General features: G+C 70.8%; 85 protein-coding genes. 39 read left to right on the forward strand and 46 right to left on the reverse strand.

Annotated features, from left to right (window positions below; translation table 11 throughout):
* Positions 1-10 precede the first annotated feature (10 nt).
* Positions 11-418 carry a DUF427 domain-containing protein gene (locus tag QI554_RS30135; RefSeq protein WP_281474297.1) on the forward strand — a complete coding sequence of 136 codons (408 nt, stop codon included), beginning with the start codon at positions 11-13 and terminating at the stop codon, positions 416-418.
* 47 nt (positions 419-465) lie between these two features.
* Here QI554_RS30135 and QI554_RS30140 read toward each other — a convergent pair whose 3' ends face one another.
* Positions 466-927, reverse strand: a complete 462-nt coding sequence (locus QI554_RS30140; protein WP_281474299.1) for a DUF2871 domain-containing protein — start codon at positions 925-927, stop codon at positions 466-468.
* A gap of 72 nt (positions 928-999) precedes the next feature.
* Here QI554_RS30140 and QI554_RS30145 point away from each other — a divergent pair, with 72 nt between their 5' ends.
* Positions 1,000-1,452, forward strand: a complete 453-nt coding sequence (locus tag QI554_RS30145) for a VOC family protein (protein ID WP_281474301.1) — start codon at positions 1,000-1,002, stop codon at positions 1,450-1,452.
* A gap of 16 nt (positions 1,453-1,468) precedes the next feature.
* Here QI554_RS30145 and QI554_RS30150 read toward each other — a convergent pair whose 3' ends face one another.
* From QI554_RS30150 to QI554_RS30185, 8 genes are all read right to left on the reverse strand, one after another.
* Positions 1,469-1,969 carry a cupin domain-containing protein gene (locus QI554_RS30150; RefSeq protein WP_281474303.1) on the reverse strand — a complete coding sequence of 167 codons (501 nt, stop codon included), beginning with the start codon at positions 1,967-1,969 and terminating at the stop codon, positions 1,469-1,471.
* Between the two features lie 165 nt (positions 1,970-2,134).
* Positions 2,135-2,752, reverse strand: a complete 618-nt coding sequence (locus QI554_RS30155) for a GTP-binding protein (RefSeq protein WP_281474305.1) — start codon at positions 2,750-2,752, stop codon at positions 2,135-2,137.
* The gene (locus tag QI554_RS30160; RefSeq protein WP_281474307.1) at positions 2,736-3,161 is read right to left on the reverse strand and encodes a DUF742 domain-containing protein; all 426 of its coding nucleotides are present in this window, start codon (positions 3,159-3,161) and stop codon (positions 2,736-2,738) included. The genes QI554_RS30155 and QI554_RS30160 overlap by 17 nt, the downstream gene beginning before the upstream one ends.
* A gap of 7 nt (positions 3,162-3,168) precedes the next feature.
* Complete coding sequence (locus tag QI554_RS30165) at positions 3,169-3,597, reverse strand: roadblock/LC7 domain-containing protein (RefSeq protein ID WP_281474309.1); 429 nt, start codon at positions 3,595-3,597, stop codon at positions 3,169-3,171.
* Positions 3,594-5,957, reverse strand: coding sequence for a sensor histidine kinase (locus tag QI554_RS30170; protein WP_281474311.1), 2,364 nt, complete (start codon positions 5,955-5,957; stop codon positions 3,594-3,596). Before QI554_RS30170 ends, QI554_RS30165 begins: the two co-directional genes overlap by 4 nt.
* 149 nt (positions 5,958-6,106) lie before the next feature.
* Positions 6,107-6,280, reverse strand: a complete 174-nt coding sequence (locus tag QI554_RS30175) for a hypothetical protein (RefSeq protein ID WP_281474313.1) — start codon at positions 6,278-6,280, stop codon at positions 6,107-6,109.
* Positions 6,281-6,391: 111 nt separating this feature from the next.
* Positions 6,392-7,054 carry a thiaminase II gene (gene tenA / locus QI554_RS30180; RefSeq protein WP_281474315.1) on the reverse strand — a complete coding sequence of 221 codons (663 nt, stop codon included), beginning with the start codon at positions 7,052-7,054 and terminating at the stop codon, positions 6,392-6,394.
* Positions 7,055-7,121: 67 nt separating this feature from the next.
* Entirely contained in the window at positions 7,122-7,439 is a 318-nt protein-coding gene (locus QI554_RS30185) for a cupin domain-containing protein (RefSeq protein WP_281474317.1), read from the reverse strand.
* A 147-nt stretch (positions 7,440-7,586) separates the two neighbouring features.
* Between QI554_RS30185 and QI554_RS30190 the strand changes: the two genes are divergently transcribed.
* The 3 genes from QI554_RS30190 to QI554_RS30200 all read left to right on the forward strand — a co-directional run bounded on the left by QI554_RS30190 (position 7,587) and on the right by QI554_RS30200 (position 10,296).
* Positions 7,587-7,961, forward strand: a complete 375-nt coding sequence (locus QI554_RS30190; protein ID WP_281474319.1) for a phage holin family protein — start codon at positions 7,587-7,589, stop codon at positions 7,959-7,961.
* Positions 7,962-8,046: 85 nt separating this feature from the next.
* Entirely contained in the window at positions 8,047-9,180 is a 1,134-nt protein-coding gene (locus QI554_RS30195; protein ID WP_281474321.1) for a cystathionine gamma-lyase, read from the forward strand.
* A 219-nt stretch (positions 9,181-9,399) separates the two neighbouring features.
* Positions 9,400-10,296, forward strand: coding sequence for a LysR family transcriptional regulator (locus tag QI554_RS30200; RefSeq protein WP_281474323.1), 897 nt, complete (start codon positions 9,400-9,402; stop codon positions 10,294-10,296).
* A gap of 12 nt (positions 10,297-10,308) precedes the next feature.
* Here the strand turns inward: QI554_RS30200 and QI554_RS30205 are convergent, their stop codons facing one another.
* The 6 genes from QI554_RS30205 to QI554_RS30230 form a co-directional block, all read right to left on the reverse strand.
* The gene (locus tag QI554_RS30205; RefSeq protein ID WP_281474325.1) at positions 10,309-10,773 is read right to left on the reverse strand and encodes an NUDIX domain-containing protein; all 465 of its coding nucleotides are present in this window, start codon (positions 10,771-10,773) and stop codon (positions 10,309-10,311) included.
* 97 nt (positions 10,774-10,870) lie between these two features.
* The gene (locus QI554_RS30210; RefSeq protein ID WP_281474327.1) at positions 10,871-11,545 is read right to left on the reverse strand and encodes a response regulator; all 675 of its coding nucleotides are present in this window, start codon (positions 11,543-11,545) and stop codon (positions 10,871-10,873) included.
* The gene (locus tag QI554_RS30215) at positions 11,530-13,014 is read right to left on the reverse strand and encodes a sensor histidine kinase (protein WP_281474329.1); all 1,485 of its coding nucleotides are present in this window, start codon (positions 13,012-13,014) and stop codon (positions 11,530-11,532) included. The genes QI554_RS30210 and QI554_RS30215 overlap by 16 nt, the downstream gene beginning before the upstream one ends.
* 42 nt (positions 13,015-13,056) lie before the next feature.
* The gene (locus QI554_RS30220) at positions 13,057-15,267 is read right to left on the reverse strand and encodes an MMPL family transporter (protein WP_281474331.1); all 2,211 of its coding nucleotides are present in this window, start codon (positions 15,265-15,267) and stop codon (positions 13,057-13,059) included.
* A 201-nt stretch (positions 15,268-15,468) separates the two neighbouring features.
* Positions 15,469-16,113: a LuxR C-terminal-related transcriptional regulator gene (locus tag QI554_RS30225; protein ID WP_281474333.1), complete on the reverse strand. Its 645-nt coding sequence runs from the start codon at positions 16,111-16,113 to the stop codon at positions 15,469-15,471.
* Complete coding sequence (locus tag QI554_RS30230; protein WP_281474335.1) at positions 16,077-17,369, reverse strand: sensor histidine kinase; 1,293 nt, start codon at positions 17,367-17,369, stop codon at positions 16,077-16,079. Before QI554_RS30230 ends, QI554_RS30225 begins: the two co-directional genes overlap by 37 nt.
* Before the next feature lie 241 nt (positions 17,370-17,610).
* On the opposite strand from QI554_RS30230, the gene QI554_RS30235 reads away from it, so the two are divergent.
* From QI554_RS30235 to QI554_RS30245, 3 genes are all read left to right on the forward strand, one after another.
* Complete coding sequence (locus QI554_RS30235) at positions 17,611-19,188, forward strand: MFS transporter (protein WP_281474337.1); 1,578 nt, start codon at positions 17,611-17,613, stop codon at positions 19,186-19,188.
* A 196-nt stretch (positions 19,189-19,384) separates the two neighbouring features.
* A complete protein-coding gene (locus QI554_RS30240) occupies positions 19,385-20,146 on the forward strand; it encodes an SDR family NAD(P)-dependent oxidoreductase (protein ID WP_281474338.1) in 762 nt (253 codons plus the stop codon).
* A gap of 247 nt (positions 20,147-20,393) precedes the next feature.
* Complete coding sequence (locus tag QI554_RS30245) at positions 20,394-21,209, forward strand: alpha/beta fold hydrolase (protein ID WP_281474339.1); 816 nt, start codon at positions 20,394-20,396, stop codon at positions 21,207-21,209.
* A 135-nt stretch (positions 21,210-21,344) separates the two neighbouring features.
* Here the strand turns inward: QI554_RS30245 and QI554_RS30250 are convergent, their stop codons facing one another.
* From QI554_RS30250 to QI554_RS30265, 4 genes are all read right to left on the reverse strand, one after another.
* Positions 21,345-22,532, reverse strand: coding sequence for an ROK family protein (locus QI554_RS30250; RefSeq protein ID WP_281474340.1), 1,188 nt, complete (start codon positions 22,530-22,532; stop codon positions 21,345-21,347).
* 51 nt (positions 22,533-22,583) lie between these two features.
* Positions 22,584-23,840 carry a sugar ABC transporter permease gene (locus QI554_RS30255; RefSeq protein WP_281474342.1) on the reverse strand — a complete coding sequence of 419 codons (1,257 nt, stop codon included), beginning with the start codon at positions 23,838-23,840 and terminating at the stop codon, positions 22,584-22,586.
* Positions 23,837-24,709, reverse strand: coding sequence for an ATP-binding cassette domain-containing protein (locus QI554_RS30260; protein ID WP_425528079.1), 873 nt, complete (start codon positions 24,707-24,709; stop codon positions 23,837-23,839). The genes QI554_RS30255 and QI554_RS30260 overlap by 4 nt, the downstream gene beginning before the upstream one ends.
* Before the next feature lie 102 nt (positions 24,710-24,811).
* Positions 24,812-25,897 (reverse strand): sugar ABC transporter substrate-binding protein, encoded by a 1,086-nt coding sequence (locus tag QI554_RS30265; protein WP_281474343.1) that lies wholly within the window; start codon positions 25,895-25,897, stop codon positions 24,812-24,814.
* A 257-nt stretch (positions 25,898-26,154) separates the two neighbouring features.
* Between QI554_RS30265 and QI554_RS30270 the strand changes: the two genes are divergently transcribed.
* Positions 26,155-27,246, forward strand: coding sequence for an NAD(P)/FAD-dependent oxidoreductase (locus tag QI554_RS30270; protein ID WP_281474344.1), 1,092 nt, complete (start codon positions 26,155-26,157; stop codon positions 27,244-27,246).
* A 12-nt stretch (positions 27,247-27,258) separates the two neighbouring features.
* Here QI554_RS30270 and QI554_RS30275 read toward each other — a convergent pair whose 3' ends face one another.
* Positions 27,259-27,690, reverse strand: a complete 432-nt coding sequence (locus QI554_RS30275) for a MarR family winged helix-turn-helix transcriptional regulator (RefSeq protein WP_281474468.1) — start codon at positions 27,688-27,690, stop codon at positions 27,259-27,261.
* An 82-nt stretch (positions 27,691-27,772) separates the two neighbouring features.
* Between QI554_RS30275 and QI554_RS30280 the strand changes: the two genes are divergently transcribed.
* Positions 27,773-28,687 (forward strand): LLM class flavin-dependent oxidoreductase, encoded by a 915-nt coding sequence (locus tag QI554_RS30280; protein WP_281474345.1) that lies wholly within the window; start codon positions 27,773-27,775, stop codon positions 28,685-28,687.
* A 20-nt stretch (positions 28,688-28,707) separates the two neighbouring features.
* On the opposite strand, the gene QI554_RS30285 is transcribed toward QI554_RS30280, so the two are convergent.
* Positions 28,708-29,139 (reverse strand): DUF4267 domain-containing protein, encoded by a 432-nt coding sequence (locus tag QI554_RS30285; protein WP_281474347.1) that lies wholly within the window; start codon positions 29,137-29,139, stop codon positions 28,708-28,710.
* A 40-nt stretch (positions 29,140-29,179) separates the two neighbouring features.
* A complete protein-coding gene (locus QI554_RS30290; protein ID WP_281474350.1) occupies positions 29,180-29,626 on the reverse strand; it encodes a DUF1772 domain-containing protein in 447 nt (148 codons plus the stop codon).
* A gap of 92 nt (positions 29,627-29,718) precedes the next feature.
* Between QI554_RS30290 and QI554_RS30295 the strand changes: the two genes are divergently transcribed.
* Positions 29,719-30,297 (forward strand): TetR/AcrR family transcriptional regulator, encoded by a 579-nt coding sequence (locus QI554_RS30295; protein ID WP_281474351.1) that lies wholly within the window; start codon positions 29,719-29,721, stop codon positions 30,295-30,297.
* Between the two features lie 74 nt (positions 30,298-30,371).
* Here QI554_RS30295 and dnaB read toward each other — a convergent pair whose 3' ends face one another.
* On the reverse strand, positions 30,372-31,772 hold the full coding sequence (dnaB, locus tag QI554_RS30300; RefSeq protein WP_425528080.1) for a replicative DNA helicase: 1,401 nt from the start codon (positions 31,770-31,772) through the stop codon (positions 30,372-30,374).
* A gap of 409 nt (positions 31,773-32,181) precedes the next feature.
* On the opposite strand from dnaB, the gene QI554_RS30305 reads away from it, so the two are divergent.
* Positions 32,182-33,576: an MATE family efflux transporter gene (locus tag QI554_RS30305; protein WP_425528081.1), complete on the forward strand. Its 1,395-nt coding sequence runs from the start codon at positions 32,182-32,184 to the stop codon at positions 33,574-33,576.
* Positions 33,577-33,677: 101 nt separating this feature from the next.
* Here QI554_RS30305 and QI554_RS30310 read toward each other — a convergent pair whose 3' ends face one another.
* The 6 genes from QI554_RS30310 to rpsF all read right to left on the reverse strand — a co-directional run bounded on the left by QI554_RS30310 (position 33,678) and on the right by rpsF (position 38,233).
* On the reverse strand, positions 33,678-35,948 hold the full coding sequence (locus QI554_RS30310) for a heavy metal translocating P-type ATPase (RefSeq protein ID WP_281474472.1): 2,271 nt from the start codon (positions 35,946-35,948) through the stop codon (positions 33,678-33,680).
* Between the two features lie 184 nt (positions 35,949-36,132).
* Entirely contained in the window at positions 36,133-36,336 is a 204-nt protein-coding gene (locus tag QI554_RS30315; protein WP_281474354.1) for a heavy-metal-associated domain-containing protein, read from the reverse strand.
* Between the two features lie 206 nt (positions 36,337-36,542).
* Positions 36,543-36,989, reverse strand: a complete 447-nt coding sequence (gene rplI / locus QI554_RS30320; protein ID WP_281474356.1) for a 50S ribosomal protein L9 — start codon at positions 36,987-36,989, stop codon at positions 36,543-36,545.
* A gap of 17 nt (positions 36,990-37,006) precedes the next feature.
* Complete coding sequence (gene rpsR / locus QI554_RS30325; RefSeq protein WP_003978893.1) at positions 37,007-37,243, reverse strand: 30S ribosomal protein S18; 237 nt, start codon at positions 37,241-37,243, stop codon at positions 37,007-37,009.
* A 65-nt stretch (positions 37,244-37,308) separates the two neighbouring features.
* The gene (locus QI554_RS30330; RefSeq protein WP_281474380.1) at positions 37,309-37,890 is read right to left on the reverse strand and encodes a single-stranded DNA-binding protein; all 582 of its coding nucleotides are present in this window, start codon (positions 37,888-37,890) and stop codon (positions 37,309-37,311) included.
* Between the two features lie 52 nt (positions 37,891-37,942).
* Entirely contained in the window at positions 37,943-38,233 is a 291-nt protein-coding gene (rpsF, locus tag QI554_RS30335; RefSeq protein WP_281474381.1) for a 30S ribosomal protein S6, read from the reverse strand.
* Between the two features lie 268 nt (positions 38,234-38,501).
* Here rpsF and QI554_RS30340 point away from each other — a divergent pair, with 268 nt between their 5' ends.
* The gene (locus tag QI554_RS30340) at positions 38,502-38,792 is read left to right on the forward strand and encodes a hypothetical protein (protein ID WP_281474383.1); all 291 of its coding nucleotides are present in this window, start codon (positions 38,502-38,504) and stop codon (positions 38,790-38,792) included.
* Positions 38,793-38,810: 18 nt separating this feature from the next.
* On the opposite strand, the gene urtE is transcribed toward QI554_RS30340, so the two are convergent.
* From urtE to urtA, 5 genes are all read right to left on the reverse strand, one after another.
* Positions 38,811-39,506 (reverse strand): urea ABC transporter ATP-binding subunit UrtE, encoded by a 696-nt coding sequence (gene urtE, locus QI554_RS30345; protein ID WP_281474385.1) that lies wholly within the window; start codon positions 39,504-39,506, stop codon positions 38,811-38,813.
* The gene (gene urtD / locus QI554_RS30350) at positions 39,506-40,330 is read right to left on the reverse strand and encodes an urea ABC transporter ATP-binding protein UrtD (protein WP_281474387.1); all 825 of its coding nucleotides are present in this window, start codon (positions 40,328-40,330) and stop codon (positions 39,506-39,508) included. Before urtD ends, urtE begins: the two co-directional genes overlap by 1 nt.
* A complete protein-coding gene (gene urtC / locus QI554_RS30355) occupies positions 40,327-41,460 on the reverse strand; it encodes an urea ABC transporter permease subunit UrtC (RefSeq protein WP_281474389.1) in 1,134 nt (377 codons plus the stop codon). The genes urtD and urtC overlap by 4 nt, the downstream gene beginning before the upstream one ends.
* Positions 41,457-42,335, reverse strand: a complete 879-nt coding sequence (gene urtB, locus QI554_RS30360) for an urea ABC transporter permease subunit UrtB (RefSeq protein ID WP_281474391.1) — start codon at positions 42,333-42,335, stop codon at positions 41,457-41,459. The genes urtC and urtB overlap by 4 nt, the downstream gene beginning before the upstream one ends.
* 127 nt (positions 42,336-42,462) lie before the next feature.
* A complete protein-coding gene (urtA, locus tag QI554_RS30365) occupies positions 42,463-43,647 on the reverse strand; it encodes an urea ABC transporter substrate-binding protein (RefSeq protein ID WP_281474473.1) in 1,185 nt (394 codons plus the stop codon).
* Between the two features lie 299 nt (positions 43,648-43,946).
* Between urtA and QI554_RS30370 the strand changes: the two genes are divergently transcribed.
* The 3 genes from QI554_RS30370 to QI554_RS30380 are packed head-to-tail and all read left to right on the forward strand — an operon-like array spanning position 43,947 to position 46,692.
* Positions 43,947-45,065 carry a lipid II:glycine glycyltransferase FemX gene (locus QI554_RS30370; RefSeq protein WP_281474393.1) on the forward strand — a complete coding sequence of 373 codons (1,119 nt, stop codon included), beginning with the start codon at positions 43,947-43,949 and terminating at the stop codon, positions 45,063-45,065.
* Between the two features lie 29 nt (positions 45,066-45,094).
* Positions 45,095-46,126 carry an alanine racemase gene (locus tag QI554_RS30375; RefSeq protein ID WP_281474395.1) on the forward strand — a complete coding sequence of 344 codons (1,032 nt, stop codon included), beginning with the start codon at positions 45,095-45,097 and terminating at the stop codon, positions 46,124-46,126.
* Between the two features lie 47 nt (positions 46,127-46,173).
* Positions 46,174-46,692 (forward strand): nitroreductase/quinone reductase family protein, encoded by a 519-nt coding sequence (locus tag QI554_RS30380; RefSeq protein WP_281474396.1) that lies wholly within the window; start codon positions 46,174-46,176, stop codon positions 46,690-46,692.
* Here the strand turns inward: QI554_RS30380 and QI554_RS30385 are convergent.
* From QI554_RS30385 to QI554_RS30395, 3 genes are all read right to left on the reverse strand, one after another.
* On the reverse strand, positions 46,689-47,924 hold the full coding sequence (locus QI554_RS30385) for a glycosyltransferase family 39 protein (RefSeq protein WP_281474398.1): 1,236 nt from the start codon (positions 47,922-47,924) through the stop codon (positions 46,689-46,691). The two genes, QI554_RS30380 and QI554_RS30385, sit on opposite strands and share 4 nt — an antisense overlap.
* Before the next feature lie 54 nt (positions 47,925-47,978).
* Positions 47,979-49,472 carry a glycosyltransferase family 87 protein gene (locus tag QI554_RS30390; protein WP_281474400.1) on the reverse strand — a complete coding sequence of 498 codons (1,494 nt, stop codon included), beginning with the start codon at positions 49,470-49,472 and terminating at the stop codon, positions 47,979-47,981.
* Positions 49,473-49,552: 80 nt separating this feature from the next.
* Positions 49,553-52,024: a transglycosylase domain-containing protein gene (locus tag QI554_RS30395; RefSeq protein WP_281474401.1), complete on the reverse strand. Its 2,472-nt coding sequence runs from the start codon at positions 52,022-52,024 to the stop codon at positions 49,553-49,555.
* Positions 52,025-52,764: 740 nt separating this feature from the next.
* Here QI554_RS30395 and QI554_RS30400 point away from each other — a divergent pair.
* From QI554_RS30400 to QI554_RS30420, 5 genes are all read left to right on the forward strand, one after another.
* Positions 52,765-53,418 (forward strand): PadR family transcriptional regulator, encoded by a 654-nt coding sequence (locus QI554_RS30400; protein WP_281474402.1) that lies wholly within the window; start codon positions 52,765-52,767, stop codon positions 53,416-53,418.
* Positions 53,419-53,465: 47 nt separating this feature from the next.
* Complete coding sequence (locus QI554_RS30405; RefSeq protein ID WP_281474404.1) at positions 53,466-54,545, forward strand: inositol-3-phosphate synthase; 1,080 nt, start codon at positions 53,466-53,468, stop codon at positions 54,543-54,545.
* A 212-nt stretch (positions 54,546-54,757) separates the two neighbouring features.
* Positions 54,758-56,098, forward strand: coding sequence for an MFS transporter (locus QI554_RS30410; RefSeq protein ID WP_281474406.1), 1,341 nt, complete (start codon positions 54,758-54,760; stop codon positions 56,096-56,098).
* Positions 56,099-56,173: 75 nt separating this feature from the next.
* Positions 56,174-56,695 (forward strand): LppU/SCO3897 family protein, encoded by a 522-nt coding sequence (locus tag QI554_RS30415; protein WP_281474408.1) that lies wholly within the window; start codon positions 56,174-56,176, stop codon positions 56,693-56,695.
* A 110-nt stretch (positions 56,696-56,805) separates the two neighbouring features.
* Positions 56,806-57,426, forward strand: a complete 621-nt coding sequence (locus tag QI554_RS30420; RefSeq protein ID WP_281474410.1) for an LppU/SCO3897 family protein — start codon at positions 56,806-56,808, stop codon at positions 57,424-57,426.
* Between the two features lie 71 nt (positions 57,427-57,497).
* Here the strand turns inward: QI554_RS30420 and QI554_RS30425 are convergent, their stop codons facing one another.
* On the reverse strand, positions 57,498-59,009 hold the full coding sequence (locus QI554_RS30425; RefSeq protein ID WP_281474411.1) for a CCA tRNA nucleotidyltransferase: 1,512 nt from the start codon (positions 59,007-59,009) through the stop codon (positions 57,498-57,500).
* A 128-nt stretch (positions 59,010-59,137) separates the two neighbouring features.
* On the opposite strand from QI554_RS30425, the gene QI554_RS30430 reads away from it, so the two are divergent.
* The 11 genes from QI554_RS30430 (at position 59,138) to QI554_RS30480 (ending at position 74,635) form a co-directional block, all read left to right on the forward strand.
* Positions 59,138-59,599, forward strand: a complete 462-nt coding sequence (locus QI554_RS30430; protein ID WP_281474413.1) for an NUDIX hydrolase — start codon at positions 59,138-59,140, stop codon at positions 59,597-59,599.
* On the forward strand, positions 59,596-62,001 hold the full coding sequence (locus QI554_RS30435; RefSeq protein WP_281474415.1) for a DUF6049 family protein: 2,406 nt from the start codon (positions 59,596-59,598) through the stop codon (positions 61,999-62,001). Before QI554_RS30430 ends, QI554_RS30435 begins: the two co-directional genes overlap by 4 nt.
* Before the next feature lie 149 nt (positions 62,002-62,150).
* On the forward strand, positions 62,151-64,808 hold the full coding sequence (gene murJ / locus QI554_RS30440) for a murein biosynthesis integral membrane protein MurJ (protein ID WP_281474416.1): 2,658 nt from the start codon (positions 62,151-62,153) through the stop codon (positions 64,806-64,808).
* Between the two features lie 235 nt (positions 64,809-65,043).
* A complete protein-coding gene (locus QI554_RS30445; RefSeq protein WP_281474418.1) occupies positions 65,044-66,951 on the forward strand; it encodes a protein kinase family protein in 1,908 nt (635 codons plus the stop codon).
* Between the two features lie 70 nt (positions 66,952-67,021).
* The gene (gene sigM, locus QI554_RS30450) at positions 67,022-67,663 is read left to right on the forward strand and encodes an RNA polymerase sigma factor SigM (protein WP_281474419.1); all 642 of its coding nucleotides are present in this window, start codon (positions 67,022-67,024) and stop codon (positions 67,661-67,663) included.
* Positions 67,660-68,703, forward strand: a complete 1,044-nt coding sequence (locus QI554_RS30455; RefSeq protein WP_281474422.1) for a hypothetical protein — start codon at positions 67,660-67,662, stop codon at positions 68,701-68,703. Before sigM ends, QI554_RS30455 begins: the two co-directional genes overlap by 4 nt.
* A gap of 161 nt (positions 68,704-68,864) precedes the next feature.
* On the forward strand, positions 68,865-69,818 hold the full coding sequence (trxB, locus tag QI554_RS30460; protein WP_281474424.1) for a thioredoxin-disulfide reductase: 954 nt from the start codon (positions 68,865-68,867) through the stop codon (positions 69,816-69,818).
* Between the two features lie 59 nt (positions 69,819-69,877).
* On the forward strand, positions 69,878-70,204 hold the full coding sequence (gene trxA / locus QI554_RS30465; RefSeq protein ID WP_281474426.1) for a thioredoxin: 327 nt from the start codon (positions 69,878-69,880) through the stop codon (positions 70,202-70,204).
* 226 nt (positions 70,205-70,430) lie between these two features.
* Positions 70,431-71,597 (forward strand): N-acetylmuramoyl-L-alanine amidase, encoded by a 1,167-nt coding sequence (locus QI554_RS30470; RefSeq protein ID WP_281474427.1) that lies wholly within the window; start codon positions 70,431-70,433, stop codon positions 71,595-71,597.
* A 471-nt stretch (positions 71,598-72,068) separates the two neighbouring features.
* Positions 72,069-73,388 carry an aminotransferase-like domain-containing protein gene (locus tag QI554_RS30475; protein WP_281474428.1) on the forward strand — a complete coding sequence of 440 codons (1,320 nt, stop codon included), beginning with the start codon at positions 72,069-72,071 and terminating at the stop codon, positions 73,386-73,388.
* A gap of 296 nt (positions 73,389-73,684) precedes the next feature.
* On the forward strand, positions 73,685-74,635 hold the full coding sequence (locus QI554_RS30480) for a D-alanine--D-alanine ligase family protein (protein ID WP_281474429.1): 951 nt from the start codon (positions 73,685-73,687) through the stop codon (positions 74,633-74,635).
* A 78-nt stretch (positions 74,636-74,713) separates the two neighbouring features.
* Here the strand turns inward: QI554_RS30480 and QI554_RS30485 are convergent, their stop codons facing one another.
* The 8 genes from QI554_RS30485 to rpmH all read right to left on the reverse strand — a co-directional run bounded on the left by QI554_RS30485 (position 74,714) and on the right by rpmH (position 80,671).
* On the reverse strand, positions 74,714-75,823 hold the full coding sequence (locus QI554_RS30485; RefSeq protein WP_281474430.1) for a ParB/RepB/Spo0J family partition protein: 1,110 nt from the start codon (positions 75,821-75,823) through the stop codon (positions 74,714-74,716).
* Positions 75,820-76,893, reverse strand: coding sequence for a ParA family protein (locus QI554_RS30490; protein WP_425528083.1), 1,074 nt, complete (start codon positions 76,891-76,893; stop codon positions 75,820-75,822). The genes QI554_RS30485 and QI554_RS30490 overlap by 4 nt, the downstream gene beginning before the upstream one ends.
* Before the next feature lie 198 nt (positions 76,894-77,091).
* Positions 77,092-77,769 carry a 16S rRNA (guanine(527)-N(7))-methyltransferase RsmG gene (rsmG, locus tag QI554_RS30495; RefSeq protein ID WP_281474475.1) on the reverse strand — a complete coding sequence of 226 codons (678 nt, stop codon included), beginning with the start codon at positions 77,767-77,769 and terminating at the stop codon, positions 77,092-77,094.
* A gap of 199 nt (positions 77,770-77,968) precedes the next feature.
* Positions 77,969-78,514, reverse strand: a complete 546-nt coding sequence (locus tag QI554_RS30500) for a Jag family protein (protein ID WP_425528082.1) — start codon at positions 78,512-78,514, stop codon at positions 77,969-77,971.
* Positions 78,515-78,642: 128 nt separating this feature from the next.
* Positions 78,643-79,764 (reverse strand): membrane protein insertase YidC, encoded by a 1,122-nt coding sequence (yidC, locus tag QI554_RS30505; protein WP_281474432.1) that lies wholly within the window; start codon positions 79,762-79,764, stop codon positions 78,643-78,645.
* 2 nt (positions 79,765-79,766) lie between these two features.
* Entirely contained in the window at positions 79,767-80,114 is a 348-nt protein-coding gene (gene yidD, locus QI554_RS43425) for a membrane protein insertion efficiency factor YidD (RefSeq protein WP_343230825.1), read from the reverse strand.
* Positions 80,111-80,503 carry a ribonuclease P protein component gene (gene rnpA, locus QI554_RS30515; RefSeq protein WP_281474433.1) on the reverse strand — a complete coding sequence of 131 codons (393 nt, stop codon included), beginning with the start codon at positions 80,501-80,503 and terminating at the stop codon, positions 80,111-80,113. Before rnpA ends, yidD begins: the two co-directional genes overlap by 4 nt.
* A gap of 30 nt (positions 80,504-80,533) precedes the next feature.
* On the reverse strand, positions 80,534-80,671 hold the full coding sequence (gene rpmH, locus QI554_RS30520; RefSeq protein ID WP_010849920.1) for a 50S ribosomal protein L34: 138 nt from the start codon (positions 80,669-80,671) through the stop codon (positions 80,534-80,536).
* Between the two features lie 410 nt (positions 80,672-81,081).
* Here rpmH and dnaA point away from each other — a divergent pair, with 410 nt between their 5' ends.
* From dnaA to gyrA, 7 genes are all read left to right on the forward strand, one after another.
* Positions 81,082-83,022: a chromosomal replication initiator protein DnaA gene (gene dnaA, locus QI554_RS30525; RefSeq protein WP_281474444.1), complete on the forward strand. Its 1,941-nt coding sequence runs from the start codon at positions 81,082-81,084 to the stop codon at positions 83,020-83,022.
* A gap of 820 nt (positions 83,023-83,842) precedes the next feature.
* Positions 83,843-84,973, forward strand: coding sequence for a DNA polymerase III subunit beta (dnaN, locus tag QI554_RS30530; RefSeq protein WP_281474446.1), 1,131 nt, complete (start codon positions 83,843-83,845; stop codon positions 84,971-84,973).
* A 134-nt stretch (positions 84,974-85,107) separates the two neighbouring features.
* On the forward strand, positions 85,108-85,992 hold the full coding sequence (gnd, locus tag QI554_RS30535; protein WP_281474448.1) for a phosphogluconate dehydrogenase (NAD(+)-dependent, decarboxylating): 885 nt from the start codon (positions 85,108-85,110) through the stop codon (positions 85,990-85,992).
* Positions 85,993-86,192: 200 nt separating this feature from the next.
* Positions 86,193-87,323 (forward strand): DNA replication/repair protein RecF, encoded by a 1,131-nt coding sequence (gene recF, locus QI554_RS30540; protein ID WP_281474450.1) that lies wholly within the window; start codon positions 86,193-86,195, stop codon positions 87,321-87,323.
* Between the two features lie 155 nt (positions 87,324-87,478).
* Complete coding sequence (locus QI554_RS30545) at positions 87,479-87,910, forward strand: DciA family protein (protein WP_425528084.1); 432 nt, start codon at positions 87,479-87,481, stop codon at positions 87,908-87,910.
* A gap of 363 nt (positions 87,911-88,273) precedes the next feature.
* Positions 88,274-90,316 carry a DNA topoisomerase (ATP-hydrolyzing) subunit B gene (gene gyrB / locus QI554_RS30550; protein WP_281474455.1) on the forward strand — a complete coding sequence of 681 codons (2,043 nt, stop codon included), beginning with the start codon at positions 88,274-88,276 and terminating at the stop codon, positions 90,314-90,316.
* Between the two features lie 184 nt (positions 90,317-90,500).
* A complete protein-coding gene (gene gyrA, locus QI554_RS30555) occupies positions 90,501-93,050 on the forward strand; it encodes a DNA gyrase subunit A (protein ID WP_281474457.1) in 2,550 nt (849 codons plus the stop codon).
* Positions 93,051-93,208 lie beyond the last annotated feature (158 nt).

The raw sequence follows: 93,208 nt of genomic DNA on the forward strand, positions 1-93,208 counted from the left end.
TCTTCGAGGCATGACTATCGATGACACCGGCACCACCGTCCCCGCTCAGGCGAAGTCCACGGCGAGTGGGCGGATACGGGTGGAGGTCGGCGCGCAGCGGGTTCGGGTTGAGGTGGGTGGGGTGGTGGTTGCCGAGTCGGGGAGTCCTCGGGTGTTGTTCGAGACGGGGTTGCCGGCGCGGTACTACCTGCCGAAGGGGGATGTGCGGATGGAGTTGTTGGAGGGGACGGACACGTCGACCCACTGTCCGTACAAGGGGGATGCGGAGTACTGGTCGGTGCGGGTCGGGGACCGGGTGTACGCGGATGTGGCCTGGTCGTATCCCGAGCCGATCACCGAGGAGAGCGCGGGGATCGCGGGGCTCGTCGCGTTTTGGAACGTGGATCTCTATGTGGATGGGGTCTTGCAGGCCGGCTGAGCTCAGAGATGGGCGGCGCGGCTTGGGGGCCGCGCCGCGCCTTGGGGTCAGTCCTGCCGGGCCGGGTCGTTGGTGGCGGCCAACAGGGGCTCGGCGGCCGGGCGTTCGTGGTCCTTGAGGCGGTTGCCGAGGAGGACGAACAGGAGGATCAGGCCCACGGTCAGGAGGATGTGGCCGAGGCCGGCGGTCAGGGAGACCGCGGTCGGGGTGTGCTTGCCCAGGACCTGTTGCGTGCCGTGGACGAACATCATGCCGACGGTGACGGCGATCCCCGCGTTGTAGAACCAGAAGAACCACGTGAAGAGCCGGGAGCCCGACAGGTCGAAGGCCTTGTCGAGGCCCAGGATGATCAGGAAGCCCAGCATGCCGAGGGCCAGCAGGTGGGTGTGCATCAGGGCGAGCTGGGTGTCGCCCTCGTAGTCGTGGTGCTTGGTGAACTCCCGGTAGTAGAGCCCGGATACGACACCGACGATCATGTACACGTGCGCTGCGACGTACGACTTGCGCATACCGCGCCTCCAGGCGTCCGCGTCGGAGTCCGGCGTGGGGGGCCGGATCACCGACTTGTAGATTGACCCGCTATGAACCCTGAATGGCCTTCGCACCTGTCCGTCGGAGCCGTCCGGTTCGCCCGGCCGACCGCCCGCTACGACGCTGTCGTGGCGTTCTACGAAGACGCATTGGGCCTGCCCGTGCTCGGGCGCTGGCGAGGGGACGAGGGGCACGCCGGGTACGACGGCGTGCTCATCGGTCTGCCAGGCACACCGGTGCACTTGGAGGTCACGCAACACGGGAGTCCGCCGGTTATTCCCGAGCCGCATCCGGAGAACCAGCTGGTCCTCTACATGACGGGTCCGGACGCCGTCGCCGAGGCCGCCGCGCGGATGCGGGAGCACGGGCACGAGCCGGTGGAGGCGGCCAATCCGTACTGGCCCGAGCGGGGTTGCCTGTGTTTCGAGGACCCGGACGGCTGGGTCGTCGTGCTGGCGCCGTGGGTGTTCGGCGTCGACCCGGTGCCGCGCCCCGCGGTCTGACCGCCCGCCGGGAAGCTCAGTTCCCGGCGAGCGACTTCTGCCAGACCGGGCTCTCGAAGTAGTGGTTGTCGTACGTCAGCGAGCTGTCGCGGATGTCCTGCACCGTGGCCTCGCCGCGGTACACGCGCTCAAGCAGCCGGTAGTAGTCGAACCGGTGCAGGCCCGGCGTGAAGACGACCAGCATCTCGGCGGTGCTGTCGGGGGCCGGCGCGAAGGCGTGCGGGACGGTCGGCGGGACGGTGAGGAAGTCGCCCTTCTCCAGGATGTGCACCTCGTCGTCGACGAGGATGCGCATCGTGCCGTCGAGCACGAAGAACATCTCGGTGGCCTTGGTGTGGAAGTGCGCGGGCGCGCCCGGGGAGCCCTTCTCGAAGGTGGCCTTGTTGGCGGTGAGCGCGCCGCCGGTGTCGCCCGCGTCGGCCAGCAGGGTGATCAGGCTCGTGGCGCCGTCCTGCAGCGACTCGGCGTCGTGGGCGCGGACGAGGACGGGGCGCTGGGGCTGGGCGTTCGCGGTCATCAGGGGTCTCCTCATGGTGTGCTGTGCGTTGTGCGGATCACCGGGACCGCGGTCCTGCGGCTGGCGACACGGACAACATTACGAGCGCATCTGACCCCTGATGAGGGTCAATCCGAGGCCTGATTGGCAGGTCAATCCCGCAAGGGGGCCGCCCTGGAGCGGCGGTCAGCGGGCCGAGTACGCCGGGCCCGCGTGCACCATGAGGACCCGGTCGATGAGGGCGACCAGTGCCTCCTTGACCGACTCCCGGTGCCGCGCGTCGACGTCGACGATCGGGACGGACGGGTCGATGCCGAGCGCCTCCCGGACCTCGCCGAGGTCGAAGCGCGCCGCGCCGTCGAACGTGTTGACGGCGAGCAGGAACGGGATGCCGCGCTCCTCGAAGTAGTCGACCGCCGGGAAGCAGTCCTCGACGCGCCGGGTGTCGACGAGGACGACGGCGCCCAGCGCGCCCTCGACCAGGTCGTCCCACAGGAACGCGAACCGGTCCTGCCCCGGCGTACCGAACAGGTAGAGGATGAGCGTCGGATCGAGCGTGACGCGCCCGAAGTCGAGGGCCACCGTGGTCGTCGTCTTGCCGTCCACGCCGGTGATGTCGTCGATGCCGATCGACACCTCGGTCATGGCCGCCTCGGTCGCCAGCGGTTCGATCTCGGAGATCGCGCCGACGAACGTGGTCTTGCCGACCCCGAAGCCGCCGCTCACCACGATCTTGACCGAGGTCGGCGCGGCGGCCTCCGCGTGCGGCCCTGCCCCGTAGGGCTGCTCATAGTGCCCGTACAAGGTCCCTGATCCTCTCGATGGTGTGCAGCGGCATGCTTCCCGGCTCCGGTGACTCCAGACGGAACACCAGGTTTCCGGCGAGGAGGTCGCCGATGACGACCCGGGCCACGCCGACCGGCACGCCGAGCGCCGTGGCGATCTCCGCGACGGAGCACGGCTGTTGGCACCGCTCGACGACGCGCCGGGCCTCGAAGGCCAGCGGTGCCGACAGCGCCGCCGGCAGGGCGCGGACCAGGGTCTCCAGGCGCAGGCCGTCGGTGACCGGCGTGGTGCGGCCGCCGGTCATGATGAACGGGCGGACGTACGCGTCCCCGTCGTCCGCTTCCGCCGCCGACCACGCGCCGCCGGCCTCCGACGCGGGCGCGGCCGGCCTGGCGTGCCGCGGAACGAACCAACCACGGTCGGTCATGCCGCACTCACCTGGGCAGTCCGCGCCGCAGCTCGGTGATGAGCGCCGGGGTGAGCAGCGTTCCCGCGCGGTCGGCCAGCACCGCGATCTCGTAGCCGACCAGCCCGATGTCGGCGCCGCGGTGGGCGAGTACTCCCACGCAGCTGCCGTCGGCGATGGTGGACACGAGCAGGAAGCCGCGCCGCATCTCGATCATGATGAGCTTGAGGCCGTCGAAGTCGTAGCGCCGCGCGGTGCTGCGGGCGAGTCCGGTCAGGCCGGACACCACGGCGGACAGGTGGTCGGCCTCGGCCCGGTCGAGGCCTGCCGACATGGCGATGAGCAGGCCGTCGGAGGACACCGCCACCGCGTCGCGGACGCCGTCCGTGTCCCGGACGAAGTTGGCGAGCAGCCAGTTGAAGGCCTGCGGGTGGCCGGTGTGCAGTTCGGTGGTCAAGGGAGCTCCTCCTCACGCGTTGCGGGCGGGAAGTCGTACGGGGGCGCGGCGGGTGGGATGCCGCCGCTCGGCTCGGAGAGGCCGGCGAACTCCGCGATCTCGCCGCGGAGATGGCCGCCTCGGAAGGCGGAGAGCATGCTGCGCACGTCGTCGGGCGAGCGCTCGCCGAGGGGTTCGTCGAACACCGGGGCGGGGGCCTGCGGCCTGGGTGCGGCGTCGGGACGCGCGGCAGGGGCGCGTTGGGCGCGTGGCACGCGTTTGGCCAGGCCGTTGCGGGTGCGCCGCACGCCGGTGTCGGGTACGGCGGCCGGGGCAGGCGCGTCGCCCGGATCAGGACCGGCCGCATAGCCGCTCCCCGCCGGTACGGGCACCGTCAGCACCGCCGTCCCCACTGTCGTGTACCCGCCGTCAGGGGCGGCCCCCGAGGGCGCGGCCGCGACCGGGCGTTGTCCCGCAGGGGACGCGACACGTGTCGTCGCCGGGGCGCCACCCACCGCGTCGGCGAGCACCGCCGCCGGAAGCAGGACGCGCGCGGTGACGCCCGCCACCGGCGACTCCCCCACCCGCACGTCGGCGCCGAGCCGGCGCGCGAGCCGCCCGACGACGTGGTGGCCGAGGCTGCGGCTCGGCGCGTCGAGGAAGTCGACCTCGCCCGACAGCCGCGCGTTGGCGGCGTCAAGCGCGGCGGCGGTCATGCCGACGCCGTGGTCGATGACGGCGACGAGGTAGTCGTTGCCGATGCGCCTTCCGTAGATCTCCACTTCGACGTCCGGCGGCGAGAACGCGAGGGCGTTCTCCACGAGTTCGGCGACGAGGTGGGCGAGTTCGGCGACGGCCTGGCCGACGACCGCGGTGTCGTCCATGCGTCGCAGCACGACGCGCCGGTAGTCCTCGACCTCGGACAGCGCGGCGCGGACGACGTCGCTCACGTGCATCGGCGCCCGGCTCGGCCGCGGTGCCGGTTCGCCGACGAGGACGAGCAGGCTCTCGGCGTTGCGCCGCATGCGCGTGGCCAGGTGGTCGAGTTCGAAGAGGTTGCCCAGCGCGTTGGGGTCGGTCTCCTCGTGTTCGAGGCGGCTGATGAAGCCGAGCTGACGGCGCACCAGGTTCTGGTTGCGGCGCGCGAGGTTGACCAGCGAGTCGGTGGTGTTGCGGCGCAGCACGGCCTGTTCGGAGGCCAGTTGCACCGCGGTGTCCTGCACCTTGCCGAACGCCTTGGCCACCGCCCGGATCTCACGTCCCGCACCGCGCCGCACCGGCACCGCGGCGGGTGGCGCCGGAGCGTGCTCACCGACGCGGAGGCGGGTGATGACCTCGGGCAGCCGGGTGGACGCGAGCGCCTCCGCCTCGGCGGCCAGGCGCGTGAGCGGCCGGGTGATCGACCGCACCGCGAACGCGGTGAGCACGATCTCGCCGAGCACCAGCAGCACGGCGGCGGCGAGGTAGCCCAGCAGCCGGGTCTCCGCCTGGTCGCGCAGTTCGCCCGCGCGGGCCCGCAGTTCGTCGCCGAGGGACAGCTGGACGGCGCGGATCGCGTCGATCACGGTGGTCATCGACGCCCACCACGTGGGCGCGTCCAGGCCGGCCAGCGCGCGGCCGTCGGCGGCGCCGAGCGCGGTCTGCTCGATGCGCTGGGCCTGCACCGCCGCAGGTGATCGCAGTGCCGCGTCGGCGCGCTCCTGCTGCGCCGGTGTCGCGCTGCGCTGGAACTGCGCGATCCCGGCCTGCTTTTCGGCGCGCATTTCGGCGAAGGACTGGTATTCGTCGTTCTTGAAGCGTCCGGCGCTCAGCACGCCGTTGAGGAAGCCGCGGGCCTGCGCGGTGGCCTCTTTGGCGTCGCCGAGCGCGGACAATGCGGCGGTGCCGCGCAGGAGTTCGCGGTCCCGGGTGCGTTCGGGCGCGGTGCCGGCCCGGATGAGCCCGGCGATGCCGTCGGTGAAGTAGGCGAAAGTCGTGTCGCGCTGCGCCTCGCCCGCGTCGACCTGGGCACGGGTCCGCGCGAGCCGCGCCCAGTGCTCGCGGGCGTCACGCAGCGCGGCGGTGTCGCGGTCGCGGGTGGCGGCGGCGAACGCGGCGAGCGCGCGGTCGGTGTCCTGGCGCTGCGCGTCGAGCGGCCCCCGATAGCCGCTCTGCCCTGCCAACAGGCCGCTGGTCAGGCCGCGTTCGCGCTGCAGCTCGTGGACGGCGCGCTGGACGTCGAGGGCCAGGCCGACATCGGACGCGGTGCGCTCCGCGTCTCGGTAGGCGCCGAGCTCGCCCGCGCCCAGCACACCGAGCAGGACGAGCACCGCCGACAGCGACACCGCCAGCACGGCGACCAGGCGCCCGCGGATCGACGCGGGAAGCAGGTTTTTCCGCACGCCGGGAATGAAATCAGTACAGGTATTGGTGTGACAATCCCGGGTGGGAATATACCGGGGCGGATCGCCCATTAATTATTGTGAACCTCGCCGGTCCCGACACCGCGAGATTTCCCTTATCTCGCCGAAACAAAGGGGAAACCCGCACGTCACACCCTGGACGAGCGCTCACCCCTGATCAGCGCGACAAATCCCACGACGACCAGCGAACCGATCAGCAATTTGACGATGAATCCCAGGAACGTGCCGATCAGCCAGATCAACAGCGCGCCGGTCATCAGCAGGATGAGGACCGGTACGCCGATACGCAGCCACGCAGGCACGGAACCCATGGCATCCCCCACACGGTCTCAACGGTGGTCACAGCACTCGTCATCTGCCCGCTACCGGGGACGCGACACGCGGTTTCCGGGTTCCCCCGGAACACGGTCGGCTCAGACCGGCCACGCCTCGCGCCGCCACGCCGCGTCCCAGAACATCCACTCGTACCGCGACGTGGTCACGAAGTGCTCGATGACGCGGGCGCGTTCGGCCGTCCCGAGATCGGCGCCGACCCGGTCGGTCAGCTCCAGCACCGCGCGCACGGTGGACTGGAACTCCTCGTCCCCGTAGGTGTCGATCCAGCGCTTGTAGAGCGGGTTCGGCGACGACTTCTCGAGCAACGCCTCGCCGACCCGGGCGTAGATCCAGTAGCACGGCAGCACCGCGCCCAGGCCCTCCGCGAACGAGCCGCCGTACGCCGCCGCGAGCAGGTAGCTGGTGTAGGCGCGGGTGGCGGGCAGCACCGGCTCCGCCGCGGCCTCCGCCGCCGAGCTGCCGTAGGCGCTCATGAAGTCGGCGTGCATGGCCTGCTCGGCGGCGATCGCGCCGGCCGCGTCCGTCGCGAACTGGCGCACGGCCGCCTCGTCGGGGGCCTTGGCGGCGCACACCGCGAGCGCGCGGGCGTAGTCCCGCAGGTAGTGCGAGTCCTGCACGACGTAGTGCCGGAACGCCTCGGCGGGCAGCGTCCCGTCGGTCAGGCCCTGGAGGAAGGGGTGCGCGAGGATCTCGGCGTAGACGTCGTCGATCGCCGACCACAGTTCGTCACGGAACGCCACGGCGTTGTCCCTTTCATCCCGTCCGCAGGTGCGCTTCACCCTAACCCTGTCGAACCCTGCCGGCGGATCACGCCTCGGGCGGTGAGAAGAAGACCAGCACGCGCAGCGGCTCGGTGATGCGGTGGAAACGGTGCTCCTGGTGAGCGGGCACGAAGACCACGCTGCCGCGCGCGACCTCGGTGACCTCTGTACCGACCGTGAGGCCGGCACGGCCGCTGATCACCACGTACACCTCGTCCTGCCCGTGCGGCTTCTGCGTGTCGGTCTCGCCCGGTTCGAGCGCGTAGAGGCCCATCGAGAAGTACTTCTCGTTGAGGAAGCGCAGGTACGCGCCGCGCTCCTCGGCACGCTCGCGGTCGAGGTCGTCGAGACGGAACACCTTCACGGGGCGCTGCTCCTTCCACTCGTCCCGGTGCTGCCCCGGGCACTCCGTGCTACCTGTCGGCAGCGAAGATACGACAGATCAGACACAGTCCGAGGTCACGCCGGTCCACGCCTCCCGCCAGCGTTCCGCACCTGACACGATGCGGGCATGAAGAGCCTCCTCATCAAGCTGCTCGCCAACGCGGCGGCCATCTGGATCACGGCCGTGGTCGTCAACGGCGTGAACATCACCGGCGACTCAGCGGGCAACAAGGCCGGCACGGTGGTGCTGGTCGCGCTGATCTTCGGCACCGTGAACGTCCTCATCAAGCCGATCGTCAAGCTGTTCTCGCTGCCCCTGTTCCTGCTGACGCTCGGCCTGATCACCTTCGTGATCAACGCGCTGATGCTGTGGCTGACCTCGTGGATCTCGGGGAAGCTGGATCTGAGCTTCCACGTCGACGGGTTCTGGCCGGCGCTACTGGGGGCGTTCGTCATCTCGATCGTCAGCTGGCTGCTCAACACGATCCTCGACCGCGACTGACCGGCACCGCCGGCGGCGGCACCCAACCACAGGGTCGGATGTTTCACGTGAAACCACGGTGGACGGCCCGCGGCAAGGAGAAGCCATGACCTCGGACGGAACCCGCGCCGTACACGCCGGGCTGCCCCCGGCGCGGCCCGGCGGCTCCTTCGCGGCCGGCCCCGTGTTCGCCGCGACGTACCACCTCTCGGGCGACCCGAGCGGGCCGTACCAGTACGGCCGGTTCGCCAACCCGACCTGGGTCGGGCTGGAGAACGCCGTCGGCGAGCTCGAGGAGGCGGCCGGCACCGTGGTGTTCCCGTCCGGCATGGCGGCGATCTCGGCGGTGCTCATCGGGCTGACCGAGCCCGGCGACACCGTGGTGCTGCCCTCCGACGGCTACCCGGCCACCCGCGGCGTCGGCGCACACCTGGCCGCGCGCGGGGTGACCGTACGACCGTGCCGCACCGACAACGAGGCCCTCGCCGAGGCCGTCCGCGGCGCGACCCTCGTCCTCCTCGAATCGCCGAGCAACCCCGGCCTCGAGGTGTGCGACCTGGCCCGCGTCGCCGAACTCGCGCACAGCGAAGGCGCGCTCGTCGCCGTCGACAACACGCTCGCCACGCCGCTCGGCCAGCGCCCCCTCGCGCTCGGCGCGGACATCTCGCTGGCCAGCGGCACCAAGGCGCTGACCGGGCACAGCGACGTCCTGCTCGGGTACGTGGCCGCCGCGGACCCGGCACTCGCCGAGCGCGTCCGCGCGTGGCGCACCCTGACCGGCGGCGTCCCCGGGCCGATGGAGGCCTGGCTCGCGCAGCGTTCGCTGGCCACCCTGCAGCTGCGCCTCGAACGCCAGGCGGCCAACGCGCTCGCACTCGCCGAGCTGCTGGCCGACCGCCCCGGCGTGACCGGGGTCCGGCACCCTGGCCGGCCCGGCGACCCCGCACACGCCGTCGCGGCCGCGCAGATGCGGTACTTCGGCAGCGTCGTGGCGTTCGTACTGCCCGACCAGGACACCGCGGAGCGCTTCCTCGGCGCGCTGGAGCTGGTCTTCGAGTCCACCAGCTTCGGCGGCGTGCACAGCATGGCCGAGCGCCGCGGCCGCTGGCCGGGCGACGACATCCCGCCCGGTTTCATCCGTTTCTCGGTCGGCTGCGAGGACACCGCGGACCTGCTCGCCGACGTCGCGCAGGCCCTCGACAAGACCCTCGGCACGGCGGCCGAGCGCGCCGACGGGTAGTCGGCCGGGCGCGGCCGCCCTGAGCGGCGGAGCGCCGGCCGTCACAAGATCACGTCAACCCTCGGCGGTTTCCGGTCAATACCCCAGGATCCGGTGCACAACGACTTGTTCGCGCCCTTGGGCGCGTCAAGGATGACAGCGGCCCCTTGCGGGCCGAAACTGCAACAGGGCACAACGGGGCGGCCCACGGGGCGGGGTCGATCGGTACAGGGGGGGTCAGTGGATCTGACGTTGCTGCGCACCTTCCTGGCGGTCCATCGGGCGGGATCGTTCACCCGTGCCGCGCACCTGCTCGACCTGTCGCAGCCCGCGATCACCGCGCAGATCCGCAGCCTGGAAAAGCAGGTCGGCCGCCAGCTGTTCGAACGGCTGCCGCGCGGCGTCACCCCGACCACGATCGCCGACGAACTCGCCGCCAAACTCGCCCCGCACCTCGACGCGCTCGAGGAGATCACCGCACGCGACGTGCTCGGCACCGATCCGTTCCAGCAGACCGTGCACCTGGCCGGCCCGCCGGAGATCACCGGGCGCCGGGTGCTGCCCGCGCTCGCCGACCTGGTGCGCCGCGGTCTGCGGCTGCGGATCACCCTCGGGCACGGCGACGACCTGCTGGCCGGGCTCGCCGCCGCGCGCCACGACATCGTCGTGTCCGACGTGCGCCCACGCGGCCGCGGCATCGTCGCCACCCCGCTCGCAGACGAGGAGTACGTGCTCGTCGGCGCTCCCGTGTGGGCCGAACGGCTCCCCCGCCGCCGGATAGAGGCGGGCGGCCCGGTCGCCCTCGACGGCGCCCCGCTCATCTCCGACAGCGAGGACCAGCCGCTCGTCGAGCGGTACTGGGCCAGCGTGTTCGACAGCAAGCCCACCGCGCCCGCGGGCGTCGTGGTGCCGGACCTGCGGGCCGTCCTCGACGCGGTGCGCGCCGGCGCCGGCATCGCCGTGCTGCCCCGCTACCTGTGCGATGACGACCTGGCCGCGGCCTCGATCGTCGCCCTGCTCGAACCCGAGATCCCGCCGCTGAACACGCTGTTCCTCGCGGTACGCACCGGCGAACTCAGCCGCCCGCACCTCGCACAGCTGCACGGCCGCCTGCTCGCCCGCGCCGCCGACTGGTGACCCGGCCCATGGCTAGTCCAGGTCCTTGGCGAGCAGCGTCAGGATGCCCTCGACGTTCGCCGTCAGATAGGCCGCCAGGGTCGCCGGCACCACGTCGACCGTCGCCAGCCCTTCCGGCGTGAACGGCACGCGGACCACGGTGTAGGTGCCGTTCGGCTCCTCGACTTCAGGCCCGTGCCGCAGCGACGGGTCGATCGACTCGAGGCGGCACGCGAAGAAGTGCTGCACCTTCACACCGCCGCCGGTCTCCGGCACGGTGTCGACGAACGCCGGTACGCACGACGCCAGTTTCGCGCCGAGCTCCTCCAGCACCTCGCGGCGCAGCCCCTCCACCACGGTCGTGTCGCCCGGCTCGACGCCGCCGCCGGGCGTGATCCAGTACGGGGTGGCCCCCGGCTTGGTGCGCTTGATCAGGACCAGCCGGTCCTCGTCGTCGAGCAGGATCGCGCGAGCCGTCCGTTTGACCACTTCCCGCATCGTGCACTCCAGAGGGCAGCCGGATTACCTGAAGGGATCATTCCGATCCGCGGCCGCGTTCATGCGCGCGCTCCGGGACAAGATCCCCGGGGTGGCGCTACCCCGCCGCGCCCGGGCCCGGCCGGACCACACCCGACTCGTAGGCGATGACCACGAGTTGCGCCCGGTCCCGCGCGCCGAGCTTCACCATCGCGCGGCTGACGTGCGTCTTGGCGGTCAGCGGCGACACGAACAGGTGCTCGGCGATCTCGTCGTTGCTCATCCCCGACGCGACCAGCGCCAGCACCTCGCGCTCGCGGTCGGTGAGCGCGGTCAGCCGGTCCGGCGTGGCGACCTTGGGCTCGGGCTGCGCCAGGAAGCGGCCCACCAGCGCGCGCGTCGCGCCCGGCGACAGCAGCGACTCGCCCGCCGCGACGGTCTTGATGGCCCGCAGCAGGTCCGCCGGCTCGGTGTCCTTGACCAGGAAGCCGCTCGCGCCCGCGCGCAGCGCCTCGAAGACGTAGTCGTCGACCTCGAAGGTGGTCAGCACGAGCACCTTCACCCCCGCGAGGTCCTCGTCGCCGACGATGCGCCGGGTCGCCTCCAGGCCGTCCATCTCGGGCATGCGGATGTCCATCAGCACGACGTCGGCGCGGGTCTCGCGGGCCAGCTTCACCGCCTCGGCGCCCGTCGCCGCCTCGCCGACGACCTCCAGCTCGGGATCGGAGCCGATGAGCACCTTGAAGCCGGCGCGCACCAGCAGCTGGTCGTCGGCGATCAGCACCCGGACCATGGGATTCCTTCCGTCGGTGAACGGTCTTCCGCGCCGGCCTCGCGCGGCAGCGCGCCCGGCGGTACGGGCAGGCCGTCGGCCGGCAGCAGCGCCCGCACCGCGAACCCGCGCGGCGCGCTCGGCCCGACCTCGAGGGTCCCGCCGACCGCGGTGGCCCGCTCGCGCATGCCGAGGACGCCGTGCCCGGTGCCCGAGCCGGCCGCCTCGGACCCGCCGCGGCCGTCGTCGGTGACCTCGACCTCGACGACCTTCGGCCGGTACGCGATCCGCACGGTGGCGCTCGCGCCGGGCCCGGCGTGCTTGACCGCGTTGGTCAGCGACTCCTGCACGATCCGGTACAGCGCGAGGCCGACCGGCGTGGGCAGCGCCCGCTCGCCGCCGGACACCTCGAGCAGCACCGGCAGCCCCGCGGTGCGGTACGACGTGACCAGCGCGCCGATGCCGTCCGCGCCGGGCGTGGGCTCGGTCGGATGGTCGGTCTCGCCGTCCTGGCGCAGCACGCCGAGCGTCGTCCGCAGCTCGGCCAGCGCGTCGCGGCTGGCCTCCTTGATGTGCACGAGCGCCTGTCGGGCCTGGCCGACGTCCTGGTCGATGACGTGCGCCGCGACCCCGGCCTGGATGTTGATCATCGCGATGCTGTGCGCGACGACGTCGTGCAGCTCGCGCGCGATGCGCATGCGCTCCGCGGTCACCCGGCGGCGCGCCTCCTCCTCGCGGTCGTGGTCGGCCCGGGCGAGCCGGGCCTGCACCTCGGCCCAGTAGGCGCGCTTGGCGCGCACCGCCTCGCCGACCGCGACGGGCAGGTAGAGCCACACCACGCCCAGGTAGTTCTCCGGGCGCAGGAACGACGAGCCGAGCACCGACAGCCGGATCACGGTGTGCGCGACGGCGATCGCGGACGCGATCCACAGCGAACGGCGCAGCCGCTCGCGCGACGCCACCGTGTACAGGGCGATCAGGGTCGGCATCAGGATCGAGCCGTCCCGGCCGTCGGCCGCCAGATAGGCGAGCTGGCCGAGCTCGGTGAGCGCCAGCACCAGCAGCGGGTGCTGGCGGCGGCGCAGCAGCACCAGGCAGGTCAGGACCGCGATCGTCAGGTTGAGGGCGTTCGGGTGGCCGCTGACGTTGTGCTTCTGGGTCGGCGCGATGGCCCCGCCGATCACGGCGGCGGTCAGGAACACCACGAGCACGATGTCGGACGCCCACGGGTGGCGGCGCAGCGCGCTCCCCCACTGCGACCAGCGCTGCCAGCGCGCGGCGAGGGTCTTGGTGTCGCCGCCCGCCGCGCTGTCGCACCGCGCGGTGTCGGTCGGCGTCGTGTCGGTCGGCGCGGTGTCGGGGGCCGTGCCGACAGCGCTGTCGACCCGGCGCGAGTCACCATCCGGAGCGGGCCGCACGTCCGCCCCGGCCCCGACAGGAGACAGGGGGCCCCGCGCGTCGGTGCGTACGGGGCCCTCCTGCTGCTGCATCACTTCTCCTCAGTGGTCCTTCGGTCCATCATCCGCCGTGCGTCACCGCCCGGCGAGAACCGGCTCGCGGTCCTCGTCGCCGTGCCCGCCGCCGTGCCCGGTCCGCGGGTCGGCGCCGTGCCCCGGCCACCACGCGCGGTTGCCGATCAGCGCGGTCACCGCCGGGACCAGGAACATCGACATCACGAACGCCGAGATGCAGATGCCGGCCGAGACCGCGAAGCCCATCTCGGTCATCATGCTCATGCCGGCGAACATCAGGGAAGCGAACGTCCCGGCAAGGATGACACCCGCAGCGGCGATCGAGGGGCCCGCGTGCTCGATGGCGAGCGCCGCGGCCTTGCGCGGCTTGTGCCCCTCCTGCGCCTCCTCGCGCAGGCGCGCCACCATCAGGATGTTGTAGTCCGTCCCGATCGCGACCACGAACATGTAGATCATGATCGGCAGCGAGAACATCACGCCGGCCTTGTCGGCGAGCCCCTGGAAGACCAGCACCGTCGCGCCGAGGGTCGACGCGTAGCCGAGCACCACCGCGAGCATCAGGTACCAGGGTGCCACGACGCTGCGCAGCAGCAGGCCGAGGATCAGCGCGATCAGCAAGCCGGCCACCGGGAAGATGACCTTCATGTCGTGGTTGGTCGCGGTGCGCACGTCGGTGAACTGCGCGGTCGCGCCGCCGACGACGACGTCCGTGCCGGCCGGGGCCGTCCGGTCCGCGGTCGCGCGCAGCGGCTTGATCGCGTCGAGCGCCGCGTTGGTGTACGGGCTCTCCTTGAGGACCAGCTGGATTTCGGCGGACATGCCGTCGCCGCTGTACGTGACGTACCGCTTGGGCTCGTCCGGCTTGGAGACCGCCTTGACCGCACCGACGCCGTCCGCCTTGCCCAGGGAGTCGGCGTACGCGTCGACGACCTCGTGGTCGAGCGGCTGGTCGGTCTTGGACGAGACGTACACCTGCGTCGGGTTGAGCATGCCCGCCGGGAAGCCGGACTGCATGTCCTTCATGGCCTTGGCCGACTCGGTGTTGCTCGGCAGCTGCCCGATCTGGTCGTAGTCCGCCTTGAAGCCGAGCAGGCCGGACGCGAGCGCGACCATGATCACACCGGAGACCACCGCGACGGCGACCGGCTTGCGGCCGGTGAGCGCGCCGAGCTTCGCGAACGTGGTGCCCTCGGGCTGCTTCTGCCAGCCCTTCGACGGCCAGAACACCTTCGGGCCGAGCAGCGACACGACGGCCGGGACCAGGGTGAGGCCGGCGATCGCCATGACGATGACCGCGATGGCGAGGCCGGGGCCCATCGACCGGAAGCTGCCGAGCGTGGCGAGCAGCATCGCGCCGAACGCGATGACGACCGCGCCGGCCGCCGAAGCGATGGCCTCGCCGACGCGCTCGACCGCGACGATCATGGCCTGCTTCTTGTCGTCGCCAGCCCGGAGCCGCTCCCGGTACCGGAACAACAGGAAGAGGATGTAGTCGGTGCCGATGCCGAACAGCACCACGATGAGGATGGTCTGCAAGGACTGCTCGACCTGGAAGTCGAACGCCTTGCCCGCCATCGCGATCACCGCCGGGGCCACCATCGCGACCAGGCCGACCACGACGATCGGCAGGAACGCGGCGACCGGGCTGCGGTAGATGAGCAGCAGCAGGACCAGGATCAGCACGATCGTCACGATGCCGACGATCGCCTCGGCCTTCTTGAAGGCGTCCTGGTTGTCGAGCATCATCGCGGGCCCGCCGGTGTAGCCGGCCTTCAGGTCGGTGCCCTGGAGCAGCGGCTTGGTCTTCTCACGAAGGTCCTTGACCGCGTCGTTGACCTTGGTGTCCTGAGCGTTGCCCTTGATGGTGACGTTCATCAAGTGGATCTTCTTGTTCTCGGACACCTGCCCGGCGGCCAGCGACGTGATGTCACCGACCTTCTGCTGGTCGGCGGGCGCCGTCGTCACCGTGGCGTCGTGCAGCCTGCCGGCGATCTCCCGGACCTTGGCCTCGTCGGCCGGGGTCAGCGGAGCGCCGTCGGCGCGCTTGAAGATCGTCAGCGCGCTCTGGTCCTTGGACTGCGGGAACTGCTTCTCCGCGAGATCGGCCGCCTGGACGGACTCGTACTTGTCGGGCAGGAAGCTCGCCGTGTCCTGGTTGGTGATGTCCGACAGCTTCGGGGCGAACGCCACCAGGGCGACCGCGGCCACGAGCCATGCGGCGATGACCTTCCAGGGATGGTGGACGACGAGCCTTCCGAGTCGTCCGAACATGCTCTCTCTCCTTCGACCGCTGCGGCTGGCAACGTTCGAAGGTAGGGAGATATGTGTGCTATACACAAACCCAGAACCCGCAGGTCAGAGAAGTTCCACCCGCTGAACGAGGCACCCGCACGCCCCTCGCAGAAGCCGCCCCCGGGGCGTACTACAGCGGGAGTACGGGCCCCCGGTTCCGTGGTCCCCGCGCCCCCGAGGTCAGGCGTTCAGGTACGCCAGCACCGCGAGCACCCGCCGGTTGTCGTCGTCCGACGCGTGGACGCCGAGCTTCCCGAAGATGCTCGTCGTGTGCTTGCTGACCGCGCCCTCCGAGACGAAGAGCTGCTTCGCGATCGCCGCGTTCGACCGGCCCTGCGCCATCAGCTCCAGCACCTCCCGCTCGCGCTCGGTCAGCTGCGCCAGCGGCGCCTTCTGCGTGTTGTGCGCGAGCAGCTTCGAGATGACCTCGGGGTCCATCGCGGTGCCGCCGGCCGCGACCCGGTTCACCGCCTCGACGAACTGGCCGGTGTCGAACACCCGGTCCTTCAGCAGGTAGCCGACCCCGCCCGACCCGTCGGCGAGCAACTCCCGCGCGTACAGCTGCTCGACGTACTGCGACAGCACCAGCACCGGCAGCCCGGGAACACGACGACGGGCCTCCAGCGCCGCCTGGAGGCCCTCATCGGTGAACGTGGGGGGCAGTCGTACGTCGACGACCGCGACATCGGGTTTGTGCTCGACCAGCGCCTTGAGCAGTTCCGGCCCGTTGTCCACGGCCGCGACGATGTCGCAGCCGTGGGCTTCGAGCAGGCGGACCAGCCCGTCCCTCAGGAGGGCGAGGTCTTCGGCGAGGACAACTCGCACGGCAGCTCCATGGTCACCGTCGTCGGGCCGCCCTCGGGGGAGTCGAGGGCGAGTGTCCCGTCGAATGTACCCAGCCGCCGCTCGATGCCGCGAAGTCCCGTGCCCTTGTTGAGCGACGCACCGCCGCGGCCGTCGTCGATGACGTCGATGTGCAGGCGCCCGGCCCGGTAGCGCAGGTCGACCCACACGTTGCGGGCGCCGGAGTGCTTGGCCGCGTTGGTCAGCACCTCCATGACCGCGAAGTACGCCGCAGACTCGACCGGCGCCGGCGGACGACCCGAAAGCGCCACCGTCACCTCGACGTTCAGCGGGCTCTCCAGCGCGATCGCCCGCACCGCGTCGCCCAGGCCGCGGTCCGCCAGGACCGGCGGGTGGATGCCGCGCACCAGGTCGCGCAGTTCGTGCAGGGCCTTCGCCGACGCCTCACGGGTCTCGCTCAGCAGCTGCCGCGCCGCCTCGGGGTTGCTCTCCATCAGGCTTTCGGCCGCACCCAGGTTCATCCCCATCGCGACCAGCCGGGCCTGCGCACCGTCGTGCAAGTCGCGCTCGATGCGCCGCAGTTCGGCGGCCGAGGCGTCGACCGCGGCCGAGCGGGTGTCGGTCAGGTGGGCGACCCGCAGCAGCATCTCGGCCTTCTTGGTGGGCGCCAGCAGCGAACGCGTGAACAGAGCGTGCGCCTTGAGCATCGCCGGGGCGATCGCGAAGCCGACCACGACGTACGCCATACCGAGGAACACCGCCATGACCGCGCGGCTGTCGCTGTCGACCTTGAGGAACGTGTACCAGCCGCTGTCCCCGGCCTCGGTGATCGGCTTCCACAGGAACGGCTGCAGCATCCCGAACACGCCCTCGGCGATGAACCCGAGCGCCATGATCGCCAGCGCCAGCCCGACCGCCAGGTCGGCGAGCGTCCACAGCAGGTCACGCCACGTCGCCGGGTCGGTCAGCATCCAGCGCAGACGCTGCACGACACCGGGGATGCCGCTGTCGAAGTGCGGCCGCGGGCGGTACGGCTCGGCGATGCGGACGCCCGTCCACGCCTCGCTGCGCCGCCGCGCGTGGTTGGCCAGCCCCCGGGTCGCGCTCACCAGCACCGGCACCACCAAAACGCCGATACCGATGATCATCAGCGGCAGGAACGTCACCGTCAGGCAGAACAGCACCAGCCCGAGGACCATCGACGGCACCAGCGCGAGCCCGCGCACCGCGTCGACGCCGCCCGCGCGGATCCGCGCCCCGATCCCCTTGCCGTTCATCGTTCCTCCTCGGCGATGTTGCCCTGACCTCGGGCTTCTTCCTACACCAGAGAGTCTGCCGAGGCCCCGCTCCGGGGGCACTGGCTCCCGCCCCCGATCCGGGGTGGGCCTGAACCCACCCCTTCCCCCGGGCTGCCCACCCCCACCGCTGACTGCCGCTGACCGCCGCTGACCGAGGTGCGCCGGACACGGTCAGCGCACGGTCGGCACCCGGTCAGCGGCCCCCGGCACAGTCCTTCCCATGACGACGAACACCACAGCCACCGGGATCTCGAACGGCCGCAAGTGGGGCACGCTGGCGATCGGCTGCCTGGCCGCTCTCATGCTCACCATCGACATGGGGGCGCTGCACCTGGCGATCCCCGGGCTGATCAACGACCTCGACCCGAGCTCCACCCAGCTGCTGTGGATCGCGGACGGCTACGGGTTCGCGCTCGCCGGCCTGCTGGTCACCATGGGCTGGCTCGGCGACCGGATCGGCCGCAAGCGGCTGCTGCTCGCCGGCACGGCGGCGTTCAGCGTCGCGTCGGTCCTCACCGCGTACGCGACGACGCCGGAGATGCTGATCGCGGCGCGCGCCCTGCTCGGCGTCGCGGGTGCCACGATCATGCCGTCCACGCTGTCGCTGATCCGCAACGTCTTCACCGACCCGAAGGAGCGCACCGCCGCGGTCGGCATCTGGAGCGGTGTCAGCGGCGCGGGCGTCGGGCTCGGCCCGATCCTCGGCGGCCTGATGCTCGACCACTTCTGGTGGGGCTCGGTGTTCCTGGTCAACCTGCCGATCATGGCGGTGCTGTTCGTCGCGGGCCTGATCGTGCTCCCCGAGTCGCGCAACCCCCGCCCGGGCCGCCTGGACGTGCCGAGCGTCCCGCTGTCGATCGTCGGCATCCTGGGCCTGGTCTACGCCGTCAAGGAGGCCGCGCACGGCGGCGTCGCCCAGAACTCCGTGCTGGTCTCCGCGCTGATCGGCGCCGTCGCGCTCACGCTGTTCGTCGTCCGCCAGACCCGGGTCGAGGAGCCGCTGATCGACGTCCGGCTGTTCCGTGAGCGGGCGTTCGCCGGCGCGATCACCGCCAACGCGTTCGCGATGTTCGCGCTCGTCGCCCAGTCGCTGATCTTCGCGCAGTACTTCCAGTTCGTGCTGGGCTGGTCGCCGCTCAAGTCCGGCCTGGCCGGCCTGCCCGGCGCGGTCGCCGCGATGACCGGCGGCGCGCTCGCCGCGGGACTCATCACCAAGCTCGGCCGCGGCCGCACCATCGGCCTCGGACTGGCCGTCTCCGCCGCCGGGTTCACGCTCTACACGCTGACCGGCACCGCTTCGAACTACCCCACGCTGGTCGCCGCGATGCTGCCGGTCGGCTTCGGGATGGGCATGGCGATGACCGTCACCGCCGACATGGTCCTCGCGGCTGTGCCGAAGGAGCGCGCCGGTGCCGCCTCCGCGATCTCCGAGACCGCGACCGAACTCGGCGGCGCGCTCGGCATGGCGGTCCTCGGCTCCGTCTTGAACAGCGCCTACCGCGGCAACCTGGAGCTGCCCGCCGGCGTCCCGGCCGAGAGCGCGGACGGCGCCAAGGACTCGCTCGGCGGCGCGGTCGTCGGCGCGGCGCACCTGCCCGGCGACCTCGCCGGCCGGGTCGTGGACGCGGCGCAGCACGCCTTCGTCGGCGGCATGCACGTCGCCGCGCTGGTCAGCGCGGGGCTGGCCCTGCTGACCGCGGTGGCCGCGACGTACGCCCTGCGCGGTGTGCCGGCCACCATCGAGGAGAACGACGCCGACGAGGCGGACACGGCGCAGGAGGTCGCGCTGGTCGCCTGACCGGACGAGACACCGCGCGGGGCCCGGCTTCGGCCGGGCCCCGCGTGCGTTCTGCGGGGTCCCGCGGGCCCGCCACGCGATGGCCGATTACCGCCAGCCGCCACCCACACGATGCCGCAGTCTTGAGGTCAGGTGATCGACACGCCGGGCCCGGCAGACACCCCAACACCCCTCCCCCACAAGGAAAGGCACCACCATGTCTGCTCGCTTCGACGCCAAGGTCGTTCTCGTCACGGGTGGCACGTCGGGCATCGGCCTCGCCGTCGCGGAGCGCGTCGCCTCCGAAGGCGCCCGCGTCGTCATCGCCGGACGCCGCAAGGACGTCGGTGAGGAGGTGGTGGCCAAGCTCCGCGCCCAGGACGCGTGGGCGACGTTCGTCCGCACCGACCTGACCGTCGAAGACGAGGTGGCCGCGCTGGTCGCCGCCACCGTCTCCGAATTCGGCCGCCTGGACGCCGCGTTCAACAACGTCGGAGGCGTCAACGCCTACGGCGACATCCAGGACGTCGCCACCGAGAGCTGGAACGCCGAACTCGACCACAACCTCAACTCGGTGTTCTACAGCCTCAAGCACCAGATCCCCGCGATGCTCGCGAACGGCGGCGGCGCCATCGTCAACAACGCGTCCAACCTGGGCGTCGTCGGCATGGGCATGGTCGCGCCGTACGTCGCCGCCAAGCACGCCGTCGTCGGCCTGACCCGCGCGACCGCGCTGGAGACCGCCGCGCAGGGCGTCCGCGTCAACGCCATCACCAGCGGCGGCGTGGACACCCCGCTGTTCCGCGCGTCGATGGGCACCACCGAGGAGGCCGTCGCGCACATCGCGTCGCTCCACCCGATGGAGCGCATCGCGCAGCCCGAGGAGATCGCCGCGTCCGTCGCGTTCCTGCTCAGCGACGAGGCGTCCTTCATCACCGGCGCCGCACTCGCGATCGACGGCGGCTTCACCGCCCGCTGACCCGGCGGGGGGTCTCCGACCTGCTGCCCGAAGGGGACTTCCGGGGCGCGAAGTCCCCTTCGGGCGGTCCCTTTCGGCGGTCACTAGTACTCCCGGTCCTAGCCACACCGCTCCGCTCCTCAGCCCAGTGGCACGCCGACAGACTCGTTCCTGTCAGGAAGCGCAGCACGCACCACCGGGCATCCGCCCGGACGCCGGCCGCCACCATGCCCCCCCTTGCGGGGGCCACAGGAAAGAGGGTGAACGAGTGACCGCCACGCTCGAGACTTACAAGACGGAGACCGCGACCCTCGCGGTCGCCGGCACCCGCATCCAGGTCCGCACCCAGCCGTCCGCGGGCGCCGCCCGCCCGCTCGTCCTGGTGCACGGCACCGGCGGCGGCTCGGGCATGTGGGACCCGTTGCTCGGCGGGTTCTCCGACCGCGGGCCGGTCGTGCTGCCGGACCTGTCGGGCAGCGACACCGCCGAGGACGACGGCGGCCCGCTGACCCTCGACCTGCTCGCCGCACAGGTCGTCGCCGCGATCGAGGCCACCCGCGGCCCGGTCGACCTGCTCGGCTTCTCGCTGGGCGCGGCGGTCGCCGCCGCGGCCGCCGCCGCCCGCCCCGACCTGGTCGAGAACCTCGTGCTCGTGTCCGGCTGGGCCAGCCCCGACGACGAGTACATCCGCAACATGATGACCGTCTGGCGCGACCTCGCCGACAAGCCCGAGACGTTCGGCCGGTTCGCGACGTTCACCGCCTTCAGCCGCGACCACCTCAACCGCATCGGCCGCGAAGCCGTCGAGCAGGCGACGGCGTTCATGCGGCCCACGCCGCCGACGCTGCGTCAGATCGATTTCAACCTCACCTTCGACGCCCGCGCCCACCTGCGCGACATCACCGCCCGCACGCTCGTCGTCGGCGGCGCGCAGGACGCCACCATCCCGGTCGGCAACCAGCACGACATGCACAAGGCGATCCCCGGCAGCCGCTACGCCGAGTTCGACACCGGCCACATCGTCGTCTACGAGCGCATGGCCGAGTTCACCCGGCTCGTCCGCGAGTTCCTCGACGGCGAGTAGTCCCGTCGATCCCCTGGCCGCGGCAGGGAGCACCGTCCCCACGCCGGGTTCCCTGCCGTGCGAAACGGATCGGCCGCGCTCCCCGCAGCCGACCGGACACGTCGTCCTGGCCCCCGCTCCTGAGCCGGCGGAGGGTCAGGACGACGTGAACTCCAGCGGGTTGTCGAACAGCCCCGTGAACGCCAGCTCCGCCGCACCGTGCAGCGGCGCGTCGTCCCCCAGCACCGCCGTGCGCAGCCGCAGATGCTCGCGGTGCGTGGCCAACGCGGTGCGGTTGATGCGGCTGCGCACCTGCGCCGCCGTCGCCGGGTACACGATCCGCAGCGTCCCGCCGAACACCACGATCCGCGGGTTCAGCAGGTTCACGAGGTTCGCGACACCGATGCCCAACCAGTCCCCGACCGTGCGCAGCGTCTCCTCGGCGTCCTTGTCACCGCGCGAGGCCGCGTCGACCGCGGCGTGCACCGCGTCCCGGCCGAGCGTGCCGCCGCGCCCCGGGCCGCGCAGCAGCGCGGCCTCGCCGATCTCGGTCTCCCAACAGCCGTACGAGCCGCAGGGGCACGGCCTGCCGTCCGGATTCACCACCATGTGCCCGATCTCGGCGGCGCATCCGTCGGCACCGGTGAGCGGGCGGCCGCCCGCGATGATGCCGCCACCGATGCCGACGTCGCCGTGGATGTACACCGCGTCGTCGTAGCCGACCGCCGCACCGCGCGTGTGCTCGCCCAACGCGCCCAGGTCTCCGTCGTTGCCGATGACCACCTCGCGGCCCGCCGCCGCCGACAGGCGCGCGCCGAACGGCTCGGCGCGCCACCCGATGTTCGGCCCGTACCGCAGCTCGCCGCCGTCCCGCGCGACCATCGCCGGAACCGCCGCCGCGGCCCCCACGCACCGCGCCTCGGGCGCCGCCGCCTCGCTCAGCGCGGCGGCGAACTCGGCGAGCCGTTCCAGGGTTTCGTCGACGCCGAAAGGCCCCCCGGGACGCTGTATCTCACGGCGGTCCAGGATCGCCCCGCCGAGCCCGACCCGGGCCGCGACCAGCCGGTCCACGCCGACGCCGAACGCCAGCACGTACACCCGCTGGGAACGTGCCCGCACCACCAGCGACGGCCGGCCCCGGCCGCCGCCCGGATCCCGAGGCTGCTCCTCCAGCACCAGGCCGGCCTCGGTCAGGTCGGTGGTCAGCGCGCCGATCGTGCTGCGGTTCAGGCCCATGCCGGCGGTCAGCTGGGCGCGCGAGACCGGTCCGAGGATGTGTACCCGGCGCAGCAGCGCACCCAGGTTCTGTCTGCGGATGTCTTCTTGCGTCGGCGCTGCGCGCATGCCCTCGCGGTCCCCGTTCCTCTCGGCCGTGTCCCTGGCGTCCACCGGAACTCACCGGAGACCGGAGGCCTCGGCCCGCTTCCGCGACAGCGCGTCCACGCCGGCAGCCAGGAGCAAAACGGAGCCGGTGACAATATATTTCACGCCGGCGCTGTACCCCATGAGTCCCATGCCGTTGTCGATGACCGCGACCACGGCGCCGCCGAGCACGGCGTCGAGCACCCGGCCCTTGCCGCCGAACAGGCTCGTGCCGCCGATCACCGCCGCGCCCACCGCGTACAGCAGCACGTTGCTGCCGCCGGTGTTCGGGTCCACCGAGTTGGCGCGCGACGCGGCGACGATGCCGCCGACCGCGGCCAGCGTCGAGCAGATCACGAACGCCGAGATCCGCACCCGGTCGACGTTGATACCGGCGCGGCGGGCCGCCTCGCGGTTGCCGCCGACGGCGTACAGGCTGAGGCCGTACGCGGTCCGCCGCAGCACGAACGTGCCCAGCGCCAGCAGCACCACGATCACCGGCACCACGATGGGCACGCCCTTGAGGGACGCGACCGCCGCATTGCGGCTGCGCTCCAGGTTGAGCGCGTACACGCCGGCGCCGACCAGCACCGCCAGCGCGCCCACGCGCAACGCGGTCACCGCCGTCGGCGGCGTCGCCAGGCCCCGCTTCGCGCGACTGATCGCACGGGTGAACTGCACTGCGGCGTAGCAGCCGACAGCCGCGGCGGCCATCAGCCAGCCCAACCACGGGGTCACGTTCTTGCCCGCGATGGCGAGGATCGTGCTGTCGTGCACGGAGATGTTCTTGCCGTCCTGCACGATCTTCAGCAGCACTCCCTGGAAGGCCAGGAACGCGCCGAGTGTGACGACGAACGACGGTATGCCGAGCTTGGCCACCAAGAAGCCGATACCCAGGCCGATCACGACACCGGTCGCGAGCGCGGCGGCCACCGCCAGGTACCAGGGCACCCCGTGACTGTCCATCAGAACCGCGGCCACGGCGGCGCACACGCCGCTGGCGAAGCCCGCGGACAGGTCGATCTCGCCGAGTACGAGTACGAAGATCAGGCCCATCGCGATGATCGTGACGGCGGCGCCCTGCGTGAACAGGTTCGCGAAGTTGCCGGACGTCAGGAAGCGCGGCCGCATGATCGAGAAGGCCGTGCACAGCGCGGTCAGTCCGAGCAGCGCGGGCAGCACGCCCATGTCGCCGCCGCGCAGCCGGGCCACGTAATCGCGGAAGTGGTCGACCACCGGCGTCCACGCGGAATCGCGCGCGCCGGTCCCGCTCAGCGCTCCGGTCGTCATGGCCGTTCTCCGTTCTTCCACTCGCTCGTGCCGTCGGCGCCCGCGGTGCCGTTCGGTTCGTCCGGGGCCTCGCGGCGCGTCGCCGCGCCCCGCCCTGTGGTGATCAGCTCGACGACCTGCGAGTGCGTCACGTCGGACGTGCTGACCTGCGCGGTCATCCGTCCGAGGTACAGCACCGCGATGCGGTCCGCGACCGCGAAGACGTCGTTCATGTTGTGCGAGATGAGCACCACCGCAAGGCCCTTGTCGGCGAGCCTGCGCACGAGTTCGAGGACCTGCGCGGTCTGCGCGACGCCGAGCGCTGCGGTGGGTTCGTCAAGGACCACGACCTTGCTGTTCCACAGCACGGCCTTGGCGATCGCGACGGTCTGGCGCTGGCCGCCCGACAGGCTGGCGACCCGCTGGCGCACGGACGTGACCGTGCGCACCGACAGGCTCGCGAGGGTGTCCGCCGCCAACTGCTCCATCGTCACCTCGTCCAGGACGAAGCGCTTGGTCGTCTCGCGGCCGAGGAACATGTTCTGGACGATGTCGAGGTTGTCGCACAGCGCGAGGTCCTGGTACACGATCTCGACGCCGAGCTCGGCGGCGGCCCGCGGGCTGTCGACCTTCACCGGTTGGCCCTCGAACAGGTAACTGCCGGAATCCGCGGGGTGGATGCCCCCGATGCACTTCACGAGCGTCGACTTGCCGGCGCCGTTGTCACCGACGAGTGCGGTGACTTCGCCCGCGCGGACCGTCAGGTCGACGTCGCGCAGCACGTGTACCGGGCCGAAGCTCTTGTTGATACCGCGCAGTTCGAGGACCGGCGGGGCATCCGGCGACGCGGACGCGGAGTAACCCTCGGATATCGAGGTGGCTGGGGACACTGCGGACCCTCCTGGCGAGGTGGCCGCCGGCCCGGTGCCGACGATCATCGGACGGCACCGGGCCGGCGCTGCGAAACGGCTGGAACCACGGGTACGGGTGCGTCAGTTGATGCCGGCCTCGGCGCACTTGGCGGCGAACTCCCCGGCGCACAGCTCCTGCTTGGTGACGTACCCGTCGGTGACCACGTCCTTGACGTTGGCCTTGAATATGCTCTGCGCCTCCAGGAGCACGGACGGCACGTCGCGGTTGCCGTCGGGGTCGTGCACCTTGTCCGGCGCGGTCGGCGTCTGCTTCTTGGCGAGCGCGATCGCGAGCTTGGAGAGCGCGTCCGCCTCCTGCTTGATCGGCTTGTAGACCGTCATGCACTGGTCCCCGGCCAAGATGTTCTGCAGGCCCTGCGTCGTGGCGTCCTGCCCGGTCACCGGGACCTTGCCGTTCAGCTTCTGCTTGCGCAGCGCGGCGATCGCGGCGTTGCCGAGGCCGTCGTTGGCCGCCACGACGCCCGCGATGTCCGGCTTCTGGACGAGCATCTGCTCGAAGATGGTGCCGGCCTCGGTGTTGTCCCACTTCGGGACGGACTGGTCGGGGCCCTTCACGTACTCGCCCGAGTCGTACTTCGGCTTGAGCACGCCGTCGTAGCCCTGCTTGAACAGGGCGGCGTTGTTGTCCGTGGGGCCGCCGTTCAGCTCCGCGACGACCGGCTTGGCCGCCTTCATGTCGGTGAGGCACTTGACCAGGCCCTCGCCGATCCGCTGGCCGACCTTCACGTTGTCGAAGCTCACGTAGTACTGCGCGCCGCCGCCCAGGGTCAGGCGGTCGTAGTCGATCGTGGCGATGCCCTGGGCCTTGGCCTTGTCCAGGACGGCCTTGCCGGTGCCGCTGTCCAGGTTCACGATCACCAGGACGTCCACACCGTTGGTGATCATCTGGTCGGCGATGGTCTGGAACTGGGTCTTGTCGTCCTGGGCGTTCTGGATGTCGTAGTCGACGTCCGCCGCCTTGAACGCCTCCGTCAGGTACTTCCGGTCCGCGGTCTCCCACCGTGCGGACGACTTGCTGTCCGGGAGGATCACGCCGATCTTCGGCTTCTTGTCGCCTCCGCTGTCGGAGTCGCTCCCGCACGCGGCGACTCCGACACCGGTGGCGGTGAGGAGGAGGGCCATGGCCAGGGTTCTCTTGCGCGTCATGCAACGTCCCTTCTGGGCCTTGCCGGTTATGTTGCTGGCGACAACGTAATGATGAGATCCCCTCCTCGCTAGCCCCTCGCGCTGCCCAACTCCCTGGTAGCGGAAATAAGTTGCCGGAGCCTGCAATACGACCTCGGCGGACCGGATCGCCAACCTTTTAGTTGCATCAACCTCCGCTTGAAGTTCGCACTACGAACTTTTATAGTTCGTAATACGAACCACTCACCGGTACGCCGGTGGATTCCCAGGAGGTACGCATGTCTTCTCCCAAGGTCGCGGTCGTCGGCGGCGGATACGCGGGCGCGGCGGTCGCCAAGGCGCTCGACGCCGAAACCGACGTCGTCCTCGTCGAACCCAAGGACGGCTTCGTGCAGGCCGCCGCGTCACTGCGCGCACTGGTCCGGCCCGACTGGGCGCACAACGCCTTCTTCCCGTACGACCGGCTGCTCCGGCGCGGCACCGTCGTGCACGAACGCGCCGTCTCCGTCGACCCGGACGGCGTCACCCTCGCGTCCGGCACGCGGATCGACGCCGACTACGTGGTGCTCGCCACCGGCTCCGCCTACCCGTACCCCGCCAAGCCGGCCACCGGCAGCACCGCCGACGCGCTCGCCCAGCTGCACCGCACCCACAAGGAACTCGCCAACGCCGAACGGGTCCTGCTGCTGGGCGCCGGGCCGGTCGGGCTCGAACTCGCCGGCGAGATCAAGGCGGTGTGGCCCGACAAGCACGTCACGGTCGTCGACCGCCGCGGCGAACTGCTGCCCGGCTTCCTCCCGGCCGTACGCGAGGAACTACACCGGCAGCTCGACGACCTCGGCGTCGAACTGCGCCTGAACACCACGCTGTCCGCGCCGCCCGCCACCGAGCCCGGGCGCGCCGGCGCCTTCACCGTCGACACCGACGGCGGACCGCTCACCGCCGACATCTGGTTCCGCTGCCACGGCGTCCAGGTCACGAGCGACTACCTCGCCGGCGGACTGGAGGCCGCGCGCACCGCGTCCGGCCAGGTGCGCGTCACTGAACACCTCGCCGTCGAAGGCCACTCGCACATCTACGCCATCGGCGACCTGACCGACCTCGCCGAGGCCAAGATGGCCGGGTACGCGATGCAGCACGCCGACGTCGTGGCGCGCAACATCCTCGCCCACGCCGCGGGTTCCGCCCCCGAGGCCACCTACCGCCCCGCGGACGCGCCCATGATCATGCTGCCGCTCGGCACCACCGGCGGCGTCGGCCAGATCCCCGGCGAGGACGGCCCCATGCCGCTCACCGCCCAGCAGGTCGCCGAATGGAAGGGCGCCGACCTGTTCACCGGACGCTTCGCCGAACAGTTCGGCACCGCCTGACCGTTCGCCCGCCTACTCGGCGTCCGCGAACACCACGGGCACCTGGTTCTCGGTGACCACGCGCCCCAGCAGCTCCGCCAGCTTCGCGCGGTCGGACGCCTTGAGCCCGTCCGCCAGCGCCTCGATCCTGCGGCACGTGTCGGTGTAGAACCGGTCGGCCACCGCGAGGCCCTCGTCCGTCAACGCGATCCGCACCGCCCGGCGGTCCACCGGATCCGGCTCACGACGCACCAGGCCCAGCTTGGACGTACGGTCCACCAGCCCGGTCAGGCTCGACTTGGCCAGCCGCAGCATGCCGCCGAGCTCGCCCATCCCGAACGGCTGGGCCATCAGCACACAGAGCAGCTGGCCCTGCTGCGGCGTGATGCCGTACGCGCGGCTCGCCTCCGCGTACACCGCGTCCACGAGGAACGACGACCGCACCAGCGCGGTGACGATCCCCATCTCCCCGTCGGAAACATTCCTGGCCATACCCGCATTCTACATTCGCACTACGAACTAACCGAAATACCGGCAAGGAGCACACGTGCAATCCCCCCTCTTCGGATTCGGCGCGAGCACCGCCGTGGACGCCGCCGCCGACACCCTCCGCCTCATCGCCCAGGCCGACCGCGACGGCCTCGACCTGTTCACGGTCTCCGACCACCCCTACTTCGGCGACCGGCTCGACGCCTACGCGCTCGTCAGCACCGCGCTCGGAGCCACCTCCTCGATCGGCGCCGCCGTCTCCGTCAGCAACCTCCCGACCCGCCCCGCGCCGATGCTCGCCCGCACCATCACCTCGCTCAGCACGCTCACCGGCGGCCGCGTCGCCCTCGGCCTCGGCGTCGGCGGACTCTGGGACGACATCGCCAGGATGGGCTTTCCCAAGCTCTCCCCCGGCGCCGCCGTCCGCGCCTTCGAGGAGGCCATCCCCTTGATCCGCGCCCTGTCCGGCGGCGGCGAACCCGTCACCTTCCACGGCGAGTTCCACCACGTCACCGACCTCCAGCCGGCCGCGGCACCCGCCGTCCCGATCTGGACCGGCTCCGTCGGCCCCAAGTCCCTCGCCGCCACCGGCCGCCTCGCCGACGGCTGGTTCCCCGGCCACGCCGCCGACTGGCTCAGCCCCCGCTACCGCGAATCCCGCCCGATCATCGACGAGGCCGCCCACGCCGCCGGCCGCGACCCGCGCGACATCGCCACGATCTACAACATCCCGGGCGTCATCACCCCGACCGACCGCCCGAACCCCCGCGACCCCGACGGCACCTGGCGCGGCGGCTCCGTCGCCCAGTGGACCGACGCCCTCACCGAAGCCGTCCTCGACCACGACGCCTCGGGCTTCGTCCACTTCACCGTGGGCGGCACCCCGCCCGAAAACGCCGTCGCCGTCTGGTCCAACGAAATCGCCCCCGCCGTCCGCGAAGCCGTCACCAAGGCCCGCGCCTCAACCGCCTGACGGCACCTCGTCTCCCGCGATCACGCCAGGACGGGCTGCGGGGCGGGCGCTGCCGGAGCGGCCGCGACCTTGCGGGTCTCGCGCAGGAACAGCAGGCCGTTGACCACCATCAGTGTCGCGGTCAGGCAGTGGACGCCGAGGGCGGTGGCCACGGAGCCGTGGTGGGCCAGCACGTTGGTCATGTCGCCGTACGCGGCGAAGGCCTCCGTCAGAAGCACCCAGCCCAGCGCCCGGCGGTGGCCCGTCACCAGCAGGACGCCCAGGACCAGGGCCAGGACGACGTCGCGGATCCCCTTGACGACCAGGAAGCCGCCGCCGTCGCCGGACGGCCAGCTCGGCAGGCCGTAGCCCGGCGCCGTCGTCTCCGGACTCAGGATGTACTCCGTCCCGAACCAGAGGATGAAGAGGATGAAGGTGGCGACCAGGACGGTGTTGATCTTCTTCAGCGACACTGTTCTTCTCCTTGCGGGTCTTGCCGGGGCAGCGGTGGGATCAGACGAGGGCGGCGACCAGCAGGGTGAACGCGGCGATGATGACGGCGACCCGGGCGTAGTGGAAGCGGTTCCAGCGGTCGAGCTGCTCCTTCCAGTCGGCGGGCCGGTTCTCGGGGGTCCAGGTCTTGTTGCGGTTGTTGATCGGGACGAGCAGCAGCACCGACATGACCACGCTGACGATCAGCAGGCCGGCCGCGGTGACGACGAGGCCGGTGCCCTGGTGGTGCCATCCGGCGACGGCCCAGATCGCGCTGAGGATGAGCGAGCCTATGTACCAGAACGGCATCAGGGCGCCGAGCATCCGACCGCCGTGGGCGTGGCCGAGCTGAGCGCTCTCCTCGGGAAGGGCGTCCAGGATCCGCTTCATGAAGACGGCGACGCAGAACTCCACCCCCACCATCAGGCCGACGACGACGGTGGTGACGACTTCGAGTGTTGCGAGCATGATGACCCCTCCGATGAACTAGCACTGCTAGCTGGCGATGCAACGCTAGTACTACTGCCGCTCGATTGTCTAGCAGTGCTAGGATTCGAATCATGTCGGTACAGGAACGCAAAGAACGCGAACGGGCCGAGCGCGAGCGCCTCATCGTGGCGACCGCCCGCGAACTCGCCGAGCAGCAGGGCTGGGACGCGGTCACCACCCGCCGGCTCGCCGAGCGCATCGAATACAGCCAGCCCGTCCTCTACAGCCACTTCCGCGGCAAGCGCGAGATCATCGGCGCCGTCGCCCTTCAGGGAGCCGCCGAACTAGCAGTAGCGGTACGGGCCGCGACCTCCGCCGCGGACGGCCCGCGTGCCCGGGTCGCCGCCCTGGCCCGCGCCTACCTCGACTTCGCCGAGCACAACCCGGCGGTCTACGACGCCATCTTCCAGCTCGACGGCGGGCTGGCGTACGCGCAGGAGGACACCCCGGCGCCGCTGAAGGACGCCTTCGCCGCGCTGATGGAAAGCCTGGCCGAGGTCGCCGGGAACGGCATCGACCCGGGCCTGTTCACCGAGCTGTTCTGGGCATCCCTGCACGGCCTCGCCACCCTGACCCGCACGGGCCGCCTGCTACCCGAGTACGCCGAGCCGAGGGTGGAACTGCTGGTGGACCGGCTCTGCATGGTGTGACACACCACCCGTCGGACACGCCGCCGAGGTCATCGTTCCCCGCCCAATCGACAACCGACCGAGCTCCTGCCGTGTCAGCCCTGCTGCATGTCCACGAACCGCGAGTAGTGCCCCTGGAACGCCACGGTGATGGTGGCCGTAGGACCGTTACGGTGCTTGGCCACGATCAAGTCCGCCTCACCGGCACGAGGCGACTCCTTCTCGTACGCGTCCTCGCGATGCAAGAGGATGACCATGTCGGCATCCTGTTCGATCGATCCCGACTCGCGAAGGTCCGAGACCATCGGCTTTTTGTCGGTTCGCTGTTCGGGACCACGGTTCAGCTGCGACAGGGCGATGACCGGGACTTCGAGCTCCTTGGCGAGGAGCTTGAGGTTTCGGGACATCTCGGAGACCTCCTGCTGCCGGCTCTCGGCACGGCGGCTGCCGCCGCCGGTCATCAGCTGGAGGTAGTCGATGACGACGAGACGAAGGTCGTTGCGCTGCTTGAGCCTTCGGCACTTGGCGCGGATCTCCATCATCGACAGGTTCGGCGAGTCGTCGATGTAGAGCGGCGCCGCACTCACATCAGGCATGCGACGAGCGAGCCGGGTCCAGTCCTCGTCCGTCATGTTGCCCGACCGCATGTGGTGGAGCGCCACGCGGGCCTCGGCCGAGAGCAGACGCATCGCGATCTCGTTGCGCCCCATTTCGAGCGAGAAGATCACACTCGGAAGCCCGTGGTGGATCGAACACGCCCGCGCGAAGTCGAGTGCCAGGGTGGATTTGCCCATGGCGGGGCGGGCGGCGATGACGATCATTTGGCCGGGGTGGAGGCCGTTGGTGAGGGAGTCGAGGTCGGTGAAGCCGGTGGGGACGCCGGACATCTGGCCGTTGCGGGAGCCGATGGCCTCGATCTCGTCGAGGGCGCCTTCCATGATGTCGGCGAGGGGGGCGTAGTCCTCGCTGGTGCGCTGTTCGGTGACGGCGTAGACCTCGGCCTGGGCGCCGTTGACGATTTCGTCGACGTCGCCGTCGGCGGCGTATCCCATCTGGACGATGCGGGTGCCGGCCTCGACGAGGCGGCGGAGGACGGCCTGTTCGCGGACGATGCGGGCGTAGTACTCGGCGTTGGCCGCGGTGGGGACCGAGGAGATCAGGGTGTGGAGGTACGGGGCGCCGCCGACGCGGCCGATCTCGCCGCGTTTGGTGAGCTCGGCGGCGACGGTGACGGCGTCGGCGGGCTCGCCGCGGGCGTAGAGGTCGAGGACGGCGTTGTAGACCATCTCGTGGGCGGGCCGGTAGAAGTCGATCGGCTTGAGGTTCTCGACGACGTCGGCGATCGCGTCCTTGGAGAGCATCATGCCGCCGAGGACGGACTGCTCGGCCGCGATGTCCTGGGGCGGGGTGCGCTCGAAGCCCTCGCGGCTCGGCGGTGGAGCGTCCTCGTACTCCGAGACACTCATGCCGCGCTTCCTTCCTCGACGTCGGGACACGGCGTGCGCCCGGCCCCTCCGGGGCGCCTGATGGGTCCTGCTCTTTCATACGGCAACGGGCCGACAAATCGGCCGCACCACGCGTTGTGCAGTCCCTCACCGTACGGGTGGTCCCGGTCTCGACCAACGCGGTCATACACAGGGCCTGTGGATAACTGTGGACAACCTGTGGAGAGGCACCACTCCGGCTGTGCACAACCTGTGCGCGAAGCCCCTCACACAGCCTGTGCACAACCCGCAAAACCGCCTCTGACCTGCGGTTTCACTATCCACCGGCTGTGCATGTGAAAAACTTCCGGTCCGATCGACCGGCAATCGCCCCACGTATGTGGACAACCACCGCCCGCATCCACAGGTAATGACCAAATCCCTGTTGTGATCATTACCTGTGGATGACTACCGTGGGCACGTGGCCGTCGTCCCCGAAGCAGCCCGTACCGCTGCCCCCGAAGCAGCCCCCAGCCCGCCCCGGCAGAGCCGTGGCGGGCCGCGGCGCGCCCAGGACCGGGAGATCCTCAGGCTGGCCGTGCCGGCCTTCTTCGCCCTCGTCGCCGAGCCGCTGTTCATCCTCGCGGACGCCGCGATCGTCGGGCACCTGGGCACTCCGCAGCTGGCCGGCCTCGGCATCGCCGGCGCCGTGCTCGGCACGCTCGTCAACCTGTGCGTGTTCCTGGCGTACGCCACCACCGCGAGCGTCGCCCGCCTCCTCGGCGCCGGCGACCGCCGCGGCGCGCTGCGCCAGGGTGTGGACGGCCTGTGGCTCGCCGCGCTGATCGGCGCGGGCCTGCTGGCCGTCGGCGTGGTGGCCGCGCCGTGGATCGTCGACGCGTTCGGCGCCAGCGCGACCGCCGCGCCGCACGCCACCACCTACCTGCGGATCAGCAGCCTGGGCGTGCCCGCGATGCTGGTCGTGCTCGCCGCCACCGGCGTACTGCGCGGTCTCCAGGACACCCGGACCCCGCTCTACGTCGCGGTCGCCGGGTTCGCCTCGAACCTCGTCCTCAACCTCGCGCTGGTCTACGGCGCGGGCCTCGGCATCGCGGGCTCCGCGTGGGGCACGGTCATCGCCCAGTGCGCGATGGCCGTCGGATATCTGGTGGTCGTCGTGCGCGGCGCGCGCCGCCATGACGTGCCGCTCGTCCCCGACTTCGGCGGCATCCGCCGGTCGGCGACCGCCGGACTCCCGCTGCTGGTCCGCACGGTGAGCCTGCGCGCGATCCTGCTGATCGCCGCGGTCGCCGCGACCCGGATGGGCGACACGGAGATCGGCACGCACCAGGTCGCCTGGCAGATCTGGACGTTGACGGCGTTCGCCCTCGACGCCCTCGCGATCGCCGCGCAGGCGATCGTGGGCCGCGCACTGGGCGCGGGCGACACGGCAGGCGCGCGCGAGGCGACCCGACGCATGCTGCTGTGGAGCGTGTGCACGGGCGTGGTGTTCGCGGTGGTGCTGGTCGCGGCGCGCCCGCTGTACATCCCGTGGTTCACCGGCGATCCCGAAGTGCGGCACCTGCTGGGCCTGGTGCTGCTCGCCGCCGCCGCGCTGCAGCCGATCGCGGGTCCGGTGTTCGTGCTGGACGGCGTGCTCATCGGCGCGGGCGACGGCCGGTTCCTGGCGCTGACGATGCCGGTGGTGCTCGCGGTGTTCGCCGGCACCGTCGCGGCGGTCCTCGGTCTGGGCGGCGGTCTGATCGCGCTGTGGTGGTGCGCGATCGGCGCGTTCATGGCGAGCCGGCTCGTCCTGCTGGGCTGGCGTGCCCGGGGCGACAAGTGGATGGTGACCGGGGCGACCGTCGCCAAGTAGCCCTGGAGTGAGCGCGTCCGGCCCGTGAACGCACGTACGGAAAGGCCGCCCCGGGACCCGTTCGTCCCGAGGCGGCCCCACGACCACCGGCCCGAAGGCGGCTACTTCGCGTCCACCAGCTCCCGCCGCGGCTCGCCCGCGGCCGCCCCGTCCAGTTCACCGACCGTGGGCGCGGTGGAGGCGAACCCGCGCAGCCGCAGCGAGTTGCCGACCACGAACACGGACGAGAACGCCATCGCCGCGCCCGCGATCATCGGGTTCAGCAGCCCCGCCACCGCCAGCGGGATCGCCGCGACGTTGTAGGCGAAGGCCCAGAACAGGTTGGCCTTGATGGTCCGCAGCGTGGCGCGGGACAGCCGGATCGCGTCGACCGCCGCGCCCAGGTCGCCGCGCACCAGCGTCAGGTCGGCGGCCTCGATGGCCGCGTCGGTGCCGGTGCCCATGGCGAGCCCGAGGTCCGCCGTGGCGAGCGCCGCGGCGTCGTTGACGCCGTCGCCGACCATCGCGACGACCTTGCCGCGCGCCTGCAGTTCGCGGACCGCGTCGACCTTGCCCGCGGGCAGCACGCCGGCGATGACCTCGTCGATACCGACCTTGGCCGCGACCGACCGTGCCGCGCGCTCGTTGTCGCCGGTCAACAGCACCGGGGTGAGCCCGAGTTCGCGCAGTGCCGCGACGGCGGCCGCCGAGGTGGGCTTGACGGTGTCGGCGGTGACCAGCACCCCGCGCGCCGCGCCGTCCCAGGCCACGGCGACGGCGGTACGTCCGGCCTCCTCGGCCGCGTCGAGCGCCGCGACCAGTTCGTCCGGCAGCGTGAGCGCCCAGTCGGCGAGCAAGGCCGGGCGTCCCGCGACGACCGCGTGGCCGTCGACGACGCCTTCCACGCCGAGCCCTTCGCGGTTCGCGAAGCCCTCGACCGCCGACAGTGTGCCGAACCGGTCGGCGGCCGCGGCGGCGATGGCCTTGGCGATGGGGTGCTCGCTGGCGTTCTCCAACGCGCCCGCGATCCGGAGCAGTTCGTCGGTGTCGCCGCCGTCGACCGGGACGACGTCCACGAGCGCCATGCGGCCGGTGGTCACGGTGCCGGTCTTGTCGAGCACGACGGTGTCGACGCGCCGGGTGTTCTCCAGGACCTCGGGGCCCTTGATCAGGACGCCCAGCTGCGCGCCGCGCCCCGTGCCGACGAGCAGCGCGACCGGGGTGGCCAGGCCGAGCGCGCACGGGCAGGCGATGACCAGGACGGCGACGGCCGCGGTGAACGCCGCGGTGGCGCCTTCCCCGGTGCCGAGCCAGAACCCGAGGGTCGCGACGGCGAGTGCGATGACGACGGGGACGAACACGCCCGAGACGCGGTCGGCCAGCCGCTGCACGGCGGCCTTGCCGGTCTGCGCGTCGGTGATCAGCCGGGCCATCTGCGCGAGCTGGGTGTCCGCGCCGACCTTGGTGGCGCGCACGACCAGCCTGCCGCCCGCGTTGATGGTCGCGCCGGTGACGGGGTCGCCGGGCCGCACCTCGACGGGCACGGACTCGCCGGTGAGCATCGACGCGTCGACGGCGGAGCTGCCCTCGACGACCACGCCGTCGGTGGCGATCTTCTCGCCGGGCCGCACGACGAAGCGGTCGCCCACGGCCAGCTTGTCGATCGGAACGCGTTCCTCGCGCCCGTCGGCACGCAGCACCGACACGTCCCGCGCGCCGAGTTCGAGCAGCGCCTTGAGCGCGGCGCCCGCCTTGCGCTTGGAGCGGGCTTCGAAGTAGCGGCCGGCGAGGATGAACGCGATGACGCCGGACGCGGCCTCGAGGTAGATCTCGGCGTGGCCGCCGCCCGCCGTGAAGCTGAAGGACATGGTCATGCCGGGTTCGCCCATGCCGCCGAGGAACAGCGCGTACAGCGACCAGCCGAAGGCGGCGAGCGTGCCGAGCGAGACGAGGGTGTCCATCGTGGCGGTGCCGTGCCGCAGGTTCTTGGCGGCCGCCTTGTGGAACGGCCAGCCGCCCCACACCACGACCGGCGCGGCGAGCGCGAGCACCAGCCACTGCCAGAAGCGGAACTGCAGCGGCGGGATCATCGAGAGCGCGATCACCGGCGCGGCGAGTACCGCGCTGTAGAGCAGGCGGTCGCGCAGGGAGCGCAGCTCGCCGTCGCCCCGGGTGTCGCCCTCGTCCGCGTCGCCGTCGGCGGCCGCGGGTTCGTCGCGTACGGGCGTCGCGGTGTACCCGGCCGCCTCGACCGCCGCGACCAGGTCGGCCGGCTCGAGCTCGGGCGGGTAGCTGACCGTCGCGGTCTCCAGCGCGAAGTTGACGGTGGCCTGCACGCCGTCGAGCTTGTTGAGCTTGCGCTCGATGCGGTTCGCGCACGAGGAGCAGGTCATGCCGCCCAGTACCAGGTCGATGCGTGCTGAGGGCGCGGCGGGTGCTGCCTGCGGGGTGCTCACTGGTCCTCCTCGTGCCATTGTCGTTCCACTGTCGTCTTCGTGCCGCTCATATATCCCTACGGGGTAGGGGTACCCGGGGGGCAGAATCCCGGGTACCCCGGTGCGGGACCCGTACGCCCCGTCAGGCGAGCTGGTAGCCCGCCTCGACGACGGCCGCGCGCACCGCTTCCGTGTCGACCTCTCCGGCCGCCGACACCGTCAGCAGGCCGGTGGCCAGCTCCACCCGGACGTCCTGGACGCCCGGCACCTCGGAGACCTCCTCCTGCACGGAGGAGACGCAGTGGCCGCAGGTCATCCCGGTGACGGTGAAGGTCGCGGTGCTCATGGCAGTGCCCCTTTCGCGGGTGGTCCCGGGGCCGCGGACACGCCCGCGACCCCTCTGCGATCGAAAGTATACCCCTGGGGGGTATAAAGCAAGCCGGAGGCGCCGCGCCTTCCGGCGCCCCTGGCCACACCTGTCACAACGAGCGGGAAAGGCCGAAGGCCCGAGGCTCCTGTAGGAGCCTCGGGCCTTCTGGTGTTGCGGTCAGGTCAGGCCGAAACGACGTCGAGGTCGAGAGCGGCGGAGACCTCCGGGTGGAGGCGGACCGTGACCCGGTGCGTGCCGAGGGTCTTGATCGGCGCACCGAGCTCGACACGGCGCTTGTCCAGGTCCGGGCCACCGGCGGCCTTGATCGCCGAGGCGACGTCGGCGACGGTGACGGAACCGAACAGACGCCCGCTCTCGCCGGCACGGGTCGCGAGCTTCACCTTGAGACCGGTGAGCTGCGCCTTGACCTCGTTCGCCTGGTCGAGGTTCTTGATCTCGCGGACCTTGCGGGCGCGGCGGATGGAGGCGACCTCCTTCTCGCCACCGCGGGTCCAACGGATCGCGAAACCACGGGGGATGAGGTAGTTGCGGCCGTAGCCGTCCTTGACCTCGACGATCTCGCCGGGCTCGCCGAGCCCGGTGACCTCGTGGGTGAGGATGAGCTTCATATCAAGTCCACCCTCTCTCAGCGCGCCGTGCTGGTGTACGGCAGCAGCGCCATCTCACGGCTGTTCTTGACGGCCGTGGCGACGTCACGCTGGTGCTGCGTGCAGTTGCCGGTCACGCGACGGGCACGGATCTTGCCGCGGTCGGAAATGAACTTCCGCAGCAGGTTCGTGTCCTTGTAGTCGACGTAGGAGATCTTCTCCTTGCAGAACACGCAAACCTTCTTCTTAGGCTTGCGCGCAGGCGGCTTCGCCATTGCTCTTTCTCCAGATCAAGAAGTCTTCGCCAAGACGCCGGGCCGTCTCCGGCCCCGAAGGCGTCTTAGAACGGGGGTTCGTCCGTGTAACCACCGGGCTGGGGACCCCACCCGCCGCCGCCCTGGTTGCCACCAGGGGACGCCCACGGGTCGTCGGACGGACCGGAGTTGCCCTGCTGCGGCGGACCGCCGTAGCCACCCTGGTTGCCGCCCTGCGGGCCGCCGTAACCGCCCCGGTTGCCACCACCCATGCCACCGCCGCCGTACCCGCCGCCGCCTCCGCGGCCGGCCTTCGTGACCTTGGCGGTCGCGAACTTGAGCGAGGGGCCGATCTCGTCGACCTCAAGCTCGTACGTCGTCCGCTTCTCGCCTTCCTTGGTCTCGTACGACCGCTGCTTCAGCCGCCCCTGCACGATGACCTGCATGCCCTTCTGAAGGGACTCGGCCACGTTCTCGGCCGCCTGCCGCCAGATCGAGCAGCGGAGGAACAGCGCTTCGCCGTCCTTCCACTCGTTCGTCTGCCGGTCGAACGTCCGCGGCGTGGAGGCCACGGTGAAGTTCGCGACGGCCGCGCCGCTGGGGGTGAAGCGCAACTCGGGGTCGGCGGTCAGATTCCCGACCACGGTGATGACGGTGTCGCCTGCCATGCCTTACCTTCCCCTGCGCCTGATGACGGTGTCGTCGGTGTCCGCGGTGTGGTTACCGCTGGTCGGGACGCAGCACCTTGGTGCGCATGACCGACTCGTTGAGGTTCATCTGGCGGTCGAGCTCCTTGATGACCGCGGGCTCCGCGGCAAGGTCCACGACGGCGTAGATGCCCTCGGACTTCTTCTTGATCTCGTACGCGAGCCGGCGACGGCCCCACGTGTCGATCTTCTCGACCTTCCCGCCGCCGTTGCGGACGACGTTCAGGAACTGCTCGAGCAGCGGGGAGACCGCGCGCTCTTCGAGGTCCGGGTCGAGGATGACCATGAGCTCGTAGTTACGCATGTAAACACCCACCTCCTATGGACTGGTACGGCCACGGACGATCCGTGACAGGAGGGCTTTGCGTAAGCCGCGGCGACCCGGCCGAGCCTCGGGACGAGGACGGACACCATGTCGCTGCGGACGGTACAGCGTACCCGGCGGCGCCCTATCTGTTGAAATCGCGACACCCCCGTTGCACCCTGTGGTAGGGAGATCACGGACAAATCGTCCGTGCCCCGTGGTCGCCCACCGGAGGTGCGTGATGGCTCAGACGATGCGCCGCGGCCCTATGGCCGCACTGAACCTCTCGAACATCAACCGCGTACACGACGACAAATCCCACACCCGGGAGAACACGCTCGCGGGCGTCACCGCCGTGTTCGGCGTGATCGCGATCATCTGCGCGTTCTTCCCGAGCGTGCACATCCTCGGCTCCTGGGCGGGCCTCGCCGGCGTTTTCGTGGGACTGACCGCCCAGATGCTTTCCGTGACCACCCTTGAGCGCATCGTGATCGTGATCTCGGTAGGCATGTCCGCCGTCGGCCTCTTCATCAACATGGCGCACGGCGGCCTCTACTGACGCGGCGGGGTGCGGTGGTCACACCGCGAGGAGGCCCCGCACCCGCTCGTCCCGCAGCTCGGCGCCCGCGCCCTCGTGGACGACGACGCCCGCGTCCAGCACCGTGAACCGGTCCGCGAGACGCATCGCGAAGTCGAGGTACTGCTCGACCAGCAGCACGGCGAGACCGCGCTCGCGGTGCAGCCTTTCCACGGCGTCCTCGATCTCGGTGACGATCGACGGCTGGATGCCCTCGGTCGGCTCGTCGAGGATCAGCATGCGCGGGCCGGTCACCAGCGCCCGCGCGATCGCGAGCTGTTGCTGCTGGCCGCCCGACAGGAAGCCGGCACGGCGCTTGAGCAGCGGCCGCAGCCGCGGGAAGACGTCCAGCGCCTCGTCGACGACGCCGCGGTCCTTGGATCCGCTCGCCTCCCACGTCACGCGCAGGTTCTCGGCGACGGTGAGCTGGCCGAACGTCTCGTGGCCCTGCGGTACGTAGCCCATGCCCAGGCGGACGCGCTGGTGGGTCGGGAGCCTGGTGACGTCCCGTCCCTCGAACACCACCTTTCCCGCGCGTGTCGGCAGCACCCCCATCACCGCGTTCAACAGGGTCGTCTTGCCGACGCCGTTGCGGCCCATGACGCACACCAGGCCGCCGTCGGGCACCGCGAGGTCGACGCCGAACAGCACCTGGGCGCGGCCGTACGCGACCTCGAGCCCGGTCACCTCAAGCACTACGCGACCCCTTCCCGCTCGCGTCCGGCGTCGGCGTCGGCCCCGACCGGTTCGGCGGCACGCGTGTCCCGCGACCGCCCGAGATAGACCTCCTGGACGCGCGGGTCCGCCTGCACCGACGCCATGTCGCCCTCGGTCAGCACCCGTCCTTCGTGCAGCACCGTCACCGCGGACGCGTACGTGCGCACGAACTCCATGTCGTGCTCGACCACCACCACGGTGTGCTCGCGGGCGATCTCGACGAGCAGTTCGCCGGTGCGTTCGCGCTCGTCGCGGGACATGCCCGCGACCGGCTCGTCGAGCAGCAGCAGCCGCGGCCGTTGCGCGAGCAGCATGGCGATCTCCAGCCACTGGCGCTGCCCGTGGGACAGCACTCCGGCCGGGCGTTCCGCCAGCGCGAGCAGCCCGGCGCGGTCGAGCACGGCCGCGACCTCGTCCGAGCGGCCCTTGCGGCGGCGCAGCAGGGCCGGCAGCCGCATCCGGAAGCTCGCCGCCAGGTCGACGTTCTCCTCGACGGTCAACTCCTCGAAGACCACCGCGGTCTGGAACGTGCGCCCTACGCCGCGCCGCACGACCTGGTGCTCGCGCAGCCCGTTGAGCGTGCGCCCGGCGAAGTGCACCGTGCCCTCGGTCGGCCGGGTGAGGCCGGTGACGACGTCGATGAGGGTGGTCTTCCCCGCGCCGTTGGGGCCGATGAGGAAGCGCAGTTCGCCTTCCGCGACCGTGAGGTCGACGCCGTCGATCGCGCGGAACCCGTCGAAGACCACCGACAGGCCGGTGACACGCAGCAGCGGCTCCCGGCCGCCCGGTACGACGCCGGTCATGCCGCCGCCCCTTCCTCGACGCGGGCCGGCGGCACCACGGCGGGCGCGGCGCGACCGCGGCGCGCCGCGACGAAGTCGCGCACCTGCCCGGCGACTCCGATGACGCCCTTGGGCGCGTACGCCATGACCGCGATGAACAGCGTGCCCTGCAGGTACAGCCAGCCGTTCGCGTAGTGCTCGGAGAACGTGGTCTTGCCGTAGTTGAGCAGCACCGCGCCCAGGACCGCGCCGGCCAGCGTGTACCGCCCGCCGACCGCGACGGCGAAGACGAACTCCAGGGAGGGCACGACGCCCAGCAGCGCCGGCGAGATGATCCCGACCACGGGGACGAACAGCGCGCCCGCGATACCGGCCGAGATCGCCGACAGCGTGAACGCGACGGTCTTGACCAGCGCCGGGTCGTAGCCGAGGAACCGCACGCGGTCCTCGCCGTCCCGCACCGCGACCAGCAGCCGCCCGAACCGGCTCGCCACCACCTGCCGGAACGCGAGGTAGAGCAGCCCGAGCACGACCGCGACGACCGAGTAGAGCACCCGCTGGTCGTTCTCGTCGGCGAGGTCGAGGCCGAAGAACGAGGTGAAGTTGGTCAGTCCGTTGGTTCCGCCGGTCAGCCCCTGCTGGCCGACGAGCCAGATGACGAACGCCGCGGCCAGCGCCTGCGTGAGGATCGCGAAGTACGCGCCGCGCACGCGCCGCCCGAACACCAGGAGTCCGAGCAGGAACGCGGTCACGCCGGGCAGCACGACCACCATCAGGAGCGCGAACCACGGCTGCCGGAACGGCTCCCAGACGGCGGGCAGCGTCTCGACGCCGCTCCACACCATGAAGTCCGGCAGCTGCCCCGGCCCGGCCTCGGCGAGCTTGAGGTGCATCGCCATGGCGTAGCCGCCGAGGCCGAAGAACACGCCCTGTCCGAGTGTGAGCATGCCGCCCTTGCCCCACGCGAGTCCGATGCCGAGTGCGGCGATCGCGAAGCACAGGTACTTCGCGAGGAGTTCGAGCCGGAACGGGGACAACGCGGCGGGCGCGGCGACCAGCAGCAGGAGGGCGACGGCGACGAAGACGACCGGCCCGCGCCACCGGACCGCGGCCGAGGCGACGGCGTCCGCCGCCTCGCGCAGCCTCCTCATGTCAGCTTCCGGGAGCGGAGGACGAACAGGCCCTGCGGCCGTATCTGGAGGAATCCGATGATCACGGCGAAGACCACCACCTTGGCGAGTGAGGCGTCGGACCAGTACTCGACGTAGCTGTTGAGCAGGCCGAGCACGAACGCCGCGAGCACCGCGCCGCGCAACTGGCCGAGGCCGCCCGCGACGACCACCAGGAACGCGTCGACGATGTAGTAGGTGCCCAGGGCCGGCCCGACCGGGCCGATGAGGGTGAGCCCGACGCCCGCGACACCCGCGAGGCCCGAGCCGATGAAGAACGTGCGCTGGTCGACCCGCGACGTCGCGATGCCGCTGCACGCCGCGAGTTCGCGGTTCTGCATGACCGCCTGCATGCGGCGGCCCTGCTTGGTGCGGGCGAGGTAGAACCAGATCGCGACGACGCAGACGACCGCGAGCGCGAGGATGAACATGCGCGCGTACGGCATGCGGATGCCGGACCACTCGGCCCCGCCCACGAGCCAGGTCGGCGCCTTGACCTGCACGTTCGGAGCGCCGAACAGGTCGCGTGCGACCTGCTGGAGGATCAGGCTGACGCCCCACGTCAGCAGCAGGGTGTCGAGCGGCCGCCCGTAGAAGCGGCGGATCAGGGTGCGTTCGAGGACCAGGCCCATGAGTCCGGCCACGAAGAACGCGACGGGCAGGGCGACCAGGACGGCCTGCCGGCCGGCCCAGCTCTGCAGCATGTAGGCGGTGTACGCGCCGGCCATGAGGAATTCGCCGTGCGCCATGTTCACGACGCCCATCTGACCGAAGGTGAAGGTCAGGCCGAGCGCGACGAGCAGGAGTACCGCGCCGATGGAAAGTCCGATCGGCAGTTGGTTCAGGAAGGCGTTCACCGTGGCTCCCCCCTTGTGCGTGTGTGCGTCGGGTCGGGTCGCGCGGACTCCGCGCCGGGCGGGTGCCGGGCGCGGAGTCCGCGTGGGGATCGGCCGCGTCAGTCCGCGGACCGGGCGGGGCCTGCGCCTACAACCCCTGCGCCCACGGGTATTCCTTGAGGTACGGGTCCGGCTTGATCGGCCCGGGCGACGCCCAGACCTCCTTGATCAGGCCGTCGGGCTGCACGACGCCGATACGCGCGGTCTTGTAGACGTGCTGCGTCGCGCCGTCGATGGTGACCTTTCCTTCCGGCGCGTCGATCGAGACGCCGTCGCACGCCTTCTTCACGTCGTCCGGCTTGAAGCTGTTCGCCTTCTCGACGGCGGCCTTCCACAGGTAGACCGAGTTGTAGCCGGCCTCCATCGGGTCCGAGGTGACCTTGTCCGCGCCGTACTTCGCCTTGTAGGCCGCGACGAACTCGGTGTTCCTGGGGCCTTCCGTGGTCTGGTAGTAGTTCCAGGCCACCGGCTGCCCTGCCAGGTAGTCGGCGCCGATTCCGCGGACCTCCTCCTCGGCGATGCTCACCGAGAGGACCGGCATGTCGGCGGCCTTGATACCGGTACCGCGCAGTTGCTTGAAGAACGCCACGTTGCTGTCGCCGTTGAGGGTGTTGAAGACGGCGTCGGGCTTGGCGTCGGCGACCTTGTTGATGACCGTGCTGTATTCGGTGTGGCCGAGCGGTGTGTACTCCTCGCCGACGATCTGCATTCCGTTGGCTTCGGCGTACTTCTTGATGATCTTGTTGGCGGTGCGCGGAAAGACGTAGTCGCTGCCCACCAGGAAGATCTTCTTCTTGCCCTGCGCCTTGAGGTAGTCGAGGCCGGGCACGATCTGCTGGTTGGTGGTCGCGCCGGTGTAGAAGATGTACGGCGAGCTCTCCAGGCCCTCGTACTGCACCGGATAGAACAACAACTGCTTGTTCTTCTCGAAGACCGGCAGCATCGCCTTGCGGCTCGCGGACGTCCAGCCGCCGAAGGTCACGGCGACCTTGTCGTTCGAGATGAGTTTCTGCGCCTTCTCGGCGAAGGTCGGCCAGTCCGAGGCCCCGTCCTCGACGACCGGCTGGATCTTCTTGCCGAGTACTCCGCCTTTCGCGTTGATCTCGTCGATCGCGAGCAGCACGGAGTTCTTCACGGTGACCTCGGATATCGCCATCGTGCCACTGAGGGAATGCAGCACGCCGACCTTCACGGTGTCCCCACTGGTATCCGCTCCGGCCGATCCCGTCTTGGCCGTGCTCTTGTCCGAGGCACATCCGGTGCCGGCGAGCAGGACCGCGAGGGAAACGGCGGCGAGTCTTGCGGTGCGTCTACCAAGAGATATTTTTCGCAACGCTCGGGGCTCCTTTTCCAAGGGATGACGCCATGAGTGTCGCGACGCGCGGTTTCCCGGCTGATTCGCGTTTGTTAACCGCTTATTGCCATACGCGCATGGCTGATTACCGACCGTCCGGCGTGATGCGGACGCCCGCGCGGAGGGTTCGTATGGGCCGCGCCGCGGCCGGAACGGACACCGAAGGGTGCAACGAAGTACCCTCTGACACGGTCCGAACCGATCCGAGGAGCTAGTCGATGACCCTGCGCCTGAGGACGCTCACCCGCGATGAGCACCTCGCCTTCATCAAGGGCAAGCCCTCCGTGAGCTTTCTCCAGTGCCCCTCGTGGGGCGACGTGAAGAGCGAATGGCGGAGCGAGAGCATCGGCTGGATCGACGAGACGGGGTCGGTCGTCGGCGCCGCCGAGGTGCTGTACCGGCAGCTCCCCAAGATCAAGCGCTACCTCGCGTACATGCCCGAGGGCCCGGTCATCGACTGGTACGACGGCAACCTCAGCCGCTGGCTCGACCCGATGCTGGCGCACCTGAAGAGCCAGGGCGCGTTCTCGGTGAAGATGGGCCCGCCGGTGGTGGTCAACCGCTGGGAGTCGGAGACCATCAAGAAGGCCATCGCGGCGAAGTCGGCGCGCCGGCTGCGCGACCTCACGCCGGACCAGACGGACGAGCGCGCTGCGGACGTCGGCCGCCAGCTGCGCCGGCTCGGCTGGCTGCAGGACGAGAGCGGCGGCGCCGGCTTCGGCGACGTCCAGCCGCGGTACGTCTTCCAGGTGCCGCTGATGCGCCGCTCGCTCGACGACGTGCACTCCGGCTTCAACCAGCTGTGGCGCCGCAACATCAAGAAGGCCGCCAAGGCCGGCGTCGAGGTCGTCCAGGGCGGCCGCGAGGACCTGAAGACCTTCCACGAGGTCTACAAGGTCACGGCGGTGCGCGACCACTTCACGCCGCGCCCGCTCCCCTACTTCGAGCGCATGTGGGACGTCCTCAACGCGGAGGACCCCGAGCGCATGCGCCTCTACCTCGCCAAGCACGAGGGCGAGGTGCTCGCTTCGACGACGATGGTGACCGTAGGGGACCACGTCTGGTACTCCTATGGCGCGTCCGCGAACCACAAGCGCGAGGTCCGGCCGTCGAACGCGATCCAGTGGCGCATGCTGCGGGACGCGTACGCGCTGGGTGCCTCCGTGTACGACCTGCGGGGCATCAGCGACACGCTCGACGAGAACGACCACCTGTTCGGCCTGATCCAGTTCAAGCTGGGCACCGGCGGGCAGGCCGTGGAGTACCTCGGTGAGTGGGACTTCCCGCTCAACAAGGTGCTGCACAAGGCCCTCGACCTGTACATGTCGCGCCGCTAGAGCCGCCGGAGCCGGGGAGAGGGCTGCTGATGTCGCTTTCGCTTTACGTCGATGCCGCGCGTTGGCGCAAGCACATCGACCAGGTCCGCGACGGCTATCCGGGCATCGTTCCCGTGATGAAGGGGAACGGCTACGGGTTCGACAACGTGCGCCTCGCCGAAGAGGCGTCGCGCATGGGCGTCGACATCGTCGCCGTGGGCACGACGTACGAAGCCGCCCGGCTGAAGGACCACTTCGACGGCCGTGTGATGGTGCTGACGCCGTACCTGCGCGGAGAGGACGCGGTGCCGCTGCCCGACCGGGCGATCCGCACCGTCTCCTCCGTGCAGTCGGCGCGCGACCTGGTCGGCAGCCGTGTGGTGATCAGCTGTATGACGAGCATGAAGCGCGACGGCGTCACCCCGGAGGACCTGGTGACGCTGCGCGGTTCGCTGGAGGGCGTGCGGCTGGAGGGCTTCTCGGTCCACCTGCCGCTCGACCACCCGGACGGCCAGGACCCGGTGGCCGAGGTCGCGCAGTGGGTCGAACGGCTCAAGGCCGCACGGCTCCCGGTGCACACGATGTTCGTCAGCCATGTGCCGGCCGCGGGCCTGGCCGCGCTGCAACAGCAGCACCCCGACACGCGGTTCCGGCCGCGCATCGGCACCGACCTGTGGCTCGGCGACCACGACTCGCTGGTCGCCAAGGGCACGGTGCTCGACGTCGTGCCGGTCGCGCGCGGCGAGCGCTTCGGCTACCGGCAGCGCAAGGCGCCGGCCGACGGCCACCTGCTGGTGGTCAGCGGCGGTACGGCGCACGGCGTCGGCCTGGAGGCGCCCAAGACGGTGCGCGGCGTCATGCCGCGGGCGAAGGGCGTCGCCCGGGCGGGTCTGGCGACGGTGAACCGGACGCTGTCGCCGTTCTCGTGGGCGGGCAAGCAGCGCTGGTTCGCTGAGCCCCCGCACATGCAGGTCAGCCTGCTGTTCCTGCCGGGCGAGGTGGAGCCGCCGAAGCCGGGCACCGAGCTGGAGGCCGAACTGCGGCACACGACGACGCACTTCGACCGGGTCGTGCTGCGCTGAGCGCGGCCCTACCCTGAGGTGACGCCGAGCTTGGGGAAGGGGACGCCATGGGCTTGTACACGCGTGGCCTGCGGAAGCTCGGGCACTACCGGTGGATGGCGCGCCTGGGCCCGCACCTCGTGCGCGCCGACCGGCGGCTGCAGCAGCGCACCAAGGGGCGGGTCTCGCTCATGGGGCGGGACTTCCACCCGCTGCTGCTGACGAGCACGGGGCGCCGCTCCGGGCTGCCCCGCGTGTCGCCGCTCATCTATGCGCCGGTCGAAGGCGGATTCGCGCTGGCCGGAACGAACTTCGGGCAGCGGCACCACCCGGCGTGGACGGCCAACCTGATCGCCGAGCCCGCCGCGGTGGTGTCGGTCGACGGGCGGGAGACCTCGGTCCGGGCCCGCCTCATCACTGAGGACGGGCCCGAACGAGAGCTGGTGTGGGGCGCGTTGCTCAAGGTCTGGCCCGCGTACGACACCTATGCCGCACGCGCGGGGCGGCCGATCCGGGTGTTCCTGCTGACGCCCGACGCCGCCGGCCCCGCGGCCGACGCGGCGCCGACCGCCGAGCCGGAGGACTAACCCGCCCAGCGCCCCGCGCCGAACAGCAGGGCGAACACCACGGCGAACGGCGCGATCAACGCCAAGTACGCGGTGAACAGTGCCTTGTGACGTAGCGTCAGCCGCGCGAGCACGATCCACAGCGGCCACCACAGCAGCGTCGCGCGCGGCACCGAGAAGTACGCGCTGGAGACGCCGAGCGACAGCACGGTCAGACCTACGTACGTCGCCTCCGACCAGCGCCGACGGCGCAGCAGGTACGCCGTCAGCGCCACCCCGACCGCGACCGCGAGCATCTCCCACCGGTACATCCACGTGAACCCGAGGATCGTGCCCGTCCCGGTGCGGCCGGCCAGTCCCCACGTGTTCCGGAACGCGTCGACCGGCCCGACCAGGTGCCGGTCCCAGCCGGTGATCTGCGCGCTGTTCCACGCCGTCCAGTCGCCGGTGCGCCGGTACAGGAAGCACATGTAGACCAGGCCCGGCAGCGCGCCGACGGCCAGCCACGGCGCGTCCCGCCAGCGGCGGCGTCCGTCCGTCGCGGTGAGGAACTCGACGGCGAGCGCGGCCAGGAGGAACGCGCCGCTGACACGGACGCACAGCGCGCCCGCCGCGAGCAGGCCCGCCCAGTGCCACGCGCCGCGCTTGGCGCACAGCCAGGAGGCGAGCGCGAGCATGAGGAACAGCGCCTCGGTGTAGCCGGCCGCCAGGAACACCGCCGGCGGCGACAACAGCAGGAGCAGCACGGCGCGTTCGCCGACGCCCGCCGGGTTCTCCAGCCCGGCGACGCGGGACAGCAGCACCACCGCGACGCCGCCGCAGACGAAGGAGATCAGCAGCCCGGCGACCACCCAGTCGCCGACCAGCAGGTGCACGGCCTTGAGCGTGTAGGGGAAGCCGGGGAAGAACGCCTCAAGCGGAACGGGCGGGCCGGACTTGGGGTTTCCCTGATAGCCGTACTCACCGATGGTGCGGAAGTGCTTGAAGTCCCAGTGGTCCCAGGTGTCGAGGAACCCGGCCGGTCGCGTCGCCCCGTCGGCCGCGAGGATCCATCCGGCCGAGCCCACGACCAGCATCATCGCCGGGCGGGTGAGCAGCCATAACGCGAGCGCGGCACGGTCCTCGCGGAACTTCCGCGGCACGCGCGGCACGGGGCGCGGGCGCCGCAGCGCCGCCAGTATCGACGCGGCGTTCCCGGCGGCCCGGCCGCGTCGTGCGGCGGTCGTCACGGGCTCGGCGTCGGTGCTGGTCACGCGCCCCGGCCTCCAGTCGTGTCGGCGGGACCGGCGACCGCGCGGCGCGGCCCGCTACTTGTAGATCTTCCCGGGCAGGTCCTGGGCGCCGCCGGGCCCGAACTCGTCGTCGTAATCCGGCCCGTAGTACAGGTCGCGGCCGCGCCCCACGGTGAAAACGTCCGGGGCGTCGTCGAGGACACCGCCTGAGGGGTCGTCGCTTCCGTCGGCGCGCACGGGGTCGTGGTCGGGCCACAGGATGTCGCGCACCACCAGCGCCGCGATGAACAGCAGTCCGATGAGGTGGATCAGGATCGCGACGTGGTACGCGTTCTGCGACAGGCCCTTGGCGTGCGGTCCGCCGCTGTACGACTCGATGTAGAGCCACACGCCGAGGAAGTAGATGACCTCGCAGGCCTGCCAGATCAGCACGTCGCGCCAGCGCGGCCGGGCGAGCACCACGAGCGGCAGCAGCCACAGCACGTACTGCGGCGAGTAGACCTTGTTGGTGAACAGGAAGGCCGCGATGATCAGGTACGCGAGCTGCGCGAACCGCGGCCGGCGCGGCGCGCACAGGGCGAGTGCCGCGATGCCGGCGGCCATCAGGAGCAGCAGGGCCGACACCCAGGTGTTGAGGGTGTCGATGTCCATGGGCTCGTAGCGCTGCTGGAGGATGAGCCACAAGGAGCCGAAGTCGGCGCCGCGTTCCTGGCTGAACGTGTAGAAGAGCTTCCAGCCGTCCCACGCGAAGATCATGACGGGCAGGTTGACGACCAGCCACGCGCCGACGGCGGCGCCGCCGGCCTTCCAGAAGTCCTTGAGCCGGCCCGCCCGCAGGCACAGCAGGAACAACGGTCCCAGAAGGAGCACCGGATACAGCTTCGCCGCGGTCGCGAGGCCGAACAGCACGCCGGCGAGCACGATGTTGCGGCGCGCCCACGCCATCATCGCGACGGCGGTGATGGCGACGGCGACGAGGTCCCAGTTGATGATCCCGTTGAGGGCGAGGACGGGCGCGGCCGCGACCATCGCGGCGTCCCAGGGCCTTCGCCCTGACGTGCGGGCGACCGCGACGACCACGACCACGGCGCAGGCCATCATGATCAGCGCGTTGATCATGACGAACCACAGCTGCCGGTCGTGCAGGTCGCCGTTCTCGCCGCCGCCGAACGCGTTCGCGAGCGTCCCGGCGAAGTACATGACGCCGCCGGTGATGACGGGGTACTCCAGGTACTTCATGCCGGGGTCGCCGGTCTCGTCGAAGTACGGGACGTGCCCCTTGTCGAGCCCGCGCCCGGCGAACAGGTGCGGCATGTCGCTGTAGCAGGCCTTCGAGTACTGCGACCCGTGGCCGAACCACCCGCCGTCGTAGCAGGGCTTCTTCTGCACCAGGCCGAGCGCGAAGGTCACGACCGCGAGCAGGATCAGCACGCGCGTGGCGTTCCACCAGGCGGTGCCGCGGCCGAAGCTGATGCGGCGGCCGGCCGGGCCGCCGACCACCTCGCTGCCGGTCCGGATCACCGGGTCGTCACGCGACGGCAGGACGGGCTCGGGCGCGGTCGGCTTCATGCCGCCAATCCTCTCGCAGGAAACGGCTGTGCCCCGCCGCGACGCGGAGGGGCACAGCGATCGTACGGGCGCGGCGCCCGTCAGGGTTTCTGTCCGGGCGGGAACAGCACGTTGTTGTTGCCGCCGCCGCCTCCCGGTCCTCCGCCGGTGGGCGGCCCCGAGGTGGTGGGCCGTCCGGTCGGGAAGAAGGTCGGCAGCCCGGTCCGGGTCCCGGTCGGCGTCGGCGTACCGGAGCCGGTCGGCGCGGTCGCCGTCGTCTCGGGGACCTGCGTCGGGGTGGTCGGACCGCCGGGCTCGGTCGGCGGCGCGGTGGTCGGCGGCGCCGTGCTGGTGGCGGACGACATCGTGGGCGACGCGGTCTGCACCGGCGCGGGGTTCTCCGGCTTGACGAAGTCGGCGGCCGGAAGGTCCTTCGTGGCGGCCTTCATGTACGCCGTCCAGATCGCCGTCGGGACGGCGCCACCGTGCGTCTCGGCCTGGCCGAGCAGGCCCTTGAGGTCGTACCGGGTGTTGTACTGGTCCTGCCGGAACAGGCCGACCGAGGTGGCCAGGTTGGGCGTGTAGCCGACGAACCACGCCGAGCGGTTCTCGTCGGTGGTGCCGGTCTTGCCGGCCGCGGGGCGGCCGAGTTCCTTGGCCTTCTTGCCGGTGCCGTTCTGGATGACGCCCTGGAGCATGTCGTTGATGGTGTCGGCGACGTCCTCCGCGTAGACCTGCTTGCTCTCGTGCGCCGGCAGGTCGACCTTCTTGTCGTTCCTGCGGAGTTCCTTGATGACGTAGGTGTCGACGTGCTTGCCGCGCGCCGCGAACGTCGCGTAGGCGTCCGCCATGTCGAGCGCGGTGGGCGTGCTCGAACCGAGCGCCATCGATGGCGTGAGGCTCTTGTCGTCGAGCCCGGGGGTCTTCGGGCTCAGCCCCGCGTCGATCGCGGACTGCCGCACCTTGGTGAAGCCGATGTCCGCGGCCAGCTGCGTGAAGACCGGGTTGAGGGACTGCTCCATGGCCTTTCTGATGCTCAGCTGGCCGTGGTCCTGCCCGTCCTCGTTGGGCACGAGGTAGACGCCCTTGTTGTCCTTGAACGGCTTGCCGTCGGGCGGCAGCAGCACCGGGATCTTGTTGTTCGCGTTGTACAGGTCCTCGATGGTGATCGGCTTGCCGTCGAACTTGCCGTCGCGCAGCCCGGCCGCGACCACGAACGGCTTGAACGTCGAGCCGACCTGCACGTCGCGGCGGGTCGCGTCGTTGAACTCCTGCTTGAGGAAGTCGGGCCCGCCGTACAGCGCGACGACCGCGCCGTCCCCTGGGATCACCGACGCGATCGCGGTGCGCAGGTACTTGTCCGCCTCGCGTTTGTCCGGCTTGAGCTGCGAGGTCAGCTGCGAGTCGACGGCGGCGACGGCGGCGTCCTGCTTCGCCTTGTCGATCGTCGTGATGATCTTGTAGCCGCCGAGCGCGAGCTCTTCCTCGGTGAGGATCTTGTTGTTGATCAGGTAGTTGTTGGCGACCTGCATCAGGTAGCCGGCCTGGCCCGCCTTGCTGGCCGAGGGCTGCGGCTTGATCGGCATCGGGAACTGCTGCGCGTCCGCCTCGGCCTGGGTCAGCCACTTCATCTCGACCATGCCGTTGAGGATCCACTTCCACCGGCCCTGCACACGGGCCAGCCGGGTCTCGCTCACCTCGCCGTTGACGAACACGTCGTTGATGCTCGGCGCGTTGAGCAGCGTCGCGATGTAGGCGCCCTCGCCGACCGTCAGCTCGTTCGAGTTCTTGCCGTAGTACGCCTGCGCGGCGGCCTGGATGCCGTACGAGTTGCGACCGTAGAAGGAGGTGTTCAGGTAGCCGGCGAGGATGTCGTCCTTGCTCATCTGCCGGTCGACCTTTATGGCGATGAACATCTCCTTGAACTTGCGCTCGAAGGACTGCTCCTGGTTGAGGAACGCGTTCTTCACGTACTGCTGCGTGATGGTCGAGCCGCCCTGCGTCGGGCCGCCCTTCGCCATCGCGAGCGCGGCGCGCGTCAGACCCTTCGGCGAGACGCCGGAGTCGGAGTAGAACGTGCGGTTCTCCGCGGCCAGCACGGCGTGCTGCACCGGCTTGGGCACCTGGTCCAGCGTGATGTTCTGGCGGTTGTACTTGCCGGACTGCCCTATCTCGGTGACGCCGTCCGCGTAGTAGTAGATGTTCGACTGGATCTGCGTCGCGGCGTTGATGTCGGGCACGTCGACGAGCGAGTAGGCGAGCCCGGCCAGGCCGATCAGCGAGCCGATGAAGAACAGGAACATCGCCAGGATCTGCTTGATGGACGGCAGCCAGCGCCGCACGCCCTTCTTGCCGTACCTGGGGTAGTCGATGAAGCGGCGCCTGCCGTTCTTCTTGACCTTCTTGCCGCGCGGGCCGGACGCGTTGCCTTCCGCGCCCTCGCCGTCCCGCCCGGGTCCGCGCCCGCCGGGCCCGTCCGGTCCGCTGCCGCCGCGGCCCCGCCCGCGTCCACCGCGTCCGCCACCGCCGCCGCCCGTGCCGCCACCGGAACGGGAAGCCTGACGGGCTTCCATCCGGGTCATGGGCCGGTCGGCGGGTTCGGCTCCCGAGGACGCCGCGCGCCGCGGGGCCGACGGTGCGGCCGACGGGCCCGAAGGCGTGGACGGACCGGAAGGCGCGGAGGGCGCGGACGGACGCGGCCCGGCCGGCCGCGGCGCGGGCCCCGGTTCGCTCGCCGACGGCATGCTCCCCCGAACATGCGAAGCGCCGCTCCCTTCGGGACGCGGCTGTGACGACCTGCGACGGTGCTCACTCATGTTTTCGCTGCTCCTCGGCCGCGCGGCGGGGGTGAGCCGCACGGGTCGTGGCTGTCCGATCCCCAGGACGTCCGGCGACCGCGATCGGTTGCACGGCGGACCAGACTACGCGCGGACGCAACGCCAGAAAGACGGACGGCTTCGGACATACCCGCCCGAGTGAACCGGCCATGAGCCCGGCCCGCGATCCGTCTCCGGCACACCTCGAATGGCCGCACGTTGTCCGATAAGCAATGCACGCGTAACCCTCCTGTGACTTCCGTCACGAGACCCCTTCTTGCACGACATGCCGAGTAGACCTATCGTTCCGATGTATCGACTCGATACATCGAGCCGATATGACAGCCGGGATGCACCACGTCCCACCTCACACCCACCGCCCGTGGGTGGTCGTGGAACGTTGTGGATCCCTCCCGGTCGCAGGGCCGTCGGCGACCGTATCCCACGGTTCCGCTCGGCGCTCGGCCGGTCGGAACGCCCAGGTTGGAGGGAAGCGGATGAGCAGGCGCGGAGGCGTCCTCGAGTTCGCCACCCTCGGACTGCTGCACGACACGCCCATGCACGGGTACGAGCTGCGCAAGCGGCTCAACACCGTGCTCGGCCCGTTCCGCGCCATCGCGTACGGCACCCTCTACCCGTGCCTCAAGTCCCTCCTCGAGCGGGGCTGGATCACGGAGGAGGAGCCCGAGCAGGTGGCCGCGGCGCTGGCCGGCGGCAAGCGGGCGCGCATCGTGTACAAGCTCACGGCGCAAGGCAAGGAGCACTTCCAGGAGCTGCTCTCGGAATCCGGGGCCACCACCTGGGAGGACGAGAACTTCGGGGTGCACTTCGCCTTCTTCAGCCGGACGGACCGCGAGGTGCGCATGCGCATCCTCGAAGGCCGCCGCAGCAAGCTCGAAGAGCGACTCGAACGAGTCCGCGCTTCGCTGTCGAGCACACGGGAGCGTCTCGACGGCTACACGCTCGAACTCCAGCGCCACGGCCTGGAGTCGGTGGAGCGCGAGGTGCGCTGGCTGAACGAGCTCATCACCGCCGAACGGCACGCCGGGGACAACCCCGAGCCGGACGGCGCGGAGAAGAAGAACGACGCCGGGGCCTCCCGGCAGACCAAGCAGGACGCGGCCTCGGACCCGTCCGCAGCAACCAGTTGAGAGCCGTCCTCGGGCGGTTCTCATTGAGACCACAGGGAGCAACCGGAATGGGTTCGGTTCGCGTAGCCATCGTCGGCGTGGGCAACTGCGCCGCTTCGCTGGTGCAGGGCGTCGAGTACTACAAGGACGCCGACCCCAACAGCCGCGTACCCGGCCTCATGCACGTGCAGTTCGGCGACTACCACGTGCGTGACGTCAAGTTCGTTGCCGCGTTCGACGTGGACGCGAAGAAGGTCGGCTTCGACCTGGCGGACGCCATCGGCGCCAGCGAGAACAACACCATCAAGATCTGCGACGTGCCTCCGACCGGCGTGACCGTTCAGCGCGGCCACACCCTGGACGGTCTCGGCAAGTACTACCTGCAGACCATCGAGGAGTCCCCCGAGGCCGCCGTGGACGTCGTCCAGGTGCTCAAGGACACCGAGGCGGACGTGCTCGTGTGCTACCTGCCGGTGGGTTCGGAGGCGGCCGCGAAGTTCTACGCCCAGTGCGCGATCGACGCCGGCGTGGCCTTCGTCAACGCCCTCCCCGTCTTCATCGCGGGCACCAAGGAGTGGGCGGACAAGTTCACCGAGGCCGGTGTGCCGATCGTCGGTGACGACATCAAGTCGCAGGTCGGCGCGACCATCACGCACCGCGTGCTGGCCAAGCTGTTCGAGGACCGCGGTGTCATCCTCGAGCGCACCATGCAGCTGAACGTCGGCGGCAACATGGACTTCATGAACATGCTCGAGCGCGAGCGCCTGGAGTCCAAGAAGATCTCCAAGACGCAGGCGGTCACCTCGCAGGTCAACCGCGACCTGGGTGCCAAGAACGTGCACATCGGCCCGTCGGACTACGTCGCGTGGCTCGACGACCGCAAGTGGGCGTACGTCCGCCTCGAGGGCCGCGCGTTCGGCGACGTCCCGCTGAACCTCGAGTACAAGCTCGAGGTCTGGGACTCCCCGAACTCGGCCGGTGTCATCATCGACGCCGTGCGCGCCGCGAAGATCGCCAAGGACCGCGGCATCGGCGGCCCGATCCTGTCGGCGTCCTCGTACTTCATGAAGTCGCCGCCCGTGCAGTACTTCGACGACGAAGCCCGCAACGCCGTCGAGGCGTTCATCAAGGGCGAGGTCGAGCGCTGACCCGACCCGCGGAAACGCGGCCGGTCGCCTAGACCCACGCACGATCCGGCGGCCCCCCCCCCCGGCGGGTGCGGCGGGGGGCCGCCCGCGGTGGCCCGCCCCCCGGCTACCGGGGGCGGTCCCCACCCCCCCCCCCCGACGCGGGGGCCCCCCCGCCGGGGGGGGGGGGGGGGCGGGCCGCCGGCTTTTCCGCTCCCCGGTACGTTTGCGCCGTGTCCCTCGCCCGCGACCTCGCCTCGCTCCTCAAGCTGCGCGACTTCCGCAGACTGTTCGGCACGCGCCTCACGTCGCAGCTGTCCGACGGCGTCTTCCAGGTCGCGCTGGCCGGGCACGTGTTCTTCACCCCTGAGAAGCAGACCTCGGCGTCCGACGTGGCGACGGCGTTCGCGGTGCTGCTGCTCCCGTATTCGCTGGTCGGCCCGTTCACCGGCGTGCTGCTCGACCGGTGGCGCAGGCGGCAGGTGCTGGTGCGCTGCAACCTGCTGCGCGCGGTGCTCGTCACGCTCACCGCGGGCCTGGTGCTCGCGAACGCCCCGGACGCGGTCTTCTACACCGCCTGCCTCGCCGTGCTGTCCGTGAACCGCTTCGTGCTGGCCGGGCTGTCCGCCTCACTGCCGCGTGTCGTGCCGGAGGAGCGCCTCGTCGTCGCGAACGCGGTGTCGCCGACGGCAGGGACCGTCGCCGCGTCGGCGGGCGCGCTCGCGGCCGTCGTGGTGCACCTCTTCCTCTCGGAGGGGTCGACCGCGACCGCGCTGGTCATCCTCATCTCGGCGGTCCTGTACCTGTGTTCGGCGGCGGTCGCCGCGACGATGGACGTCGACCTGCTGGGCCCCGACCCCGACCGGGTCGTGCCGCGGGTCCGGGACGCGCTGCTGAGCGTCGCGCGCGGCCTGCGCGACGGCGCCGTCCACGTCTGGGAGCGGCGGGCTCCCGCGCACGCGCTCGCGGCGATCACCGCGATGCGGTTCTGCTTCGGCGTGCTGACCGTCATGACGCTGCTGCTGTGCCGCAACTGGTTCAACGACCCGAAGGACACCGACGCCGGGCTCGGCACCCTCGGCCTGACGGTCGGCGTCACCGCCGCGGGATTCTTCGTCGCCGCGGTCCTCACGCCGATCGTGACGCCGCGGATCGGGGTGCCGCGGTGGATCGTCGTGTGCGCGTTCGTCGGGGCGGTCGCGGAGCTCGGGTTGGGGCTGCCGTTCCGGCTCGTGCCGATGCTGGCCGCCGGGTTCGTGCTGGGTCTGGTGTCCCAGGGCGCCAAGATCGGCGTCGACACGATCGTCCAGACCACCGTCGACGACGCGTACCTGGGAAGGGTGTTCTCGCTCTACGACGTGCTCTTCAACGTGGCCTTCGTCGGCGCCGCCGCACTGTCCGCCGTCGCCCTCCCGGCGAACGGCCGCTCCCCCGCGGTACTGGCCGCCGTCGCGGTCGGCTACGCCGTGACGGGGGCCTGGTACGCGCTGGCGGTGCGCAGGCACCCACCGGTCGGAAAGTCATCAAACATCGACTTAGCATCAAGTAGTGCGCAAAGGGACGCGAACCTCTAGCCTGCCTCAACGAGCGTTCGCTCAATTCCGTTCACGCGTCGTTTTGCGCCGACTTATGCCCATCGGAGACCGTCGATGACCAACTACCCGAGTGCGTCCGATCCCGAGCGGGTCCCCTACGTGCCGGCCTGGTCCGACGGCACGCCGCCGTACGGCCACCAGGCCGTCCCCACCCACGGCGCGCCGGTCGGCGCACCTGTCGGCGCCCCCGTCGGCGCTCCCCTCGGCGCCCCCGCGCCGCAGCAGCCCGGCCACCGCGCCGCCGCCCCGGCGAAGCGGGAACGCAGCATCCTGCTCAGCCCGCTCGTGCTCGGGCTCAGCGCGCTCCTGCTCGCCGTCATCGGCGGCGGCGCGTACATGTACGCCAACACCGGCACCGAACGGCCGCTCGCCGAAGGCGACTGCCTCGACCAGCTGTCCGGCACGACGCCGCACACCGTGCCCTGCGACAGCCCCGAAGGGCGCTACACGATCGTCACGATCGTGAAGGACACCGTCGACACCGGCGTGTGCGCATCGGTTACGGGGGCGAATGTCCCGTTTGTCGCGGACAACGGCGGGCGACGGGATGTGCTCTGCATCATGACCATCAAGTAATGCGCCATGGATGAGGGTTTTAGGGGATGCACCGCGTCCGTCCGACCCTCTAAGGTCTCCAGCGCTTGCCTGTCCCAACCAAGCGCAATGAATAGACGGAGATCTGTCCCGTGTCTAACCCCTTTGGAAACGGCCCCCAGGGTCCGTCCGACCAGCCGCCCTACGGCCAGCAGCCGCAGCAGCCCTACGGCCAGCAGCAGCCGTATGGGCAGCAGCCGTATGGGCAGCAGCCGTTCCCGCAGCAGCAGCCGTTCCCCGGCCAGCAGCCGTACATGCCCCCGCCGCCGCCCCCGGCACGGAAGCCATGGAAGAAGCTGCTGCGCTTCATAGTTCCGGCGGTCGTGATCATCATCGCGATCATCGGCTACTTCGCCAGCAAAAGCGGCGACGAGGCGACCAAAGCCGCCGTGGGCGACTGCCTGACCGGCGGCAATGGCAAGGTCAACGACATGAAGATCGTCAAGTGCGACGAGTCCAACGCTGCGTTCCGGGTGATCCAGAAGTACGCCGACACGTCCAGCACCTCGAAGTGCGACGCGGACGAGGACAAGGGGTCGGTCGCGGCGATCTACTGGACCGGGGCCGGCAAGGGTGTTCTCTGCCTCACGATCACCAAGCACACCCAGCTCGCCGACCTGAAGGGCTTCAGCAACGCGTCCGGGGCCGACCAGTCGGACCTCGACGCACTGCGTGACGACCTCGCGAGCAAGGGCATCGCGGGCGTCAAGTAAGCCTCGCGGCACCGACGTGCGAACGGTTCGGGCCCACCGGATTTCCCGGTGGGCCCGAACCGTTTCCACGTTCACTGCCCCGTCTGGGCCGCCCACCACGTGCGGAGTTCGGCGACCGCCGTGTCGTGGTCCATCGGGCCGTTCTCCAGGCGGAGTTCGAGCATGTGCTTGTAGGCGCGTCCGACCAGCGGGCCCGGCGGGACGTCGAGGATCGTCATGATCTCGTTGCCGTCCAGGTCCGGGCGGATCGCGTCGAGCTCCTCCTGCTCCTGGAGCTTCGCGATGCGGACCTCCAGCGAGTCGTACGCCCGCGCGAGCGCGGACGCCTTGCGCCGGTTGCGGGTCGTGCAGTCGGAGCGGGTCAGCTTGTGCAGCCGGTCGAGGAGCGGACCGGCGTCCCGCACGTAGCGGCGGACCGCGGAGTCGGTCCACTCGCCGGTGCCGTAGCCGTGGAAGCGCAGGTGCAGTTCGACCAGGCGCGTCACGTCGTCCGTGAGGTCCTTCGGGTACTTCAGGGCCTTCATGCGCTTCTTGGTCATGTGCGCGCCGACCACCTCGTGGTGGTGGAACGACACGCGGCCGTCCTCCTCGAAGCGCCGGGTGCGCGGCTTGCCGATGTCGTGCAGCAGCGCCGCGAGCCGCAGCACCAGGTCCGGCTCGCCGGGGGTCTCCAGGGCCATGGCCTGCTCGAGCACGGTCAGGGTGTGCTCGTAGACGTCCTTGTGCCGGTGGTGCTCGTCGAGCTCGAGCCGCAGCGTCGGGAGCTCGGGCAGGACGCGGGCGGCGAGGCCGGTCTCGACGAGCAGCAGCAGGCCCTTGCGCGGGTTGTCGGCGCAGACGAGCTTGTTGAGCTCGTCGCGCACCCGCTCGGCGGAGACGATGTCGATCCGGTCGGCCATCGCGGTCATCGCCGCGACGACCTCGGGGGCGACGTCGAAGTCGAGCTGCGCGGCGAAGCGCGCGGCCCGCATCATCCGCAGCGGGTCGTCGCTGAAGGAGTCCTCGGGCGTGCCGGGGGTGCGGAGCACCCGGTCGGCGAGGTCCTCCAGGCCGCCGTACGGGTCGACGAACGTGGTGCCGGGCAGGTCGACGGCCATCGCGTTGACCGTGAAGTCGCGGCGCACGAGGTCGTCCTCGATCGAGTCGCCGTAGCTGACCTCGGGCTTGCGCGACGTGCGGTCGTACGCCTCGGAGCGGTAGGTGGTGACCTCGATCTGGAAGCTCATGCCGCCGGGGGCCTTCTTGCGGCAGCCGATGGTGCCGAAGGCGATCCCGACCTCCCAGACGGCGTCCGCCCACGGCTTCACGATCGCGAGGACCTGTTCGGGGCGCGCGTCGGTGGTGAAGTCGAGGTCGTTGCCGAGTCGGCCGAGCAGCGCGTCGCGCACCGAGCCGCCGACCAGGGCCAGGCGGTGCCCGGCCGCCGCGAATCTGCGCGCGAGGTCGTCCGCGACCGGAGCGACCCGGAGCAGTTCGGCGACCGCGCGGCGCTGTACGGCGCTCAGCCGGTCGGCGGGCGCGACCTGGGGCTCCACCGGAGAGTCCGGCTCGGCAGAGGGTGAGGAGTTGTTCGCGTTCGGCACGACGTACAAGGGTACGGGGAGCGTGCGGGCGGATCGTCACCTTTATCTGAGGGCTTTAGCCGAGTGCCGCTCTGCGATGGGGTGATCTTGGCGCCCATCTCGGCGGCGGCGCGCACTAGGATTTCAGGATGCCCTCTGAGACCACCCCGTCGCGGCGGAGGCTCAAGGCGGTCGAGGAGCACTCGGCCGGCGGCCTCGTCGTGGACCGGGACACTCTGCGGGCCGCACTGATCGCGCGCCGCGATCGCCGCGGCCGGCTGGTGTGGTCGTTGCCGAAAGGGCACATCGAAGACGGTGAGAGCGCGGTGCAGGCCGCGCTCCGCGAAGTCGAGGAGGAGACCGGCATCGTGGGCCGCGTCCTCGCCCCGCTGGGGGTCATCGACTACTGGTTCACGGCGCCGGACCGCAGGGTCCACAAGACCGTCCAGCACTACCTGATGGAGGCGGCCGGCGGCGACCTGTCGGACGACGACATCGAGGTCGAGGCGGTCGCCTGGGTGCCGTTGGGCGCGCTGTCCGCCCGGTTGGCCTATCCCGACGAGCGTCGGCTCGCGGTGCGGGCCCCCGAGCTGCTGGCGGACACCGCGTGAAACGCCCCCTCCGCTCCCGCGCCCTTCTCCCCGTCGCCCTCCTCCCCCTGCCGGTCCTCGGCATCGTGCTCGCCCTGCTCGCGGGGCTGGTCGCGATCGGCGTGGCGCGGCCCGCGGGAGCGGCGGACACCACGCCGGTCCTGGTGGCGCCGACGTCGGTCACGCCTGCCGTGCTCCGGGACAAGAACGGCCCGCCGCTCCAGATCGCCGTCGACGTGATCAACACCACCGGGCACGACCTCGACGGGGTGACGCTCAACCTGCGGATCGGCCAGCGGCTGACGCTCCGCGACCAGCTGTCCAACGACAAGGCCCCGGACAACCCGGTCACCGGGGCGACCACCACGATCGCCAAGGTGCCCGCCGGCGGACGGGTGTCGTACACGTTCTCCGTCGCGGCGGACAAGCTGCCGCTGTCCGACAAGGCCGGCGGCGTGTACGCGTTCGCCGTGCAGGCGCAGCGCGGCGGCGCCACGGTCGGCTCCGCCCGCGTGCTCGTGCCATGGGTGCCCAAGCTCCAGCCCGACTTCCCGCGCACCCAGATCGGTGTGCTGTGGCCGCTCATCGACCGGCCGCGCCGCGACGGCACGACGATCGGCGACAACACCCAGACCCCGGTCTTCCAGGACGACGGCCTCACCAACGAACTCAGCGGCACCGGTCGCCTAAACACGCTGGTCGGCATCGGCAAGGGACTCGGGAACAAGATCAGCTGGGTCGTCGACCCCGACCTCCTCGACGCCGCGGCCGCGATGCGCAACGGCTACCGCGTCGCGCCGGCGCGCCCGCCCGAGACGGTCGACAAGCCCGAGAAGGCCGACAAGGGGAAGAAGGGCAAGGGCGACGACGACGAAGAGGAGGCCGTCGACGTCGCGACCGCCAAGGCGGCGCCGCGCACCGAGGCGGACACCACGCCCGGAACCGGGTCGCAGGCCGCCGCCGACTGGCTCAACGCGCTGCGCGCCGCAGTCGGCACGGGGGTCGGCGCGAGCGACGTGGTCGCGCTGCCGTACGCCGACACCGACATCGCCACGATCGCGCACGCGCTGTCCGGGCCGTCGAAGACCGATCTGAACCGCCAGCTCACGGAGGCCGTCGCACGCGGCGGGCAGCTCACCGCCGAGCTGCTCGGCCGCCAGCCCACGCAGGTGCGCTCCAACGTGTCGTGGCCGGTCGCGGGGGCCGTCGACGACGAGGTGCTGGCGACCGCGAAGACGGCCGGAAGCAACCTTGTGGTGGTGTCCGGCGACAGCATGCCGCCGCGCAAGGACCTGAACTACACGTCGTCCACCCGCGCGGAGATCGGCGAGGGCACCAGCGCGCTGGTGACCGACCCGCGCGTCGACGCGCTGCTGAACGAGGACGCGAGCGTTCCGGGCAAGCAGGTGCAGCTCCAGCAGGCACTGATCGCCGAGCTGTTCACCATCGCTATGGAGGAGCCGAACCGGACGCCGCGCGCGGTGCTGCTGGCGCCGCCCCGGCAGATGAGCGTCGCGACGGCGAAGGTCGTGGAGTCCGCGGTCCGCGAGGCGACCATGCCGGTCGGTGGCTGGTCGGAGCTGGCGTCCCTGGACACGCTCGCGAAGTCCAAGCTCGGCGAGGAGCGCGTGCTGCGCTCGTACCCGCAGGACCTGCGCCGCACGGAGCCGTCGGACCGCTACCTGAAGACCATCCCCCAGTTGCAGCAGTCGGTGGACACGTTCGCCGGCATCCTGAGCAAGCCCGAGCGCATCACCGGCCCGTACGACCCGGCGGTGCTGCGGACGCTGTCCACGGTGTGGCGCGGCGAGGGCATGGACGCCGACGTCTACCGGCTCGGCGTCTCGCGCGGCCTCCGTGTCCTGGAACAGCTGGTGCGTATCGCGCCGAAGACCGGGGTGACGCTGTCCGGCGACAAGGGCACCATCCCGATCACCGTGATCAACGGCCTCCAACAGGCCATCACGGTGCGGATCGAGGTGACGTCGCGGCAGCCCAACCGGCTGAAGCTGACCGAGCCCGAGGTGACGACGATCCCGGCCGGGCACACGTCCGCCATCGCGGTGCCCGCGCAGTCGGCCGCGAACGGCAAGGTGCTGGTCGACGTGCGGATGCTCACACCGGACGGCACACACGCGTTCGGCCCCGCACAGACGTTCTATGTGAACACCACCAGCATTGACGGCATCACGTTGGGCATCATTGGAGTCATCGCGGGTTTGCTCGCGCTGTTCTCGCTCCGCGCCTACCTCCGTAGGCGCAGGGCGGGGAAGGCCGGGGGCGGCGACGCCTCCGGTGACGACGGCGCGGAACCCGGCGACGGGGAGGGACCGATGCCCGACGGGGAGCGCCGGGCGGATGAGGGGGAGGTCACACGGCACACGAGCCGGGACCGGCCGGAGGGCCATCACGCGCCCGCCTGATTCCCGTGGCTTGAAGCTTTTAGCCCCTTATGTGTACATATCAGCGGACACACGGCGCCGGGGGGCCGCCGCCAAGCGCCCCGGATGAGAAAGTGGGCACCTGAAGCCGACCCGACCAGCAACCCGAAGCGGAAGACGAGGAACCTCCCGTGAGCGACCGGCGTGACGAACGGCAGCCGTACGGCGGCGGCCCGGACGACCCGGGCGACGGGCGCGAGCCGTACGAGCGGCGGCGCCGGGAGGATCGTCACTCCGACCCCTACCTCGGCCAATACGGGCAGCAGTACTCGGACCCGGCGCAGGAGTACGCCCCCTACCCGCCCGCGCAGCCCGCGCCCGGCGGAGGCGGCGCGGACGCCTGGTTCCGCGACGACGAAGGCGGCGGCGCGGGCCTGGACGGCCTGTTCACCCCCACCCCGCAGGCCCCGCAGGCGCCCTCGTACGACCAGGGCGGCCAGGGCTACCCGGCGGCCGGCTACGAGCAGCAGGGCCAGCAGGGCTACGGCCAGCAGCAGGGCTACCAGCAGGGCTACGACCAGGGGTACGCGCAGCAGCACCAGGCCTACGCGCCGCAGGGCTACGCCGGCGACCCGTACGGCGGGCAGCCCCAGCAGCAGCACGGCGGCCAGGGTTACGACCAGCAGGGCCAGCAGGGTTACGAACAGCAGGGCCAGCAGGGCTACGGCCAGCAGCAGTACGCCCAGGCCGCGGCGCAGGTCCCGCCGCCCTACACGCCGTCCGCCCCCGCGGCCGGCTACCAGCAGGGCCACCCCGACACGCCCGGCCCGCTCGGCGCCGCCGAGGCCCCCGAAGCACCGCGCCAGGCGTCGTCGGGCTCGGGAGGATCGGGCGGCTCGGGCCGCTCGGGCGGCGGCTACGGCTCGGGCGGCGGATGGGGCGACTACGACCGCCCCGGCGGCTGGCTCATGGACCAGACGCTCACCGGCATCCACCTCGGCCTCACCGGCGAGATCGGCATGCCGACGTACACCGAGGCGTACCAGCGCTACGAGAGCAAGCAGCGCGCGGAAGCCGCCGCCGCCTCGGTCGGCCTGCTCGAACCCGACGTCGCGCCGCTCCCCGGCCCCTCGCAGTCGCCCGTCTACCGGCTCCCCGGCTCCGGCGCCGAGGAGCGCATGGCCGGCATCCCGGCCGGCGGCGGGAAGGGCGGCAAGCTCTCCGGGATGATGCGGTCCAGCGCCCTGATGGCGTCGGGCACGATCGTCTCCCGTATCACGGGCTTCGTCCGCAGCCTGGTCATCGCCGCCGCACTCGGCACCACCGTCTTCGCGAACACGTACAACGTCGCGAACACGATGCCCACGCTGCTGTACATCCTCATCGGCGGCGGCGCGCTCAACGCCGTCTTCGTGCCGCAGCTCGTGCGCGCCATGCGCAACGACGACGACGGCGGCGAGGCGTACGCCAACCGGCTGCTCACGCTGGTGATGACCGGCCTGCTGGCGCTCACCGCGCTCGCGGTCGTCGCCGCACCGTGGCTCATCCGGATAATGGCGAACTCGCTCGCGAAGCAGGACGCCGAGTTCGAACTCGCGACCACGTTCGCCCGCTACTGCCTGCCCATCATCTTCTTCATGGGCCTGCACGTGATGTTCGGGCAGATCCTCAACGCCCGCGAGCGCTACGGCCCGATGATGTGGACCCCGGTCCTCAACAACCTTGTCATCATCGCGACGTTCGGCCTGTACATCTGGGTCGCCGGCACGCAGAACAGCACCGGCATGACCGCCTCCCGCATCACGCCGGACGAGACGCGGCTGCTGGGCATCGGCACGCTGCTCGGCATGATCGTGCAGTCGCTCGCGATGATCCCGTACCTGCGGGCGGCGCGCTTCCACTTCCGGCCGCGCTTCGACTGGCGCGGGCACGGCCTGCGCAAGGCCGCCGGACTCGCGAAGTGGACGTTCCTGTTCGTGCTCGCGAACCAGGCCGGCTACCTCGTCGTCACGCAGCTCGGCAACGCGATCGACAGCGACGCGCAGACCCAGGGCATCAAGTACGGCGTCGGCTTCACCGCGTACAGCAACGCCCTGCTGGTCTGGCAGTTCCCGCAGGCGGTCATCACCGTCTCCGTCATGGCAGCCCTGCTGCCGCGCATGTCCCGCGCGGCAGCGGACAGCGACACCACGTCGGTTCGCGACGACATCTCCGCGGGCCTTCGGCTCTCGGCGGTCGCGATCGTGCCGTGCGCCGTGCTGTTCGTCGCGCTCGGCCGCGACATCGGCGGCCTGCTGTTCGCGCCCGCCGGACAGGACAGCGCGCACTGGATCGGGTACATGCTCATGGCGCTCGGCCTCGGGCTCATCCCGTTCTCTGCCCAATACGTGCTGCTGCGCGGCTTCTACGTGTACGAGGACACGCGGACGCCGTTCCTCAACACCGTGTGGGTCGCGGCCTGCAACGCCGCGTTGGCCGGGCTCGCGTACGTCGCGCTGCCCACCAAGTGGGCCGGTGTCGGCATGGCCGGCGCGTACGGTGCCGCGTACCTGATCGGCGTGATGCTCGCCGGGCGCCGCCTCAAGGCGCGCATCGGAGACCTCGACGGACGCCGCGTCACCCGCACCTACACGCGCCTGATCGTCGCGGCCGGCCTCGGCGGCGCCGCGGCGTTCGCGGTCGCCCGCGTCTGCACGAACGCGCTCGGCAGCAACTTCGGCGGCTCGCTCGCCGCCGTACTCGCCGGACTCGTGGTCATGTTCGTGGTGTTCCTCATCGCGGCGAGCCGCATGCGCATCGAGGAACTGTCAGCGATGACCGGAATGGTGAAGGGCCGACTCGGCCGCTGACGGAACCTCCTCCCCGTCTCATGCGTCGGATGAGACGATGGTGGTTCACCGGACACAAGTGGTGAGTACGAGTCGACATCGCGGTCCAACGAGCGGAAATCCGTGGTATGGATCACGATGGGGCATACGGACGGTGTCCCGAAGCGGAATCGGGTAGTACTGCTCGGGACACGACCAGGGGCGCCCTGCGACCGCTCGTACGATGGGGCGGGGCTACGAGGAGGGTGAGTACACGGTGACGGACCGAACCGCAGGCTCCGTCCACCTGATGGCGGACGATCCTTCCGGCTCCACCACCGTCGACCCCTCCACGAAGGACAACGACGCAAAGGCGTCGGACGTCACGGTGGAGACCGTCGCGACGGACTCGGTCACCGACGAACCCACGGGGACACCGGCGGCCGACGCCCCGGACGCCGCGGAAGCCTCAGGCGAAGTCCCGGACGAGACACGGGCGGACGACGACACCGGCATGCACGCCAAAGCCGAAGAACCCGACGAGCCCACGCAGGCCAAGCCCGAACCGCGGCCCGATCCCGAGCCCGTACCGCAGGGCCGCTCGGTCGCGGACGTCGAGCGCGGCACGCGCTTCGCCGACCGCTACCGCCTTGAGGACAGGCTCAGTTCGAACGGCAAGAGCGCCACCTGGCGCGCCGTCGACGAGAAACTCCGGCGTGCCGTCGGCATCCACATCGTCGTGGCCGGCAGCGACCACGCCCGCAGCGTCATGGCCGCGGCACGCGCCGCCGCGCTGGTGGGCGACCCGCGCTTCGTGCAGGTGCTCGACGCCGCCGAAGAGGACGGCCTGGTCTACGTCGTCAAGGAGTGGCTGCCCGACGCCGACAACCTCGCGTCGCTGCTCGCCACCAACCCGCTGCCGCCGCACGAGGCGTACGAGATGGTCCGGTCGATCGCCGACGCCATGGCGGTCGCGCACCGCGCCGGGCTGTCGCACCTGCGCCTGGACCCCGAGAACGTCCTGCGGATGCACACCGGCCAGTACAAGATCGTCGGTCTGTCCGTCGAAGCGGCCCTCTACGGGCACGACACCACCGACGCGGCGCTCGACGACACCCGGGCGATCGGCTCGCTGCTGTACGCGTGCCTCGCGCGGCGGTGGCCCGAGGCGGAGCGCTACGGCCTCCCTCGGGCCCCGCGCAACGGCGACCGGCTCCTGACGCCGGGACAGGTCAAGGCGCACGTGCACGGGCCGCTGGAGGCCGTCGCGATGCGGGCGCTGGGCTACGAGTACAAGCACCAGCCGCCGTTCGAGGCACCGGAGGACGTCGTCGCGGCGATCGCGGCGATACCCACCGTCCTGCCGCCGGAGCCCGACCCCGTGGTCAGTGCCGCCGGGGCCCAGTTCGACGACGAGTACACCCCGACGGCGGTGCTCTCCCCGAAGGGCCTCGTCGGCGGCCCCCCGCCCAGCACCCCGACGGGCTTCCACACGGCCCCGCCGCCCGCGCTCGGCGGCGGCTTCGGCCGACTGCTGAAGGTCGTCGTCGCGATCATCGTCCTGGTGGCGGTGGTTTTGGCGACGTGGCAGATCGCCGCGCACGTGAACAAGAAGGACGAGGCCGCGCCTTCGCCTTCGGCATCGGGCGGGCAGCCTTCGAGCCCGCAGGCCCCCGCGCCGGTGCCGGCGCCCAACACGCCGCTGGAGATCAAGCGTGGGATCGAGTTCGACCCGCAGGGCGAGGCCAGGGGTGAAACCAACCCCCGCTTGACGTTCGACGGCAACCCAGACACGACGTGGCGGACCAAGACCTACTCCGACACCCACTTGCAGCCCTACCGCGACGGCGTCGGCATCGTCTACGACTTCGGCGCGCCGGTCGACGTCCGCTCGGTGAACGTCGACCTCCTGTTCGGCGATCCCGGCACCACGTTCGAGGTCCGCGCGCTCCCGGCCGGCACAGCTCTCCCGGACGTCACCAAGAAGGGCACGCAGAACAGCTTCTCCACGGTGCTCGGCACCGGTCAGTCCGGGTCGGGCAAGACCGTCACGGTCACCGCCGAAAAGCCGGTCAAGTCCCAATACGTGTTGATCTGGTTCACCGATCTGGCCCGGGTGTTCGGCGACAGCAACGGCGGCGTCGGCCTCAAGACCGGCATCACCGAGATCCGATTCACCAGCTGATCCCCGTCACGTCGCTACTCCCGCCGTGCCAGGATGACCCCCGGAAAGCCACGGCCGTCGGGGGGTGAGCATGAGCACGGAGTCCGCGTACGCCGACGTCGGCGACGCCGATCTGCTCACGCTGCACGCCTCCGGCGACGCCCAGGCGTTCGGCGAGCTGATACGCCGTCACCGCGACCGGCTCTGGGCCGTCGCCCTGCGGACGCTCGGCGACCGCGAGGAGGCCGCTGACGCCCTCCAGGACGCCCTCGTGTCGGCCTACCGGGCCGCCGACCGCTTCGAGGGCCGCTCGGCCGTCACAACGTGGCTGCATCGCATCGTGGTGAACGCCTGCCTGGACCGGGCCCGTCGGAAGGCCTCCCGGCCGGCCGTGCCGTTGCCGGACGATCTCGACCAGCGGTTGCCCGCCCCCGTCGGCGAGGACCCCGCAGTGCGCGGGGAGACCCGCCGGCAGGTGCTGGCCGCACTGGCGACGCTGCCGCCGGAACAGCGGGCGGCGCTGGTGCTCGTCGACATGGAGGGCTACTCGGTCGACGAGGCCGCGCGGGTCCTCGAGGTGGCGCCCGGGACGATCAAGAGCAGGTGCGCCCGCGGCCGGGCCCGGCTCCTGCCCCTCGTGCGGCACATGCGGGAAGGGAACCGAGTCGCCGGGCCGCCCGTCAGACCGACGGACGACGGGACCGCGCACCAGGACGGAGGTGTGACGCGATGACCGCAACGAACCCTGTGGTGGGCCCGGACGGGCACGTGGATGTCGACGTCCTCTCCGACCTCACCGAAGACCTCCTGGACGACGCCCGGGCCGCCGAGGCGCGTGCGCATCTGGCCGCGTGCGCCGAGTGCCGTGAGACGTACGAGGCGCTGGCCGAGGTCGCGGCGCTGCTGCGCGGCCAGCCCGACGAGCCCATGCCGGACGACGTGTTCGCGCGGATCGAGGCGGCGCTCGCCGAGGCCGCGGCGGAGGACGCCGGGCCCGAGGCGCCGCTCGCCACCGTCACACCGCTGCCGTCCGCTCCCTCGGTGCCGCGTCAGCAGTCCGGTCCGCCGCCGCGGCCGAGCGTCGCGCCGGTGGTGCCGCTCGCGCACCCCGAGCGCCTGGAACCCGTGCGCCCACACCGGCCGCGCCGCCGTGCGGGCCTGCTGCTGGCCGCGGCGGCGGTGGCCGCCATGGCGGTGGGTGTCGGGGTCATCGCCCGCAACGGCGTCGGGTCCTCGAACGACAAGACCGCGTCCAAGCCCGCGGCAGGCGCCGACCGGTCCGCGGTCAGGACCGAGGGCGGCGCGGGAGCGGCGGGGGTACCCCCGGCCGCTCCGCAGGCGACGCCCAAGTCCTTGGCCCCCGACGGGACGTTTGCGGTCCCGCCGGCCCCGACGGGCCCGGCCGCCTCGCCGCGCGCGCTGGAACGCGCTGGCGTCCCGGACCGGGTGCGTGCCCTGGCCGCCCCGGGCCAGTCGCTGACGTCGGGCTCGACGTCGTTCGGCAGCGGCGCCCCCGCCACGAGCGGCAGTCCGACGGCCGCCGCGATGGCGGGGCAGCTCCCGCAGTGCGTGACCTCCGCGGCCGACGCGTCGGCGACGCCGACGGCGGCGGAGCGGGTCCGCTTCGAGGGCCGCACGGCCTATCTGCTCGTCTACGCACCGCCGGGCAGCACCAGCGCGAACGCCGTCGTGGTCGCGGACGGCTGCTCCGGCGTCCTGGCCAAGGCACAGCCGTCGGACGTCCTGTTGCGCATCTCGGTACCGCTGCCCTGACCACGAAGGTGTGGTAGTGGTCAGCGCGGGAATGGCGCGCGCCTAGGATCGGTTGAGCGGAACGTGCCGCACCCCGCAGCTCGCGGGGTGGCCCCGCAACCGCCGGCAACGCCGAACCGAACGCCCTCGGTCGGCTCGACTAGAAGCAGGATGGGTCCAGCGTGAGCGACGTCCGCAACGTGATCATCATCGGTTCCGGCCCGGCCGGCTACACGGCCGCCGTCTACGCCGCACGCGCGGACCTCAACCCGCTCGTCTTCGAGGGCGCGGTCACCGCCGGCGGCGCGCTGATGAACACCACCGAGGTGGAGAACTTCCCCGGCTGGCCCGAGGGCATCATGGGCCCGGACCTCATGGACAACCTGCGCAAGCAGGCCGAGCGGTTCGGCGCCGAGCTCGTCGCGGACGACATCGTCGAGGCCGAACTCGAGGGCGACGTCAAGGTCGTCAAGGACAGCTCGGGCAACGTGCACCGGGCGAAGGCGGTCATCCTCGCGACCGGCTCCGCGTACCGCGAGCTCGGTCTGCCGAACGAGAAGGAGCTGTCCGGGCACGGCGTCTCGTGGTGCGCCACGTGCGACGGCTTCTTCTTCCGCAACCAGCACATCGCGGTGGTCGGCGGCGGCGACTCGGCGATCGAGGAGGCCACCTTCCTGTCCCGCTTCGCGGAGACGGTCACGGTGATCCACCGCCGCGAGGAGCTGCGCGCGTCGAAGATCATGCAGGACCGCGCGTTCGCGAACGAGAAGATCAAGTTCGCGTGGAACAGCGAGGTCGCGGAGATCGTCGGCGACGGCAAGCTCTCCGGCGTCAAGCTGCGCGACACGGTCACCGGCGAGCTGCGCGACCTGGACGTCACCGGCCTGTTCATCGCGATCGGCCACGAGCCGCGCACCGAGCTGCTCAAGGACCAGATCGATCTGGACGAGGAAGGGTACGTGAAGGTCTCGCACCCGACGCAGCACACCAACCTCACCGGCGTCTTCGCGTGCGGCGACGTCGTCGACCACATCTACCGCCAGGCGATCACCGCGGCCGGCAGCGGCTGCGCCGCCGCCCTGGACGCCGAGCGGTACCTGACGGACCTGAAGCACCGCGAAGAGGCCGCCGCCTGACGGCGGTGCCGCGTCGCCCCCTCCCCCACCACTCCCGCCCACTGACGAAGGAGCCCCCGATGGCCTCGGGCATCATCAAGACCACGGACAAGACGTTCACCGAGGACGTGCTGCAGAGCGACAAGCCGGTGCTGGTCGACTTCTGGGCCGAGTGGTGCGGCCCGTGCCGCCAGATCGCCCCGGTCCTCGAGCAGATCGCGGCCGAGCACGGTGACAAGCTCACCATCGCCAAGCTCAACACCGACGAGAACCCCGAGGTGACCACGCAGTACGGGGTCATGTCGATCCCCACGCTGAACGTCTACCAGGGCGGCCAGGTCGTGAAGACGATCGTCGGCGCCAAGCCCAAGGCGATGATGCTCAAGGAGCTCGCGGAGTTCATCTGATCCCGGGTGCTCACGAAGGCGCCCCCCGGAACCGGGGGGCGCCTTTTCCGCGTGTAGAGGGCCGGACGTCTGTGATTCCGGGTTCCGGGGGGATACCCGATGCGGCGCCGTGGGGGGCCGCAGCCCGCGCTCGGGGGAGCGCTCGGGGTCTTCCCATGTTCCGTTTGATTCCTGCTCTGCGCGCGTACGATCGAGTGTTGCGTCAATCTCGGGAGGATTCCGTTCCATGACCCTGCAGCGGCAGTACCGACGCGGAGACACCGGCCCTGCCGTAGCCGAGATCAGGTCGAAACTCACCCTGCTCGGTCTGCTCGCGGTGGACTCCCCCGGCGGGCCGGTGGACGCCGACCGGGGCGACGAGGCCGTCTTCGACGACGACGTGGACCGCGCCGTCCGGCACTTCCAGCAGCAGCGCGCGCTGACCGTCGACGGGGTCGTCGGCCCCGAGACCTACCGGCAGCTCGACGAGGCGCGCTGGCGGCTCGGCGACCGGGTGCTCAGCTACTCGGTCAGCCACCTGATCGTCGGCGACGACGTCGCGACGCTGCAGCAGCGGCTGCTCGACATGGGCTTCGACTGCGGCCGCGTCGACGGCATCCTCGGCGCGGGCACCGAGCGCGCGCTGCGCGACTTCCAGCGCAACTACGGGCTGCGCGCCGACGGGACGTGCGGACCGGCGACCTTCCGCGCGCTCGACCGGCTGGCCCGCACCGTGGTCGGCGGCCAGCCGCACGCGATGCGCGAGTCCGAGCTGATCCACCGCTCGGGGCCCGCGCTGTCCGGCAAGGTCGTCGTCATCGACCCGGGGCACGGCGGCGGAGACCCGGGCGTCGTGGCGCACGGGCTCGCCGAGGCGGACGTCGTGTGGGACCTCGCGCGCCGCCTCGAGGGCCGGCTCTCCGCCCTCGGCGTGCAGGCGTACCTGACCCGCGGGCTGGACGGCGATGGACTCGTCGACGAGGAGCAGCGCGCGGCGTTCGCCAACGCGACCGACGCGGACCTGGTCATCTCGCTGCACTCGGACCGCAACGACCATCCGCAGGCGCGCGGCGTCGCGACCTTCTACTACGGCAGCGGCAGCGACCGGTTCGGGCTCCGCTCCCCCACCGGCGAGCGCTTCGCCGGCCTCGTGCAGCGCGAGCTGGTGGCGCGCACCGGGATGGTGGACTGCCGCACCCACGGCAAGGCGTGGCCGCTGCTGCGGAGCACGCGGATGCCGGCCGTCCGCGTCGAGCTGGGCTACCTGACCAATCCCGAGGACGCCGCGCTGCTCACCGAGGCGACGTTCCGCGACCAGGCCGCCGAGTCGATCGTGGTCGCTCTGCAGCGGCTGTACCTGCCGCCGGAGCAGGACGAGCCGACCGGGATGCTGCGGCTGCCCGCGTTCATCTGAGTCGCCCGCGTCACTCGGGCACGCCGGACACCACCGGCACCGCGCACACCTCACACGGCGGTCAGGGAAGCGCGCCTTCCCCGACCGCCGTCGGTGTTTCACGTGAAACGTCGTCGGCCGCGGCGGTCAGCACACGCAGCGGGACCGCCGGGCCGTCCGGCAACCAGACACGGTCCGGGCGCGTCTCCGGTCGTGAGGCGGACACCAGGCCGCCCACGAAACCACCGACGACGCCGAGGCCGAGACCGGCGACAACCCATCGCACCGAGCGCATCCGGGCCTCCAGAATGGGGGATTACGCCACGCCGCATGGTAGTCCCGGCCCGGCGGGAGCGGCCAATGCGCCTGTACGTCGCAGCCGGTTGCCACCCTGTCGGCGGAATCACAGCGCGCGATCGCTACTCCGTTTCGCATACTCGTTGACACGGCACATTTCGGTGCCCGCCCGCATCGCCTCAAGGAGGCTGGTACGTGAACGTCCCGCAGAGCCAACCCGGATCCCGTCTCGACAACTACGTCGACCGCTACGCAGCCCGCACCGCGGGCATGACGGCTTCCGAGGTCCGAGCTCTGTTCGCCGTGGCATCACGGCCCGAGGTCGTCTCACTCGCCGGCGGCATGCCGAACATCAACGCGCTTCCGCTCGACGCGGTCGCGGACACCGTCGCACGCCTCGTCGTCGAGCGCGGCACCGTCGCGCTGCAGTACGGCTCGGGCCAGGGCGACGAGACGCTGCGCGGCCAGATCTGCGAGGTCATGCGTCTCGAGGGCATCGAGGCGCACCCCGACGACATCACCGTCACGGTCGGCTCGCAGCAGGCCCTCGACCTGGTGACCCGGATCTTCATCGACCCGGGCGACGTCATCCTCGCCGAGGCGCCCAGCTACGTCGGCGCGCTCTCCACCTTCGCCTCCTACCAGGCCGACGTCGTGCACGTCGGCATGGACGAGGACGGCCTCGTGCCCGAGCACCTGGAGAACGCCATCGCGGCGGTCCGGGCGAGCGGGCGGCGGATCAAGTTCCTCTACACGATCCCGAACTTCCACAACCCGATGGGCGTGTGCCTGTCCCCCGAGCGGCGCGGCCGGATCCTGGAGATCTGCCGGGCCGCCGACGTCCTCGTCATCGAGGACAACCCCTACGGTCTGCTGGGCTTCGACAACGAGCCGATGCGCGCGCTGCGCGCCGACGACGCCGAGGGGGTCGTGTACCTCGGCTCGTTCTCCAAGACCTTCGCCCCGGGCCTGCGCGTCGGCTGGGCGGTCGCCCCGCACGCGGTGCGCGAGAAGCTCGTGCTCGCGGCCGAGGCGTCGGTGCTGAGCCCGCCGGTCTTCTCGCAGATGACGGTCTCCGCGTATCTCGAGACGCAGCCGTGGCGCGCGCAGATCAAGAACTACCGCGAGATGTACCGCGAGCGCCGCGACGCGATGCTCGACGCGCTGCGCACCTACATGCCCGAGGGCACCACGTGGACGAACCCCACGGGCGGCTTCTTCGTGTGGGTCACGCTGCCGGCCGGGCTCGACGCCAAGGCGATGCTCCCCCGCGCCGTCACCGCCCGCGTCGCGTACGTGCCCGGCACCGCCTTCTACGCGGACGGCTTCGGCGCCTCCTCGATGCGCCTGTCCTTCTGCTACCCGACGCCCGAGCGGATCCGCGAAGGAGTGCGCCGGCTCGCCGGCGTCATCACCCAGGAGCTGGAGCTGCGCACGATGTTCGGGACGCCGCAGAGCCAGACGCCGCCCGCGGCATCGCCGACGACGCTGGCCCCTGGGCCCGACCTCGCCTGACCCTCCCCCGGCATGCGCTGTTTCACGTGAAACACGGACCCGCCACGGGCCGGGGGGGGGGGAAGGGCCGGGGCGCCCGGGCCGGGGTTGCCCGGGCCCCGCCCGCGCCGGCCCCTCCCCCGGCATGCGCTGTTTCACGTGAAACACGGACCCGCCACGGGCCGGTGCCTGTCATCGGCCCGTGGCGCCGGGCCGGTGTTTCACGTGAAACACCGCGCGCCGTCCACCCCCTCCCCCCGCTTCCTCGTTCCGAGGGGTATATCCATCCCATGCCCCCTCTCCCGAAAGGACCACGGATGAGCGACCTCGGCCGCGTCGTCGTACTCGCCGGCGGGCTCTCCCACGAGCGCGACGTCTCGCTGCGCTCGGGCCGCCGCATCGCGGACGCGCTGCGCGCGATCGACGTCGACGTCGAGGTGCTGGATGTCGACGGGCGGCTGCTCGCGGCGCTCACCGCCGACCGGCCCGATGTGGTGTTCCCGGCGCTGCACGGCTCGTACGGCGAGGACGGCGCGGTGCGCGACGTCCTCGAACTGCTCGGCATCCCGTACGTCGGATCGCGCCCCGACGCGTCGCGGCTCACCTTCGACAAGCCGATGGCGAAGGCCGCGCTGCGCGCCGCGGGCGTGCGGACGCCGGACTCGGTGACGCTGCCCCAGGACACCTTCCGCGACCTCGGCGCCGGCGCGGTGCTGGACGCCATCGTGGCGCGGCTCGGCCTCCCGCTCTTCGTGAAGCCGGCCCGCGGAGGGTCCGCGCTCGGCGCGTCCGTCGCCCGCACGCTCGACGAGCTGTCCTCCGCGATGGTCGGCGCGTTCGCCTACGGGGACGTCGCCCTCGTCGAGACGTACCTGGAGGGCACCGAGGTCGCGGTGTCCGTGGTGGACACCGGCGACGGCCCGACCGCCCTGCCGGTCGTCGAGATCGTCCCCGACACCGGCGTGTACGACTACACGGCCCGCTACACGGCCGGAATGACGGAGTTCTTCGCCCCGTCCCGGCTCGCCCCGGAAGCCGCTCAGGCGGCCGTCCAGGCGGCCCTGACGGCCCACCAGGTGCTGCGGCTGCGCGACGTGTCCCGCACCGACCTGATCGTCGACGCCGAGGGCACCCCGTGGTTCCTGGAGGCGAACGTCGCCCCGGGCATGACGGAGACCAGCCTCCTCCCCCTCGCCATCGCGGCGGCGGGCCTCGACGCGGGGATCCTCTACCGCGAACTGCTGCACCGGGCGGCGAAGCGCGGCTGACGCATCGCGCGTTGTTTCACGTGAAACACGAAGGGCCCCGCAGAACTTCTGCGGGGCCCTCGGTGTGTCCGTGCGCGGTCAGCCGAGTGGCGCTTCGCCCGGCTTGCGCTTCAGGAGTTCCGCGAGCGCGCGCTCGTCCCCCGGAGCGATCATCGCGACGATGCGCTCCAGATCCTCCACCGAGGCGAACTCGACGATGAGCTTCCCCTTGTCCTTGCCGATGTTGATGCTGACGCTCGTGTCGTAGCGGTCCTTGAGTCGCTCGGCCAACACCGAGATGGCCGGCGAGATGTGCTTGCCGGCCCTCGGCGTGTTGGCCTTCTTCGCCGACTCCTTCGGCGGGCCGTTGCGCTCCTCCTCCAGCTTCCGGAGCAGGACGATCTCTTCGACCGAACGCACCGAGAGTTCCTCGCGGATCACCCGCTGCGCGAGCTCGATCTGAGCCTGCGGGTCCTTGAGGCTGAGCAGCGCTCGAGCATGGCCCGCGGACAACGACGTCTCTGTAATGAGCTTCGTCTGCACCTCCCAGGGGAGACGCAGCAGCCGCAGAGTGTTGGTCACATGGGCACGCGAGCGCCCGATGCGATCGGCAAGCGCCTCCTGCGTGCAGCCGAACTCCTTGAGGAGCTGCTCGTACGCGGCCGCCTCCTCGATCGCGTTGAGTTCCGCGCGGTGCAGGTTCTCCAACAGCGCGTCGACGAGCATCTTGTCGTCGTCGGTGTCCCGCACGATCGCCGGGATCGGATCGAGCCCGGCTTCCCTCGAGGCCCGCCATCGCCGTTCGCCCATGATGAGCTCGTAGCGGTCGTCGCCGAGAGGACGGACCACGATCGGCTGGAGAAGGCCGTACTCCGTGATGGAGGTGACCAGCTCGGCGAACGCCTTCTCCTCGAAGTGCTCGCGCGGCTGCCGCGGGTTCGGCGTAATCGCGTCGAGCGGCAGCTCCGCGAACCATGCGCCGTTCACCGTCGGGGGCGCGACAGGTTCAGGTTCCGGCGTGGGCTCGGGGATGACCGGCACGCCGACGGGCGACGCGGGGTCCGAGATGGTGACCCGCAACGACGTCGGGGCCGCCGGTTGCGGCAGCGGCCTCGTGAGCGCGGATACCGAAGCCGCCCCTGATCCGTCCTCGGCGGAGGGGATCAGCGATGCGAGCCCCCGCGGCCCCAGTCCTCTACGAGCGCTCACTGTGCCCCCTTCGCCTCTGCGGCAATTCCACGAAGCGCGATCTCCCGCGCCGCCTCAAGATACGACAAGGCACCACTGGATCCCGGATCGTAGGTCATCACCGTCTGCCCGTAGCTGGGCGCTTCGGAGATCCGCACGGAACGCGGGATCGACGTGTTCAACACCTCGGCGGCGAAGTGGTCACGCACCTCCTGGGCGACCTGTGAGGCCAGCCGGGTACGCGCGTCGTACATCGTGAGCAGGATCGTGGAGACGTGCAGCCTCGGGTTGAGGTGGCCGCGCACGAGCTCGACGTTGCGGAGCAACTGGCCGAGTCCTTCCAGCGCGTAGTACTCGCACTGGATCGGGATGACCACCTCGCGCCCCGCGACGAGCGCGTTGACGGTGAGCAGGCCGAGCGACGGCGGGCAGTCGATGAGGATGTAGTCGAGCGGCTGCTCGTACGCGTCGATGGCGCGCTGCAGCCGGCTCTCCCGGGCCACCAGCGAGACGAGTTCGATTTCGGCGCCGGCCAGGTCGATCGTCGCGGGCGCGCAGAACAGCCCCTCGACGTCCACCACCGGCTGCACGACCTCGGCCAGGTCCTTGCCCTCGACGAGCACGTCGTAGATGGACGGCACGCTCGCGTGGTGGTCTATCCCCAGCGCGGTGGACGCGTTGCCCTGCGGATCGAGGTCCACGACGAGGACGCGCGCGCCGTGCAGCGCGAGCGCCGCCGCGAGGTTCACCGTCGACGTGGTCTTGCCGACCCCGCCCTTCTGGTTCGCCACGACCATGACGCGGGTCTCGGCCGGTCGGGGCAGCCCCTCGGCGGCCCGGCCCATCGTCTCGACGGCCTGCCGGGCCGCGCGGGCGATCGGCGTGTCGTCGACCAACTCCGGTTCGGTTTCACGTGAAACGTCGTCCGGATCGAGGCTGTCGAGTCCGGGAGGATACGGATCGCGGGGCGCCGGGACCGGCTCCGCGGTGACGTCGGACGACGACAACGGTCCACTCTCCTCTGCTGCCAGTGCCCCGACGGCGCCGTGCGCGCCACCGGTGTGCAGACCGGTATGCACAGAGCCTGCCATGTTCGGGGCCGCATGCGTACGTGAGGAGGGAACCTGCTGGATCTTTACGGCTTCCGGGCCACCGGTTTGGGTGAGCCCCCACTTCAGTTTCCACGGACGTCGTTTCACGTGAAACACGATGCCCGGCATGATCGCGATGGATCATCGCGACACACCGGGCAATTCACTATGAATCAGTGCATCTGCCTAACGGACGGGTCAGCCGCGCCGCCCCGAACGTCCGCCGCGGGCCGTCCGCCCGTTCCGCGTGCTCTTGCGGCCGCCGCGCGTCGGCTGCGGCTGGACCTCGCCGATGCGCACCCGCACCACGGTGGTCAACGGATCCACGATGCCCTCGCCGACCTGGACCACGTCCCACTCGACGGCGCCGAGCTTGCGCAGGTCGGCCTCGGACTCCTGCAGCTCGGCCGCCGCGGAATCACCCTTCAGGGCCAACATCTCCCCGCCCGAGCGAAGCAGCGGCAGACCCCAGCCGGCCAGCTTCGACAGCGGTGCCACGGCGCGCGCCGTGACGACGTCCGAGCGGATCTCGCCGCGCACCTCCTCGGCGCGGCCGCGGAGCACCGTGACGTGCCCGAGGCCGAGCTCGCGGACCACCTCGTCGAGGAACGTGGTGCGCCGCAGCAGCGGCTCGACCAGCGTGATGTGGAGGTCCGGGCGCACCAGGGCCAGCGGGATGCCGGGCAGGCCACCGCCCGAACCGACGTCGTGGACGACGGCGCCCTCGGGTACCAGTTCGGCCAGCACGCCGCAGTTGAGCAGGTGGCGCTCCCACAGCCGCTCGACCTCGCGCGGGCCGATCAGGCCGCGGCGCACCCCGGCGTCGGCCAGGATGTCGGCGTACCGGACCGCGAGGCCGAGGTTGGCGCCGAACAGCCGCTCGGCCGCCGCGGGTGCCTCGGGGGCACGCTCCGCCGCGGCCGCCGCCCGGCCCTCCGACCGACGCTCCCGGCCCGCTTCACCCGCTGTGTCGTGTTCCACGTGAAACATCTTCCCAGGAACGGCCGTGACCCCGCCTTTCCACAGGCAGGGTCACGACGGTGGACGGTGTGTGTTTGGGGTTCGGGCCCTCAGGTCAGGCGGGCAGGACCACGACGCAGCGCTGCGGCTCCTCGCCCTCCGATTCGCTGCGCAGCCCGCCCTCGGCGACCGTGTCGTGCACGACCTTGCGCTCGAAGGGCGTCATCGGCTTGAGCTTGATCGGCTCGCCGGTCTCCTTGACCTTCTCGACCGCCTCGGTGGCCAGCGCCGCCAGGTCCTGCCGGCGCTTCGCGCGGAAGCCGGCGATGTCCAGCATCAGGCGGCTGCGCTCACCGGTCTCCCGGTGCACCGCGAGGCGGGTCAGCTCCTGGAGCGCCTCCAGGACCTCGCCGTCCCGGCCGACGAGGCGGCTGAGGTCGCCGCCGGCGGTGTCCTCACCCTCGCCGGGGATGACCGACACCGAGGCGCGGCCGCCCTCGACGTCCATGTCGATGTCGCCGTCGAGGTCGGCGATGTCGAGCAGGGCCTCCAGGTAGTCGGCCGCGATCTCGCCTTCCTGCTCCAGACGGCTGATGTCCTCCGCGGTCAGGCTGATTTTCCGCGGCGAGGTCTCGACGGCGGGGGTCGTGCCTTCCGTCACAGGGGAACTCCTTAACGCTTTATGTCTTCCGGGGGCCGGACTGGCCGAACCGCGGTGTGGTCGGGCCCAGGTGTCACACCGGGACGCCCACGGGCCGGGACGGGCCCGAGGCGCGGTTCGGCACCCGGTCAGGACTTCTTGCGTCCCTGGTTCTTGGGGGCCTGCGGACGGTCGCCGGAGGGCCGGTTCCCGTTGGCGGAGCCGGACGCCGTGCCGTTCGACGGAGGCGTACGGGCCGTGGAGCCCTTCACCGCCGGACGCTGCGCGGGCGAGCCCTGCGTGCCGCCGGACTTCCGCTTCGACTTCGAGGTGCGGGTGGGCTGGACGCGCTTGGCGGCGCGCTCCTTCTCCTCCGCGATCTTCGCCTCGTACTCGGCGGCGTCCATGACGTCGCCCTCGGGGGTGAGGACCTTGCCCTGCTTCTTGGCCTTCTCCGCGAGCCGCTCCTGGCGGGCCTTGAACGCGATGCTGCCCGGCGTGGGGTTGCGCTGGATGACGAACAGCTGCTGGCCCATCGTCCACAGGTTGGTGGTCAGCCAGTAGATGAGCACACCCACGGGGAAGTTGATGCCGAACACCGCGAACATGATCGGGAAGACGTACATCAGGATCTTCTGCTGCTGCGCGAACGGGTTCGCGGCCATGGCAGTGGGATCCGTGTTCTTCACCATCAGCTGGCGCTGCGTGATGAACTGCGACGCCGACATCATCACGATCATCACGATGGTGACGACGCGGACGGTCGTGACGTTCGCGCCCAGCGACTCGATCTTCGACGCGGAGTCGGTGAACTTGGCGGCCAGCGGGGCACCGAAGATGTGCGCCTTCTGCGCGCTCTGGACGAGGCTCTCGTTGATGACGCCGACCGTCTTGCCGTTCGCCACGTTGCTGAGCACGTGGAACAGGGCGAAGAAGAACGGCATCTGCACAAGGATGGGGAGACAGCTCGAAAGCGGGTTCGTCCCCGTTTCCTTGTAGAGCTTCATCATCTCCTGGGACTGGCGCTCTTTGTCGTTCTTGTAGCGCTGCTGGATCTCTTTGATCTTGGGCTGCAGGATCTGCATGTTCCGGGTGGCCCGGATCTGCTTCACGAACAGCGGGATCAGACAGATCCGGATCAGCACCACGAGGCAGACGATGGACAGGCCCCAGGCCCACCCGCTGTCGTTGCCGAAGATCGGCCCGAACAGCTTGTGGAACTGGACGATGATCCAGGAAACGGCGTCGTAGAGGGGGTTCAGGATCCCCACGGTCAGGCTCCTCGGGCGATGGTGTGCGCACCGTGCACGTGATCGTCGTGCTCGTGATCAGCGGTGCAGGCGGTACGGGAGGTCTGCTGCGCCTCGGGGGCTGCCCCGGAGGACCGGAGACGCCATGGGCGGCGGGTACGCGGCGGCACGAAATCGACTCCGCCGGGGTTCCAGGGGTTGCAGCGCAGGATGCGCCACACGGTCAGGTACGTGCCCTTGATCGCGCCGTGTGTCGAGATGGCCTCGTACCCATAACGCGAGCAGCTCGGATAGAACCGGCACACCGGGCCCAGCATCGGACTGATCGTCCACTGATAGAGCCTGATGAGCCCCATGAGCAGGTACTTCATGGCCTCGCCCCTGGCCTTCCCGACCGGCTGAGCAGTCGGCCCAGCGCCGCGTCGAGGTCGGAGGCCAAGTCGGCGTACTCCGCTTCCGCCGCAGGCGGCAGGGCCCGTACCACGACCAGGCTACCCTCCGGCAGCAGCCCGAGGCGGTCGCGGACCAGGTGGCGCAGCCGCCGCTTGACGCGGTTTCGCACCACCGCCGGACCGACGGCCTTGCTCACGACGAAACCCGCACGCGCCGGCGGGGTCTCCCCCGGGGACGCGTGCGGGTCCGTGGCACTGCCAGGCTGCGCGAGATGCACCACGAGCAGCGGTCGACCGGTGCGGCGGCCACGCCGCACCGCGATCGCGAACTCGTCGCGGCGCCTCAGCCGATTGACGGGAGGGAGCACGGTGAACCGACTCCTTCTCCCTAGGGAAGATCAGGCGGACAGCTCGGCGCGACCCTTGCGGCGGCGGGCGGCCAGGATGGCGCGGCCGGCGCGGGTGCGCATGCGCAGCCGGAACCCGTGGGTCTTCGCCCGGCGACGGTTGTTCGGCTGGAAGGTGCGCTTGCTCACTCGGGGGCTCCAGGATTGACTCGGAGGCTGGCGGATTGACGCCGCCGGCCATCACCGTACGTCCGCAACATGCAGTCTCTGGTGTTTACGGACATGCGGCAGCGGTCGTCGACAACTAGACCGGCTTACGGTACGTACGAACGCCCGCTGCGGTCAAATGGGGGACGCCCGGCTGCCCCCGCCCGGGTGTCGCGGCTGGTCGCCCCAGGGGCTTCCAAGGCCGCAGTGTACGCCTTCTAGCTGCGAAGACGTTGTATTCACAGGCTGTGGACAACAGGTTGAGCGGGGGGCCGCAGGACGACTACCGTGGTGGGTTCTGCTCGCCGTCGCCCCGTCCCGGCGACCGCGCCCCGCGATCCACCCGGCTCCACCCGCCGCCCCGAATCTGACGCAAGAAAGAGCGTGCAACCGTGGCTGACATCACCAGCGACCTCGCCGCAGTCTGGGCACGGTTCCTGGAACGCCTGGCCACGGACGACAGTGTGGAGGCCAAGGACAAGGGGTGGCTGCAGCGCACCCAGCCGCTGGCACTGATCTCCGACACCGTGCTGCTGGCCGCGCCGAACGAGTTCGCCAAGCAGGTGCTGGACGGCCGTCTGCGGCAGCTGGTGACGGAGACGCTGAGCCAGGGCTTCGGGCGGGCCATCACCTTCGCGGTGACCGTCGAGCCGGGCGCGGGCGACGAGGGTGAGCCGGGCTACGCGGGCGCCCCCGGCGGCTACCCGGCGGCCCCGCAGCAGGTGCCGCCCCAGCAGGGCCTCCCCCAGCCGCAGTACGCGCCGTATCCCCAGGAGGGGTACGGCCAGCCGCCGTACCGCCCGGAGCCGTACGGCGACCCTTATGCACAGCACGCACCGCAGGGGTATCCGCAGGACTACCCGCCGCAGGACCGTTACCCCGCGGCGCCGGGCCCCGGCCGTTATCCCCAGGACGCGCGGGAGCAGTACGACCCGCGCGACCCCCGCGAGCAGTACGGCCTGCGGGACCGCCGCGACCCTGGTGAGCCGCAGTACGACCACGGCTATCCGCAGGACCGCTATCCGGCACAGGTGCGTTATCCCCAGGAGCATTCCGACCACGGGGTTTCCGGATCCGCGTCGATCGCGACGGACGACGGTACGCTTTTCTCCGGTCGCGATGATCTGATGAACGCACCGGCGGGTTTTTCCACACCGCCTGTCCACAGCTTTGTGGACAATTCGATTCATGGATCCGACGACAGAAACTCGCCGGTTCCCAGCGCCCGCCCGAACCCCCGCCCCGGCACCGGGCGCGAGGCCGCCGGAACCGGCCGCGAGCAGGCCTCGACCGGCAAGGAGAACGAGCCGGCCGCGCGGCTGAACCCGAAGTACCTCTTCGAGACGTTCGTCATCGGCTCCAGCAACCGGTTCGCCCACGCGGCCGCGGTCGCGGTCGCCGAGGCGCCGGCGAAGGCGTACAACCCGCTGTTCATCTACGGCGAGTCCGGGCTGGGCAAGACCCACCTCCTGCACGCCATCGGGCACTATGCGCGCAGCCTCTACCCCGGGACCCGGGTGCGGTACGTGAGCTCGGAGGAGTTCACCAACGAGTTCATCAACTCGATCCGCGACGGCAAGGCCGACGGATTCCGCCGCCGTTACCGCGATGTGGACGTCCTGCTCGTCGACGACATCCAGTTCCTGGAGACGAAGGAGCAGACGCAGGAGGAGTTCTTCCACACCTTCAACACGCTCCACAACGCGAACAAGCAGATCGTCATCTCCTCGGACCGCCCGCCCAAGCAGCTGGTGACCCTGGAGGACCGGCTGCGGAACCGCTTCGAGTGGGGGCTGATCACCGACGTGCAGCCGCCCGAGTTGGAGACGCGGATCGCGATCCTCCGCAAGAAGGCCATCCAGGAGGGCCTCAACGCGCCGCCGGACGTCCTGGAGTACATCGCCAGCAAGATCTCCCGGAACATCCGCGAGCTGGAGGGCGCGCTCATCCGCGTCACGGCGTTCGCGAGCCTCAACCGGCAGCCGGTGGACCTGCAGCTCACGGAGATCGTCCTCAAGGACCTCATCCCGGACAGCGCGGGCCCGGAGATCACCGCCGGCACGATCATGGCGCACACCGCCTCGTACTTCGGGCTGTCCGTCGAGGACCTGTGCGGGACCTCGCGCAGCCGCGTGCTGGTGACCGCGCGGCAGATCGCGATGTACCTGTGCCGCGAGCTCACCGACCTCTCGCTGCCCAAGATCGGCGCGCAGTTCGGCGGCCGCGACCACACCACGGTGATGCACGCCGACCGCAAGATCCGCTCGCTGATGGCCGAGCGCCGGTCCATCTACAACCAGGTCACCGAGCTGACCAACCGGATCAAGAGCTAGCCGCCGCAAGCCCGTTCGCGAAGGCCCGTCCCCAGCCTGGGGACGGGCCTTCTGCATACCCGGAGCCGGCTCCCCGGCACCACCAACCGCCGTGCGGCGGTGTGACGTTCATCTCATCGGGCCGCGGCGGGCCGGGTTTTCCACCGGAAACCGGCGCACCCGCCGTCCACATCATGGGGAACACTGGTCAACACCCGGCTTATGCACAGGCGTTGGGTACGGCGGAGTCGAACAGCCAGGTCACACCCCTGGGGATCTGTGCATCACGACTGTCCACACTCTGTGGACAGAGCGGGAGGGGGTTCTGGGCGACCAACCTGCCGCTCGGTTGTCCACCGCTTGTCCACGGGTTCGGCGCTGTTGTCCCCAGGTTTTCCACCGAACTGTCCACAGGAACAAGGCTTTTCACTCGGTCGAGTGAAAGCGCGCGCCGAGGCCCCGAAAAACGCTGGGGACAACTCGGGGTGAGATTGGGGATTGAGTGGGGACAACAGGGGGTAACGCTGGGGACGGCCTGTGGAGCGGTTTCGCTCGTCCACAGCGGCACGGGGTTTGTCCACCGGTTACCCACACCCCTGAAGTGGACAAAAAATCGCCTCTGACCTGCGCGGACAACGGTTATCCACGGTATCCACACCCCCTACTACTACGACTACCTAGATAACCCTGGGATTGATCGCTTAAAGGTGGGGTGGGCGCCGATCTGTGGACCACGCCGCCGAGAGGGGTGTGAGCGGGCTGTCGGCCCGGTGCGTCAGACTGGGGTCACACATCCAGTGCCAGACATCAGGCAAGCGGCAGCAGCAGGAGGCGGTGACCGGTGAAGTTCCGGGTCGAGCGTGACGTTCTGGCCGACGCGGTGGCGTGGACGGCCCGCAGCCTCCCGGCCAGGCCCGCCGTCCCCGTGCTGGCCGGCCTGCTGCTGGAGGCCGACGGCGGGACCCTGACGCTGTCGAGCTTCGACTACGAGGTCTCGGCCCGGGTCGGCATCGAGGCCGAGGTCGAGGACGAGGGCCGCATCCTGGTCTCCGGCCGGCTGCTCGCCGACATCTGCCGCAGCCTGCCGAACCGTCCCGTCGAGGTGTCCACAGACGGTGCAAAGGTCGCCGTGGTCTGTGGAAGCGCGCGGTTCACCCTCCCCACGCTGCCTGTGGAGGACTACCCGGCGCTCCCCGAAATGCCCACCGCCGCGGGCTCGGTGGCCGGTGACGTCTTCGCCGCCGCGGTCGCCCAGGTGGCCATCGCCGCCGGCCGCGACGACACGCTGCCGATGCTGACGGGTGTGCGCATCGAGATCGAGGGCGACACGGTCACCCTCGCCGCGACCGACCGCTACCGCCTCGCCGTCCGCACCTTCCTGTGGAAGCCGGACCAGGCCGGGCTGTCGTCGATCGCGCTCGTCCCGGCGAAGACGCTGAACGACACCGCCAAGGCGCTCACCAACGGCGACAGCATCCAGATCGCGCTCGCGGGCGACAAGCTCGGCGAGGGCATGATCGGCTTCGAGGGTGCCGGCCGGCGTACCACCACGCGCCTGCTGGAAGGTGAATTCCCCAAGTACCGCGCGCTGTTCCCGGACGGTGCGGCGAGCGTCGCGACCGTCGAGACCGCGCCGTTCGTCGACGCGGTGAAGCGTGTGTCCCTGGTCGCGGAGCGCAACACCCCGGTCCGCCTGACCTTCAGCGACGGCCGCCTGGTCCTCGAGGCCGGCTCCGGCGACGAGGCGCAGGCCTCCGAGGCGCTGGACGCGTCGCTGACCGGCGACGAGATCTCCATCGCCTTCAACCCGGCGTTCCTGCTCGACGGCCTGAGCGCGATCGACTCCCCCGTCGCGCAGCTGTCGTTCACGACCTCCACCAAGCCCGCGGTGATGACCGGCAAGCCCGACATGGACGCCGAGGCCACCGACGAGTACCGCTACTTGATCATGCCGGTCCGGCTCTCCGGCTGAGCCCGCTGACGTGATCCGTAGGCCGTCCGGGCACCGTCCGGACGGCCACCCGGCGCACCGATGTCTGAACGCCCCCACAAGGGGCACCAGAGGACGGTGCCGAAACCATCGGCATCAGGGCAGCGACACGAAGGATGCAGGACATGGAGCTCGGACTCGTCGGCCTCGGCAAAATGGGCGGCAACATGCGCGAGCGGATCCGCCGCGCTGGCCACACCGTGGTCGGATACGACCGCAACCCCGACGTCGCCGATGTGGACAGTCTCAAGGCGCTTGTGGACAACCTGGCCACGCCGCGCGTGGTGTGGGTGATGGTCCCGGCCGGCGCTGCCACGGCCTCGACGATCGACGAACTCGCCGGGCTGCTGTCCCCCGGCGACGTCGTCGTGGACGGCGGCAACTCGCGCTGGACCGACGACATCGCGCACGGCGAGAAGCTGGCCGCGAAGGGCATCGGGTTCGTCGACTGCGGCGTCAGCGGCGGCGTGTGGGGCCTGCAGAACGGCTACGCGCTGATGTGCGGCGGCGGCGCCGAGGACGTCGCGAAGGTCCAGCCGATCTTCGACGCGCTCAAGCCCGAGGGCGACTTCGGCTTCGTGCACGCCGGCAAGATCGGCGCCGGCCACTTCGCCAAGATGGTCCACAACGGCATCGAGTACGCGATGATGCAGGCCTTCGCCGAGGGTTGGGAGCTGCTCGAGGCGTCCGACGAGGTCACCGACGTCCGTGAGGTCTTCCGCAGCTGGCAGGAGGGCACCGTCATCAAGTCGTGGCTGCTCGACCTCGCGGTGCGGGCGCTCGACGACGACGAGCACCTCGACAAGCTCAAGGGCTTCGCCCAGGACTCGGGCGAGGGCCGGTGGACGGTGGAGGCCGCGATCGACCTCGCGGTGCCGCTGCCCGCGATCACCGCGTCGCTGTTCGCCCGGTTCGCGTCCCGCCAGGACGACTCGCCGTCGATGAAGATGGTCGCCGCGCTGCGGAACCAGTTCGGCGGGCACGCGGTCGAGTCCAAGTGACGCGACGGTGACCGCGGGCGAAGCCCCGTAAGGGGCGGCGCCGCACGTGTTCCACGGCCGCCGACCGATCCGCTCGGTCGGCGGCCGCCGTTGTCCGGCACAGGTGCCCGGTATGTGCCGGGCAGTTGTCCACAGGTGTGCACAGACCACGCACACCACAGGCCACACGAGGGGAGGCCGGCGCACCGCGCGCCACCGCCATGCACGTCGCGCACCTGTCCCTGGCCGACTTCCGCTCGTACGCCTCGGTCGAGGTCCCCCTCGACCCCGGCGTGACCGCGTTCGTCGGCCCCAACGGCCAGGGCAAGACCAACCTCGTCGAGGCGGTCGGCTACCTCGCGACGCTGGGCAGCCACCGGGTCGCCAACGACGCGCCGCTGGTCCGGCTCGGTGCGGAACGCGCCTATGTGCGCGGCAGCATCGTGCGCGAGGGCCGCACCACGCTCGCCGAGCTGGAGATCAATCCCGGCAAGGCCAACCGCGCCCGGATCAACCGCTCCCCCGTCCCCAGGCCGCGCGACATCCTCGGCCTGCTGCGCACCGTGCTGTTCGCGCCCGAGGACCTCGCGCTCGTGAAGGGCGACCCCGGTGAGCGCCGGCGCTTCCTCGACGAGCTCCTCACGGCGCGCGCGCCGCGCATGCTGGGCGTGCGGCAGGACTACGAGCGCGTCCTCAAGCAGCGGAACGCGCTGCTGCGCAGTGCCGCGATGGCGCGCCGGGCGGGCGGCCGCGGCGCGTCGCTGAGCACGCTCGACGTGTGGGACTCGCATCTCGCGGTCGCCGGTGCCGAGTTGACCGCGGCCCGCCTCGAACTGACCGGCGCGTTGCAGCCGTTGGTGGACAAGGCGTACGACGAGGTGTCGTCCGGCGGCGGCCCGACGGTGCTTGAGTACCGCGCGTCGATCGGCGACGAACCGCTGCCCGCAGACCGGCGGTTGATCCACGACGCGCTGATGGCGGCCATCGAGCGGCAGCGTCCGAGCGAGATCGAGCGCGGTGTGACGCTGGTCGGCCCGCACCGCGACGACGTGCTGCTCAAACTCGGCGCGCTGCCCGCGAAGGGCTACGCAAGCCACGGTGAGTCGTGGTCGTACGCGCTCGCGCTGCGGCTCGCGTCGTACGAACTGCTCCGCGCCGACGGCGGCGAGCCCGTCCTCGTCCTGGACGACGTGTTCGCCGAACTGGACGCCCGGCGCCGCGAGCGGCTGGCCGAGCTCGTCGCGCCCGGCGAACAGGTGCTGGTGACCGCCGCGGTCGCCGAGGACGTCCCGGCGGTGCTCGCCGGCGCGCGGTACGCGGTGTCCGCCGGAGAAGTGCGGAGGACCGTGTGAGCACGCCGTCCGGCGCCCCCTCCCCCGGCGACCCCCAACTCCCCGGCTCCGCACGCGCGGTTGCCGCGTCCGGTCCCCAGCCTGTGGACAACTCCGCGCCCGCCGGGGACGCAGGCGTGGAGAAGAAGGGCATCGACCTCGCGCGCGCCGCGCTCATGCAGGCGCGCGCGCAGGCGCGCAACCGGTACGAGAAGCAGCAGGAGCGCCGCGACGGCCGGCGCGGGCTGCGCCGCAGCGGTTCCGGCCCGGACGACCGCGACCCCCAGCCGCTGCGCGGTGTGATGGGACGGCTCATCGCCGAACGCGGTTGGCAGACCCCGGCCGCGGTGCACGGGGTCATGGGGCGCTGGCCCGAGATCGTCGGTCCGGGCATCGCCGCGCACTGCACGCCCGAACGCTTCGACGAGGGGCGGCTGGTGGTGCGCACCGACTCGGACAACTACGCCACACACGTGCGTTGGCTCGCGCCGAAGCTGCTCGCGCGGATCAACCAGGAGCTCGGCGACGGCACGGTCACCTATATCGAGGTGCGCGGTCCGGCGGGCGAGCGGAGGCGCGGCGGAGGCCGCTGGAGTGCGGGTCGCTGAGCTCGGCGCGGCCGCCGCGCGTACCGCAGGTAACCCCGGTCGGGCGGCCTCGCGACCGAGTGTCGTAGCGGGCTGACAGGCTGTCATGGACACTCGGTCGGCACATCCGCCAGCGGCGATGTGAGCCCCGAAAGACCCCCTAGCGCATGGGGGGACTTGTGGAAAGCCCTTCCAGAGCGCCACACGCGAATACAGGGGCCTTGGTAACCCGTCTTTGTGTCGCCGGGACCGGTAGACTATGGAGGCAATCCCGCTACGGCGGATCCAGTGTCGACTTCCGCGGCTCCGTGCCCGGGGTGACTCCGGCCCGGCCTCGTGCCGGGTCGCATGGTCTCTCGGACCGTGCTCCCAGGGCAGGGAGCCGTGCTGTGCCAGAAAGGGCGCTTCGTGGCCGACCCCGGCAACCCCAAGGAGAATGACGTGGCCGAGCCGACCGGCAGCGGGGCGCCCTCACCGAACGGCGCGTCGTACGACGCGAGCAACATCCAGGTTCTCGAGGGTCTGGACGCCGTCCGCAAGCGGCCCGGCATGTACATCGGCTCCACCGGCGAGCGCGGCCTGCACCACCTGGTGTACGAGGTTGTGGACAACGCGGTGGACGAGGCGCTCGCCGGCCACAACGACCGCATCGAGATCACGCTCCTGCCGGACGGCGGGGTCAGCGTGCTCGACTTCGGCCGCGGCATCCCGGTCGACATCCACCCCGTGGAGAAGCGTCCGGCGGTCGAGGTCGTGCTGACCGTCCTGCACGCCGGCGGCAAGTTCGGCGGCGGCGGGTACGCGGTCTCCGGCGGTCTGCACGGCGTCGGCGTCTCGGTCGTCAACGCGCTGTCCACGAACCTGGCTGTGGACATCTGCCGCGACGGCTACCGGTGGACGCAGGAGTACAAGCGAGGCGTGCCCGTGGAGCCGCTGGCCAAGCACGAGGCCACCGCCGACACCCGCACCAAGGTCACGTTCTGGGCCGACCCCGAGGTCTTCGAGACGACCGTCTACTCGTTCGAGACGCTGTCGCGCCGCTTCCAGGAGATGGCCTTCCTCAACAAGGGCCTGACGATCGTCCTCACCGACGAGCGCCCCGACCACCTGGACGAGGACGAGAAGCAGCGCTCGGTCACGTACCACTACGAGGGCGGCATCTCCGACTTCGTCACGTACCTGAACTCGCGCAAGGGCGAGCCGATCCACAAGTCGGTCATCGACTTCGAGTCCGAGGACGCCGACCGCAAGATCTCGGTCGAGGTCGCGATGCAGTGGAACTCGCAGTACACCGAGGGTGTCTACAGCTTCGCGAACACCATCCACACGCACGGCGGCGGCACCCACGAAGAGGGCTTCCGCGCCGCGCTGACCTCGTGGGTCAACCGCTACGCGCGCGACAAGAAGCTGCTCAAGGAGAAGGACGACAACCTCTCCGGCGAGGACATCCGCGAGGGCCTGACCGCGATCATCTCGGTGAAGCTGGCCGAGCCGCAGTTCGAGGGCCAGACCAAGGACAAGCTCGGCAACACCGAGGCCAAGACGTTCGTCCAGCGCGTCACCAACGAGCACCTCGCGGACTGGTTCGACCGCAACCCGGTCGAGGCGGCGGACATCGTCCGCAAGTCCATCCAGGCGGCCACCGCGCGCGTCGCGGCCCGCAAGGCGCGCGACCTGACCCGCCGCAAGGGCCTGCTCGAGACCGCGTCGCTGCCGGGCAAGCTGTCCGACTGCCAGAGCAACGACCCGACCAAGTGCGAGATCTTCATCGTCGAGGGCGACTCGGCCGGCGGCTCGGCCAAGTCCGGGCGCAACCCGATGTTCCAGGCGATCCTCCCGATCCGCGGCAAGATCCTGAACGTCGAGAAGGCGCGCATCGACCGCGTGCTCCAGAACACCGAGGTCCAGGCCCTGATCTCGGCGTTCGGCACCGGCATCCACGACGACTTCGACATCGAGAAGCTGCGGTACCACAAGATCGTGCTGATGGCCGACGCCGACGTCGACGGTCAGCACATCCGCACGCTGCTGCTCACCCTGCTGTTCCGCTTCATGCGCCCGCTGGTCGAGGCCGGCCACGTCTACCTCGCCCAGCCGCCGCTGTACAAGATCAAGTGGGGCAAGGACGACGTCCAGTACGCCTACTCCGACCGCGAGCGCGACGCGCTGCTGCAGATCGGCCGCGAGGCGGGACGCAAGCTCCCCAAGGACGACGCGATCCAGCGCTTCAAGGGCCTCGGCGAGATGAACGCCGAGGAGCTGCGCGTCACCACGATGGACACCGAGCACCGCGTGCTGCTCCAGGTCACCCTCGAAGACGCGGCCCGTGCCGACGACCTCTTCTCGATCCTCATGGGCGAGGACGTCGAGGCCCGCCGCTCGTTCATCCAGCGCAACGCGAAGGACGTGCGCTTCCTGGACATCTGACCGGCGGCGACGGACAGGCCGGTGCGTCTCCTCCGGGTTTGCCCGGGGTTGCTTCGCCAATTGCCTCCCAGATGCAACCGGCCCGTCCCCCGCCTCCGTCTGACGCCTCGACAGGTCACGCGGCGTACCCACCCCTGAAGACCCGAACGCGGTACGCCGCAGTGCGAAAGGAACCGGACCAGAGATGGTCGACGCGACCCCCCCTCCCACGACCGACCGCATCGAGGAGGTCGAGCTCGAAACGGAGATGCAGCGCTCGTACCTCGACTACGCGATGAGCGTGATCGTCGGACGCGCGCTCCCTGAGGTCCGGGACGGCCTCAAGCCGGTGCACCGCCGCGTGCTGTACGCGATGTACGACGGCGGCTACCGCCCCGAGAAGGGCTACTACAAGTGCGCCCGCGTCGTCGGCGACGTGATGGGCTCGTACCACCCGCACGGCGACACCTCCATCTACGACACCGTCGTGCGCCTCGCCCAGCCGTGGTCGATGCGCATGCCGCTCGTCGACGGCAACGGCAACTTCGGCTCGCCGGGCAACGACCCGGCGGCCGCGATGCGCTACACCGAGTGCCGCATGGCCCCGCTGGCCATGGAGATGATGCGCGACATCGACGAGGACACCGTCGATTTCGGCCCCAACTACGACGGCCGGCAGCAGGAACCCGAAATCCTGCCGTCGCGCTTCCCGAACCTGCTGGTCAACGGCTCGGCGGGCATCGCGGTCGGCATGGCGACCAACATCCCGCCGCACAACCTGCGCGAGGTCGCGTCGGGCGTCCAGTGGTACCTCGAGAACCCGGAGGCCTCGCAGGAGGACCTGCTCGAGGCACTCATCGAGCGCATCAAGGGCCCCGACTTCCCGACCGGCGCGCTCATCGTCGGCCGGCGCGGCATCGAGGACGCGTACCGCACCGGGCGCGGCTCGATCACCATGCGCGCGGTCGTCGAGGTCGAGGAGATCAACAACCGGCAGTGCCTGGTCGTCACCGAACTGCCGTACCAGGTCAACCCGGACAACCTCGCCCTCAAGATCGCCGAGCTGGTCAAGGACGGCCGCATCCAGGGCATCGCCGACGTGCGCGACGAGACGAGCTCGCGCACCGGCCAGCGGCTCGTCATCGTGCTCAAGCGCGACGCGGTCGCCAAGGTCGTCCTGAACAACCTCTACAAGCACACCCAGCTGCAGGACACCTTCGGCGCCAACATGCTGGCGCTCGTCGACGGCGTCCCGCGCACGCTCCCCCTCGACGCCTTCATCCGGCACTGGGTGGAGCACCAGATCGAGGTCATCGTCCGGCGCACCCGGTTCCGGCTGCGCAAGGCGCAGGAGCGCGCGCACATCCTCATCGCGCTGCTGAAGGCCCTCGACGCGATCGACGAGGTCATCGCGCTCATCCGGGCGTCGGCGACGGTCGACGAGGCGCGCAGCGGCCTGATGGGCCTCCTGGAGATCGACGAGATCCAGGCCAACGCGATCCTCGAGATGCAGCTCCGCCGCCTCGCGGCCCTGGAGCGGCAGAAGATCACCGCCGAGTACGACGAGCTCATGGCGAAGATCGCGGAGTACAACGAGATCCTCGCGTCGCCCGAGCGGCAGCGGCAGATCGTCAGCGAGGAGCTCGCGGCGATCGTCGACAAGTACGGCGACGACCGGCGCAGCCAGCTCATCCCGTTCGACGGCGACATGTCCATCGAGGACCTCATCGCCGAAGAGGACATCGTCGTCACCATCACGCGCGGCGGCTACGTCAAGCGCACCCGCACCGACCTGTACCGCTCGCAGAAGCGCGGCGGCAAGGGCGTGCGCGGCGCGCAGCTGAAGCAGGACGACATCGTCGATCACTTCTTCGTGACGACCACCCACCACTGGATCCTGTTCTTCACGAACAAGGGCCGGGTGTACCGCGCGAAGGCCTACGAGCTGCCGGACACCGGCCGCGACGCGCGCGGCCAGCACGTCGCCAACCTGCTGGCCTTCCAGCCGGACGAGAAGATCGCCCAGGTGCTCGACCTGCGCGACTACGAGGTGGCGCCGTACCTGATCCTGGCCACCAAGGCCGGCCTGGTGAAGAAGACCGCGCTCAAGGAGTACGACACCAACCGCAGCGCGGGCGTCATCGCCATCAACCTGCGCGCGGACGAGAGCGGCGCGGACGACGAGCTGATCGCCGCCGAACTGGTCGGCCCTGAGGACGACCTGCTGCTCGTCAGCCGGAAGGCCCAGTCGATCCGGTTCACCGCAACGGACGAGGCGCTGCGCCCGATGGGCCGCGCGACGTCCGGTGTGAAGGGCATGAGCTTCCGCGAAGGCGACGAGCTCCTGTCCATGAGCGTGGTCCGCGAGGGCACCTTCGTGTTCACCGCCACCGACGGCGGGTACGCGAAGCGCACCAGCGTGGACGAGTACCGCGTCCAGGGTCGCGGCGGCCTCGGCATCAAGGCGGCGAAGATCGTCGAGGACCGCGGGTCGCTCGTCGGCGCGCTCGTTGTGGACGTAACAGATGAAATCCTGGCCATCACGCTCGGCGGAGGTGTGATCCGGACCCGTGTTTCCGAAGTTCGGGACACCGGCCGTGACACGATGGGCGTGCAGCTGATCAACCTGGGTAAGGGCGATGCGGTGGTGGGCATCGCCCGGAACGCCGAGCCGGAGCCGGAAGGCGACGTCGACGGCGACCCGGAAACCGAGGGCGCCGCGGCGGTGCCCTCCGGGCAGGAGGGTGACGCGTGAGCACAGACCGGACGTCGGCCGGCGGCCGAGGCCGTCGTACCGACCGGGACCGGCCCGGCGGGCACGCCGACCAGCCGCCTGCGGCCCCCGGGCATCCCGGCGCGGCCCCGCCGCCGCGGCCGACCGCACCTCCCCCGCCGCCGGCCGGCCCCCCGCCG

The organism is Yinghuangia seranimata, from assembly GCF_029953285.1.
Classification (GTDB): domain Bacteria; phylum Actinomycetota; class Actinomycetes; order Streptomycetales; family Streptomycetaceae; genus Yinghuangia; species Yinghuangia seranimata.

What these genes read in the sequence shown, in the direction of transcription:
- QI554_RS30330 (WP_281474380.1), bottom strand. Translation starts at nt 37,890, where the DNA reads ATGGCAGGCGACACCGTCATCACCGTGGTCGGGAATCTGACCGCCGAC.
- QI554_RS30375 (WP_281474395.1), top strand. Translation starts at nt 45,095, where the DNA reads ATGTCGCTTTCGCTTTACGTCGATGCCGCGCGTTGGCGCAAGCACATC.
- recF (WP_281474450.1), top strand. Translation starts at nt 86,193, where the DNA reads ATGCACGTCGCGCACCTGTCCCTGGCCGACTTCCGCTCGTACGCCTCG.
- QI554_RS30315 (WP_281474354.1), bottom strand. Translation starts at nt 36,336, where the DNA reads ATGAGCACCGCGACCTTCACCGTCACCGGGATGACCTGCGGCCACTGC.
- QI554_RS30455 (WP_281474422.1), top strand. Translation starts at nt 67,660, where the DNA reads ATGACCGCAACGAACCCTGTGGTGGGCCCGGACGGGCACGTGGATGTC.
- sigM (WP_281474419.1), top strand. Translation starts at nt 67,022, where the DNA reads ATGAGCACGGAGTCCGCGTACGCCGACGTCGGCGACGCCGATCTGCTC.
- QI554_RS30270 (WP_281474344.1), top strand. Translation starts at nt 26,155, where the DNA reads ATGTCTTCTCCCAAGGTCGCGGTCGTCGGCGGCGGATACGCGGGCGCG.
- QI554_RS30235 (WP_281474337.1), top strand. Translation starts at nt 17,611, where the DNA reads ATGACGACGAACACCACAGCCACCGGGATCTCGAACGGCCGCAAGTGG.
- QI554_RS30210 (WP_281474327.1), bottom strand. Translation starts at nt 11,545, where the DNA reads ATGGTCCGGGTGCTGATCGCCGACGACCAGCTGCTGGTGCGCGCCGGC.
- QI554_RS30480 (WP_281474429.1), top strand. Translation starts at nt 73,685, where the DNA reads ATGAGCGACCTCGGCCGCGTCGTCGTACTCGCCGGCGGGCTCTCCCAC.
- QI554_RS30265 (WP_281474343.1), bottom strand. Translation starts at nt 25,897, where the DNA reads ATGACGCGCAAGAGAACCCTGGCCATGGCCCTCCTCCTCACCGCCACC.
- QI554_RS30230 (WP_281474335.1), bottom strand. Translation starts at nt 17,369, where the DNA reads ATGAACGGCAAGGGGATCGGGGCGCGGATCCGCGCGGGCGGCGTCGAC.
- QI554_RS30405 (WP_281474404.1), top strand. Translation starts at nt 53,466, where the DNA reads ATGGGTTCGGTTCGCGTAGCCATCGTCGGCGTGGGCAACTGCGCCGCT.
- QI554_RS30395 (WP_281474401.1), bottom strand. Translation starts at nt 52,024, where the DNA reads ATGGAAGCCCGTCAGGCTTCCCGTTCCGGTGGCGGCACGGGCGGCGGC.
- QI554_RS30340 (WP_281474383.1), top strand. Translation starts at nt 38,502, where the DNA reads ATGGCCGCACTGAACCTCTCGAACATCAACCGCGTACACGACGACAAA.
- rpsF (WP_281474381.1), bottom strand. Translation starts at nt 38,233, where the DNA reads ATGCGTAACTACGAGCTCATGGTCATCCTCGACCCGGACCTCGAAGAG.
- QI554_RS30310 (WP_281474472.1), bottom strand. Translation starts at nt 35,948, where the DNA reads ATGACCTGCTCCTCGTGCGCGAACCGCATCGAGCGCAAGCTCAACAAG.
- QI554_RS30250 (WP_281474340.1), bottom strand. Translation starts at nt 22,532, where the DNA reads ATGCGCGCAGCGCCGACGCAAGAAGACATCCGCAGACAGAACCTGGGT.
- QI554_RS30290 (WP_281474350.1), bottom strand. Translation starts at nt 29,626, where the DNA reads ATGCTCGCAACACTCGAAGTCGTCACCACCGTCGTCGTCGGCCTGATG.
- QI554_RS30195 (WP_281474321.1), top strand. Translation starts at nt 8,047, where the DNA reads ATGACCTCGGACGGAACCCGCGCCGTACACGCCGGGCTGCCCCCGGCG.
- QI554_RS30190 (WP_281474319.1), top strand. Translation starts at nt 7,587, where the DNA reads ATGAAGAGCCTCCTCATCAAGCTGCTCGCCAACGCGGCGGCCATCTGG.
- QI554_RS30430 (WP_281474413.1), top strand. Translation starts at nt 59,138, where the DNA reads ATGCCCTCTGAGACCACCCCGTCGCGGCGGAGGCTCAAGGCGGTCGAG.
- rpsR (WP_003978893.1), bottom strand. Translation starts at nt 37,243, where the DNA reads ATGGCGAAGCCGCCTGCGCGCAAGCCTAAGAAGAAGGTTTGCGTGTTC.
- QI554_RS30490 (WP_425528083.1), bottom strand. Translation starts at nt 76,893, where the DNA reads ATGGCAGGCTCTGTGCATACCGGTCTGCACACCGGTGGCGCGCACGGC.
- QI554_RS30135 (WP_281474297.1), top strand. Translation starts at nt 11, where the DNA reads ATGACTATCGATGACACCGGCACCACCGTCCCCGCTCAGGCGAAGTCC.
- yidD (WP_343230825.1), bottom strand. Translation starts at nt 80,114, where the DNA reads ATGAAGTACCTGCTCATGGGGCTCATCAGGCTCTATCAGTGGACGATC.
- QI554_RS30415 (WP_281474408.1), top strand. Translation starts at nt 56,174, where the DNA reads ATGACCAACTACCCGAGTGCGTCCGATCCCGAGCGGGTCCCCTACGTG.
- rplI (WP_281474356.1), bottom strand. Translation starts at nt 36,989, where the DNA reads ATGAAGCTCATCCTCACCCACGAGGTCACCGGGCTCGGCGAGCCCGGC.
- urtD (WP_281474387.1), bottom strand. Translation starts at nt 40,330, where the DNA reads ATGACCGGCGTCGTACCGGGCGGCCGGGAGCCGCTGCTGCGTGTCACC.
- QI554_RS30295 (WP_281474351.1), top strand. Translation starts at nt 29,719, where the DNA reads ATGTCGGTACAGGAACGCAAAGAACGCGAACGGGCCGAGCGCGAGCGC.
- QI554_RS30215 (WP_281474329.1), bottom strand. Translation starts at nt 13,014, where the DNA reads ATGCAGCAGCAGGAGGGCCCCGTACGCACCGACGCGCGGGGCCCCCTG.
- QI554_RS30145 (WP_281474301.1), top strand. Translation starts at nt 1,000, where the DNA reads ATGAACCCTGAATGGCCTTCGCACCTGTCCGTCGGAGCCGTCCGGTTC.
- QI554_RS30160 (WP_281474307.1), bottom strand. Translation starts at nt 3,161, where the DNA reads ATGACCGACCGTGGTTGGTTCGTTCCGCGGCACGCCAGGCCGGCCGCG.
- urtC (WP_281474389.1), bottom strand. Translation starts at nt 41,460, where the DNA reads ATGAGGAGGCTGCGCGAGGCGGCGGACGCCGTCGCCTCGGCCGCGGTC.
- gyrA (WP_281474457.1), top strand. Translation starts at nt 90,501, where the DNA reads ATGGTCGACGCGACCCCCCCTCCCACGACCGACCGCATCGAGGAGGTC.
- QI554_RS30390 (WP_281474400.1), bottom strand. Translation starts at nt 49,472, where the DNA reads ATGAAGCCGACCGCGCCCGAGCCCGTCCTGCCGTCGCGTGACGACCCG.
- QI554_RS30220 (WP_281474331.1), bottom strand. Translation starts at nt 15,267, where the DNA reads ATGTTCGGACGACTCGGAAGGCTCGTCGTCCACCATCCCTGGAAGGTC.
- QI554_RS30205 (WP_281474325.1), bottom strand. Translation starts at nt 10,773, where the DNA reads ATGCGGGAAGTGGTCAAACGGACGGCTCGCGCGATCCTGCTCGACGAC.
- QI554_RS30370 (WP_281474393.1), top strand. Translation starts at nt 43,947, where the DNA reads ATGACCCTGCGCCTGAGGACGCTCACCCGCGATGAGCACCTCGCCTTC.
- QI554_RS30380 (WP_281474396.1), top strand. Translation starts at nt 46,174, where the DNA reads ATGGGCTTGTACACGCGTGGCCTGCGGAAGCTCGGGCACTACCGGTGG.
- QI554_RS30545 (WP_425528084.1), top strand. Translation starts at nt 87,479, where the DNA reads ATGCAGGCGCGCGCGCAGGCGCGCAACCGGTACGAGAAGCAGCAGGAG.
- QI554_RS30470 (WP_281474427.1), top strand. Translation starts at nt 70,431, where the DNA reads ATGACCCTGCAGCGGCAGTACCGACGCGGAGACACCGGCCCTGCCGTA.
- QI554_RS30150 (WP_281474303.1), bottom strand. Translation starts at nt 1,969, where the DNA reads ATGACCGCGAACGCCCAGCCCCAGCGCCCCGTCCTCGTCCGCGCCCAC.
- trxA (WP_281474426.1), top strand. Translation starts at nt 69,878, where the DNA reads ATGGCCTCGGGCATCATCAAGACCACGGACAAGACGTTCACCGAGGAC.
- QI554_RS30400 (WP_281474402.1), top strand. Translation starts at nt 52,765, where the DNA reads ATGAGCAGGCGCGGAGGCGTCCTCGAGTTCGCCACCCTCGGACTGCTG.
- QI554_RS30140 (WP_281474299.1), bottom strand. Translation starts at nt 927, where the DNA reads ATGCGCAAGTCGTACGTCGCAGCGCACGTGTACATGATCGTCGGTGTC.
- gnd (WP_281474448.1), top strand. Translation starts at nt 85,108, where the DNA reads ATGCAGGACATGGAGCTCGGACTCGTCGGCCTCGGCAAAATGGGCGGC.
- QI554_RS30255 (WP_281474342.1), bottom strand. Translation starts at nt 23,840, where the DNA reads ATGACGACCGGAGCGCTGAGCGGGACCGGCGCGCGCGATTCCGCGTGG.
- QI554_RS30275 (WP_281474468.1), bottom strand. Translation starts at nt 27,690, where the DNA reads ATGGGGATCGTCACCGCGCTGGTGCGGTCGTCGTTCCTCGTGGACGCG.
- QI554_RS30240 (WP_281474338.1), top strand. Translation starts at nt 19,385, where the DNA reads ATGTCTGCTCGCTTCGACGCCAAGGTCGTTCTCGTCACGGGTGGCACG.